We start from the raw sequence: 115,343 nt of genomic DNA, 5'->3' as shown, positions 1-115,343 counted from the left end.
GGTCTTGATGAACCGGGCTCTGCAAAGTTAATTAGAGGAGCCTATAGATTACTCAACCTGCAAACCTATTTCACTGCCGGGGTCAAGGAAGTACGTGCATGGACCATTCCTGTTGGAGCCACTGCACCACAGGCGGCAGGAGTGATTCACACAGACTTTGAAAAAGGCTTTATTCGCGCTGAAGTGATCGCTTATGATGATTATGTAGCTTATGGAAGTGAGGCAAAAGTAAAAGAGGCCGGAAAAATGCGAGTGGAAGGGAAAGATTATGTGGTTAAAGATGGGGACGTGATGCATTTCAGGTTCAACGTATAAGCAATTTTCTCTTAGATACAATTCTTAAAGAAGGCTAAAAACCTCTTTTTCAAGGGGTATGGTTTTTGAGCTGTAACTTATCCAGTTTCCAAAGCCCGGAGCTTCATTGAGCTATATTTTTTTCTACGGCCGCTCCGCAATTTTTTTTGTGAAACATTTGTTAATTAAATTGCCGCCATCAAGTTTCAACTTTTTGGTGGAAACCTTATATTAGCGACAAATCCGGATGAAGAAGCTATGAGCGAAGAAACTAAATATACCGAGGACAATATACGGTCGCTGGACTGGAAGGAGCACATCAGGATGCGTCCCGGGATGTATATTGGAAAGCTCGGAGACGGCTCCAGTGCAGATGACGGGATCTATATCCTTCTAAAGGAGGTCATCGACAACTGTATTGACGAATTCGTGATGGGAGCCGGAAAGACCATCGACATTTCTGTGCAGAACCAAAAGGTGATCGTGCGCGATTACGGTCGTGGTATTCCTTTGGGAAAAGTTGTGGATGTGGTATCCAAGATGAACACCGGTGGAAAGTATGATACCCGTGCCTTCAAGAAATCTGTAGGTTTGAACGGGGTAGGTACCAAGGCAGTGAATGCGCTTTCCTCGAGTTTTAGAGTAGAATCCACCCGTGACGGGAAATCAAAGTCAGCAGAATTTGAACAGGGGAACCTGGTCAATGAAGAAGAACTTGAAGAAACTTCCAGAAGGCGCGGTACCAAAGTGACCTTCACTCCAGATGAACTGATCTTTAAACATTATAAGTTCCGTTCAGAATACATTGAGAAAATGCTAAAGAACTATGTGTACCTCAATCCGGGGCTTACCATAGTTTTCAACGGCGAAAAATTCTATTCAGAGAACGGATTAAAGGATCTGCTGTCTGACAGTATTCATCCTGATGACCGGTTATACCCGATCATTCATCTTAGGGGCAATGATATTGAAGTAGCCCTTACTCACAGCAAATCCCAATACAGTGAGGAATATCATTCCTTTGTTAATGGTCAACATACTTCCCAGGGAGGAACGCACCAGTCAGCTTTTAGAGAAGCTCTGGTAAAAACTATCCGCGAGTTCTACGGAAAGAATTTCGAAGCCAGTGATGTTCGCAAATCGGTGGTATCAGCTATCAGTATTAAAGTAATGGAGCCGGTCTTTGAAAGTCAGACCAAGACCAAATTAGGTTCTACAGATATGGGAGGAGACCTTCCGACGGTAAGGACTTACATTAATGATTTTGTAAAGACCCAACTCGATAACTATCTTCATAAAAATCAGGAAACGGCCGAATTATTACTGCGCAAGATCATGCAGGCCGAACGCGAACGAAAGGAGCTTTCCGGAATTAGAAAACTGGCAAAGGACCGTGCAAAAAAAGCCAGTCTGCACAATAAAAAACTTCGAGACTGCCGGATCCATCTTGGAGACAGCAAAAAAGAACGCTACCTGGAGAGTACCTTATTTATTACCGAGGGTGATTCTGCAAGTGGATCCATTACCAAATCACGGGACGTAAATACACAGGCCGTATTCAGTTTAAGGGGAAAACCCCTGAACTCTTACGGAATGTCTAAGAAGATCGTTTATGAAAATGAAGAATTCAACCTGCTTCAGGCCGCGTTGAATATTGAAGAGTCGATGGAAGATCTTCGATATAACAATATTGTGATCGCTACAGATGCCGATGTGGACGGAATGCACATCCGGTTATTACTTATCACATTCTTTTTACAGTTCTTTCCGGAGTTGATCAAGGAAAATCACTTGTATATACTTCAAACCCCGCTTTTCAGGGTTAGAAATAAAAAAGAGACTATCTACTGTTATTCCGAATACGAAAAGCAACAGGCGATCGAAAAACTTTCAGGAAAAGTTGAAATCACGCGCTTTAAAGGACTTGGGGAGATCTCTCCTGATGAGTTCAAGCATTTTATTGGAGATGACATTCGGCTAGACCCGGTAATGCTGGACAAGGACATGTCTATTGAAGAGCTGCTCAACTTCTATATGGGCAAAAATACTCCTGACAGGCAGGAATTTATTATTGACAACCTAAAAGTAGAATTAGATCTTATAGAGGAATAGATGCGCTTTAATAATAAAAAGGAAACGAGTATAGTGCCCTCAATATATATTATTGTGGTGGCTGTCTTTATCACCAATGCATTTGCATCGGTGGAGATTAAATACGATGATGTTCCTTTTAATTACAGTAGCCTGATTCCAAATGTTATCGCACTAGCCATTGCGGTCTATATCTTCACCGTTGGTAAATCCTTTGAATTTGATAGCGATGGGGAGACCATCAACTTCAAAAGCAATGGACTTCTGATCTCGAAATTTATGCGCTACCGCGAGCAGCGCACAGAAGTTCCGAAGGCAAAGTTACAGAACTTCAAAATTGAAAATTACATCCTGTACAAACGATTACATGTGTTCATTCATTCCCGAAACAAAAGGGGATACAGACATTATAAATACAATATCACCTTTTTATCCAGGAAAAAGACCAAGGCACTCAGGATCTCTCTGGCTAAGGTGATGGAGAAAAATAAAGCGAAGGCTTAAATGGAGAACGACAATTTAAACGATCACAGGGACGACGAACAGTTTGAGCAAAACAATCCGCAACAACCAGAGGAACAGGAAGTTCTTAAGAGGGTTACCGGAATGTACAAAGACTGGTTTCTGGATTATGCATCCTATGTAATCCTGGAAAGGGCAGTTCCTGCCCTGGAAGATGGTTTTAAACCGGTGCAGCGGCGTATCATGCATTCCATGAAGGACCTCGACGACGGTCGCTACAACAAGGTTGCAAATATTGTAGGACATACTATGCAGTATCACCCGCACGGTGATGCGAGTATTGGTGACGCCATGGTGCAGGTAGGTCAAAAAGATCTTTTGATCGACACTCAGGGGAACTGGGGTAACATCCTTACCGGGGACGGGGCGGCAGCTTCCAGGTATATTGAAGCACGCTTGTCTAAATTCGCTTTGGATGTTGTTTATAATCCTAAGATCACCGAATGGCAGCTGTCCTATGACGGTCGTAAGAAGGAACCGGTAAATCTTCCGGTTATGTTCCCTCTTTTACTTGCACAGGGTGCAGAGGGTATCGCCGTTGGTCTAAGTACAAAAATCCTCCCCCATAACTTCAATGAACTCATTGATGCGAGTATTAAACACTTAAAAGGAAAGAAATTTCAGCTTTACCCAGATTTCGTCACCGGAGGTATTGCCGATATTACCAACTATAATGACGGTATGAGAGGAGGCCGCGTAAGAGTTAGGGCTAAAATTTCTCAACTTGACAAAAACACACTGGTAATAAAGGAGATCCCTTTTGGCACCAATACTTCTACGTTGATTGATTCAGTGCTGAAAGCTAACGAAAAAGGTAAGATCAAGATAAAGAAGATCGAAGACAACACGTCCAGTGAAGTAGAGATCCTGATCCATCTTCCCGGCAATATTTCTCCGGACAAAACTATTGATGCGTTATATGCCTTCACCAACTGTGAGATCTCGATATCTCCGTTGAGTTGTGTGATCATAGATAACAAACCGGCTTTCCTGGGAGTTTCAGAAATTCTGAGGAGATCTACAGACCACACTTTACAACTGCTGAAAAGCGACCTGGAGGTAAAGCTGGACGAATTTCAGGAACAATGGCACTTCGCTTCCTTAGAAAGAATTTTTATCGAGAATAGGATCTATCGCGATATTGAGGAAGAAGAAACATGGGAAGGGGTTATCAAGGCAATTGACGAAGGTTTAAAGCCACACATACAGCACCTTAAAAGAGCGGTTACCGAAGAGGATATCGTCCGTCTTACAGAGATCAGGATCAAGAGGATCTCAAAATTCGACCTTGACAAAGCCCAACAAAAGATCGAAGCTCTGGAAGGAGAGATCGCACAGATCAAGCACCATCTTGATCATCTGACCGATTACGCCATCGCTTACTTCACCCGTTTGAAAAAGGATTATGGTTCTGATAAGGAAAGAAAGACAGAATTAAGGCTTTTTGAAGATATCGAAGCTACTAAGGTGGTTATCAGGAATACCAAGCTGTACGTCAACCGCAAAGAAGGATTTGTGGGTACTGCTTTGAAGCGGGATGAGTACGTTACCGATTGTTCAGATATTGATGATATCATTTGTTTTACCAGGGATGGTAAAATGATGGTCACCAAGGTGGACTCAAAAACCTTTATTGGCAAGGATATTATCCACGTGGGTATCTTTAAAAAGAAAGATAAGCGTACCATTTATAATCTTATTTATAAAGATGGAAAGGGCGGATCGGCCTACATAAAACGATTTGCTGTAACCTCTGTTACCCGTGATCGGGAGTATGACCTGACGCAGGGTAAGAAAGGTTCAGAGATCCTTTATTTCTCTGCTAATCCAAACGGGGAAGCCGAAGTAGTAATGGTGTACCTGAGACAGGTAGGCAGTATCAAAAAACTCAAATTTGACGTTGATTTTGCTGATATGGCTATTAAAGGAAGGGCTGTAAAAGGGAATATCGTCACCAAATATCCTGTTAAGAAGATCGAATTAAAAGAAGAAGGAGTATCTACCCTAAAGCCGCGTCGCATCTGGTTTGATGACACGGTAAAACGTCTCAATGTGGACGAAAGAGGGGAGCTTCTTGGAGAATTCAAGGGAGAAGACCGGCTTTTGATCATTACCCAGAACGGAGTGGCTAAGACCATTAAACCGGAGCTCACCACCAGATTTGATGGGGATATTGTGGTACTCGAGAAATGGGTTCCAAAAAAGCCAATTTCAGCTATTTATTGGGAGGCCGACAAAGAACGATTCTATGTCAAACGTTTCCTTATTGAAAATGAGGAAAAAGAGGAGAATTTCATCGGAGATAATCCGAAATCCTATCTGGAGATAGTTTCCACTGATTATCTTCCTATCGCTGAAGTCGTATATTCTAAAGTGAGAGGAAAAGATCAGAAACCCAATGACACCGTTGAACTTGAACCATTTATTGCAGTCAAAGGGATTAAGGCACTTGGAAATCAATTGACTACAGAAAAAGTAAAACAGATAAATTTACTGGAGCCTAAGCCCTTTGTAGCTCCCGAAGAAACTCCTGCCGAAGAATTGGAAGTAGTTGATGAACAGGCGGTGGAAGGGACATCTTCTGCAGATGAAAAACAGGAATCCCCTGATTTTTCAGAAGCAAAGATCAAAAAGAAGAATTCCGCACAGGACGAGGCCCAGATCAAGCTTTTTGAAGAATAATGGGGCTAATCAAAGAATTTAAGGAGTTTGCCATAAAGGGCAACATGATCGACATGGCGATAGGTATTATTATAGGTACCGCTTTCAACAAGGTTGTAGATGTTCTGGTGAAGCAAGTAATAATGCCGCCTTTGGCGATGATTACTAACGGAGTTAACTTTTCTGAGAAGCAGATCATTCTCAGGGAAACCGTTTTGGACGCCTCCGGAGCTGTTGAGACTGAAGCTGTTGTCCTCGGCTACGGATTATTTATCGAAGTAATGATCGACTTCCTCATCATTGGTTTCACTGTTTTCCTGGTGGTGAAATTCATGAACCGTTTTCGGCGTAAGGCTGAAGATCCCAATAATAAAACTGTTGCTCCGGCTAAAAATGTGGAACTGCTGGAAAACATTAATAAATTAATGGAAGAGCAAAACGAACTCCTCAGGAGTAGAAAATAATCTAACCTTTTCTGTTAATTCTTCATCTTTTTATATATTGCCGCAACTAAAACAAAAAAACGAATGGAACGAAGTCTATTACTTGTATTTATTACTATTTTCTTAAGCTCAACAGTATTTTCCCAGGTTGAAACCAGGAATTCAGAACAGAATGAAATTTTGAGTCAATATCTAAGGGGAGTGTACACTGATGATCTTTCAAATGTAGACGGTAGTCCTTTTTTAAATGATACTTTCCTTCCCGGCACAATTTATTTCGATAATCAAAATCTTTATGCAAATGTGCGATATGATGTAGTCAAAGAAAATATGCAGGTGCAACTAAAAAATGAGGAATACATCCTGAAGTACGGAATAAAGGTGGATATCCTTGGTAAAAAATACCGGCAGTTCAATTACAGGCGAAATGATAAAATGATGGTAGGTTACTTCGAGGTCTTAACCGAGGGAGATTCTCCTGCTTTAAGCCTTTTGAAAAAACCACTTAAAAAGTTGAAAGAAGGTCAGGCAGCAGGGGCTATGCGTCCCGCTAAAGATCCACGTTATGTTGATAAAACAGACTTCTATTTAAGCTTTGAAAGTTCGACTTATGCAGTTCCTGTAGAAAGAAGAACAAAAAAGTTCATCAAAATTTTTCCTAAAGAACATCAAGATCAAATAAAGGAATTTATGAATGAAAAAGGTTTAAAACCTAAAAAGGAGGAAGATATGCAAGAGGTAGTAACGTATTATAATTCTATTGTCAGCAAACAGTAATAAAGATCTATATTAAAAGAAAAGGGACAATCCTGAGGTTGTCCCTTTTTTTGTTGTTTATCCAACCTAAAGAAATATCTCTCAGAAATTCCCAACTTAAATTAACGACAAAAAAAAAGGAGCCTAAAAAAAGGAGGGAGAAAATTTTTAAAATGACCAAACCGATTCCTCCTCTTTTGTTAAAATTCATGATATTTAATTATATTTAAAGACTTCAAAATATATAGTTATGCAAAGAATCGGTCTTTTTCTGGTTATTTTTCTATTATCGTTTCCTGTTTATTCCCAAATAGGCAAGGTTCAACCGGCAAATGTTATGGTTGTAAAACAACAAGAACACCTGTTGGAGGATAATGAAATTTTTAGCAGGTATTTGAGGGGTACTTATACCCCAAAGCCTACTAATATAGATGGTAGCCCGTATCTCACAGATGAATATTCGACCTCTCTTCTTTATTTTCAGGATAAAGAACCCTTCCATGCATTAGCGCGATACAATGTGGTTAAGGAGATAATGGAGGTACTTGTGGAACATCAGAATTACATCTTGCAAGATGCTATTGACATTAAAATGGATGGGCATTTTTACAGGAAATTCTCCTACCGCAATGGCGACAAGGAATTGCGACAGGGGTATTTTAAGGTAATTTCTGATGATTCTGAATTTGGAGCAGTGACTCTACTTGAAAAACCATTGAAAAAAGTTAAGCCTGGAGAGGCAGCGGGACCCATGCGGCCTGCAACAAATCCGTACTATGTGGATAATTCTGAACTGTACATTAGATTTGAAAATTCCAACTACGCCCACCAGGTGGAAAAAAGTACAAGAAATTTCATTAAACTTTTCCCGAAAGAACACAGAGCTAAGGTGAAATCTTTTATGAAAGAAAAAAGGCTTAAGTCTAAAACAGCTGAAGATGTACTGGAGGTGGTAACTTTCTATAATTCTTTAGAGGCTAACAAGTAAATTGGATTTACAGAGAAAAAAAGGCAGCCATCGTGGTTGTCTTTTTTTTTGCTACCACTTCATCAGAAAAAATATTCCTTAACCCCGTTTTCTATTTGATCACAAAAATTAAGCTCATTTCTCGGTAGAGGGCCTTTCTGTATTGGTAATTAAGAGAAGTAAAGCAAGCTGTTAACAATATAATATATTCATTACAAGCATGTTAAGTAAACCGATAATTCACTACATTTAATATTTAAAACTACACTATCATGAAAAAAATGAGTTTTACACTGATCATTCTACTCTTGACATTTTCGGTTTTTCCTCAAATTGGTGAATTGCCACCACAGAATGCAATGGTAGTAAGAACCCAGGACGAAGTACTGGAGGAAAATGAAATTATGAGTAGATATCTTAGGGGTGTCTATGAACCGAAACCTACTGCTATTGAGGGCAGTCAATTCTTAATAGATGAGTATACACCATCTCTTCTGTATTTCAAAGGAAAAGAACCCTTACATGCTTTAGTCAGATACAATGTTGCCAATGAAGTGATGGAAGTGTTGATTGAAAACCAAAATTACATCCTGGAGGATGCCGTAGACGTCCAAATGGGGGACAGACTGTATAAGAAACTTTCTTATCGGGATAATGCAGGAAATTTAAAACTGGGATACTTCAGGATTATTCCGGGTGAAGCTGAGACTAATGAACTGACCCTATTGGAAAAACCTTTGAAGAAGGTTCGGCCGGGAGAGGTGGCAGGAGCTATGAGACCTGTAGTAAATCCTCTATATGTTGATCGAACTGATCTTTTCATTAGGGTTGGAGAGTCAAATTATGCCCAACCCGTTGATAGATCAACCAAAAAATTTCTCCAACTTTTCCCGAAAGAACACAGAAGCAAGGTGAAATCTTTTATGAAAGAAAAAGGATTGAATTCCAGGACAACAGAAGATGTTCAACAGGTTATAACATTCTATAACACTATCAAATCCGGTTCATAAGTAGGTTAACAAAAAGAGAAGTACAAGAGACAACCAGGCGTTGTCTCTTTTCTTTTGCAGTTATTTCACCTTTACAGCAGTTCCTTTCTGCTTTTTAGATTCTCCCACCAGCCCATATTCAAAGGTATAGGTGTTATTCTTAGTGGTAAGAATCTTAATATGAATAGGTTTTTCTTCGGACCGGCTCTTCGGATTCAAATTTTTGATCACATATTCGCAATTGTTAATCCACCTGATGGAAGAAGTGTCTGTTTTCCCCCTGAAAAAATCAATTTCCATAGTGTCATTCCGAATAAAAGTGCTCTTTACAAGTTCCCCGTCCAGGTATGACTGAAACTCAAAGGTTCCGGTCTTAAATTCGTCGCAGTTCCTTTCAGGTTGATAACAGGATACCAGGAATAAAATGAATAATAGAAAGAAGAATTTTTGCATGACGCAAATTAACAGCTTTTTGTGATCAGAATCAATTTTCAAATGCCTCAAAACTGCCGTCATTATAGAAAAACACGATCTTTTTGATCTCTCTGCGCCCTTTAGAAGAGTTTTTTTCTGGTGAAGCAGGGATAGAAAGTTCCTCTGTAAAAAGGTCCGGTGTAATCGCAGGATTGACTTTTGGCAAAGAAGCAGGGGAGACATCTTTTTTTGGAAAATTACCTTTCCCGTTCAGCAACCAATAGATATCTACTTCAGGAAAGGTCTTTACGATCTTCATTACAAAATCGAGACTGGGTTTATTCCTACCCGAAAGGAGGTGAGAGATAGAAGACCTTCCCACGTCAATTTTATCAGCGAAGGATGCCGCTGAGAGATCATAATATTCCATGACCTTATTGATTCTATTTGTAAACTCTTCGATGTTCACCATTGTAAACAAATGTATTTGAAATGTTAGTTTACAAATGTAAAACAAGTTCCTGAAGCGTGCAAATTACAGCTGTAAATAGTTAATTAAAGTACAACCTTTACTTTATGTAAACCAATTTAAGGTGCTAATAACTAGCTTTTTAATCCTAATTATTGAGTACCTAGGAATATCTCCATTAACATTGCTTATTATCATGAACCAGCTGTTTACATTACTCAACACTTCTTTCGTTTCGTCTTGTTTACAATTGTAAAAAAGGGTTTATTTACTTTTGTAAACATGAATAAAGAAGTTAATTCCCGAAATTTTCTGAATGTCTATCCCGGTTTCAAAGAGAACAGCATTAAGGGTAGATATATCACACAGCCGAAAATTGAGGAGGTACTGAATAAGGCTAAATCACAATTTGAAGTTGCGCAGGTAGGAAGTTCTTTTTTAAATGTTCCTATCCACAGCATCAGAATTGGTTCGGGTTCAAAGAAAATACTTGCTTGGTCCCAGATGCATGGAAATGAAGGGACCACTACAAAAGCCATTTGTGATCTTCTCAATCTTTTCGCAGAACATAAAGATGATCGCGAAGTACGGAGGATCCTGGAGGAATGTACTTTTTTAGTTATCCCAATTCTCAATCCTGACGGTGCTGCCCGTTACACCAGAGAAAATGTGAACAAGGTTGATCTCAACCGGGATGCCAACAACCTTAGTGAACAGGAGAGTAATGTCCTGAGAGAGACATACGAGAATTTTTTTCCCGATTTCTGTTTTAACCTGCACGACCAGAGAACTATTTTTAGCGCCGGCAACACTTCCAAAGTGGCCACGGTTTCCTTTCTATCACCTGCTATGAACGAAGAAAGGACTGTCACAGCAGTGAGAACAAAGGCAATGCAGGTAATTTCTTATATGAACAAGCAACTTCAGGAATATATTCCGGGCCAGGTAGGACGCTATGATGATGCTTTTAATATTAATTGCACCGGAGATACTTTTCAAAGCCTTGAAACTCCTACCATTCTTTTTGAAGCGGGACATTTCCCGGAAGATTATCAACGGGAAGAAACCAGGAAGTACATTGCGTTTTCCATCTTCGCCGGCTTAAATTCCATAGCTACAGGAAAATATGAAGAGTATTCTTCCGAAAATTACATGGAAATTCCAGAGAACCACAAGAATTTTTACGATATCATTTTACGAAATGCGCTTATAAAAGATCAAAACCTTGATGTTGCATTACAATTCGAGGAAAAATTAAAAGGGGGAGATGTCCACTTTTTGCCACGTGTTCAAACTATGGCCCCATCTTTAACTTATTTTGGTCATCGGGAATTTGATTGCCGTGGTCAAAGACTAAAAACAGGGGAGGGAAAGTGGCCTATCGAAAACGATATAGTACACACATTTTTGTTAAATGACGAGAAGTTATCAATAATATCTCAGGATAATCAATGAATTTTGTTTATAATCCAATTTTTTTGTAGTAATTTTGTACTTCATTTAAAATAACGGAGAATCTTAGAAAATAATTAGATATGGCAAAATTTAGATTAGATGAGACAGATCACCAGATCCTGAACATGTTGATTGATAATACCAGGACCCCTTTTACCGATATAGCTAAGAAATTAATGATATCGGCCGGGACGGTGCACGTGAGAGTAAAGAAAATGGAAGAGGCAGGGATAATTCTTGGATCATCCCTTACTCTCAATTATGAGAAACTTGGATATGCCTTTATAGCATACGTGGGAATTTTTCTACAGAATACTTCTCAGACAAAATTCGTTCTTGAAAGAATTAATGAAATTCCTTTTGTGACTGTGGCCCATGTGACCACGGGTAAATTCAATGTATTCTGTAAGATCAGAGCTCGTGATACACAACACGCTAAGGAGATCATTTTCAAATTGGATGATATTGAAGGTGTTTACAGAACTGAGACAATGATCTCACTGGAAGAAAGTATCAACGATAAAAAACGTCTGATGCATTCCATTTTTGAGAATCTCTAGTTTTTCCTAAAATCTTATTAAAAGCCCTTTAAACTTACTGGTTTAAAGGGTTTTTTTATACATTACTCTAAATGCTTATGTACTGGGTATGTCATACATCAAACACAAGCTTACCTCTTTCTGGAGCCTTATCAAAAAAGCATACTTCAGCTGGAATAGAAATGATCCCTGGGCACGAAGTGCTACAATAGCCTATTACGCTCTTTTTTCATTACCATCTCTTTTGATCATCGTAGTGACCGTAGCCGGATATTTCTTCGGTCAAAGTGCGGTTCAGGGAAGGATCACCGAACAGATAAACAATTTCATTGGGGAAGAACCAGCGAGAGCCATTGAAGGAATGATTGCCAGCGCCGCACTTAATGACAGATCGACCTTTGCGGTAATTTTCGGTCTGGCTTTCCTGATCTTTGGGGCAACCGGTGTTTTTTTTCAGTTGAAGGCGGCCATGAACAACATCTGGAACGTTACGGCAAAAAAAAATACAGTAAAGCGCATTATAATCAATCGTATCATTTCCCTTGGTATGGTATTCGTTTTAGGCCTTTTAATGCTAGTCTCTCTGGTCATTTCCGCGGTTCTTGCTGCTTTAAGTGATTACCTGGCTTCAATTGCTCCGGTAATTACCACATTTATGCTGGATCTGCTCAATTTCCTGCTTTCATTCCTCATCGTTACTTCACTTTTTGCGGCGATCTTTAAATGGCTTCCCGATGTAAAACTTCGCTGGAAAACGACTTATCTGGGTGCCATGCTCACCACCTGTATGTTTCTTGTAGCCGAATATATTATCGGATTTTATTTTGGGCAAAGTAAGCCGGGTTCGGTTTATGGTGGTGCCTCTTCAGTAGTTCTAATCCTGCTATGGGTATACTATACCTGCCTGATCGTATTTTTTGGAGCTGAATTTACCGTTCAGTACGCACTTCATAAAAAGGAAAAAGTGGAACCCAACGAATATGCCGAGCCGGCTATTTACCAGGAGCTGGAACGCCTCGAACAGAAACGCGGACAGTTAATTGATGAAAAACGGATCCTGGACACTCTTCAATCCCATACCGACAAGGATCTGGAAATGGAAAAAAGCGATAAGAAAAAGTAATTTTTAAAGGTTTAACGGTTTCTCTCCAAAATTTACGAGCTCCTTAATAGAGAAGTTATTATTGAGTTAGTACATTCTGGAGGAAAATGAAGTTTAACCTAAAAAAAGACAAATGAAGAAGAGAATAGCCATTTTGGCGACCAACGGTTTTGAAGAAAGTGAATTGAGTTCTCCAAAGGAAGCCATGGAGAAAGAAGGATTCGAGGTACATATTGTAAGTCCGGAGAGCGGAAAGATCAAAGCCTGGAATAAAGGCAACTGGTCTAAAGAATATCAGGTAGACAAAAAGTTGAGTGAAGTTTCAGCTAAAGATTATAACGCACTTGTGCTTCCAGGCGGGGTGATAAATCCCGATAATTTAAGGACCAACAAAGAAGCGCTGACGTTCGTGAAGAATTTCTTTGAACAGAAAAAACCTGTAGCTGCAATTTGCCACGGCCCCTGGACGCTAATTAGTGCCGGAGTAGTGAAGGGGCGTACAATGACCTCCTATAATTCAATAAAAGATGACCTTATTAATGCCGGCGCAAATTGGGTAGACAAAGAAGTGGTAGTGGACGAAGGATTTGTTACCAGCAGGAATCCCGATGATCTTCCGGCTTTTAATTCAAAATTGATCGAGGAGATCAAAGAAGGCAAGCACGAAGAGCAACATGCTTAAACCAGAGAATATTATAAAAAAGAAAAAGGAACCATTTGGTTCCTTTTTTTATGGTAATACCTGATCTACAGGTCTTCCTCGTCATCAATTTCCTCTTCAGGATCTTCAGTCTTTTCCGGAATCTCTACTATAGGCTCGTTGTAATCTGCATCATCATAATCATCCTCATCATAATTCGCCATGGTATTTTCCAAACGGGTAGAAACTTTTACAAGATAAATACTGTCCTCTGTACGTACCTCTACTGCATCTACAGTTTCATTTTTGGCATTTTTGAAAGAAATGATCTGGTCATCGTCATACCCGTCAGGGTATTTCTCAACAAGTAAACCTAAAATTTCCGGGGTGAGCTTTTTGTAATCAACAATGATTCTTTTCATAAGGGCTTTCTTTGGGTCATGCTTCTCAGCGAAAATAATAATTCATTCTTCCGCCGGCGTTAAAATAAATAAAAATTTTAATCTGTAATATCTTAATTAAGATTCTATTCTATTGTGGTTCAAGGTAATACCTGAAGGCCTCATAAATCAGCTCATTTGATACCTGCCGGTCAATGACCGGTTCCCCAATTTTCCGCAAAAGAACAAAATTTATTTTTCCTCCCTCATTTTTTTTATCAAATTTCAAGAGCTCAATAATTTTTTTCTGGTCTTCCTCTAAAAAATCTACTTTTCCATACATAGCAAGAATTGCTTTCCTGATCTCCTGCATTTTAGCTTCCGGAAAAGATTCCGTTTTGTTCGATAAATAGGTGGCCAAAACCATTCCCGCAGCTACCGCCTCACCATGTAATAATTTTGTCTTTTCAGGAGTTTCCAGAAAATATGTTTCGATGGCATGTCCAAGTGTATGCCCATAATTCAGACTCTTTCTAAGGTGTTTCTCTTCAGGATCTTGCCTAACAATCTCCTCCTTGATCTCAACTGATCTTCTGATAAGAGCTTCAAGATGACTCAAATTCAAGTCTTGCAGATTTTGTAAAGAATTCCAGTAAGCCTCGTCTCTAATGAGCCCGTGTTTCAACATTTCTGCAAGTCCGCTGCGCATTTCTGCGGAAGGCAAGGTAGTGAGGAAAGAAATATCTGCCACCACCATTTCGGGAGGGCGAATGGTTCCTATCTGATTTTTAAGCCCGTCCAGGTTTATGCCGTTCTTTCCTCCAACTGCAGCATCAACCATAGCAAGTAGAGTAGTGGGAAAATGAACGAAAGAAATACCTCTTTTGAAAGTAGCTGCAACAAATCCGCCGAGGTCGGTAACCACGCCACCGCCAAGATTGATCAATAGGCTTTTCCTGTCACCTCCCAATTCAGAAAGTGTTTTCCATATTCCATTACAGGTCTCCAGGTTCTTATGTTCTTCCCCTGCTTCCATTTCAATCACCTCTAAGGTAACTTCCGTTTCCAGCCTTTGCAGGAAAGGGGAGAGGCAGTGGGTATGGGTATTGGTGTCAACTAAAATGAAGATTTTGGAAAAACTGTTGTTCTTCAAAAAAAGGTTGAGTTGTTTATAGCCATTTTCATTGAAGAAAACCTGTTGATCCTGTGAAACTTCTGTCATGAATATGAATTAAAAAAATCTGCAATAAAGCACCGAAAATAAAGAGAATTTTGCAAACAATATATACGCAATAATTACCTTTGTACAACTTAAGTTTCACAAATGATCACAGAAAAAATATTCAACGATACTGAGACCGCTTTTAAATTAAAATCGGACGCAGAATTAAACCGGGCTATTTTTCTTTTTGAAATGATAGACCGCCCCATGCTTGTTAAAGCGGGGACTACCCTTACAAATCTGGCATTAAAGGTCCACCTACCGGTAGAATCTCTTATTAAAAAGACCATTTTTAATCAGTTTTGTGGAGGAGTGACAGAGAAGGATTGCCTTCCAACTATTGAAAAAATGTACACCAAGAATCTGCATAGCATTCTTGATTATTCAGTAGAAGGAAAGGAAAAGGAAAGCGAATTTGAAAAAGCAATTCAGCGGAAGACCAACATTGTAAAATTCATTTCTGACAGGGAGGAAATCCCGTTTGCAGTTTTTAAACCTACCGGAATTGGAAGGTTCGAGCTTTGGCAAAAAGTTTCTGCCAATGCCAGTCTCACCCTGGAAGAGGAAGAGGAATGGCAACGCGTAAAGAACAGGGTGAATGATATTTGCGAAGAAGCCTACAAACAAGGGGTAAGGTTACTTGCAGATGCTGAAGAAAGCTGGATGCAGGACGCTGCTGATGCCTTAATGGAAGACATGATGTTCAAATACAACAGGGAACGTGCAGTGATCTTCAATACCCTGCAGTGCTACCGCTGGGACAGGATGCAGTATTTAAAAGATCTTCACAGCCGCGCTAAAGAGCAGGGCTTTATAGTCGGAGCAAAAATAGTAAGGGGAGCTTACCTTGAAAAAGAAAACGAACGGGCTGAAAAAATGGGTTATTTGTCACCTATTTGCGAAAATAAAGAAGCAACAGACGTCAACTTCAACGGGGTACTGACCTATTGCCTGGCTCATATTGACGACATTTCTGTTTTTATAGGTACTCATAACGAAATGAGTAACTATCTTGCGCTGCAGGTGATGGAAGACAAGGGTATTGAAAAAGATGATGATCGCGTATGGTTCTCACAACTCTTCGGAATGAGTGAGCATATTAGCTATAATCTTGCAGAAGCAGGTTTCAATGTTGCTAAACTGGTTCCTTTCGGACCGGTGAGGGAGGTTGTTCCTTATTTGATTAGAAGAGCAGAAGAAAATACCTCTGTAAAAGGGCAAACCGGAAGGGAACTTGCCTTGCTCTACGAAGAAAGAAAACGAAGAAGCGGAGAAATAACGAAGAGCAACAGAGAGAGTGAATTGGTTAGCTAGATTTATTTATTTCAAACTCATGGGCTGGAAAATGATAGGTTCCTGGCCCACAGGAGTAAAAAAAGCGGTTGTAATAGTTGTTCCTCATACCAGTTGGCATGACTTCTATATAGGCTTGCTGGTACGCAGAATCCTGGGAGTAGATATAAAATTCGTTGCTAAAAAAGAGCTTTTTAAGCCCCCTTTCGGTTGGTACTTTAAATGGGTCGGGGGCATCCCTTTAGACCGTACTCAAGGACAGAACAAGGTGGAGGCTATAGCCGGTAAGTTTGCAGAACACGAGGAGTTGCGATTAGGAATATCACCTGAGGGAACCCGTAAAAAAGTAAAGGACTGGAAAACAGGTTTCTATTATATCGCTAAACAAGCTGATGTTCCTATAGTGATGATCGCTTTCGACTTTGGTCGCAAACAGGTGAAAATTTCTGAACCTCTGTTAGTCTCAGAAGACAAGGAAGCAGATTTCAAGCAGATCAAGGCTTTTTACAAAGAAGTAATTGGAAAGGTCGCTCACTATACATAAAAAAAACCTCTGCCGAAAGGCAGAGGTTTTCACTTTATATCAATTCCAGAATTAATATCTGAACACAGCATTCATTTTAGAACTGTTATCCGGCATAAACTCGTTTTCTATGAGATACACATTGCCACCCTGCTCAATTACCTTTACTGCTGCAAGATTCATTAAGGAAGTGTTTGCCGAAGATGGCCCGTCCTGAACATCAACCGAGGCCATATTTTCATTGTAATTCCCCCAGATATCTTCCCTGTTCTGAAGGAATAAGGTATCGACCTTTCCCTGGTAAATAGCCGGAATGATCTCTGAAACCATTACTGAAGTACGGCCCGGATTCATTTCTTTAAACTGTTTCATTTTTTCCTCCTTCTCCTTGTCGAAATGTGGTTTCAGCACTTCCAAAGCTGCGGAATGCAGTGCCAACATATTTTCATAGTCGGAAGGATTTCCGGGTACAGGTTCGGGAAAAAGTCTTTTGTAGGTACTCGCCTCCTGGTAAATTGGAAAAAGGTAATCCTGGCAGGCTACTACCAATGGTACTTTTTCATCTTTCAATACCTCGTGCAATCCTTTATCGACTGCTCTAAAGAAACGAAGAAATTCATTTTTCCGGTCTCTTTCGGCAGCACCGTAACCGTGAGTTACGGTAGTACCCGTGGTTTCATTCTGTGTTTTACTTTTCAGGTTTTTTTCTTCGTAATCAAAGCCAACCCTTTCTTCTAACTGAGAAGGAGTGAGGTCTTCGACATCAACTTCTCCCACACTATACCTGTTTCCTTCATACAGTTGGACGCGATCCATCTGCAGGGCAAGCAGGTAAAATCTTCCGTCACCCGAGAACATTGGGACCAGAGGTTTTAAGTAAAAGTGATCGCTAACGTAAGTATACTCTTCGAAATAGACCGGCAAAGTATATTTTCTGAAGAAACCATCTGCAAGGAACAGCGCTAATCCATCGGACTGATGTCTCCAGAAATCACTATCGGCTAAAAGATCTTCTACCGGTTTTCCTATTTTGCTGATCTTATCCTGATCCAGCCCCATCTCCTTTAGCTTTTCCGCTGCTTTTTTCCACTGTGATTTCAAGTGGATTCGTCCTTTCCCTTCCAAAACATCCTTTCCGGCGCGTTCTGTGGGAATAAAGATCGAAATACAGGGATTATTGTCAAATTTCGCTAAATCTTCAAATTGTTCTTTCGTCAAAATCGGCATAGTTTATCTTTTTTGATGGTGATCGCGAGGATGGGTAGAAAGTACCCTGATCACCGGTGATTATTTGATTAGTTAAGTTACTTTAAATGAGCCGATTTACAAAAGTAGAAGGGAGCTGCCAGTCATAATTTTTCCTTAAGGATCGCGAAGTTTGCCGTTAATTTTCTCTTAACCGGAAATAGATTCACCACCAAACCACAAAAAACCGAAAATGTTCATTTTCTGGAGTTTTCATCCACAGCAAAGGAGACTGTTGCTTTTTATGCATTTTTTCTACCTGCATCTTTATTTCTTCAAAAGAATACCAGGTATTATTTTTTTCCGGAGAAACTGGCCAGTCAGGTTTCCTGGGAGAGAAGAAATCAGCCCCGGGAAACATTTTTTCCGTAAAATCATTCAGACCCAGGTAAAAGCCTTTCACCGCGTCTTCGGAAATTCCGGAGGGAATATTATTCCTTTCCAAAAAAGGCAAAAACAAGCTTGCTTTAAAACAAATTTTTTGAGAGATCTCTTCCGCAGTAATTCCCAGGGAGTCCAGCAGGGGCCTGGTGGCCGGATGAAACAGGAGTGGGAATTGCCGGGTTTTAAGGCGGGTGAGTTTTTTTACCAGGCTATCGCGCCTGTTAGGACCAATCCACCGGTCCTCCTCCCGGGACCCAAGTGATGGATCATACAGGTAAAATTTATAGACCAGTTCCACATGAGAAACAAGAGAGGAACTCTCATTTTTTAGAAGAAAGTCTATTTCTCCAACCGTGAGCTTGTCGTCGATGATCTGTTCATTATGTGCAATGACCATTTCATTCGTGAAGTTCTGGACGTAATACTGAAAAAACGTTTCCATGCGTTTTCCCAATACCATAGTTGGAGGCGAAGGTATATCTGCGGAATCAAGTTCCGGGTTTTTTGTCAAGCGGAAAAAATCATACGAAAAATTGAAGTTTTCGAGGGGTAAGCGGGGAGTGTTCAGAAAACCGGAGAACTGCTCTTTTAAAAGATCCTGCATACTTATTCTTCCTTGTCTTCCTTACTTAATAGATATCCAAAAGGTCTCAGCGGTTCAATATTGAGAAGCACCACATTTACGATCGCGATCACCGGAATTGCAAGCAGCATTCCTAAAATTCCCCACAGAAGGTTACCAATGATCACAACCAGAATTACCAAAAATGGATGCAGATCTACCTTGTCACCTACCACATAAGGGGTGAGTATATAGCTTTCAATAAATTGCCCAATGAAGAAGGTGAGGGAAATACCTATTAGCATATATGGATCTCCTGAAGTGAGATAACCAAAGATCATTGCGAGGCTAAATCCAATAATGTTTCCCAGGTATGGTATCAAGCTGAGAATTGCTGAAATAACACTAACCAGAATAAAATTATTAACCCCCGAAAGGCCTAACCCAATCGAATAGAAGATAGTCAAAAACCCTATTAAAATAAGTCTTCCGAATAAGTACTGTTGTGTCACGGTTGCCGATTTTGTGATCACGTTTTGAACGGAATCCTGTTTTTCATCAGGAAACAGGCGCAAAAGAAATTTCTTAAAATGACTCCGGTAGTTCACCAGAAAAAAGATATAAATAAATGTAAGCAGATAATTTCCGAAGAAACTCATTACCGAATTGAAAAAGGACATCGCTTTTTTCCCCGGGTTAGAGCCCATACTTAAGAACGGGACCGGGCCGTCTGAAGAGGTCTTGTCAATGTCTTCCTGGGTAAGAGGAGTATGTTCGAAGACAAATTCCTTGAGCTTTACCACCTTCGGCGTCATTGTCTCTTTGATGGTAGGCCAGTCGTCTACCAGGTTCTTTACCTGCATTGAAATAAGTGCAAAAAAGCCTAGTGACAGTAGAAATATTAAAAAGGTACTACTGAGAGAGGCCGCGGTTCTACCCAATTTCCAGCTCTCCATTTTTCGGTTCAACGGAAGTACAAGCAGCGAAAGTATGACAGCAACCGTAAGAGGTGCGAGAAAAGGTTGGGCTTTAATGAGGCCGGCAATAAGAAAATAAACAAAGATGACAGAAAGGGTAGAATACAGTAAGATCTTTTTTGCGCTGGCCATTAATGCGGGTTTTGGGTAATGGAATATACAAAAGAAGACGCCAATTTTTTCTAACTAAAAGTTAAAGCAAGCAGTAAAGATTCTCCGGATACCCATATAAACCTCGTGGCTGTCGATTTTTTTCGAAGTTTACCGGTGAATTTCAAAAAGCGTAAATTTGATAGAAAATCCAATTCCTTGCAAAAACAACGATATTATTACTTGCTGGAGATCCAGTTCCTGGGCTATCGGCTTCACGGCTGGCAACGGCAACCCGGCTTTAAGACGGTTGAGGGTCTTGTAAAGAAAACCCTGAGATTTGTTCTGGGCGAGAAGCGTTTCAAGATTCTTGGTGCCAGTAGGACAGATGCCATGGTTTCAGCACATCGGGCTGCTTTTGAACTTTTTATAGATCATGAGCCCCTGGAAAATATGGCTGATTTTCTGTTGGAATTCAACCAGAACCTTCCTCCAGATATTCGCGCTTTGAGCATTAAAGAAGTAGATGCTAAATTCAATATCATTCAGCATCCAAAGCAGAAGGAGTATATCTACCTGTTTGCCTTCGGAAAGAAAAGCCATCCTTTTGCAGCTCCTTTAATGGCTACTTTTTTGGATGATCTCGATGTGGACCTGATGATGGAAGGAGCAAAACTCTTTGAAGGAGAACATTCCTTTCATAACTATTGTACAAAACCAACAGAAAGCACTGTACTTATCAGAGAACTCTCTCATTGTGAGATACAGCTGAATACCGAGATCACTGCCAGCTTTTTTCCTGAAAAATCTTTTGTCCTTCGTGTGCAGGGAGCGGGTTTTCTTCGGAACCAGATTAGGCTGATCATGGGCGCACTGGTTATGCTCGGTAGAGGAGAACTTAGCCTGGAAGATATCCGAAAAAGCCTGGATCCCGAGGTGAAAGAGCCCATTACTTATATAGCCCCGGGCAGCGGACTCATTCTGAACAAAGTTGACTTCTTCTAAAGTTCTTTATTCATCGCGGTTTAAAATGGTAAGTGAAAGCCTTATACTGCCGTAGTCCACAGCTTCTCCAAGATGTTCAAAGTAAGGCCTTAGTGCCGTTGGGCTCCCCAGTTCTTCCTTCGCTTTTTCAACCGCTTTAAGATCTGAAGCTGCTACAAACTGCATCAGGTCAATATCTTCACCTGCTTCGTAGAGTTTTGCAAAATGTGAAAAAACAGTGGGTGCGGCGATCTTTCTTTTTTGAGAGATCTCTTCCACAGAAAGACCTTGCTTGTATAGCTCCAGTGTTTCTTTGTAGGTACTGCCTTTCTTTCTGCTTTTTTTCTCCCTTTTGTCCTTACTAAAGCCAATGATCTCTTTTATGAAACGGTAACCATAGGCTTCCATTTTTCGTCGGCCTACTCCGTTGATCTGCATGAAATCCTCATCAGTTATCGGTCTTTCTTTCTCCATTTCCTTCAGCGTGGCATCATTAAAAATCAAATAGGCCGGGATCCCTTCCTCTGTAGCAATACTAAGTCGCAGCTTTCTAAGCCTCTCAAAAAGGTTATCCGGGGCCTTTTCTTTAGTTACTGATTTTTCTTTCTCTTTTACAATATGCACTACATCTGCCAGCCGAACTTTTTCGTTTTCAAAAAGCACCTTTTTGGCCAGGCTCGTAAGTTTGAGCTTATTCTGATCGTGAAAGGCGATCTCAACATATCCCTGATTCATTAACTGAATAAGGTATTGCTGCCAGTCCCGCCAGGCCACATCTGATGCAATCCCATATGTAGACAATTCCTGATATCCCTTTTCAAAGACATGGCTGTTCTGTGAACCGCGCAACACATCGATCACCATGGAAATAGGTTCTTCTTCCTTAAGTCTGAAGATGGTTGAAAGGGCTTTTTGGGCAAGAATAGTACCATCAAAGAATTCGGGAGGGTTCTTACAAACATCGCAATTCCCACAGTCCTGTTCCACCAGCTCCCCAAAGTAGCTCAGCAGAATTCTTCGGCGGCAGCTCAAAGCTTCGGAATATTGTTTCATTCGCTCCAGCTTTGCCAGTTGCACTTCAGAATTTCCGGAGTTCTCAGCAAATTTCTGTAACTGAAGCACGTCAGCATAGCTATGAAAAAGAAGGGTGGAAGAGGGGAGGCCATCCCGGCCTGCGCGGCCTATTTCCTGGTAATATCCTTCCAAATTCTTCGGAAGGTTGTAATGTATCACCCAACGTACATTTGATTTATCGATTCCCATTCCGAAGGCGATGGTGGCGCAGATAATTTCTGTTTGATCATTGATGAATTCCTCCTGCACCTGCACCCGTTCCGCATGAGAAAGTCCGGCGTGATACGCCTTGGCGTTAAATCCTTTGGCCTGCAATTTTGCAGAAAGTTCTTCGGTGTTCTTTCTACTGAGACAATAGATTATCCCACTTTCCCGGCGCCTGTTCTTTAAAAATGAATAGATCTGTTCGAATTTTTTGTTCCCGGGCCTCACTTCCAGGCTCAGGTTTTCACGGTCAAAAGAGGCGATGTGTTGGGTGGCACTCGGAATATTGAGCTGCCGACAAATATCCTCTCTTGTAGCTTTATCTGCAGTGGCCGTAAGGGCTATAACGGGAGTACTGGGATACCGATTCTTCAAATAGCCAAGCTGAGTGTAGGCTGGCCTGAAGTCATGGCCCCAGCTGGAAATACAATGAGCCTCATCAATAGCGATCAGGTCAATATTACCGTTTTGGAATACCGGATCAACATATTGAAGACTTTCAGGAGCCACATATAACAATTTGATCTCCTTTTTATCGAGCCTGGAGAACAATTCCTGCTGTTCTTTTTCTGTCTGACTACTATTCAGAAAAGCTGCAGGAATTCCGTTAGCTTTCAACCCGTCTACCTGGTCTTTCATTAAAGCGATAAGTGGTGAGATCACCAGCGTGACTCCGGGCAACAAAAGGGCGGGTAATTGAAAACAGATAGATTTACCGCCGCCGGTGGGCATTATCACCAGGTTGTCATTACCTTTAAAAACGGAGTCGATAATTTGGCGCTGTAGCGGCCGAAATGAATCGTATCCAAAATATTCTTTCAGGGTTTCTTTTAACCGGATTTCCTCTATCATGCTGCAAAGAAAACCAAACCACAGTTGATGTACAATCTTAGTAACAACATTAACAGGAGATCCAAAAAGGCCTTTTTTACATTGAAATTTATCGGAAGTCACTGTATTTTCATGGAAACCGTTATTTTTAGAGAAAATATCCCCCATGGCAAAAAGAAAATCTTACTTCCTAAAAAGGCCAAAATCTACAAAAGCTCTCCACCAGGCTCCGGGAACGGTTACCTACGTAGGTCGAAAGGAACAGGCAGAAACCCTTCTGGAAGTCATTGATTATAACAATGAAAGTTTTGAGAGTTTCACTTCCAAATCGCCCGAAGATGCCTTTAAATTTGAGGAGGAAAGTAAAACAACCTGGATCAATATTGACGGCCTTAGCAATACTGCTGAAATTGAGAAAGTGGGGAAATACTATGAACTGCACCCATTGATCATTGAGGATATCGTTAATACTAATCAGCGACCCAAGATTGATGAATATAAAGATTACTATTTCATAGTTGCCAAAATGCTTTATTACAAGGAAGACGGTCGCCTGGAAAATGAGCACATTAGTATTGTCCTTGGAAAGAATTATGTTTTGACCTTTCAGGAAGCCGGAGGAGACGTTTTTGACGGCGTGCGCGACCGCCTCAAGAATGCTAAGGGCCGCATAAGGAGCAGGGGAGCAGATTACCTGGTGTTTGCCCTTTTAGACGCCATAGTGGATAATTACTTTGTGGTGGTTGAAGAAATGAGTGATAAGATAGAAGCCCTGGAAGAGCAGCTATTCAATTCCCAACCGAATGACGATACCACCTACGAAATTCAGGAACTAAAAAGGACCATGCTTCGCATAAGGCGCGCAGTATTCCCGTTGCGGGAGGTGGTGAGCAGAATGGAAAAACTCAACAGCGGACTTATCCAGGAACAAACTATCAATTACATTCGGGACCTCTATGATCACATGATACAGGTTTCTGAAAACATCGAGATATACCGGGAAATGACCTGGGGATTGATGGATATGTACATGACTACCATCAGCAATAAAATGAATGAGGTCATGAAAGTATTGACCATCATGGCGTCGATCTTCATTCCACTGACGTTTCTGGCCGGGATCTACGGAATGAACTTCGAATATATGCCAGAATTGAAATGGAAGTACAGTTATCCCATTCTATTAGGAGCCATGTTCCTAATTCTTTTAGGGATGTTGTATTATTTCAAAAGGAAACGCTGGCTCTGATCAATTTTGTTTTAGCCAGAATTTATCTTCCCAGGCATCAGGATCAGGGGTTTCTACTTCCTCTTCCTTATTCTTCAGGTTTTCGAGTTGATCAAGACTGGCCTCCTGTTGTAGTTCGTTGAAAAGAACTCTTTCTTCGAACCTGATGTGGTCTTCCAGTTCTTTTTCGATCTCTGAAAGAGCCCTTTCAATATTATCTGATTCTCCAAATAGGTGATGCAACCTGCTATGTTCGGTCATTGCCCTTTTTACTAAAGGATGATCTTCTCCAAGCAGCACAAATATCTCTTCCTCCTCAAATTTAAAATGAGGAATAAGCTGAGATCTGTAAAAAAAGTCGGTATAAGATTTAATTCTCTCCGGTGCCACCTCTTTTTTCTTTCCCTCGCGGATCTTCCAGCAAAGCAGTAGACCGTGGTGATGGTCTTTGCTCAATGGCTTCAGTGCTTCATGTCTTTTGAGAGGATGGTTCATAAGCTAAGTTTTAAGATTGTTTTCAAAAATAAAGTTTCTGGGCGCGTCTTTTTATGATTCGTATCATGTTTGTTTACAGGTTGTTAATGTCCGGAGAGATTTTATCGTTTTTTTAATATCCGGATTTAAGAATATCCTCCAAAGCTTTCTAATTTAGAGAGGAATAGCTCAAAAAGCTGCGAAAAATGCAATTTTTGAGCAGGTAAAAGCACTTTATGAACAGGAAGGATACGTACTTGTGGTGGCAAAAAGAGATCATCTATCAAATTTACCCGCGCTCGTTCTATGACAGCAGTGGCAACGGTACGGGCGATCTTAATGGAATTCTTCAAAAACTGGATTATTTGGAGGAACTGGGTGTGAAAGGGATCTGGATCTCTCCATTCTTTCCTTCTCCCATGGCCGATTTTGGTTACGATGTGAGTGATTATACCGGCATTCATCCGCTCATCGGAAATATGGATGACTTTGACAGGTTGCTGGAGGGTATTCATAAACGTGGAATGAAGATGATCCTGGATTTTGTGCCAAATCATTCATCTGATGAACACCCGTGGTTCCAGGAATCTAAAAGTTCCAGGGATAATCCAAAAAGAGACTGGTATGTGTGGAAAGATCCAAAACCGGATGGTTCTGAGCCTAACAACTGGCTGAGTGAATTTGGAGGGTCCGCCTGGACGTTGGACGAAAATACGGGTCAGTATTACCTGCATACATATCTGGATAAACAGCCCGATCTAAACTGGAGAAATCCCGAAGTGCACGAGGCAATGCTGAATTGCATGCGATTCTGGCTGGACAAAGGGGTAGATGGATTCAGAGTTGATGTGATGTGGCAAATGATCAAGGATAAACAGTTCAGGGATAATCCGCCAAATCCCGACTATACGGAAGATATGTCGCCCTACGATAAACTTTTACCGGTCTATTCATCAGATCAACCGGAAGTCCATGATGTGGTCCGGGAAATGCGCAAACTGACCGATCAATATCCTGAGACAGTACTTATTGGGGAGATATACCTTCCTATTCAGGATCTCGTGACCTACTACGGTCATGATCTTCAGGGAGCCCAGTTGCCCTTTAATTTCCAATTGGTTGAACTTCCGTGGGAAGCCCGCAGGATCGAAGCTGCGATCAATGAATATGAGGCCTCTTTGCCTTCCGAAGGCTGGCCCAACTGGGTGTTGGGTAATCATGACAAGTCACGCATTGCCAGCAGGGTAGGTCCACAACAGGCGAGAATTGCGGCCATGTTATTACTTACTCTCAAGGGAACTCCCACCATGTACTATGGAGACGAGATAGGAATGACAGACGTGCATATTCCTGTGGAAATGGCCAATGACCCCAGAGAGACCAAAGTTCCCGGAAAAGGCCTGGGAAGAGATCCCGAAAGAACTCCAATGCAATGGGATAGTTCAGAAAACGCCGGCTTCACAAATGGGAAGCCCTGGCTACCACTAATGGAGAATTATAAAAAGTTCAATGTTGCTTCAGAATCAAAAGATCAGGATAGTATGCTGAATTTTTACCGGCGCCTGATAAAGTTGAGAGCTTCAGAAAAAGCATTGAGTGTGGGCGATTTTTATCCCGTTCCTGCAGAAGGAAATGTCCTTGCTTACAGAAGAGAGGGTCCAAAAAAGGCATTTTTGATCATCCTTAATCTGGGGGATCAAAAGGAACAGGTAGATCCTGAACTTCCGCAGTGGAAAGGTACTGTGAGATTCTCCACACATTCTGAAAAAGAAGGCAAGGAAATTAAAGGATCCCTCATTTTACAACCGGATGAAGGACTACTAATAGAACTGAAACAATAAACATTCTTATCAATCATGAAAGCATACGGAAAAAAAGTCTGGGTAATAGCAGAAGGTTATATCCCTGAATACGGAACCGGACCCGAACCTGAATTCACAAGCCATGAAACAGCTTGTATCCTTAACACTTCCGAAGAGAAAGCAGAGGTGGAGATCACCATTTTCTTCTCTGATCGTGATCCCGCGGGTCCTTATAAAGTAACCGTTGAACCTAAAAGGACAAAGCACCTTCGGTTCAACGAGTTAAAAGACCCTGAGCCTGTCCCGAAAGGAACGGATTATTCCTCTGTTTTAGAATCTTCTGTACCCATAATTGTACAGCATACCCGTTTGGATTCAAGGCAAGCCGAAAATGCCCTTTTAAGCACTATAGCATATTCAGAATAATCATTTTTTTCACCTTAAAAGAAACAAAATTTCCATGCAAAAGTTAAAACATTGAAGCACTAATAAATTTCAATTTGTTTCTTTACTATTTTAGCTTTCTAAAACCAGCAATATGAAAATTCTCAAATTTCTAGCCGGCGGACTTTTTTGTCTGCTATTGCTCGCCTGCGGAAGTTCTCACACTTCTTTTAAAGAATCCGATGTTTTAAGACAGGCCCAGGATGTACCCACTCAATTTGAAGCGCCAACAGGAATGTCCTTTAATGATGATTCCTGCCTAAGCCCGTTGATGGATCCAAGAACCGGAAACAAGATAAGTATTGTTCGATCTACCAAATCTTTGGGAGATTATGAAGTACCACAAGGCTTGTATGGCGTAAACAGAGGGGAATTACTCAGAGTGAATTGTTCTACCGGGGAAGTAGTCGGGATCGTAAAGAAATAGATCCACTTCCTAAAAAATAGAACTTCCGGAGACCATCCAAAAAGGGGATCTCCGGAAGATTTTTTTTCATTAAACTTCTTTAATTATAAAGAAGCCGTCATTCCCCTGAGATTGATATAGCGGCATGAAAATATAGGCATCCCACTCGCTTTTGATCTCCTCACCATTGCTCCTGGCCAATAATTCTCCTTTTTCGATCTTCTGAAAATTCTTGTAACCGGGTTCCATTTTAAAAACATCATTTTTCCCGATCTCATGCCGGTAGATGATCTCGAAGGTCTTTTGCTCCGGTGCATTTTTGTCCGTGAATCTCTCCACACATTCGGGATAACAGGAGATCTTTTCAAGATCAAGGTCACAAGCCTCTTTTAAAGCCAGCCAGATAACTCCTTCATGATTTTCAACTGATTCTTTGCTGGTATGCTGTCCCGCTTCAAAAACAAAGCCGGTCAACCCGGTACGACTCATATAATGGTCAATGGCTCCATAAACAATATCGCTGAATCCGCGGACAATGTAAGTGGGAAAACGATGTGCCCAGGGATCATTGTCGTGCACTTCCTGCACAGAGATGTAAGGTAAACTGTCAGATGAAGTGGTGTGACAATCTAAAAAATAGCGTTTGGTATAATCCTCTTCAGAAAATTGATGGAGCACATCAATGATCTCGTGCATTTCCCGTTGTTCCTGCGTTTCGGGATCACTGTTTTTTACATTCTCCTCGGTCCAGGTACGATTGAGATCTTCATCAATAAAACGTTGGCCTTTTTTGAGGGCTGCAATGTTTCCTTTGACTCCAACAATTCTTCCGTTGATCTGGGGCCGTGTCTTTTCCAACTCCTGAAAAACTTTTTCCAAAGCCTTTACTCCGCTGGGTTCATTACCGTGCACCCCGCCGGTCACAAACAGAAGAGGGCCTTCATTATTAGAACTGTAGTTTCCAATTATTCTTTCACTCATAAATTTCGTCTTCATATTTTAAATTAGGTCATGGTCGCAAGGACCTTGTTAGCAATATGACCGTGGTACATCTTCTTGTACTTTACTTTTTTCTCAATGGCATCAATAACAACATCAGAAAAATCGGGAAGACCAATATCTCCAAAGTGATCCAAACCACCGGGGCTCAATACATTAATCTCGATCAATTTATCCTCTACCACATCAAGTCCCACGAAGAATAATCCGTCCTTGATCAGTTTTGGACCTACAACATCCACCACCTTTTGAATACCTTCAGTCAGCGGACTTTTATCTGCGGAACCGCCCTGGGCAAAATTGCTTCTAAATTCCCCTTCGCCACTCACACGTCTTATGATCCCGTAATGACCATCCTTTTCCATAATGCGGCCGTTCAGCAATAGCACCCGTACATCTTCCTTGGCGGCAGGAAGGAATTTCTGAGCAATCACATAACCCTGTTGCGTAATATTTTCAATGATCTGGTTCAGGTTCTTCTCATTTTTGTCGATCAGGTAAACGTCTCTACCACCCGAACCTTCAAGAGGTTTTAAAACCATCTTTTTCTTATGAGCTTCGAAAAATTCCAGGATTTCCTCCTTTTTCCGAGTGATAAGCGAAGCAGGTTTTATCTCACTGGGCAGTTCTTCAAAATAAAGCTTGTCAATAAAGGCATTTGAGAGGGCATAGGCATCATTAAGAACTAAAACTCCTTCCTGTTGCATCATTCTTCCGAAGGCAACCCCTGCCTGCTCGGCCCATTGGCGGCTGCTTCCTTCTTCTGTAGGATTGTTTCGAATGAAAAGCACATCGAGATCGCTCGCTTTAATACGATCGGTTTTTGCTTTTTCTCCCTGTAAGGCCTTCAGATATTCCTGAGGGCTACCCACCTTAGAATTTTTGGAAACATAGGTGCTGTTGATACTGAGATGCTCAGTATTTGTAAAGGAAAAATCGCCCACACCCATCACGTATACATCGTGTTTTCGTTTCCAGGCTTCGTACACCAGGTAAATGGTTGTACCACATTTTTCGGTTTCAATACTATTTACTACAAAACATATTTTCATGCGCAGATCATTTGTGAAAGGGAAATTCCCTCGCGGATTTGTGTTATTTTTTTTGTTGTTTCTTCTGTATTTAAATATCGGGGTCTTATGCTCACCGGTTTCAACACCCTTCGTTCACTGAGCTCGTTGATGATTGGTAACTGTTCCAGCGCGAATTTGCCCGTTAATAATGGTTCGATCTCTCCACCGTTTTCCAGATGTTCCTTCAATTGGTGCAGACCTTTGAGATAAGAGATATCTTTGGTAAAGCCGCCACCCTGCATTATTCTGGAGGTTATATTAAAGGAGCGCTGCGGTGAAAATCCATAATCGTGGTGCAGAAGCCTGAAAATATCCTGAAATTCTGCTCCGTGCATCCTGGCTCCGGCCGCTACTACACGTCCTGCCAGGGTTCGCATCCGATTAGCGGTAAGCCCTCCCACCAAATATTCTGAAAGCACAGCAAGGCCCTCCTGAAGGGTATCGTAATCTGTAAGTCCTACGGAAAGCAGTTTTAAAGGCTGCTGTTTTCCATTGAAGTAGGTGAGAACATGAGTTCCTATCTCGTGCTGGATAAGGGCCTGTGTCTCATTTCCGTTTGATTTATAATCACCAGGAATATACAGTTCTCCCTGAGACACCATTAAAATATTGACATCATCGCGAACATGTATCTTACTGCTAAAGTCAGGATCCTGCTCCTTAAAAAACTCAAATTCCGAAAGGGCCAAAAACCTGAAATCATCAGCCTTCATGATACTTTCAAACTTCTTGTCTCCTTCTTCAGGAACTTCCCGCAGCAGATCTTCGGCTTCTCGTTGCAGATCACGGCTGATCCCTCCGTAAAGCATCATACTATTATAAAAGAAGTTCTGGGTGCCTCTTTCAGATAACATACTTATCTGCAGGTCCAGTTCCTCCCTTTTCTGCCGGAAAATAAATGAAAGAGCGGGGTCATCGATCTCTTCCATCTTTAAGTTATAAAGTTCCCGTTTCAGTACATCGGGATCTACGGGTAAGAGTCGGTAGTGATAATTGAGGACTGTTTCGTAATCAGATTCAAAAAAGGCATCTTTGATGTGTCTTATGTTGGCCGGAGAGACCAGCCAGAGGAATTGATAGGAAGTCTCAATGGCAGCCAGTTTCCGGTCGATCTCCAGAACCTTTTCCTGTAAATTCTTCTGCCCCAGCGCCCGGTAACTTTTTACCCCGCTGGAGGTCTGGATGCGTATAAATTCAAAAATGGCTTTATGAAGCGCAATTATAAGATCGTCTTTAAAGCTTCGGAAAAAGACGGGATATTCTTCCCCTTTTTTATTCCGGTAGACCGGCGGCACCTCGAGCCCCAGCAACAAACATCCGGCATCTTTCAGTTGAGAGAGACTTAGTAAAGGTGGTTTTCCTGCTGGCTGCCGTTGGATGGTATTCTCGATCTCCGTAGGTTCCAGGTCCAGAACCTGGTAATTGCGGTTCAGCGTGTCAAGTTCTTTTTTAAAGATCTCGAGAGTAGCAGGTAGTTTATCCTCAGGTCCTTTAATTTTAAATTTCCGGCTGTCCTCATCTCCTGAAAAGATTTCGACCATGAGAAAAGACTTAAATTTAGTGGACATGGCTTCGGCCAGGCAGAACATCAATCGTTGGTAGCCTTCAAAATCTTTTGTGCCGACAAGTAAAAAGGAGGCCTCACTCAAAACGAAGCGCATAGTGGCCCGGTCCTCTTTTTCATTTTTTCCCTGTTGACGGTAAATAACGAGGTACGGGAGTTCATTGCTCATATGCAAATACCCGCCGCCGGGAAGATGTTTTTCTATTTCGCAATCTTCCTGTAACTTTTCAATCATTTGGGAAATAGAGATATCCCCCAAAGGTTGTAGTTCATTCGAAGTGCTTACATCCATAAAGTACGCAGTTTAAAAGGATCTTTCTGTGTAGAAAAGGCAGAAAACCCTGTAAAATGGCTTTATTGTAAATGTAACAGATAATTCGTTTTTTGCAGAATCAGCTCCCCCGCCTTATGCTAATATTAGCAAAGATTTAATAGTACTTTTGGATTCTCAATTAGACGGAAGAACCTTCTAAAATGTGAGTAGTGCCCTACAGAAATAGAGGGGAAATTAAAATTTCTCCTCAACTACATCTCATAAAAACCTGAGATCACAGGAGTTAAGACAGGAGCGGGAATAAAATGTTTATTTTGCTTGTCTTTTTTGAAAACCTACTTATATTTGCACCGCTAAAATGGTCGCGTAGCTCAGCTGGATAGAGCATCTGCCTTCTAAGCAGACGGTCACAGGTTCGAATCCTGTCGCGATCACGGAATTAAGGGTAACTAATTGATTTTCAAATAGTTACCCTTTTTTTATTTCCTTTCTTGGTACGACCAATGGTACAACGCCTAGTATAACAGAAATTTCCTACATTAAAGTTCATTGTTAAGATTTCTTCTTTCTATATTAACCGTATAAAATTGGTTCAGCATGGAATATTGTGAAATTGGGTCTCGAATTAGAGAGTTAGTTAAGGAATTCGGGATCACAAATTACGTTTTAGCAAATGAGACAGGGATAAGTCAATCTAGCATATCAAGAATAACTCGAGGGACGCAGAAGCCCTCTTCAAAAACTGTAAAATTGATTTCAAATTATTTTGAAATTAATGAGAGATGGCTCCTGACTGGAAATGGTGAGAAAACGAGAGAAATTGATACCTCTAGCTCTGGAGGAGTAGATGATTTAATCGCAGAGAAAGTTTTTAAAAGACTTATTCCTTTTATTAAGCGATATCATAAGGAGCAACAAGAGAAAATGGAAGAAATCAAGGAACAAATTCAAAATCTTCAAAAAGAGATAGAAGCTCTAGAAAAGGTTTAATCAATAGATTATAAAAATCAGATCAAATGCATTATTATCATATTCAAAAGATTAAAGGAGAAAATGAGTGGTCTGTTGATCAGATTTTGGATACCAATTTCAATAAGAATAATCCTTTTATAGATGAACTTTTGAGTGGTTTAAATTATAATTACCTAAAGAAAATTGGCGATGAAGACATTTCAAGCTATACGGAGAAAAGGCTTCGAGAAAACAATTGCTATCAAGACTTTGAGAATTTTGAAGATCAAAATAAACAAAAACATTTCCAGTTACTTGAAAATTGTAGTGAATTCGAGGACTTAGCTTATAAACTTGTAAAACTAAATCGTCAATATTTGAAATGGATAAGAGAAGAAGTTTTTGAAAAAGTTAGACTGCAAATCGACTCAAATCTACCATCTAGGAAAAGGGGACTTTGGATTTGTAGAAAAGAAGAACTTCCTAAATGGTGGGATATTTTAGAATCTCCTAAAAAGAAGATTTTTGAAGTTAAGTTGTTGAATGGAAAAAAAATGGAAACTGATGAACATTATTGTGAACTCAAAAATTTATCAATTGAAGAATTTGAAGAAAATGCCCGCCTATATTGGAAAGGAAAGTTTACTGATGAACCAATAAAAGAAATCCTTTTTGAGGGGAAATTTCAGGTTGTAGGGGTTTATGAGAGCTTAGAGGAATTAAAAATTCAAGGTGTTAGAAAATCTTAACCCAAGAAAGGAATTCAATTATGCTTTTTATAATTGAATTTTGCTTTTTCCAAAGTAGTGAAATGTATTTGTCGAAATTTGGAATACCATTCTTTAAAATTTATTTCTTGACCAGGTATTCTTTTAATTACCATTTGATTATATACCATCAGTAAATTAGAAATTGTAATTGAGTATACTTCCGTGCAGTGTTCGAAATCCCTTATTTGAATAATTTGTCCTTTACCATCACCAGCTCTAGCAATTCCTTTGGCAACATCAGTAGTATGTACATTTGCAGAATATTTCCTATAATAGAATTCGTATTCTAAGGACTTTTTCAAATAGTTTGATAATTGTTGAAAATCGGTCGGACCATTAAATAATGAATACCAATTTGGATTTTTGTTCTTTCCTCCTAAATTCTTTGTTCTTAAATATTCTTGGTAAATCTCTTTAAATTCAGATGAACCTAACATTCTTGATTTGGTTTCAATCAATTTTCTAGTTTCTTCCTTGTCAAAAAATTTTGTACTATCAAAGTCCGGATTAAATGCTTGAATTTTTGACTTTAACTCTTTTGAGCTTGCGTTGTCGGAAATAAAACGCTTATTCAATTTAATATCATTTATAGCTTTCCAAACCATATACGATAGAGCTCTTTGTTTCTCATTCTTCTCCAACATATAAAATAATCCGTAGGAATTCTCAATTAGTGTTCGAAGAAGAATTTTACTTGGATCAATAGAAGAATTTTTTACCAATAAAGCTATAGAGTCTCCCAATTCAATAACATTCCTGAAAAAGAGGGCTGGTATATGATTATCTTTTCCTTGTCTTTTGGTTTCCACATCCCATTTAAGAATGTGTGTTCCATAACTCACAACTTCATTTAAATTTTGAGAAAGAGAATCTAAAATCGACTGTAAATTTTCATCCACTTGTGAAGGTAAGATCTCTTCAATCTGTTTAGTATTCATTTTACTAATTTAGGTTTTTCTTTTCTTCAAAGAGTTTTTTGATCTAATTTTTGGTACGACCTCTGTCCAACGGAACGCTTGCGTAAATTGTATTAATTATACTAAACAGATAAGTTTTATTTACAAAAAGGTTTTTTTATAACAATTAAGTATAAAAAACAGATACTCAGGTTGATATTCATGATATAAACCGCCTTCCTGTCGCGATCACTTCACTCACAAAACCACGTCCCAAAGGGCGTGGTTTTTTTGTTTTCCGCAGCACCCGGATTGAAGATTCGAAGGGGCGGAAGGAAGCAAAAAAACAAGGGCGTTAGCCCGTGGTTTTGTAATTGCAACAGTGCATCAAAAAAGGAAGATACATCCTGTCGCGATCACTTCACTCACAAAACCACGTCTCAAAGGGCGTGGTTTTTTTGTTTTCTAGAGTTCCAAAAATGCCATTTTTAAGGCATCTTGTGAGGAAACAAAATAATTTTAACCCGAATACTCCTGATAATTTACTATCAATTTACAGTCGGGACGTTGCTGCAGGAAATAATTGAGTTTTTCTTCCTCTATTTCCTTAGGACTCACCAAGAGGGTTTTTAAATTCTTTAAACCTGAAAGATTTTTAACTCCTTCGCAGGAAACCCCGGTGCTTCCCAAATGTAGCAGTTCCAAACTTTGCAATTGCTTTATATACTTTACAGCTTCATCTGTAATATCAACAGATTTCAAGCGTAACTCTTTAATGCTCTCCAACCGGGTGAGACATTCCATTCCCTCATCATCCAGTGGATTGCTGTCAAGGTCAAGTCTATCAATAATTCTGATCCTGGAAGTAATAAAACAAAGCTCCTCATTACCAAAATCTTCATCCCTGAGATTGAGATGCTCCATCTCTTCCGGAATACTTTTGATATCCTTAAAACTAAATTTCGTTTTCCAGAACCGTCTTTCTTTCTTGCTTAATCTCATTACGGGGTTTTTAGTAGACTTGAAATATTTCCTCTAAAATATAAAAACTGGAAAAAGGAAACCTTCAAGGTTATTTCATGAATTAAAACAGAAAATATTCAATTCCGTACAATTTAACACCTTCAATTCCCGCATTCCGTTTGGCTTAGCTTAAATTCGTAGTCCAAAAAAATATTATGAACTTCTCCAAAATAAAACTGATCGTTAGCGACATGGACGGTACTTTGCTCAACAGTAAGCACGAGGTAAGTCCGGAATTCTTTGAACTGTTTCCACAACTTCAGGAAAGAGAAATTCTTTTTGCCGTGGCCAGCGGCAGACAGTATTACAGCCTTCGCGAACGAATGGAGCCTATTAAGGACGAAATTATTTTCATCGCCGAAAATGGAGCTATCGTCATGGAAAAGGGAGAGCAGAAGCATATTCAGCCCATGCAGCAGGAACAGGTTCAAAAGATCATTAAAGAAGTCAAGAATCTGGGAGGCAAAAAATATCTGGTGCTCTGCGGAAGGAAGCAAGCTTATATCGAGAACACGGATAAGGAGTTTATGGATCCCTTTTTAGAGCATTATGAAAAATACAAGGTTGTGGATACTTTAGAAAAGGTCGAAGATGATCTGATATTAAAGGTAACAATCTGTGACCTCGAAGGGGCTGAAGAAAATTCACTCCCACACGTGGAGCATTTTAAAAAGGATCTCCAGGTAAAACTCGCAGGAAAGATCTGGATAGATTTTAACCATAAGGAAGCACAAAAAGGAAATGCCCTGTCAGCCATACAGAAGATCCACCAAATTTCCAAAGAGGAAACTATGGCTTTCGGCGATTACCTGAACGATATTGAATTGTACGATCATGCCGGAATTGGCTATGCAGTCGAAAATGCCCATCCTGAGGTTAAAAAAGCTGCTGAATTCACTACCAAAAGCAATGATGAAAATGGAGTGGAGGTGATCCTCCGGGAAGTGCTGTCGCAAAGAAAGGTGGAAGCTTTCCAGGCAAAAGATCAATAATATAATGGCAATTCTGAGGAGTTAAGTTCTCCCTGCATTTAACACATATTCACCTCATTTTCAGTAGTATATACTTGCTTTTCATAAAAGGTTGGCGTAACTTTTTATTGCCCTACCAGTTAAGCAAGATATTGCAATGGAACGATCTTTACCTCACAGCAAAGACAGAAGACCTACGTTTCAACTTCCTGTAGAACCTGAATTTCTTGAACTACAGAAGAAGGTAAATGCACTTGTTGATGATCTTGCTGATGAAAAAGATAACTTGATCAGGCTTAAGATCATTCTGTTTCCATTGCTATACACAGGCACTTATGCCATTCTTCTTTGGAAGGGAAGTCTTCCGTTAGTTTTCTACCTGTCTTACATGTTCCTCGGACTTTTCCTGCTACTCAATTTTCTAAATCTTATACATGATGCCGTACACGGTGTAACTTTTAAGCGACACCGGCGCTGGAATCGTATTTTTCTCTACTTTTTTGATCTTTTAGGCGCCAATAGTTATATCTGGAAGGTCAGACACCTAAGGTTGCATCATGCTTTTCCAAACGTGATGGGATGGGACAGTGACCTTGAGCAGAGTCCGCTGGTTCGTATTTTTCCGCAGAGTGAACAAAAGAAGATCCAAAAATATCAGCACCTGTATTTGCCGTTTTTGTATCCGCTTTACCTGTTCAACTGGTTACTGGTACGAGACTTTAAAGATTATTTCAACAAGAACAGGGTGGTGCATGAAGTCGCCAAAATACCTACAGTAGAATATTTTAAACTCTTCCTATTCAAATTTCTTTTCTTGGGGTATTTAATTGTTGTTCCAAAGTTGGTGTTGGGAGTTTCGTGGCTTGCCGTCATTACAGGCTTTATTCTTTTAACCTTGACCGCCAGTATTACTTCTTTACTGGTTTTACTTTCTCCTCATGCCAGTATAGAAAGCGAATTTCCACAGAGGGATGAAAAAGGAAAGCTTCCCCATACATGGTTTATGCACCAATTATTATGTACCAATGATGTGAGCAATGACAATTTTTTTATCCGGTTTTTTATGGCGAGTTTCAATTATCATGTGGCTCACCATTTGTTCCCATACATACATCATAGCTACTATCCGGAAGTAACAAAGGTTCTGGAAGATTTTACTCATCAACATGGATTTCCTTATCGTAAACACAGTCTCAAAACCTCACTTTTGAACCATTATATTTTGCTGAAGAAGAACGCATGGCAAGAAAATATTTTTGAAGAGACCATGTAAAAAAGCCCCGAAAATGTCATTTCCGGGGCTGTATTTTAAGCAAGTATATTTTAATACATAGCAGGTTCTCCCGGCTTAGGTAAGGTCTTCAGAATAAATTCCCTCAGATCATTATTGGCCTTTTTCAGATCTTCATTGCGCAGGTACATCATATGACCGCTCCTGTAGCCTTTGAAATTTAACCTGTCCTTCATTTTTCCGCTGGGATCAAGTTGCCACATTGTGTACTTCGCATTGAAATAAGTGGTTGCCCCATCAAAATAGCCGCTCTGGATCATTACATCCAGGTTAGGATTCTGCGCCATCGCCTGCCGCAGATTTTCTCCCGTATTGTTTCTGGTGCGGTCCCATGGATGAACCGGTCCAAACATGAAATAGGGGAGATCTGTCTCAAAATTCAATTCGTTGTCCAGGTAATAATTAATGGCAGGAGTAAAGGCATGCAACCAGGAAGTAAGTTCGGCATTGTAATCTGGAGAATCTCCGGCCTCTTTTCGATCCAGACCCATGTAACGGGAGTCAAGCCTCCCTACCGTCATTCCTTTTTCATCACGCAACAATTCTTTCCAGAAATATCTAAAAGGCACCTCCAGGTCGTGCTGTAAGATCACTTTTTCCGAAAGTCCGGAATATCGTGACATTCCTGCCGCCAGTTCTTCCTTTTTTTCAGGGTTGAGAAATCCTCCATGAACAAGGGCAGGTAAGAGTTGATTAACGGCATATTGTTCCACTTCAGGTAAAAGCTCCTCCAGATCCCTTTTTTGAAGATCCTGCGGAAGCATTTTATGATACCAGGCTGCCGCGGTAAAATAGGGAAGACGGTTGGCGACCTCTACAGGTCCGTCGCGTTCAATTCCAAGTTCTGTTGGAGAAACCAGAATAACTCCATTTAGATACATCCATTGTGAATTCTGAAGCTCCAATGCAAGTCCCGAAACTCTGGTAGTTCCATAACTTTCCCCGATGAGATACTTCGGAGAAAGCCAGCGATCATTTCGGGAAATGAAAGTGTTAATCCATTTCGCGAGGTAACTCACATCTGCATTCACTCCGAAAAACTGTTCCCGGTCCCTTTTCTTATCGGCATCTTCAGGCTCAATAATTCTGGAATAACCTGTATTTACCGGATTTACGTATACTATATCGGCAACATCAAGAATGGAATAAGGATTTTCCTTTATCCCATAAGGCTGCACCGGGAAACCTTCGGAATCGATTTCAAGAATTCGAGGTCCTGTGTAAGCGATGTGCATCCAAACCGAAGCAGATCCGGGGCCACCGTTAAAAGAGATCACTAGTGGGCGGTTCTTAAGATCTTTTACTCCACTTTTTCGATAGTACGTATAGAACAAACTGGCGGTAGGCTCGCCGTCCTCATTCCACACCGGCTGCATTCCTGTGGTGGCTGTATAGGATATCTTTTCTCCTAAGATTTCTACGGAATGTGTGGTCACTACCTTTGTGTCGACAGGAATTTCGATTTTTTGTGCATTGGCCTTAACGGAGAGCAGGGCCAGCAATAAAAACAACAAATAATTTTTTCTCATAAGTGGTTTAGGCTTGAGCCTAAAAATAGAAAAATCGAATTAAACCGAATGTTCGATTGTGAGAACTAAAAGCGGTATAAAAGACTCACCCCTTTATATTCCTTACCATAACTGGGATAAAAACTAAAATCAGGATCTTCTTTTTTATGCAATTCCGGAATTAATATTCCAGAGAGCGCTCCAATTCCGTAGCCCAGAATATTGTCTGTAAGAAAGTGTTTCCCTGCCTTTGAGCGCAGATATCCTACCCACGCCGGAATGAGAGCGGCAGCAGTCCACACATAAGGACGGGCAGCAGAATCTGGATTAAAATCATTGAAGATCTTGGCAGCGAAAAAAGTAGCCGAGGCAGTCGCCGCTGTATGGCCTGCGAAAAATGACCTTCTGGAGCTGCCTTCACTTCGTTGATCGAATGGCAGGTCTTCATTATAGGTAAGCGGCCGGCTACGATGAATGCTTCCGGCAGTAATGGTGAAGAGGGCACCGGTAGTTGCCATAGATTCCACAAAGAGCAGTGACAATTGCCCGGCATGTCCGCGGTAATCATCTGTAAGCATCATGATAAAGGGAACGGCAAAAGAGCCATAGAAAGGGTAGTAACTCAGATCATCAGCTTCCTTGGAATAACGGCCGGCCAGCCAACGGTCAATTTTTGGCACATCGTCTTTATCAAGCGCCTGCACCTGTGCCTCCGTGAGGGGTTCAATGTTCTGGACCAAAACAAATCCCACGGCATTTAGACCCAAACTGGTACCTAACCAGATTCCATCTTTTTTCCAGCTGGTCTTGTAAGGGGAATCCTGAGTAGAATCAAATTGGGCTATAGTTGAAAAAGAAAGGAACAAACACAATAATAGGGGAGCGAATTTCTTCAGTTTCATAGTTGGTTTTTTCCAAATCTCGCCGAAGTTCCCCGGAATTCCTGAAGGTTTAACCATTTTATAAGACATTTCTGACCGAATTTTAGTGATTCTCTAAGATTTAACTTGATGTATTCCCAAGGCAGGAATAAGAATTAACTTATTTTTGTTTAAATATTTATTTAATAATTTAAACAGTATTTGTATTTTTGAAGTATGAAGATTTATACATTGAAAACCAAACAGCGGTTACCTATCTCCCGGGAGGAGGCGTGGAAATTTTTGTCAGATCCGGCTAATTTGAAAACCATCACTCCAGATTATATGGGTTTTGACATCATTAGCGGAGCCGACCGGGAAATGTTCCCCGGTCAGATCATTCAGTATACTGTTTCTCCGGTTGCCGGAATTAAAACGACTTGGATAACCGAGATCACCCATGTGAAGGAACTGGAATACTTTGTCGATGAACAACGCTTTGGTCCCTATGCTTTATGGCATCACAAGCATTTTATAAAACCTATACCCGGCGGAGTGGAGATGGAAGATATTGTAGATTATAAACTTCCCTTCGGAATCCTTGGTAGAATGGCACATCCTATCCTTGTTGGGCCAAAGCTCAAAGAGATCTTTGAATACCGGAAGAAAAAGCTAGAAGAATTGTTTGGAGAATTTCCGGTGAAAGAAATGCATCAGAAAAACACAGGAACATGAAAAAGAAAATTGTCATAATTGGAGGATCTCACGGCATTGGGCTGGAATCGGTTAAACTACTGGCTAAAGACCATGAGGTGATAGTCCTTGCCCGTACTTCGGAAAATCTGGATTCATTGGATTGCCAGTACCTGGAATTTGATGTGCTGAAAAATGATATTTCAGAACTTGATCTCCCGGAAGAGATCCACGGACTGGTCTACTGCCCGGGAAGCATTAACCTGAAACCTTTCAAGATGCTCCGTCCCGAAGCTTTTAAAGATGAAATGGAGATCAACTTCTTTTCACTGGTAAAAGTGGTGCAGGGGCTGCTTCCGAAGTTGAGTAAAGCAGAACAGGCCAGTCTGGTCTTTTTCAGCACGGTGGCGGTACGGGTTGGAATGCCCTACCATACCAGCGTGGCCGCTGCAAAAGGAGCCATAGAAGGTTTTGCCAAAGCCCTGGCGGCAGAATATGCCCCTGCATTTAGAGTGAATGTGATCGCTCCCTCACTTACCGATACCCGTCTTGCCGAAAAATTATTGTCTAATGAAGGGAAGCGAAAAAGGGCAGAAGAACGCCATCCTTTGCAGAGAGTAGGAGAGGCGGCAGATATCGCTAATCTTGTCACATTTCTGCTTTCGGAAAAAAGCAGTTGGATGACCGGACAGGTCCTGGGAATGGACGGCGGACTTTCAGCAATTAATCCGAACTAAAGGAGGAGCCAAAAATGTCATTTTTGGCCCCTCTTCAATTATATTCCTATTAATATTAAGCTTTTTGAGCTTCTTTCTGTTTTTGATGACTGAAAAGATTGTGCTCTTTGATCATGGAAGTAGTCTTTTCAGGAAGCATTTCTTCCCAACCACTTTGACCTTCAGCGATCATTTGCAGTACTTCTCTTGAGTAAATATCCAGAATTTCTGGATCATAATTGGTGATATCAACCACTTTTCCGTTGTATTTAAAGAACTTGTACAGCTCTTTCATACGTGGATGTACCTTCAGGTTTTCGCTGGTAGTGATCTCTCCTGTTTCCCTGTCTTTCAGCGGATACAGATAAACTTTCAGATCTTTAAAGAAGAGTTTACCAAAGGCTTCCAGAATACCACCACTTAGGTGACGGTAGTATTTTTCATCGAAGATATCCACCAGGTTGTTCACACCCATGGCAAGACCCATACGTTCCTTAGTATAACGGGAGAAGTATTCAACAACCCTGTAATACTCCTGGAAATTGGAGATCATTACCGTCTGGCCAAGTGAACACAGAAGTTCTGCCCGGTCCATAAAGTCCCTTTCGTCGATCTCTCCTTCAGCCCGAAGGTTTGACAGGGTGATCTCAAAAATAACTTCGGTATTATCTTCAGAAACACGGTTTTCTTTCAGGAATAACTCCATGGACCTTTTATACATGTCCATATTTACTTTGGTAACCGGTCTAAAACTTCCCCTTAAAGCAAGGATATTCTTCTTGTAAAGGATCTTCGCCGGCAGTACGTTATTTCCGTCAGGAGCGAACATCACGGCTTCGGTCATTCCGTTCTTGACCAGTTGCAGACTCATCAATCGGTTGTCAACTTTTTCGAACCGTGGTCCTGAAAAGTTGATCGTATCGATCTCGATCTGGTCTTTATCCATATGATCGTACAGATATCTCAGTAATTTCTTCGGATTGTCATACTTGTAGTAAGCTCCGTAGATCAGGTTTACCCCCAGAATTCCGAGGGTATTCTGCTGCAGGCGGGCATCATTTTCATGAAAACGCACATGCAGGATTATATCATTATAATCTTCTTCAGGATGTACCTGGTAGCGGATTCCTACCCAGCCATGACCTTTGTACTTCTTGGCGAAGTCAATAGTTGCAACGGTGTTGGCGTATGTGAAGAATAATTTATTGGGATGTTTTTCGCGGGAAATACGCTGTTCTATAAGATTGGTCTCATGGTTCAGCATTTTCTTAAGCCGCTCTTCAGTGACATAACGCCTGTCATCTTCAATCCCGTAAATAGCGTCACTAAAGTCTTTGTCATAGGCACTCATTGCCTTTGCGATCGTTCCGGAAGCACCACCAGCCCTAAAGAAATTACGTACAGTCTCCTGACCGGCCCCAATCTCGGAGAAAGTTCCGTAGATATTTTCATTGAGGTTTATCCGTAAAGCTTTGCTCTTTATTGAAGGGACATTTTCAAATTCCCGATCGCCCATAATGGTTATTGGCATATCTCTTTTCTTTTATGTAGAAAGTACATTGTAAGTCGTCTTCAAAGGTACTAAAATGCTGGGCAGAACAAAAAAATAATACTTAGTTTTGTGGTAAAATTAAGAGCCGTGAAAGTCACATTTTTAGGTACCGGAACCTCTCAGGGAATTCCCGTCATTGGAAGTGATCACCCCGTTTGCCTCAGTGATGACCCTAAAGACAAACGTTTGCGGGTCTCCGTTCTCATAGAAGTGGAGGGTCATAACATCGTCATTGACTGCGGACCGGACTTCAGGCAGCAAATGCTCTCTAATAAGGTGACACACCTGGATGCGATCCTTTTCACCCACGAACATAGTGACCATACCGTAGGCCTGGATGATATTCGACCTTACTTTTTCAAGCAGGGGGATATTCCGGTTTATGCACATCCGCGGGTTATGAAATCATTGCATCAGCGTTTTGATTACATCTTTGCTTCTGAAAATAAATACCCCGGAGCTCCCAGTGTGCAGGAACACCTTATTCAGAATGAAGTTTTCAAATTCAAGAATATAAACATTACACCTATAAACGTAATGCATAACCGGGTGCAGGTTTTTGGCTTCCGGATTGGAGATTTCGCCTATATCACTGATGCCAAGACCATCGAAGAGGAGGAAGCTGAAAAACTGAGAGGAGTGGATGTGCTTGTTGTGAATGCTCTTAGGAAAGAACCGCATCATTCCCATTTCAATCTGGAAGAAGCGCTGGAATTTATCAAAAAAATTAAACCGAAACGTGCCTATCTCACCCATATCAGTCACCGTCTCGGTTTTCACGCAGAGGTGCAGGCCGAACTTCCTGAAAACGTGTTTTTGGCCTATGACAACCTTCAAATAGAGATCTAATGAGAAAAAGCCTGATTTTATATTTATTCGTTTTTACAGCCTTACTGGCAATTTTCATGTACGTTTCCGGAAGCCGGATGCTGGATGCCAAAGAAGACAAAGTAGCTGCTCTCGAAGAAGAGTTGCTGCAGGCGAATAAGAATACTGATTCAATTTATTCGGAATATAGAAATGCTGCCTCATTTTCATTGGCGTCAAATGAAGAAGCTCTCAGCTACCTTGAGAACAGGGGATTTGATCCCGCTGAAGTTAACGCGAAGGTTGAAGACGCGATCATTAGCCGCAACCGACCTGATGCCGATAATGAGCTGGTGCCTTACGAAGGAATGGAAGGCTTTTTCAGGATCAATAAAGTAAAACTACTCAACCACAAGTGGGCGATCGCCAGTTTTACCGATGGAGCTTATTGGGGAGACCTGTTTATTTCCTACGAGATATTGGATAACGGTACGCTGGAGCTTAATACTGAAAAAGCGGTGTTATATCCGCGGAATTAGAGATGTTCCTGCAACCACTTCAGTAATTCCCTGAAGTTTTGCGGTGCCACGCCATGGCCAACCGGAAATTCCGAATAGACATTAGCAATACCCAGAGAATCGAGGAAAGGAGCAGTCTTTCTTGCCCAGACTACCGGGATAACCTGGTCTGAAGATCCGTGTGAGGAGTAAACAGAAAGGTTCGAAAAATCCCTTTTTTGCCATCCCTTTTTAATGATCCCCGGATTGATATAACCGCTCATTCCGATCACGTTCTTCACCTTTTCAGGATAAGACAGGGCTACGGCAAAACTCAGAATACAACCCTGGCTGAAACCTACCAATGTCACATTATTGGCATCTACCGGATAAGCTTCTATAGCTTCGTCTATAAATGCTGATATTTTTTCGCGGGACTCGATCGCCTGCTCGTCATCGCTGAATTTTCCGCTGGTATTGTCCCAATGGATTGCATACCATGCATGCCCATAAGGTGGCAGGGGATAAGGCGCCCGCAGAGAAAGGATCAGCAATTCATCGGGTAACTCTTCCGCAAAGGAAAATAGATCGGCTTCATTGCTGCCATAACCGTGAAGCATGATGAGCAATGGAGCTTTTTCAACGGCAACTTTAGGTTCGCGAACCAGGTGGTATAGAGATAAGGTCTTTGCTTGCATTAATTGACTGTACTAAACCATTGCTGAAACTTGGGGCCTAGGACAGGAACTTCGGTTCTGTTGCCTTGAATAGCCATTACCAGGCCGCAGCCCCAGAGAACGGCGATAAAGACATAGAATGCGCTGGAGACCCACCAACTGTCAAACCAGGAAACAAGGATACCAAGCAAAAAATAGGTGATATGAATGCCCAATGCCTGCCGAATATGGAAAGAGGCAAACGGATTCTTGGTATCGTTGTTCATAAAATATGCGATGATAGTACCTATAATCGTAAGATATGCAACTATAGCAGCTGCTTTCCCTTTTTCTTCTATTGTTTCCATGACAGTGGTCTTTAGACTACAAAATTACTTTATTCTTTTAACTTTCTGAAGTCAGCAACCTTTCTCCCGAAAGAATTCCGTAGACTTTTCCTTTCAATTGTTGCCCTTCAAAAAGGCTGTTTTTAGAGGTGCTTAAAATATTCGCTTTTTCAAAAGTGTATTCTGCATCAGGATCAAAAAAGCTGAAATCGGCAGGATATCCTTCATCAATAACAGATTCAGGTACATTGAAGCGGCTTTTTCCCGCTGTGAGCAATTTTATGGCAGTTTTTAAGGTCACCAATTGTAATAATGCCCCCAGAGCAGATTCGAGCCCGGTGGTTCCAAAAAGGGCATTATCGAACTCCACTTTTTTATGCTCTACATCCATTGGGGTGTGATCGCTGGTCACCATATCAATTGTGCCATCACGCAAACCGGCCAGTAAAGCTTTTACATCAGCTTTTGTGCGCAGGGGCGGCAATACTTTTGCATTTGTGTCGAATTCCTTCAGCGCATCATCAGTAAAAAAGAGATTATGAATGGCAACGCTACAGGTAACATCCAGCCCTTTTTCTTTCGCATCGCGAATGATATCTACAGATTTTGCAGTTGAAATAGTCGGAATATGCAATTTCCCGCCGGTGTATTCCAGAATATAAAGGTCACGGATGATCTGCAGTTCTTCTGCCAGGGCAGGAATTCCTTTTAATCCGAGTAGGGTGCTGTTTTCCTGCTCATTCACCTGGCCAATTCCAGCAATTTTATCTTCCTGCGGAAAAGACATGACAAGCCCGTCGAAGTTCTGCGAATACTGAAGGGCCAGCTTCAGCATATTGGGGTTGGAAACCGAATGTTTATGGTCCACAAAGGCTATCGCTCCGGCCTGTTGCATATCAAAAAGTTCGGCCATATCCTTGCCTTCGCTTTTACGGGTGAGGGCACCAATAGGATAGAGCGAAACAGCGCTTTTTTCTGCCTTGTTCTTCAGAAAAGCAACGGCGCCTTTGTTATCAGTCACGGGATCATTCCCCGGGTTCAGGGCGATACCTGTAAAACCACTTTTTCCCGCGGTAAGCAAACCATTCTCCAGGGTTTCCCTGTCTTCATAGCCGGGTTCCCCAAAACTCACACTACTGTCAAACCATCCCTGCGATACATGTAAATTTCCGAAACTGATCTCCCGGTCAACTTTTTTAGCCTTTATAGAAGGTGCGATTTCTTTAATGATGCCGTCTTCAACAAGTATATCCATCACCTTGTTGTTGTACGGACTTTCGTTATCAACGATTTTTGCAGATCTGACCAGTATTTTCATTTAAGGAATTTTAGAATAAGCATTTCAGTGAGTAAGAAAATCAAAGCAAAAATAACAAACCATTTCCAAAGCATGTCAACTTCATTGGCACTTTGAATACGGTCAAAAACATCAGGTATATTTTGTACCACCTCCACATTTTCTGAAGGTTTAATTTTTCCGTAGGTAAGATCACTTTCCCGCCTGTCAAGGTTGAAACTCAGCGTATTTACTGCGGAAGTATCCTGCTTCAGAACAAAATGCCCGGCAGTTTCAGGATCTTCTTGAAGAAAAAGCTCCACCTTGTTCTGATATCTTTGTTGCCTCGGAATAAAAGTTCCACGCCTTCCGGAAAGCGTCAGGATCTCATCTGGACCTAATTCAGCGCCTACGTTAATATTTTGTGGCTGACCAACATTATAATAGAGGCGGGGTGGGCTTACAGAAAGATTTCCAATGTTGAAAAAAGTAGGAACAATTAGCGGGGAATTCCTGAAGTTTGAATTCTTTTCATTCAGCGCTGCCGTGAACACAAAAATGTTTTCGCGTTCCAGTAGAAAAGCTTCGCCGCTGTCATATCTCAAAACTGCATTTCCGCCACCGGTAGTGCGATAATAAGATTGGACCTTTGGGTACTGAAAATTCTTCACCCGCTCATCAAAGACCTGCTCATACAACGGGTGTGAAAAAGCGATCTCTGTCACCAGTTTTTCCTGAAGTATTTTTTCTGAAAAAGAAGGGAACCCAGTGTTTCTAAAAAGGTAATTATAGCTTTGTATATCGGCATTTTCAGAAGGGATGACGATCAGGTACACCTGTTCCTCGAGAAGTTGCTTCAGGGAATTGGCGATCGAAGAAGAAATGGAATTCAATTCATTAAGAACCACCACATCTGTCTGGGAAAGCCTGGTATAATCAATGCTTTCCTGTGCAAAACTGCTCACCTCGAATTCCGGTTCGGTGTAGATGCGTTTTAAAAAAGTATCATCGCCTTTCCCAATGATCACCACCTGTACCGGGTCTACTTCATTGATACTGAAATACAGCACGTCGTCAAAACTCAGCCCGTTGTCTTCTATTCGTAAAATGCCATTTTTAATAGGTTCTGCAGGAAGGGTAAAACTGGTCTTTATTTCAGGGGTTTCCTCGAACTTCAGAGTCTTCTTGGCCAGAAGCTTTTTCCCGTCATACAAGGCCACAGGTAATTCATCGGAAAGATTTTCTTCGGAAGCTTTAAGACTTACGGCCAGAGTGTATTCTTCCAATCCGGAGTGTTCTAAAAAGGCGGTATCCAGCGACACATTCCTTAGCTGGTTGGGTTTCATATTCACCAAATAGGTATTGATCCCGGTGAGCGGTTCTGTATTTGGGTCCCGTTGCTGAAAATCGGAAATAGCGATAAAATTCTTCTGATTTCCGGAAGCAGACGAAAAGCTGTTCCGGGCCTTCAGCAAGACCTGGTTAAGATCGAGTTGTCCCGCTGAATAATCTAGTTGCTGAAGCGTTTTCCGAAGCTCTGCTCCGCTTACATTCTTCACTTCGCTGTCATTCGTAAAAAGAGTTACTGTTTCTTCTTCAGGTATATTTTCAAGCAGGTCCTGAATTCCCCTTTTTAAAAGGACACCATTTTTACCTTTCGCCTGCATGCTATAGGAATTATCGAGATAGATAACTGTTTCTTTCTTTTCAAAAGCGGGTGCTGCTGAAGGAAAATATGGCTGCGCAAAAGCCAGGATCGCACTGGCCAATAGCAGAAGCCGGGTAAAAAGTATGAGATATTTCTTGAGTTGAGAGCTTTTACGGGTCTGTAAAACAGCTTTTTTGAGGAATTTTACGTTGGTAAACTCCTGGGGCCGGAATCTGCGTAACTGAAAAAGATGGACGAGGATGGGGATGATCAGTAAGAACAGTGCATAAAGAAGTTCTGGATTTTTAAACTGCATTCCCCGGGTTACTTTTAATCAAATGTAAGAAAAGAGCTTAGGACCACCTTTTAATTTTGAATTTAAAATTACTTCCTTCCCCGGGTTGGGATTCAACTTCTATATCGCCGCCCATATGTTGCACCATTTTCTTCACCGTGGCAAGCCCAATTCCACTGCCGGGATTACCGTCGCGGTCGTTCCCATCAAGGGTTGCAAAGAGATCAAAAATGTGATCTAAACTTTCCTTTGGGATCCCGTCTCCGTTATCCCTTACTTCAAAAAAGTAGAATTTCTCTTCAGGTCTAAAAATGACATCTACTTTTCGGTGTTCCTTGTGATTGTACTTCAGGGCATTGCTGATCAAATTCAGGAAGATCTGAGAAAGAGCGGCTTTATTTACCTTTTCCAGATGCCCGTAGGTAGGGTAGGTGATCTCTACGTTGGGAATTACGGAATACAGTTTTACTATATTTTCAAAAAAGCTATTAAGATCAACATCTTCCTCTTCTTTTTCCAGGATCTTTTCACTGCGGTAGAATATCAGCAATCCGTCAACATAGTTCCTTAGGCTATGGGAAGCCTGAGAAAGGAAGTCAAGATACTGACGGGTCTCTTCATCAAAGTTTCCTTTATTTTCTTCCTTCAGGAGGTCTGTAAGGGAAATAATATTCGCCAGGGGTGATTTAATATCGTGAGAAACCACGCTGGCAAACTTTTCCAGATCGGAATATTTCTGTTCCAGGTTATTCTGTACGCGTTGGAGTTCATTGTTCTGCTTCCGGAAAGCTACCAGATTCAAAACCTGCTCGGCCAGGATCTTTAGAGCCATCTTCTGATTGTTGTCCAGCACCTTTTCCTGATGATCAAAAACCAGTAAAGCGCCCAGTTTCTCTCCCTGCGGAGTAAACAGAGGCACTGCTGCGAAAAAGGTGAGATTGTCAAAAGGTTTGCTGCTAAACCGAATATCTGTGGAAAGATCGGGGACAATCAAAAGATCGCCCTCGTCCAAAACAACCTGCCAAAAATTAGTGTCTGAGGGAACATCTTCTGCCTCAATACCCACGGCAGCCTTGACATAACTGCTGTCACCTTCCACTACTTTAAGGATCGCAATAGGAGATTCACAGATCTGGGTAGCTAAAAAAAGTATATCGGTATAATCCTTTTTAGGAGCTGTTTTAAGAATATGGAATTCCTCAGACAATGGTGGATTGAGATCTTCATACTCCTGGAAACGGGAACTTGGCATAATTAATTATCTACCTGTTATAGGCTAAAGATATTAAATATGCATTAAAGTAATAGATTACCTTAATGATTTTATGGGTTTTTAGTAAATATTGCTTAATATTTCTCAAATACCCCTAAGCCGAAGAGGGCATAGTCATATTTCACAGGATCATTGGGGTCCAATTTCCGCAGACTGGTATCCAACTCCAAAAGTGCCTTCGCATCATTTTGCTTTCGCTTCAAAAGTCCGAGTTTTCTGGCAACATTTCCGGAGTGAACATCTAATGGGCAGGACAGTTGTGAGGGGGAGATCCTTTTCCATATGCCAAAATCCACATTTCCGGCATCTTCCCGTACCATCCACCGCAGGTACATATTGATCCTTTTTGCCGCTGAATTCTTAAGCGGGTCGCTCACATGTTTCTCGGTACGTTGCTCGTGCGGAAGCTCAAAAAATATTTTCTTAAACTCGTGAATGGCAGGCTGTAAAGAACCATTATCTGAATAATTACTGAAGATGCTTTCCAGGCCGCCATGTCTGCTATAAATATTCCGAAGGGCGGTTACAAAATAAATCAAATCGGTTCCGTTGAATGTGCGGTGAACAAAATTCTGAAGCCCTTCTAGATCTTCTTCGGAATGATTCATTACAAAATCAAAAGGAGCATTCCCCAGCAGCTCCATCATAGAATTCGTGTTCTTCAGAATGCTTTTTCTATTTCCCCAGGAAATAACGGCGGTTAGAAAACCGGAGATCTCAATATCCTCTTTTTTAGTGAACTGGTGCGGGATCTGCACCGGGTCAGTCTCAATAAATTCAGGTGTATTATACTGTTCGACCTTAAAATCAAGGAATTCTTTTAATTCTGAAGGTTTCAAAAAAAGGGAAATTTTTGTTCGGTTATAAAATCTTACCGTCTACCATAGTCAGTTTTCGGTCTGCCATGTTAGCCAGTTCTTCGTTGTGTGTAACGATTACAAAAGTCTGGCCAAATTCCTTCCGCAGATCAAAGAAGAGCTTGTGTAGATTCTCTGCCGATTCACTATCGAGGTTTCCGGAAGGTTCATCGGCAAAGATCACCCCGGGATTATTGATCAATGATCGTGCTACCGCCACACGCTGCTGCTCGCCACCACTCATTTCTGACGGTTTATGATGCGCCCTATTCGACAAGCCCAAAAATCCCAGAAGTTCGTTTGCTCTTTGTTCTGCTTTTTCTTTAGGAGTATTATGTATGAACGCCGGAATACAAATATTCTCTAATGCCGTGAACTCAGGTAGTAATTGGTGGAATTGAAAAATGAAGCCGATGTTCTCATTCCGGAAGCGGGCGATCTCCTTTGAAGAGAGGGAATTCACATTAATACCGTTGACTTCAAGCCCGCTGCCATTCCAGCGATCGGGCTTCTCAAGTGTACCCAGGATCTGCAGTAAAGTAGTCTTTCCGGCTCCCGAAGCGCCCACAATAGAAACTATTTCGCCTTTGCCAATGTGCAGGTCAACTCCCTTAAGTACGTGGAGGTCGTTATAAGTTTTGTGGATACTACGTGCTTCGATCATTTACTAAAGTTCTACTGCAATATTAGCTTTTAATTACATTTTTCATGGTATTATAGTCCAAATAATAGACTACCCGCAGGGAAAGATTATGTCTCGCCGGCTCCTGAAAAAGGTTTTCAAGACTGTTTAAATAATTCAACTCACTTTGTTTATCAAGATTGAAAATGGAATTTCGATAGAGCAGGATCATCTCACTACCAGGGGCAAAGCGCCATTGGTAGCTAAGGTCAAGATTCCAGATATTAAAATTAGCATCAGGATCATTGTCTTCAGTAACCACATAGTTGAACGGAGACAAATTCCCTTCTTCTCCCAGGCTTGTAAATTCATCATCTGCAAAGGTAGCAGCTGACCAGAAGTTACGGAAACTCAGGTTGAGAGCCGATCTCGTATTGAAATTATAGGTTCCCTGCAGTGAATTTTCTACACTTTCGATGTCCCTGCTTCCAAAAATGATATTCCGCGGAAGAAGTTCAACAAAACTGTCCCGATTGTTCTCCTTTTTGTAATTGAACGAATAGATGAGCAGAAAATGATTGCTGAACCTAAATCTTGGCTTCACCCGCAACCTGATCTCGTCGTTATTATTTTCAAAGAACTGGCCATAATTAAGACGTATGTCATACGCGAATTTCTTCCGGTAATCTGAAGAAACCCAGGCTCCCACGTCGGCACTTTCGGGATATTGAATATACCTGCCTTCTTTTCGGGGTTCAAAAAAGTCCTTAAACTTCGTATTTGCCTCCAGAGAACCTCCAAAAGCAAAGCGTTCGCGTGTCACACCAAAGAAACTGGACCCAATTCCGGAGCCCACAGTGACATCCGGTTGGTACCTGCGTCGATGATTTCCGTAGACCTGAACACGGTATTGATTAAAAATTCCCTGCGGCTTGAAAGTTCGATACGAAGTTTCCCAGAAAAAGTTGTTATAGTTATTGGTAAAATTGACACCTAGATCATTAATATCAAAGGTCTCATTGGCAAACCGGTGTCTGACACCATACCTGAAATTTCCCTTTGTGCGTTCAAAAGCCAGAGTGGAAGAAAATCCGGTCTTATTCCTGTCCGGGAGATTCACCCGACTCATCTTTGCTTCTCCGGAAAAATTAAAGGAGCTGGAGTTGTTATATACGTCAAAAAGGAATGCTGAGACATTCCCATCCCTGAAATTCCCTTCTCGAATAACATTGGTATTGATCACAGAAACCGAAGATTTTTGGTCGAATTGCTGATCAAGCACAAAGATATTATAGTTGGTAAATGGCTCGGTCACCACCTTCCGTGTTTCTCCGGTTTCAGTATTCCTTAATTCAGCCTTCGTTTCTTCAGTAATGGCATTGAAGAAACCTATTCCCAAACCGGTTTCGGTCCTTCCGGAGATTTTAAGGGCATTCAGCAGGTTTGTTTTTTCAGGATTAGAAATGATCTCTTCATTCTCCAGTTGCTGATCCTGTACCTCATTGAACCCGGTGGGGGTATCACCAATGCGGCGGGAATAGAAGAGATTTCCTTTCGTGAACAGTTCGGTTCCTTCCGTAAAGAAGGCGCGGTTTTCCCCAAAAGTCTGCTCAAAAGGTCCCAGGTTTAGCTCTACCTCATCATAAGCAGTTTGACCGAAGTCGGGCACAAGAGTTGCATCCAGAGTAAAAGCATCACTAAGGCCGTATTTAAGGTCCATTCCTGCGTTAAAAGCAGTACTGGTAGTCCCATCGTATTGATCTACTTCTCCCGACAGGTAAGGATATAAACTAAGTCGCACCGGCGGATTTACATTGCTGATACCTTTTAAAAGTCCATTATAATGTGTTCCTTTTCCAACAGATTTATCTATATAATTCCAAACATAGGATTCATTGCGGGAACGTATCTCTCTTCCCATCTGCAGTCCCCACAGTTGCTGGTCTTTTTCAGGAAACCGGAGGGCAGAGTAAGGAATTCTTAATTCGGCAAACCATCCATCCTCATCAATACTTACCTGTCCTTCCCACACCACGTTATAGGCAACATCTTCACTGTTTCCCTGTATCTTTGCATCAGCCAGGGTGCCGGCAGCGGTAATTATAAAGCGGGTCTGGTTCTCTCCGTCATTATAGGTGTTAATATCAACGATAAAAGCATCGGCTACGGGAATGTTGTCACGTTGTGCAAACTGCCTCCTGATAGTTGAAGGATCATCATCGAACATGTAAGCCCCTATATAAATAGCTTCATTTGTATACCCAATTTTCACCTTCGTTTGATGCGAAGCAGGTGCAGCCTCCCCGTCTCCGGGTTCGAGCATTACAAAATTAGAAGTTTCGGGAATGGTTCGCCATATGTCTTCATCCAGAATTCCGTCAATTTCAGGAGTTTCTGTGATCCTTGTCGCTGTATAACTTCTTTTCTCCGGAAGTGCTTCCTCCTGCGAATAGGAGCAAAGACTTATGAGCAGGAAAAGGGCTAAAAAAGACTTTTTGAAGGGCATTTATTATACTATTATTTGTTGTGATAAGGGGGATTGCAATGTTACACAAGAAATACAACTTCTGAAAGTAGGACGTGCTGTAAATTGTAGAATCCTCAAATTTTCGCTACTTTAAAACAAAAAACTATGGAAAACAAAAAAGTAGAGGTTGCCACCTTTGCCGGTGGTTGTTTCTGGTGCACCGAAGCAGTCTTTCAACGGGTAGCCGGAGTAGAAAAGGTAGTTTCCGGTTTTACCGGAGGAAATATTAAGAATCCGGCATACCGGGAGGTAATTAGCGGAAGGACCGGCCATGCAGAAGCCATACAGTTGCATTTTAATCCGGAGATCGTCTCTTACGAAGAGTTATTGAATATCTTTTTTAGCACCCATGATCCAACCACTCTTAACAGGCAGCAGAACGATGTTGGAACGCAGTATCGAAGTGCGGTCTTTTATCATTCCGAAGAGCAGAAAAACACCGTGCAAAAGGTGATAAGGCAGCTGGAGGAAGAAGAAGTGTTTTCAGATCCAATTGTAACCCAAGTGGGGGAAGCAAAGGAGTTCTATGAGGCAGAAGAGGAACATCATAATTACTATAATAGCCACCCCGAACAACCCTATTGCAGAGTGATCATTGATCCTAAAGTGCAAAAACTGCGCAATAAGTTTGCAGACAAGCTAAAGACAGCCTGACGAAAAGTGGCACTTTTCTTGCTTTATCTAAGAAAAAAGAAAAAAATGATCACATCAAAAAAGAGATTACTGACCAAGGGTTTATTTTATGATGCTATTGGTATGGCGACAATTTCGATTCCTCTTGTAGGTCCTTTTTTAGACCTGTTCTGGGCGCCCTATGCTGCCAAAAAGATGAGTCAAATGTATCCCGGCCGCAATGGTAAAATAGCATCTGTTCTGGTATTCTTAGAAGAGATCCTCCCATTTACTGATGTCATTCCCACTTTTACCTTAATGTGGATCTATACTTTTGTATGGAAAAAGGCTCCTGTTATGCAGGGGCAGGTAATAGAGGTGGAAGCCAGATAATTGATGATCCAATAAAATAAAAGATCCTGAACCCGTTCGTTCAGGATCTTTTTTGTTTTATAACACTAAAGAGATATTCTGGCGCTCAACATTATATTCCTTCCCATATTTGGAATTCCGTCCTGCTTTAGGCGGGAAAGGTGAGAGATATAGGTTCTGTTCAAAAGGTTGGTGCCACTTACCTGAAGCTCCAGGGCACTTCCACCTAAGAGAAGAGTTGTCCCCATTCCGGCATTTAGCAGAGAGTAACCTCCTGTAGGAGTTTCAAATTCTCCGGTTCTATTCTGATCAAAAACGGTTTTAAGGCTCAGAAAGGCAAAACTATCCGCAAAGGAACTCCTCAATTTCGGAAACTCCACTCTGAATGTATTGAGAATAGAAGCTCCCGGAATTAAAGGTAGCGCCTGACCGTTATCCCGTTCCCCCAATACCACGTCAAAACTGCTCTCAAAATGCAACCAGTCTACCGGATGTGGATGTAAGTGAAACCCTGCTTCGCCTCCATATAATTTTGCATCATTTTGAATGTATTGAAAAACAAGATTTTCCTCTCTAATTTCTCCTGTAGGCTCAAGATATATGTAGTTGTTCAACCGGTTAAAAAAGGCATTGGTGAATACCTCAAGGTGCTGGTTTCTATATTCCAGAGACACATCTATCTGGTAATTCTGTTCATTATCCAGTTCCGGATTACCGATTTCAAACCTGTTTGCCCCACTGTGTGTACCATTGGAAGTTAATTCGGCAAGGTTTGGAGCTCTAAACCCACTGGAAAGGTTTAGCCTTGCTGTAATTTGCTCATCAATATCGTATTTAATACCCAAAGCCCCATTGTAGCTGTCGAATCGCCGGTCTATGGGAGCAATGAACTCTTCGCTTCCCTCCAGCCCGGCAGCCTTACTGTCGATCTGTCTGTGGTCATATCGCAAACCAGCCTGAAAATCGGCCCGTTCTAAATGATAATGGGCAGTTCCCAGAATTCCGAAGTCATTTACAGAAGCATCGGGGATCAGAATCTCTTCTCCCAGGTTTGTATTTGTTTGAAACATACCCTGGATCCCAACAATAGTCTCAAAATTTCCCTTTTTTGGGAAGTTATATTTCAGATCGTAACTCAGAGTTTCCAGGTGCATTTGAAGAGCCGGGGAATCTGCTTCGCCTTCTTCGGAATGTTCTTCCTCATGCTCATGTTCATGTTCCTCTTCAAACTCCTTCCGGTTATTAAAAAGATAGCCAAGCTTCAGATTAAAACTTGAATTTTTGAAATAATAAGAATTATCAAGACTGAGTATATGGTTTTGAACCGACTGATAAGGCAGTTGTGGATCTCTAGACGTCGTTTGCTCCCCAATCTCCTCCGGGATTCCAAGCTCACTGCTGTTAAGATTATACCGCAGATCAGCTTTATAGGAATCATTCCTAAAGCCTATTCCGGTCTTTACGTCAGTTTCATTGTAACGGCTGTTGGTCACCCGTTGACCGGCACCGGTCTCGTAATCACTATGAGCCGCGTAATTTCCTCTCACCAAAAACTTCCACTGGTTTCCGGAAGTTTTAAAACCGACATTAGCTTCGGCTCCAAGAGTATTAGAATAGAAAATAGCCTTACCATCTACAGAAGTGCTATCTGCCAAAGCATATTTTTCGGGATTCAGATATAACACTCCACCAAGGGCATCACTTCCGTAGAGCAGGGATGCAGGTCCTTTAATCACTTCCACGCTCTCCATACCCGAACTACTCAGACCGAGACCGTGTTCATCTCCAAATTGCTGATTTTCCAGGCGGACACCCTGGCTATAAACCAGTACCCGGTTTGAGCTGAGACCCCGAATAACAGGTTTTCCAATTCCGGCTCCGGTCGTAATGGTCTCTACCCCAGCAATGCTGGAAATACCTTCTGCAAGGTTCAGCGCTCCACTGCGGGTAAGTTCTGTGACCGTGGTGCGTTCCACCTTCATCACATTATCGCTCTGCAATTGGTGAAAAGGAGTGGAAATAATGACTTCCTCAATTTCAATTGCAGTAGGAGAGAGGCGCACCACCAGGTTTTCTAATAAAGGCAATTCAATTTCGACATTTTTGGTACCGTAACCAAGGGAAGAAATTAGCAGATTATGTTTGCCCTCCGGAATATTTTCCAAAATAAATTCTCCGGAAATATCCGAAATACTTCCTTTTTCAAGCTTTGATATATATACTGAAGGCCCAATAATTGGTTCTCCGGTGGTGGCATCAAGAACAGTCCCTTTAAGGTTTTGTTGTCCATAGGCCAGTGCTGCTGAAAGGCTCAACAGCAAAAAAATGATCTTTTGCATAATTTTATTTTAAGTACGTAAAACAGTATTTTCTGAAAGGATTCAAGAAAGAAAAACTGACGGAGGCCCGCGCAGAAGAAAATCATGCGTGCGAGAGGTACTTAAAAATTGATAGGTCCTTAAAATTTCACTGTTGGAAATTTCTGCGGTAAAAGGAGTGAAGCTGAGAAATTCAACTCCCGAAAAAGAAGTCTTCTGAAAGTGAAAAAGACTACAAACATCACTCTTCTGATGAAAATGTGAGTCGGAATAATGGTTACAAAAATGGTGTTGGTGGCCTGAAAAAACGTGAGCCAATTCAACAGCTGAAGGAAAGGTGAGAAGCCCTACAAGAAATATTACGCTAAACTTATAGAATATCTTCATAATTCTACAATTTAAGAAGCCTGGCAAGACCTATGCGGCTCAGCATATTCTTCTCAAAGTTCCAGAAAAATCTAGCCTGCCCAAAGATCCATCCGTAAGTAACGAGCAGGAGCTGGTAAGTTGGAAATATTATGAGTATCCTTATCGCATAGTAACTAATCCCTCCCCAAAAGAATTCCGGAGTGAAATTAACGCGGGTAATCCCAAGGAATTCCAATATCGGCCTTGCCACATAAACTGAAGAAGAACCTGTAATAGCAAAAACAAAGATGATCAAGATCACCTGCCAGTTTGAGGAAATATCCCAACGTGCTTTTAGTTTTTCCATGGCGCAAATATAAAAAGAAAAGACAGAACCGGATGGTTTTGTCCTTATCAAAACTAATTTACCGCTAAAGTATTCGGATCAAAGACGCGTAGGCACCGAAAAACGTTCGCCATACTTCCGGGAGAGGTAAACAAAGTAATTGTATAGCTTATAATTCACATCATATCCATAATCGATCTGAGAGTCGTAATTTATCTCTTCGGTATAGATCTCCGGATTGTACTGAAAAGGTTGTCGCACCCGGTAATTATAATCCTGAACAAGGATACGGTTCTTATTTTCCAAATAAGATTGCGTATAGTATCCTTCCGGCCGGGCAATAGCAGCCAGGAAATAAGAGAAGCCGGGATCAATAATTATGATCTCGTACTCGAGGGTATCATTGGCAATTCTCACAGTGTCACTCACCAGTGAATCATTCATCGCATCACCGGAACTCATCTTTCTTTGCTTTGTTGAGGAGCAACTATAGATGAACAATCCCAAGAGCAATGTGTACAGCAGATTTTTCATAATGTATCTTATCCTTTAAAAAAGCCTCCCAGGCCTTTTGATTTATCCTTCCCTCCAAAGATCTTTCCTGCTACATCATCGGCAATGGAACCGTCTTTATCAGAATCCAAAAAGGTCTCCAGTAATGATTGATCATGAGAGGAATTACTACCAAGAGCAGAACCTACGAGGTCTTGTATTCCGCCTTTGCCAACATTGTCTTTGCGTTTTTGTTTTCCCAGAATTCCCATGACAACAGGAGCTGCCATTTTTAGGAGCTTGGCTACCTTGGAAGGATCCATTCCAATAGCAGAACCTACGGCATTTGCCACTTTGGACTGGCTGCCGCCAAGGATATGCTCCAGAATTCCGGAACCTTCTCCCAATAAACCGCTGATGGCACTGCCTCCCAAATTATCTAGAACAGAACCGTTGTGTTTATCCTTTTCCAGCTCTTTATTGAGTTTTTCTGCACCTTCAGCGTCGTTCGTATTCTTCTTAATAGCACCCATCAACATTGGTAAGGCCATACCAAGTGCAGACTTCACCTTATCGGGAGACTCATTTACTTCATCGCTGGATTTCTGAATGAATTCCTTTCCTTTCGTTGTATCTAAAAAATCTAAAATGGACGCCATAACTTCCTTTTTGTTTATAATTTACGAAATATTGATTGCATCAGGATAGGAGCAACGGGCATTTCACAAAAAAAAATGCTTCCTTTAACAGAAGCATTTCCTTTTCTTAAGAGAATTAGGTCTCTATTTTTTGAGGATCTCAATGATCTGGTCAGCGAGTTCCAGGCCAATTCTTTCCTGGGCCTCATTCGTAGCCGCGCCAATGTGCGGACTTAAAGAAACACGGCCATTCATCAAGACTTTAATGGCAGGGGAGGGTTCGCTTTGGAAAGTGTCCAATCCTGCAAAAGAAACTTTTCCGCTTTCAAGCGCATCGATCAAAGCAACTTCGTCAATTACTCCGCCTCTCGCAGCATTAATAATTCCAACGCCATCTTTCATTTTTTGGATCTCTTCCCTTCCAATTACCGGTTCCTTTTGAGCCGGGACATGAAGAGTAATAAAATCTGAATGTTTGATGAGCTTATCTACAGGTTCGGTTTTGATCGGGATCTTGATCTCCTGGTGATTATAGAATTCCAGAGTGATCTCTGCCTCACCTTCAGTGCGGTCACTGGCGATCACCTTCATTCCAATTCCCAGGGCGATCTTTGCCACTTCACGACCAATTCTTCCGAAGCCAATGATTCCAAGTGTCTTTCCGCGGAGTTCACGGCCACCCGCATAGTTCTTTTTTAGCTCCTTGAATCTGGAATCACCTTCCAGAGGCATGTTCCTGTTGGCATCGTGTAAATAACGAACGCCGCCAAAAAGGTGCGCAAAGACCAATTCTGCCACAGAACTGGAAGAGGCGGCAGGTGTATTGATCACCTTAATACCTTTTTTTCGGGCGTATTCCACATCGATATTGTCCATTCCCACACCGGCACGACCAATGATCTTGAGGTCCGGGCAGTGGTCAATAATGTCCTTTCTTACTTTAGTCCCGCTTCTCACGAGCAGGACGTCGATCTTATTTTCTTTGAGATAGTTTTCCAGTTGTTCCTGGGCCACTTTAGTTGTAGTTACTTCAAAACCGGCTTCCTCAAGGGCTTTTTGGCCACCCGGGGAAATTCCGTCGTTTGCTAAGACTTTCATCTGTTATGTTGAGAGTTTTAAAAATTAGGTGTCAAAAATGACATTTTAGGCTTTTCTTTCCAGCTCACTCATCACGTCCACCAGCACCTGTACACTTTCCAGAGGTAAGGCATTGTACATCGAGGCGCGATAACCGCCGACGCTGCGATGTCCGTTAAGGCCATTTATTCCGGCCTCTTTCCACATGGTGTCAAAAGTTTCTTTCAGGTCATCATTTACCAAATTAAAAGTTGCGTTCATTTGAGAACGGTCTTCCTTTTTGGCGTAGCCTTCAAACAATGGGTTAATATCTATTTCAGAATAAAGCAGGTTCGCCTTTTTCTCATTCTGTTCTTCAATTCCGGCGATGCCACCGTTTTTCTTCAACCAACGCAACGTCAGCATAGATACATACACGGCATAAACAGCAGGCGTATTGAACATACTGGCTTTATTTAAGTGCACCTTGTAGTCCATCATGGAAGGAACAGAGCGATCTACTTTTCCCAGGATATCCTCTTTAATTACCACGAGGGTAGTCCCTGCAGGACCCATATTCTTTTGTGCACCCGCATAGATAAGATCGAACTTTGAAAAATCCATCTGGCGGGAAAAAATATCACTACTCATATCGCAAACCATTGGTCTGGGTGTATTTGGAAATTCCTTCATCTGAGTACCGTAGATAGTATTGTTACTAGTGCAGTGGAAATAGTCAACATCTGACGGAATGAAAAAACCTTTCGGAATATATTTGAAGTCCTGGTCTGCAGAAGAGGCTACTTCTTTGACTTCGCCGAAGAATTTAGCTTCTTTTATGGCCTTTGTGCTCCAGGTACCTGTATTGAGGTAAGCGGCCTTATTCTTAAGAAGGTTATAAGCTACCATAAGGAATTGCGTACTCGCTCCTCCCTGCAGAAAAAGTGCTTTATAGCCTTTTCCTTCAAGACCAAGCAACTCCAGTGATAGGCTGCGGGCTTCTTCCATCACATCTACAAAATCTTTGCTGCGATGCGATATTTCTAATATGGATAAGCCTGAATTGTTGAAATCTACTATGGCCTGAGAAGCTTCCTGAAATACTTCCTGCGGAAGGATACAAGGTCCCGCACTAAAATTGTGTTTTTTCATATTGGTTTTTTTGACAGTTACAAATATGAGAAAATCATAACGGAATACTTGTTATTGAAATAATAATTTGGGATTAAATATGGCTGAAAAATGGGTTTTTTATATCTTTTTCGTTAGAAATGCAAGAGTGTCTACATTATCTGCATAATCCCATAATTCCGGATGCTGTGTTTGCCCAAATTCTACTTCTGTATCCAAAATGCCCTTACCAACCACACACTGAATATTCTCTTTTTGAATATTTAGTTCTACTTTCACCGCGTTCAGACTGGAATATCGCTCGTAGAATAGTGTCGCAATTGGAGACCCAAAGCCTTTATCTTCTTTGAGGATCAAAAATCCGTTCTCCAGAAGTTTGAACAGGCTCATAAGGTAGACGGCCTTATTATAATCGTAGTTATTTGAATACTTCGCCTGATTCATTATTGGATTCCAATCATAAATAGCTTTAAAAAAGGCATCAAAATCATAATCTTCAGGCACATAAAGCTTCGAAACATTGCGACATCCCAGACCGTAATATCTAAAGATATCCTCACCCAAAGCAGTAAGTTGTTCGGTAGATTCCTCTCCGGTAAGTACCGCAGCCGAATTTCGGTTCTTTCTGATTATGGAGGGCTTGTCTTTAAAGTAATACTCGAAATAACGGGCTGTATTGTTGCTTCCGGTAGCAATAACAGCATCATAATTTTCCATTTTTGAGGCACCACCTTCAGAGTCAGAAATAAATTCTACTGAATCTTTCCATTCCGGGGCAATAGCTCCAAGGTAATCCACAATTACAGGCAGAAGCTGTGTATCATTAGAAGATTGTTTGACGAGAGCTGTGTGTCCGCTTACCAGGACAGATATTAGATCATGAAATCCAACCAGTGGAATGTTTCCGGCCAGAACCAACCCGACCCTCTTCGGAGTAACCTCTTTAAAATCATACCCGGAAAGCCATTTTTGAAGATTTTCAGAAGTAAGGGCCTTGCTCCAGTTCTCCAGTGAAAAAAGGACATTTTCGAGGGTGAACCAGCCGTTGTGGTGTACGGCAGCTTCCGCTTTTTGCTTTAAAAGTTCAAAATAAGGATCATTGTGCGGGATATCATTTGCTTTTTCGATCCCGGTCATTTTGAACTGTCCCAGAAATTTTCCGAGGATCTCTAACTTTTCCCTGCGTGCTTCGATTGTCATTCCCTTATTTGTTTTAGAACTGTTTTGGCTTTAAATTTGTGCAAAAATATAGCATACATACTTTATGCCCCGTAAATTCTGCATTCTTTGACTTATTTAAGTTATATGCTTAAACAATAGTTAAACATACTTACACATTTTGCCTCAGCAATTTTCTCATGTAAGGTGCAAAGATAGTATTTTATATTACCTCAAATAATTGTTCTTCGACAGTAGCATGTATTATATCCAGAACTGGTAACGATAAAGTTTTTAGCAATGGAATTTGTACGTCCTAAAGGCAGATGCAGTTCATTGAGTGACCTACTTTTTTCTGTGATTTCGGGTTAATACAACCAACTTTTGCATTAACGGGCTCCACGTTTACTTGTTGTAACTTACAGATATAGTGAGGGTAATGGTGAAATTTTAGGGTCCAAAAATTCCAAAAATTTTTTTAAGGCATAGTCGCCTTACAATTTTAGTTAATGTATAGCCCCCCCTGTAACAGCGGAATTGCAGGACGTCCTGGTGTAGGGCAGGGGTGGTGGTTCTTAATTTCCAGGCAGAATGTAAAAACCCCAACGTTGGGTCGGGGTTATTTTATAGAGACTTCAGATACTATTTTACTCGTGAGTGTATATTAAATTCTCTTACCACAGAATTCATGACTTCTTTAACCACTTCTTGTTCTTCAGCCGTGGAATAAAGTGCATCATACACATATATCACATCTATACCCATTGCTGATAACCTGGATACTATAGTTTCCATCAGTCGAGTCTCTATCTCAAAGACTCTCCAGCACGTCTTTTCATGACCATGCTGACACTTCTCTTGAAGAATGTTCTCCAACATTTTTGGTTCCTTCACTTCATAGTAATTCCAGAGTGGTGAAGCCTTCATCTGACAAATCCTTTTATTAAAGAAGGAAAGATGTTCCTTTTTTGCATCGTCTTTACTTATGCCAAGGTATTCTGAAACACTCTGGTGTGATATTGGCTCCAGGTTAGACCCACCATAAATTTTTTGAATAATGTTAGGGTGCATGGCAGAAAAGTCATTTTCCACGATAGAGTGGTTTCCAATTTTGATTAGGTTCCGAATCAATTTGGGCATAAGGTTAAAACAGGTGGCGATACGGAACTTGAGATTACCATCGTCATCCATCCATTCCTTTTTCACGACTGGCACCTTCATATGGTCCCGTAAAAAACGAAAGCTTTTCATATAATCTTCACCATGTACGAATTGGGAATGTGGATATTCTTTCTTTGAATGTTTCCCCAGCCATACCATTCTTTTATGGTCCCTATTACACCATCTGGACTTAACTGCTTCATCAATACAAGCCCTGACCTCATCATCTGTTGGCCATGTTACCTTTGTTAACAACCTTAAATGGTTTCTACCAATAGCTGTCTGAAGCACTCGCTCAAAGTTTTCATTGAACTCTATATTTCTCATGCGCCTAACTTCTGGGGTCTTCAAGAAGTATCGCTCACAGCCTTTACCGAAATATTTTAGAGTGAGTCTGAACTCTCTGGCTTTACCCTTTCCGTTGGGTATGTACACTGCATCCTCACCGATTTCAATATAATCGTGCTTGAGTAGAAGTTTGAGAATTTTTTTGTACGGTGATGAACGGTTTCCACAAACTTTAACTTGAGATTCAAGGATTCTGGAATACAATCTTTTGTAGCCCAGAATTATTCGCTCATCATCAGAATGTTGTGACCTGAGCCAGGTATTGGACAGGTTGCTTAAGGTAAGAAGTGTTAACTCTTTAGCGACTTCAAGATTTGGATGTACCAACTTAAAGTCTTTGTTTGGGATATACCTAAAATTATGGATAGCCTTTTTAGGAACTGTTATCGATTCATTCTGGTTCGTTATGATATTAAACAATTCTAAAGAACCAGAAAGACCAGCTTTGGCTAATTCTTCTTTTACATAGTGTAGGGACATTTGAGGTTAAACATTAGGCTCTCAGTTATCCCCGATGGGGTCATTACTAATTTATTCATATTCATCATGTATATATTTATTTAATGAATCTATTATTACTTCAAACATGATACATTTCTACATCAACACCAATACCTATTGTTAAGAATTTCATTTAATTACAACTGAACTATAATCAATGTGTACCTCAATGATAATAACATTAATCAGTAGTAATTATAATATCTTATCTATAAACAATAGTAAATAGTAATACATTCCCCTCATTATATTCATCATTATGAATAGAGAGTAACATGCATATAATCAGATAAGTATAACGTTATTTCTCTGGGCACAATAAAGATTTACCCCAGTTAAAATGGAATAGAATTATTTAATTAAAGCTTCATTCCCGACATCTGCTCATCTAAGTGCTTCCAGTTGGGTATATATTTGGAAAGTTCTGCCCAGAATGCTTTAGAGTGATTCTTGTGGATGGTATGTACAAGTTCATGAACCACGAGATAGTCTATTAATGAATACGGAAGCCTAACAGCATCTATGTTAATATGAATTGCGTTACCAACCGTACAACTTCCCCATCGCTTATTCATTTTCATAAACTTGACATTGGTGTAGGTGAAACCAGTTTGCCTGGACCATCTCTCAAGCCGTGGTTGAATTTTCTCTATAGCTTTGACCCGAAAGAATTTCTCAAGGGCCTGTTGGATATCTTTCTGATTGCAACCTTCAGGAACGGATATCTGGAACTTGGATTCATTGAAGTCAACTTGGACCTTCGCCAACTCTGGCACTTTACTCAACTGTGTATAGTACTTTCGACCCAGGTATTGAATACGGGAACCAGTGACTATGTCACCCTCATTAATGGCTTCGACTAACTTCAACTTATCCAGAATCCATTGAGCCCTTTTAAGGACCAACCGCTGTGATTGTTCCTCAGTCACAGGTTTACCTTTCAGTACAACACCGTTACCACGTTCGACAGTAATATAATGCGATTTAAGCTCATCTTTCTCTTGGATGGAGTATTCTATCACCTTATTACCGTAAGCTACTTTAGGCATGTTCTATGAATTAAATAAATAGTGTTGAGAGTTTTTTAACTCCGATTCCAAGGTCTTTAATTTCGAGGTGTTCTTTAAGGCTACTGTGCGATATTTAATATTAATCAAGTTATCCAGCACATAATCACGTTTACGGGTGTTTTTTCGGGTGCCTTGGCCAAAGGGAATAGGCAATAAGGAAGTCATTCTATATGCCAGATTCTTTCCTTTACCAAAGACAACATATTCACCAGTCTTAGCGTTCCTCAACTGATACAGTCCAGGACCAAATGGAGCCCTTAAGATTCCATGGTCGCTGGGGTCAGGAAACGGCAGCCATTGAGACCAATCCCAATCTTCTACAGAATCACCCATTCTTGTTCTTCTTTAAAACATCAATCAGTTCCTTTGCTTTAAGTTTGGCCTCGTTGTGTTCCAGCTTAGTCTTCAGGAATCGCTTTATCTTATTTTCGATATCCTTCTGGACCCGACTCTTTTCTTTCCATCCAACGATGTTTAATTCACCAGAGATAAGGTCATAGAGCGTATGTGTGGCATCTTCTGCTTCGCCATTAAAGATTGTCTTCATGGAGTTGAATACGGCTCTCTGTTGCTCTGTAACAAAGCCTTTGGATTCACCTTCTTCTTGTTCTTCCACAATTTCATTCTGGATACCAGCATAGGCCAATAACAATTGGGTCTCAGTTATTCGTTGTTCCTTGCGTTGCTTCAGTAATTCATCCAGGCGTTGAGCCAAGGGTTTAAAAAAATCAGGGTTTTTGTCGATACCAACTCTTATTGTATGCTTCAGGTTGTTCCGCATCTTCAGCTCTTTGGTGGCTGGTGATGCATTCATCATTTCTTCCTTGAACTTGTCTTTATCAATGATGGATATTGGCTTTTCCAGTAAATTTTCAACACCTTCAGAACGCAGGTGGGTGTCAATCATATCTTGTAGCATCTTACTTTCATCCCTGGTCACCTTCAGGTCTTCGTCATCGGGATATGTATTGCGGGCCCGCAACTTGAGCTCATTAAACAACTTAAAATCATCCTGATATTTCATAGCCTTCTGACTCGGCAGGACAAGGTTAATGGATTTATTGAAATCCTTCAGAAGTGACTTGAACTCATCACGCTTATCTTGTGGTTCAATGTATCTAAGTGCGGAATCAATAAAGTGGTCACGTTCGTATTTGCGGTTGATACGCATGGGGTTAAAGAAGGCAATTAATTTTGTGTGATTAAGCTCCAGCCTGGGAAGTTCCTCATTAATATTCTTAAGAATGTCCTCTGGTCTTAAATCACCAGAAAAGATTTCCATAGCCTGGATGAGATATGCCGATATCCCATTGTAATCCACAATGAACCCAGCGTGCTTACCCTTACGGGAACGATTCACCCGTGCGATGGCCTGAAGTAAGTTGTGCTCCTTCAACGGCTTGTCAAGGTAAAGAACACTCGCTATTGGTGCATCGTACCCAGTGAGCAGCATATCCGAGACAATTACAAAGGCTGTGTTATCATACTTCTTCTTACCAGATTTCTCTTTGTCATTCTCATCACCAAAAGGTAGTTTAAAATCTTCCGTAACAGTTTTAATATTTTCAGGTGACGTCACCCAAATGGGTCTTGGTTCCTCTGGGTGTTCACGGTTCCATTCCAGGGTGCCGTAGTATTCCTTGGCTATTTCATCAGATTTTGGTGAACCGATACTGATTACTACCTTGGAATCGAAATCATGAAGCCCCTGTTCCCTAAGTTCCGTAAGTACTTTCTGGTACTTAATGGCAGCGTCACGACCACTGGTTACTATTAAAGCCTTGTGACCATCTGGATATATCTTACTTTGGTAGTGGTTTACGATATGTTTTCCTATATCGGTAATTCTACTGGAGGATAACTGATACTTTTGAAGCGCAACACGCTTCAGTTTATCCTTCTTTTCCTCAGAAGCATCTTTAAATTTCTCATCAAACTCCGCATCGAGCTCTTCTTTGCGGACATCCATTTGAGCTATACCTTCATCATAAAGTAGTTCCACAGTTGCACCATCGGCAACGGATTCTTTGATAGTGTATACGTCAATGTAATTACCACCGTAGAACTCACCCAAAGTACTCTTGTCTTCTTTACTTATTGGGGTGCCTGTAAATGCCACAAACTTACCATTGGGGAGTACAGACCTCATGAATGCTGCAAGGAATCCATAATGGCTTCTATGAGCTTCATCAACCAGGATGTAGAGATTTTCCTTTGTGGATAACTGCTTTAGGTCAATTTCTTCAACCTCAATTTCCACCCATTTTCCCTGTTGAAGTTCTTTGGTGCGTTTAATTAGTTTATTGTTATCGGCATCAATGGATTTTTCAATGATAAGATTTCCACGTTCTTCGATTTCGGTCTGGTCAGTATCGGTTTCAGAATCCCTATCCGTTTCCTGAAATTTTTGAAGGGTAGTGGTAATGATTCCACCGTAATCATTGCGTAATAGTTTATCCAGGTGCGCCACCGAAGAAGCTTGCTTCACGTTACCGAATCCAACGTTTTGAAATGTTGTGGTGATTTGTCGGTCAAGGTCCTTTCGGTCCGTCATGACCATCACAGTAGGATTATCGAATCCATATTCTGGAGCCATCAATTTGCGGGTAACATAGGCCATGGTAATAGATTTACCACTTCCTTGAGTATGCCATACCACACCACCTTCACCAGATTTTAACCTGGCAATAGTTTTGTTTGTCGCACGTATCTGCTGATATCGTGGAAGCTTTTTTATTACTGAACCTTCATCCAATTCAAAAATCACAAAATGGCGAATTATATCCAGGATACGTTCTTTTCTAAAGATGGAGTACAGCAGTATATCCTGGGCAGTTGGGTTGGGTCCCAAAAAAGTGAGGTCGTCTTCCTTGTGAGGTCGGTAGACAGAATAGAACTGCTGAGGGGAACCAATGGCACCATATCGACCACCGTCTTTCCAGAGACCAACACATATTTGGTTAAAGTGAAAAAGCTTTTCAGAATTTTCCTGATAGTACTTTAGGTCGTAGAAAGCCTTATCCCATGCATTTTGAGCCGTGGGTGATTTACATTCAATTACCGCAATTGGCATTCCATTCAAATACACCATAATATCTGGAACAGAATGTTGGTGCTTGCCGTGATATTTAATCTGGTTGATAACCAGGAATTCGTTTTTACTTGGGTTTTGGTAATCAACAAAATGAATGGGATGAAACTCTTCTGTATCACCTATCCGTTGCTTTACTGTTATGGTTCCACCACGAATAATCTCCCAAATCTCCTGGTTGATTTCCATGACTGAGGTTCCTGTAATTGAAGTGACACGATTGAAAACCTTCTCCAGATTACTTTCATTAATCCATGGATTCAAACGTTTAATGGCTAACCTTAATCGGGACTTGAGAACAGTATCAGTAATATCATCCCGCTCATCCTGAACAGCGGCATTGTAGTATTCATACCCCATCTTCTGGAAAAGGTCCAGTGCGGGTAACTCGCTTTGAAGGTATTCAGGAGAATTGTTCATGGTTAAACTTCTATTGGATTGTTAACTCTAATTTTACCCGTCAAAAGTGTCTGCATAAGCCCATTTTTAAGTTTATGGTATTCCATCTTTTTACCATCCAAAACATTAATTTTTTCATCAAAGGTCTTTAAAATTTGTGCTAATTTTTTTTGCTCACTTATATCTGGTGGAACTATAAGTACAGTTTTCTTTAGGTCATTTAATCCAATCCTTGCTCTTGTTGTTCCTGTACTTTTAGATTCAGCTTGGTTCCTGAAATAAGGACAATTGAGAGCCTGAAAGATAAAATCGTTATCAAATCTCTCCCTATCCACGGATAACCTGATTCCATCTGAACACATTACATACCTCTCGTCTAATGAGGGCACTATGCAACAGCGTGCAACTGGTGCCATTTTCGCAAGAATTATATCATTAGGATAGATATTGCAAGACTTTAATTCATCTGCCTTTTCTTCTGAAGTATAGATTATTCCCTTTTCTATAAACTTACCTTCTCCAATATTCTGTAGTTGTATCACTTTAACCCCATCCAGAGTGTAATGTTCGGATTTTAAGTCTGAACCAAATGGTCCTCCCGTAAATCCATATTTATCCTTTTTGTTTCGCAAATCATACAAACTAATTAATTGCCAGCTTTTTGGAATCTTACCAAGAGGGGAATCTTTAAATTCGGTGTGCCCAATGCCTTCAGTAAGTAACCTTTGCATCACCCCTTTTTTCAGCTTCTCTGTCTTTAAAATTTGTTCGTCAATGACCTGAATCTTCTTATCTACGGTACCAAGAATATCCGCTATTTTTTGCTGTTCAGGATATGGTGGTAACGGTATTTGAAAATTGGTTAATTGGGCTTTTGTGATAGTTTTAATAGTACTACCATGTGCTCTCTGTTTCTCCAGTTCAAACAGCCTGAAGACTGTGAACATAAAAAAATTCTTATCTATTGGTACTTTAAAAGAATTAAATAAAAGTAAAGTCCTATCCACATAAGTATCATAATGCGCAATTGCCATCCTACCAATGGAACCTTGAATGGTAAGTAGTAATGTTCCTTTCTTGGCTAATACACTCTTTTCCGCAGCCTCTTCACTAATCTTTCTTTTGGTTGTGGCTTTTAGAGTTAGATTATCCCCAACATCGTAAACCTGAACAAAAGGATAGCCATTGTTGTCATCATACCATTTATCCAGACCATAGGGTTGAGGAAAGCTTCCTCTTCTGAAAGTGGCGACCTCACCCAGTTTATATAAATTCCAATCTTGAGGAATTAGTCCGATATCAGTTTTAACGTAACCTTCCATTTATATTCCGAGTTCTTGTAGATAGCTTTTGAGTCTGCTATCAATTTCCTTTTCCCTTTCCTCCAACTCCTGTAATTTTACCTTCACCTGTTTCAGGTCAACTTCAACTTCTGGCTCCGTTGTGTCAATGTATCGGGATATATTCAAGTTGTAATCATTTTCTTTAATATCTTCAATCGGGACCACTCGCATAAATTTTTTCACATCGGTGTATGCATAATAGGCTTCAACTATCTTAGCGACGTTTGTTTCGAGTAGTTCATTCTGGTTCTTACCTTCCTTGAAACCATTACTGGCATCAATTATAGCCATCTTACCTTTTCGGTCTGCGGGTTTGTTCTTGTTGATTATCCAGATTGCCGCTGGTATGCCTGTATTGTAAAACAATTTAGCGGGTAGGCCGATAATACCTTCAATAATGTCGGCTTTTATCAAAGCCTTACGAATCTTGCCTTCACTGGACCCACGGAATAAGGTTCCGTGAGGCAGTACGACCCCAGCCTTACCGTCTTGTTTCAGTACTGCAACCATGTGTTGAAGGAATGCAAAGTCAGCATATCCACGTGGTGGAATACCATACTGGAACCGACCATAGCGGTCGGTAACCTTAGTTTTGTAATCTGGAGTTACCTTTTTTTCTTTGCCATTCTTGTCCAGTTTTGTTTCCTGTGCCACTTCTGCTGGCGTCCACCATTCCCCCAGGGAAAAAGGTGGATTGGCTACCACACGGTCAAACAGCATCAATTGATTGTCTTCTGTATGTCTGGGGTTCACCAGAGTGTCACCTTTACGAAGGTCGGCATCCACAAAATTGTGTAGCAACATATTTAGTTTACCTATAGCCCATGTCCCCAGGTTCTTTTCCTGTCCGTACAGTGATACATTTACATTTTTACCCACTTTTCCATCAGGTTGCTCGGCAACATAATTGGCGGCCTCAATGAGCATTCCCCCGCTACCCATTGTTGGGTCATACACCTTTTGGCGAGGCTGGGGTTTTATCAGCTGTACTATTAGCTGGACTACACCACGAGGTGTATAAAATTCCCCACCTTTTTTTCCTGCGTCATCAGCAAATTGCTTGATTAGATACTCGTATGCATCACCCAGAATGTGTGGGGATTCGAGGTCCTGATTCCGCAGTGAATGGGTATTAAAATGGCGCAACAATCGTTGAAGGACATCATCTGACAACTTCTCCTTATCACCAAACTTGGTAGTGGTAAGAACACCTTCCAGAGAAGTGTTATCACGTTCAATTGCAGCAAAAGCCTTATCCAAAGCAACACCAATATTCTCGGTTTTTTTCTTCAAGTTATCCCATCTTGCTTCTTGTGGGAAGTTGAAGTATGCATCTTCCTCGGCATCTTCACGAGACATACCATCCTCAGCCATAAGGTTCTCAACTTCTTCTTCAAAAGTGTCGTTGGTGCGCTTCAAGAACAGTAATCCAAAAATGTAATTTTTAAAGTCTGATGAGTCGATAGACCCACGGAGTATGTTAGCTGATTCCCATAACCAGGATTCCAGCGTATCTAATTTTAAAGTCATAAATGATTTTAATGTTATTGAACTTGTGTAGGGTGAGGTAAATGTAAGAAAATGTTAGTGATTAGTTAAAATTATTTAAATTCGTAGAAGAACCCTTTATATGGAGAAAATCGATAAAAAATTTTTCACACGTCACCAGAAACGTGGCAATTTTAAATTGGTCTATTCAGTCGATTGGACTTGCCCACACTGCGGTAGGAGTGTGAATTTTGCTTTACCCTGGTCAATACCCCAGACACATCTTTCACTCACAACTGAATCGAGATGTTCGGGCTGTAGCCAAACAAGCAAGTTTGTGTACATTGGATATGATTCGGCTGAAGATGGCGAGTTTGGTGAACTTTTTATTTATCCTCATACCAATAGAAGAAGCTCTATTATTGATTTCGGTAAAACCGATTCAAACTTGAACCTTGGTTTAAAAAAAGCTTATGAATCTACTCTTGATGTATATAACCATGGTCAGTGGACTGCTACATCCGTTCTGGTACGGAGACTTTTAGAAGGGATAACTCAAGATTTATTACCAGATGATAAAAAGAAACATTCGCTGAGCAAAAGGTTAACTGAATTACCAAGTCATTTGGAGCTGAAGCAACCTATTTTAACTTTGGCTGATGCCCTAAGAAAAGGAGGTAACCTTGGAGCGCATTTTGATTTGGAAAATACTCCAGATAAAGAAATTGCCACTCAGATGATGGACTTAATTGACTATCTAATTGAATACATCTACATTTTACCCAAACAAATTGAGAATCTTCATCGGGATATCCAATCAAAAAGTGAGGTGTCCAAAGTGCCGTAAAAGCGAGTTAGATATAGTAAACATGAGGGTCTCGCTTAAAAGATTAAAACCCTGATGTGGTATAATAGCTCAAGATGCGAGCATACAACAACTAATTGTAATGATAATAAAAATCAGCAATTTGGAGGTTAAAATCTCCTTGGTTGAAGTAGCGGTAGTGTATTTGCTGTTATTCTAAAAAAAAGCCAGCCAAGCGCTGGCTTTTCTCTTCTTATTTGGTAATTATATTTGATATTCAGCTTCCAATTGCGAACAAAATTTGTTCATAGTAACCTTAAAAAATTCCTCTGTTTGGTTATCCCAGAGCTGAATTGGGTGGTAGTCCTTATATAAGGATATAAACAGGTTTAATTCATAAATGAATTCTTCATCCTCACTATAGTCTTGGTTCTGAAGGGTGTAAAGCAATGTTTTGTATCTGTTCTGAATAATATTTATCAGCCATTGTGCATACTCCTTTTCCTCAAGTGGAGTAAAGAAGAAAGCCAGGTATGTGTTAAGTCTCTTTCCTATTGTCTCCGAATACCTACTATAGGGTGGAAGAGGTTTAACTAATTTGGTCGCCCAACTATATTCCATTTGTACATGGGTCTTGTAACGGTTATTAAGGTCCACAAGGTTAAAATGTAAGACTGTCAAAAACTTATGATGGTGAAAGTTAATTTTAGGGTCATTTAATAATCCTCTATCGAAGACAAGTTTATCGGTATAGTTCATAAAAAGAAATTTATTGGGAAAGATATGGAATTTGAATGGCAGGTGAGAATTAATTGTGGTCTAACAACAAATAGGTGTCATAGCCTTCTTAATCTTCTGAACTGTTCTGGTTGATACTGAAGCCAGAGTGGCGGTTTCCCTTATTGAACGCCCTTTTCTTAAGAATTTAACCACCTCTTTGTGTTTCTCTAATAGCTGTGAATTTGTCATCCTAATACCTTTTTTACGCCCCACGGTACCACCGTTTCTAAGATGTTTTCGGTAACCACTTTCCAGACGTTGTTGGATAAGTGCACGTTCGGTCCTGGAGAATTCAGCCAACATGGTTACCATCAGTTGAGACATTGGGTTCAAAGAACCATCAGCATTGAGGGTTTCAATGTTATAGTTCTGAATGTATAGAGAAACCTTATGCTCGTGAAGAGCATCCAGGGTTTTGAGGACCTCAAGAGTATTTCTCCCAAGTCTTGATAACTCCCACACCAATACCTTATCCAATTGCTTTGTGATAACCAAGTCCATTAGCTCATTCCATGCTTGTCGGTCGTGGTTCTTTGCTGCACCAGTTATTTTTTCATTGAACTCGCCCAGGATGGTGTAGTTTTTTCTGTTGGCGTGACTTCGCAAGTCTGTGATTTGTCGGTCAAAGGATTGGGACTCTTTTGATACTCTGGTGAGGATAGCTACATTCATCTGGAGTTGATTTATTGGTATATAGCAATATAGCGATAAATGCAGAAAAATCCAAAGGAAAAACGTACTACAATAATCAACACCAGTAGTACCTCAAACCAAGATAAAAGTACCACAGTTTTTTTGTACCACACTTCCCAGAGTGTTTGAAGTATTTATCACCCGACCAGGTCCAAACACAATCTTGCCAGAGCTAAAACATCATCAAGGATTAATTCGGCTTCATCATCAGTAACATTCTGGTATCCTTCAAATCTTCTTAAATCTTCTGGAGTTAACCTGTAGTTATGCATAGTTTTTAATTGTTTTACAATCAGGTGAAGGTACAGTCCAGAGTTGACCTAACTCTGCTTCATCTTCCTTTCACTTTTACCAAAGATTGTAATTTTTTATGGTGTAAGGTTTACTTATTCATTTCTGGGCTTATAATAGTTATAAATAAAATCTATTATGACCGAATCACATATAATCAAAGAACATAACCATGGAGCATTTTGCATATGGAAAAATAAAGTTGTAAAAGCAGATAAACTGGAGGTGTGGAAACCGATTAGAGGTTTTGAACATCGTTACTGGATAAGTAATATGGGAAGGATTCTTTCTGCAGGGAGACAGATGATTGCCAGAGATGGGTACAAGAGAAACTATCCCGACAAACTACTAAAACTTACCCCGAAGCCATTGGGTTATACTTGTGCCCGACTTTATAAAGATGGAGGCACAGAATACGAGGAACATTTGGTTCATCGTTTAGTCGCCACCCATTTCATTCCTAATCCAGAACAATTACCAGTCGTTAATCACATTAACGAGATAAGACATGATAACCAATTTTTTAACTTGGAGTGGGTTACAGTGCAGGCTAATGTGACACACAATGACTGCCATCTTAGGGCCGCAGAAAACAGAAGAAAAGCTGTTTATCAACTTACCGAAAAAGGTCACTTGGTTAAGGAATGGAAATCTGTTGATGAAGCACATGCAGCTGGATACTATAATAAGTCTATTCGCAAAGTCTGCTATGGAACCTTACGAAAGCACAGGGGATACATCTGGACATATAACAAACCAGAAATTGGGGAGTCTGGTCAATCGGGTTTTTAACTTCAGTTTATCCGAGCCTCGATAAGAGAAGTAATTAAGATGTATAGGAATAGTGATATAATATGAACCTATGCCGACAGAATAAAAAATGTAAGACTGAATTAATCAAGTATCTTAAAAAGGCTCATTAGATATCACAAAACAGGGTAACTGTTAAGACTAACCCACTGGGGGTATTCCGATTTAACCTTAAAGCTTATCAGTATACCGATTTACCGCTGAATGGTTAGGTGGGCGAGGGGTAATTTCTCAAATATTTATCCAGTTTCTCACAAGGTTTGAAGCTCAGTAAATTTAACACCCTATTTTGAGCGACAGCATACTTTAGTTCCACGTAAAAATTACATAAAGAGTAGAGAACGTACTTACTTTCTCCAACGGTAACGACTTCAAGAAAGGTCCCGTCCCTGTGTAGAACCTCATGTTGTTTTTCTAACGGTAGTAACTTGTACTCATATAAAGTCATAATCATAGAAGGTTACTTAATTTACCCAGAGCCGAATTTGTTCAACTTCACCAGTCACGCTGGAGGGTCTATAGATATCAATAATTTCGATTTTTTCTTGTACTGGGATAATAACAGTCACAAGCTTTTCCCCCGTTCTGGTAACACAAAGAAATTTAAGAAGACCTCCTTCATCTTTAATTTCAATAACATCAAAAACGTCTATTATTTTACCGTCTTCAGTGTCAGTGGTCAGAGTGATAGTTTCGGGTTCAATAAAAAGGTTTCTATTGATATCTTTAAAATCCGTTGTGAAAATGGTCGGATATTCCTGGGTGATTGGTGAGGTAAATATAGCTTGAGCTCCACCATCAACAGATAGCATCATTAGAAAACCTAAAACAGAGCCCTTGAAAATCATTGGATTAAGTTAAACAATTAACTCTATTGTCAACGATATTTAAGGGGAAATTATTTTCTGTTATGGTACCTCTCCCAGGGAATGAAGTTCGATTCGGTTACTTCAAACTCCCGCAAAAGGGACATGACCATCATTCGACCAACGCTAAGGTCATTAAGATGGTCTATAATGTGGTTTTTAATACACCCTTTCCAATCATTTTTGGAACCCAAATACCAGCTTTTTCTGATGTAAGTTAAAGTCTTCCAGTCTCTAATTGTGCTGGTTACATGAAGTTCAATTTGGCTTCCGCCCATACGTTTTCCTGTATAACTGTAATCAAATTCTAAACCTCGAATACTTTCTTCAACTTCTGGTTGGGGATGGTTGTCTGTTCTTCCTTGTTCTTTTAAAGGATTTTTCATTGCATGGAATATTTCCAACTAAATTAATAATTTGGATTTATTCCATAGCAACTCATCTGGATTTTATTCTGTTTGAAGTATCGTAAAGATAAACCTCCCGAAATGGTCTTAATTACCCCAGATACTGAGGTCTTTAAAAGTCTCACTAAAATCGTCAGTAACATCATGAAGTCTATCATCGATAAGCTTCTGCCTATATTTATCTGTAGTGGCAATATTACTATGGCCCAGAGCCAGAGAAATGTAATGCATATTTACACCTTTTAGAAAAAGCTTCATTGCAAAGACGTGCCTGGCCTGGTGGTTAGATATTTTTTTCTTTATCCCCACCTTCTTAGCAATTCGTTTAAGGGCTTGATTATTTTTGGTCTTAAAATTATTGCATATGGCTTCAACTTCTGGGCTCAAACGGTCCTCACCTTTGTATAGACCTCTCATGTGAGGTAATATTGTATCACCTGGGTGTTCCTTCTTAATTACCATGATGGTGTCGGCAATATTGTTCATCATTTTTCTTTTGTGTTCCTCCATTTTTTCCTCACAATGGATTATCTCAATCCTCAAATGTTCTTTTTTCCGCTCAGCCTTTGCTTCTCGCTCCAGCAACCACATGTAATCTTTGTCTGGCTCTTCGGTCATTGTTCGGTAGATGGAGTCCAGAGTAGAGGGAATGATTGATTCGTATTCTCGTTTGGCCTGTTTTAATCGTGCACGCAACCTGGTATATTCCAAATTATGGGTTATAAAAGTACTGGTCTGTTTTTTCACATCATATGGGTGAAGGAACTTGATAATTTCCAATGCCGCTTCTATGTTTACCCTGGTAGTGACAACCTTTGAAGACTTTTGAGTTTTGTATCTTACCATAAGCCGTCCCTCATTATCCACAAAGAAATTGCTAAAGGTAAGGGTGAGGATATCTGATATGCGTATTCCAGATAAATGCATCATCATGAAGAAAACGGATTTAGCCTGTTTTTGCTTTACAGTTCTGGGTCTGTATTCAATTAACTTCTTCAAATCGGTATCATCCAATACTTCCAGTATATTATCTGTTTTTTTTCTTCTATGACCTAAAAATGGATGGCTATTAAAGTGGTGTTTACCAGACAAGATGGTCTTGTCCACCAGCTGGTCCAATATCTGCATGTATTCATTGGCAGTTGATACTGCCAAGCCACCACCATCAGGCATCATTAGCCACGAGTAATAGCCTTCAATGAAGATATTATCCAACTTAGTGAATGGGAGGTCTTCTAAGCCTCTGTAATCGAGATAGGTTTCCAATTTTTTAATGGCCCTGTACCTATTCTGTCGAGTTCCATGAGTATGTGTTCCACCAATAATATACTTTGCGTAATCCAGAAAGCTGTTCTCTCTTTTACCCACGTGAGTGTTTTCTTCAGTTTGAGCCTTAAGAAGAATCTTGTGAATCTTATCATTGATAAGGTCGGCATTAGGCTCACCTCTCAGTCCACCCTTTACTCTCTGATTTTTTTGGTCCCAATTTTTTGCCTTGACATTTATCTTAAGGGACTTGTACTTTGGTTTCCTATTTGTAGTAACCCGAAGGTTTATTACTTTTGTATCTTTGATGGAACCGTGATTCAGTGCAGCAAGGGCATAAGTGGTTTTAGACATACTGATTAAACTTTGACAATCGACTTGAGCAAAGATATAAATAAGAGTATATACTTAAACAAAAGCACAAAATTATGCTTAAATGCTTAAACACAATGAATGTTAATACACTGATTTACATATACATAAGATTAAGTAAAAAATTTGTGCAAATTTAGAACAAAAAAAAGCTATGGCAATTATTATAACTGACGAATGCATCAACTGTGGAGCCTGTGAACCGGAGTGTCCTAACACTGCCATTTACGAAGGGGCAGATGACTGGCGCTATGCTGACGGTACAGATCTAAATGGTGATGTGATCCTTCCCAATGGTAAAAAGGCCAACGCTTCAGAGGCACAGGAGCCTCTTAGCGACGAAATATATTATATAGTTCCAGACAAGTGTACGGAGTGTAAAGGATTCCATGACGAGCCTCAATGCGCGGCCGTTTGTCCTGTCGACTGTTGTGTGCCTGACCCTGCCAATGAGGAGACAGATGAGGAACTACTGGCAAAGCAGCGCTTTATGCACCAGGAAGACTAATTCGTTTATTTTAAAAATTAAAAAACCCTGCAGAATTTATGCAGGGTTTTTCTTTATATACCTTCAGGTATTATTTGATCTCAACCACTTCAAGGTCAAAAACAAGATCTTTTCCTGCCAATGGGTGATTCCCATCAACTACGATAGTTTCTTCTTTCACCTCTTTTACTACCAGGTTCATTTCTCTTCCGTCAGGACTTTTAGAAACAAGTCCCATTCCTACTTCAGGCTTGATCTCTTCGGGAAGCTGACTTTTTTCTACTTCCTGGATCAGTTCCTGTCTTGGCTCACCATAAGCTTCTTCAGCAGGGATCGTAATAGTTTTCTTTTCGTTTTCCTTCATATTCAGTAAACCTTTCTCAAAACCCGGGATCAATTGACCCTGACCCATGGTGAATTCGATCGGTTCCCTTTCAAGAGAACTGTCAAAGACCTGTCCGTCTGTCAATTTACCGGTGTAATGTACTTTTACTGTGTCATTTTCTTTAACCTGACTCATAATAACTTTGTTTATCAATTAAAATAGATTGCGTGAAATGGAAATAAAACAGAAAATAGAAAGGAAGGACCTTAACAGCGCTGAATAGAAATTCCGCATTTCGGTTGGCAAAGGTACACTTTTATTAAGGAAGGACAAAAGATCTGGGGTTTTGTATAAGAGTATCAAGCCAATAGCTTTTTTTTGCCACGGTTCTAAAATATTTGTTTAAAAAAACAGTTCTTTAGCACAATTTCCGGAAAGCCTTCTTAAAAGAGGGTTAAGACCGGGTAAAGCTGTGGTGAAAACATAAAATTTTAGTAAGTTGGTATTAATGATCTCTGAAAAGTTACTTTTAAAATTCATTCTGATCCCCCTGCTTTTCATGGGAGGAATGTGGAGTTGTAAAGACGCAGACCCTGAAGAAATTGACATTTCTGACTGGAATAGCATTACAGTTACAGCTTCAGCTTATAATTCCATCCTGACTCAGACAGAAGGAAATCCAAAAATAACGGCCTGGGGAGATACTTTAAAGCCGGGAATCCAGTCAATAGCAGTTTCCAGGGACCTTATCAAAAAAGGACTTACGTATCAGACTCCCGTTAAAATAGAAGGTTTTGAAGGGATCTTTATAGTCAATGACAAAATGCACCCCAGGTGGCGAAATAAAATTGACATCTACATGGGTGTTGATAAAGAAAAGGCTCTTAACTGGGGGCGAAGAAAAGTGCAGATCTTCTATCCGGCAGAGGAAGGAGCTGTAACAACTGAAAATTAACCAACTTTACCAGCTATGCGGAATGATATGAAAGATATGGTCAGGAAACTGATCGATTACATCAGAACTTTTCTCTCCGGAAAAAATCCCAATCTTCCTTATTATCTGCTAATATTCTTTGCTTTTATAGCTTTTATTTTTGGAGTAAACCTCTTTATTGAACTCACCGATGAACTCCCAGGAAGTGGACTAAAAGTCTATGATGATAAGATCACAGATTATATTATCTCTTTTCGCACGCCCGAACTCAATCACTTCTTCCAGTTTGTAACTGATCTTGGGGACGTTTATGCGTACATTGTAGTGACCACTATTGCCGTATTATTCTTCTTTTTCAAACTGAAGAACAAGAAGTTTATTTTTCAGCTGTTGGGAGTTTTACTGCTTTCAGCATTATCAAATATCGCACTAAAACAAGCAATTAACCGGGCACGGCCTACTATTGAACACATGGTAGTGGTAAAAACCCTGAGTTATCCCAGTGGACATTCCATGAGTGCCATGGCTTTCTACGGATTTTTGATCTACTTGCTATTCAGGATCAAAATGGCAAAATGGTTGCGATTCTTATTAGCTTTCATCTTTACTTTTCTGATCCTTTCAATAGGACTCAGTAGGATCTATCTGGGAGTACACTTCCCTTCAGACGTTGCCGGAGGATTTATAGCAGGACTTATCTGGGTTGCCTTTTGTATTGTACTGTTCAATATCATTGATCTATTAAGGGAAAGAAAAAGGGCCAGAACCGGAGAAGGTGAGGAGGAGAACCTGGAACCTTAAGGTTCCGGAAGTTTTATTCTTCTTGAACCAGCCAGATCAATAATATTTATCTTTCGTCACACGTCGCTATGAGCCTCAGAAATATTTATAATTCCAAACCTTACCTGGTGCTGGAATTTGTGATCTTTTATGTTTTTCTCCCCTTCATAACCAATAACTTTTTGAATGGGTGGTATAAGATCATTCCCCTCGTTTGCATAGCCATGTTCTTTTTCATCCTGCTCGTGATGGATAAAAGCTTTGATAAAAGAGTTTTTACCCGTTTCAGAAAGGCTTATGTAGGTAAGAGTATAGTTAGGATGCTCATAATAACTATTCTCCTTATCTGGTTTACCTGGTGGATCTATCCCGGCCTGTTCTTTAAGTACCCGGTAGAGAACTTCAATGGATATCTGCTAACCTTCTTTTTGTATCCCATAGCTTCCGTTTTTCCGCAGGAACTAATATACCGGGTATACTATTTCCACAGGTATGAAGCCCTTATTCCTGAAAAATACCTGCTAATGTTCAGTAACGCCCTGATTTTTGGGTTGACACACTTCATTTATGCGAACTGGGTAGCGCCAATAGCAACCTTTTTGGCAGGCTGGATCTTCATTTACAATTACTACCAGACAAAAAGTTTACTCAATGTAAGCCTGGAACATTACTTCTACGGATTGATCATGTTCACCATAGGTTTTGGTTACTTTTTCCAGTAGATCAAATTCCCACTTGGGAAAGCAACCACCAAAGAATAATAAATACGATCACTATCCCAAAACAGCCACAGCCGCCGCCAATCTTTTTGGCCCCGTAACCTGCCAGCAATGCTCTTACTAACTTTCTCATAGCTTTTGTTTTCTATTAAAAGTACCGGAAAAGCCCAATTTTTCCAGAAGCTTTGGCAAAATTTTAAAAGGTATTAAAGGCAAACACTAAAGGAAATTACTATTTTTAGGAAAACACTGATTATGAAGCGCATAACATTCCTTTTGATCTTCCTTTTGACCTTTACAGCCAATGCCCAGAAAAATACCGCTTTTCGACAGGTGGAGGGGTTTAGTCATCCCGAATCTGTGGTATTGGATCACCAGAAAGAGCTGCTATATGTTTCCAATATGGCCGATAAAGAAAAAGGGGATGGGTTCATTTCTAAAGTGAGTCCGGAGGGCGAAATTCTGAAGAAAAAGTGGATCACCGGACTTGATGATCCCAAGGGTTTACACGTGCATGGAGATACACTTTATGTGAGCGATGTTACAGTGCTCGTGATCATGGACAATAAAAAAGGTACTGTGATCAAAAAATTACCTGTACCCGGTGCGAATTCCCTGAATGACATTACTGCTGATGAAATGGGAAACCTTTATATTTCCGATCTCTCAGGTAATAAAATATTCAAGTATGACCGCTCCGGAAAGATCTCAGAATGGTCGAATGATCCGGCGCTAAAACAACCCAACGGATTATTAAAACTGAAGGATGGGATGCTTGTGGCTTCCTGGGGAAAAGACGAACCGGGGAAATTATTAAGAATAGATACCTCCGGAAAATGTTCTGAACTGACTCCCGGAATAGGAAATCTCGATGGGATCCAAAAAAGGCATTCCGAAAGCTTCTTATTTTCAGATTGGGCAACAGGGGATATTTACGAAGTAAACGCTGTGGGCAACCTTCAAAAGCTGATAAGTTCAGCAAAAAGTTCCGGGGATTTCCTCTTTTTAGAAGATACTGAAATGGTTATTCTCCCAATGAACTTCCAAAATTCTCTTTGGTGGTACTCTCTCGAAGATTAGCTTTTGCTCTTGATCTCATTCATCAACATAAAAGCCTGGTTCACATATTCCTGTTCCAGAAACAAGGTGAAATAGTTTGAGGTAGAGATCACTTCATAGACCGGAATTCCTTCGTAAGCCAGCAGCTTAAAAATGTAAAAATACAGCCCTACTGTTTTAGTGTTCTTTTCAGGAAGCGCAATAGTTATGGATGAGAGTTCATCTGAAATGCTAACCAGTTTCTCATCTGCAAAGATCTCCTTTATGGTGTCTTCGAGGCTGGTAGAGACCAAAAAGATACTTTCCTGGTAATTACTGGAATAATTCAAATACACTCCGGTCCGGTCTTTAACTGAATCCAATAATCTCGCTTTTTTGGCTACTGTATCCTTGGAGTTAAGATAGGTATATTCAGTAATTCCCGATCGCACAATAATATCTCCCAGATCCCGGAAATTCTTGCTGGTGAACTTGTTTCTCTTTGGGTGATACCTTCTAAGGGCCATAATAATGGAACCCTGCTTAACCGGTTTCCGCATTTCTTTTTCAACTTGAGGCTGAATATCGGCGGCAAGCGAACTGAAATTTATAATATTTCGGGCCAGTGCGTCGTCCAAAAAAGGTTGGTGGCGTAATATATCATGTACACAGGTACTTATCGTCTTCATTGTTAAATATTATACATTTTGTGCAAAGGTATGAAAAACAAGCGGTTTTTTTTCCCCCTTCAATCTCCATGAGTAATTATGCACTTTGGAAATGAAAAATATGAAAGTATTAAAATTCGGTGGTACTTCTGTAGGTTCTGCAGCAACCATACGCAATGTGCGCAAGATCATTACTTCCCAAAAAGGGAGAAAAATGGTAGTGGTTTCAGCAATGTCGGGCGTGACAAATCAATTAGTAGAACTTGTCGCCCAATTTAAACAAAATGAAACTTCAGCGGTTGCTGCCATTTTGGAGCAGATCAGGATGAAGCACCTCGGGTTGATAGAGGAGTTATTTGCAAATCCTGAGACTGCAAAAAGTACTGCAAATCTTTTTGAGATCCTTTTTGAGCAATTGGAAGAGGTCACAGCCCAGGACTTTGAAAGTTCTCTGGAGCCGGTAATTGTAACCTTTGGCGAGACATTTCTGAGCTTTATCTTTTCACAATACCTGGAGGCAGAAGGTGTTTCTAATACCTTGTTGGATGCTAAAGACTTCATGCATGTAGCGAATGTTGAGAATCCCGATGTGGAAGTAGTTTCTCAACTTCTTTCAGGCGTTTTAAGGAGAGAAGTAAGTTCAGAAGTATATGTTACACAAGGATTTGTACGTGTTGACCGTAATAAAAATATTAACACCCTGAACAGAGGTGGTAGTGACTACACAGCCACTATTATTGGTGCAGCATTAAAGGCTTCAGAAGTGCAGATCTGGACTGATATTGACGGGTTCCATAACAATGATCCGCGTTTTGTGGAGAATACAAAAGCGCTTTCTCACCTTACTTTTGAGGAAGCTGCGGAATTGGCTTACTTTGGAGCAAAGATCCTGCATCCGCAAACCGTTTCCCCGGTTAAAGAGAGAAATATTCCCATTTTCCTGAAGAATACCTTTACACCAGATGCCTCCGGAACCATGATCTCTTCGGAAGTACACGGAACAGGTTTAAAGGCCATTTCAGCAAAAGGCGATATCACAGCCATTAAGATCAAGTCCAACCGAATGCTCATGGCACACGGATTCTTGAAAAAGATCTTTGAAGTTTTTGATAAACATCAGACTGCGATCGACATGATCACGACTTCTGAGATCGCCATTTCCCTGACGATCGACAACACCACCAATCTGCACAAGATCCTGGATGACCTGGAGGAGTACGGAGAGATCACGGTTGATACCAATCACAGTATCATTTGTATTGTGGGAGAAGGATTGATCAATGACCAAAGTACGTTCAGGATCTTTGAAATCTTGAATGATATTCCGGTGCGTATGATCTCTTATGGCGGAAGTAATAACAACGTTTCCCTTCTGGTGGACACCCGAAATAAAGTACAGGCCCTGCAGGCGCTAAACGTAAAGCTTTTTAACCAGACACCAATGCTGGAACACAGTTAACTCTAACTGCGCAAGTTGTTAGTTTTATTTGTTTGGATCGAAACGCCCTTAATGGGCGTTTCCTCATTTTAGCCTGTTCTTGGCTTCGATGTATTTGGAGAGATACCGGGTGCTTCCAAGACTGTGATGCAGGAGCATAGCACCGGTGAAATTTGACAAACGATGAGATTCCCGGTTCTTTTGCAGTTCTAAAAGGCTGTTTCTGAACTGTTCCAAAAATGCCTTTTTTGGATACCTTATTTTTAGCAGTTCAAAGCCATTCTTTTGAGCAGTTTTCCAGACATCTATTTCAGAGTATAATTCCACAGCGGCATCAGCAAAGGCTTCCGGATCCTGTTCGATTTTTCCATTCCAGATACCATTATACTGCATTCCTTCAGCTCCCACGGGAGTAGTGACCGAGGGGGTTCCTGCCTGCATGGCATCAATAAATTTCCCTTTTTGACCGGCTCCAAACCTCAAAGGGGCCAGCAAAACTCTTGCATGCTTCAGCATTTCTATTGCTTCGGGAGCACGACCTTTTACAATAAAACCTTCTTTTTGATTATGAAGATTCTTCACTTTTTCAACGGAATAAGCTCCGTAAATATGAAGTTCTGCAGCAGGTAATTCTCGTTTGATCAGCGGCCAGATTTCCTGCTTCAGGTAAAGAACAGCATCCCAGTTGGGCTCGTGAAGAAAATTTCCAATACTCACGAAGTTCCTGCGTACGTCAAAATCGGGAAGATGTGTAATCTCCTCGGAAGACACTTCTTCTGGCAAAAAAGGTATATAGAACAATATTTCAGGGGGATGGCGGAATTCTTTTGTCAAAAGATCCATTTCAGCTTCCGAAATGATCAGTGACAGATCACAGCGGTAAATACTGGCAATCTCCCTTTTGGCTGTCTCAGATTGGAGCATTTCCATTGAAACAGAAACTCCCTGTTTGAATGCCTGCTGCCGGGCCTTCCGGAGAAAATGAAGATCTTCTGTATCCAGTATCCTTATTGCTTCCGGACAAACTTCTGCGACCCTCCAACCGAATTGTTCTTCCATCATGAACCGGTCGAAAAGCACGATGTTCGGCTGCAGTTCCTTCAGCAAAAGATCAAAACTGTTATTGTTAAGCTCAATGACTTCCGTAGAAATTCCCAGTTTCTCAAGATCTTCGGAATGTTCAGTCCTTGTGGCTGTGGTTCCAAAAATGACAGAATAACCCTCCTTTCTGAAAAATTCCAGAAGCTGCATCATACGTGCTCCCGCTGCCGAAGATTTTGGCTCCGGCCACACATAACCAATCACTAAAAGCTTGCTCATGCAGCAAAAATAACCGAATTAAAACGAAAGCGGTGGAATTTTTATTTCTGCCGCTATTTTTCGACCTTTAGAAAAAGACCTGACCATGAGCCGAGGATTCGTAAAAGAAGAAGACCAGGAGGAAGCTCCATTCATTCCGCCGAGAGCTGCATTGCCAGCCGGAGTGAACAATTATGTAACTCCCGTAGGCTTTCAGAAGTTGAAGCAAGAAAAAGAAGAGCTGGAAAAAGAATGGGCCGGCAGGGAAAAAAGCAGCGACAAAGACCGAAGAATAGCGCGCGCTGTGGTTGACGGAAAACTAAGCCTGCTCAACGAGCGTATAAATTCCGCCAGGATCCTTGACCCTTCAGAACAACCGCCGGGAGAAGTGCGGTTTGGAGCACATGTGAAGATACGGGACCAAAAAAGCAAAAAACTGCAGGAATTCCAGATCGTGGGCGTAGATGAAGCCAATATTAAGGATCAAAAAATAGCCTTTGTGGCCCCTATTGCGAAAGCTATTACCGGTAAAAAAGTTGGAGAGGTAGCCGAATTTAAATTGGGAGCAGAGATCCGCCACCTGGACATCTTGGAAATCTCCTATAAATAAAATCATTTTGAAGCAGGTATACATCGTAATGGGCGTATCGGGAGTAGGGAAGACCACGATCGGTAAACTGCTTGCCGAGCGGCTGCAGCTACCTTTTTACGATGCAGACGATTTTCATTCTGCGGATAATGTTTTTAAGATGCGGGAGGGTATTCCCCTTCGGGATGAGGAGAGGGAAGATTGGCTGGAATTGCTAGCTGAAAATATCCAAAAATGGCATAAAAAAGAGGGTGCTGTTTTAGCCTGTTCTGCACTAAAAGAGCAGTACCGGCAGCGATTGAGCAGCATTCCGGAGAAATACATCACCTGGATCTTTCTTCATTCCGGTTACGACGTGATCTACAAACGCATTGCCGACAGGAAAGGTCACTATTTTAAACCGGACCTGTTACAATCACAATATGACATCCTGGAAGAACCCGGAACAGCGGTACATGTTGATGTACAGGCTACAGAAGAGGAAATAATTGAAGAGATTATGGAGAAGGTCAGTTCACACAAGCACAATTCAGAAATCGGACTTATTGGTTTGGGGGTAATGGGTAAAAGCCTTGCTCTAAATTTCGCTTCCAAAGGAGTAGCGATCTCAGTGTTTAACCGACAGGTGGAAGGAGTGGAAGTGGATATTGCCAGGAATTTCGCACTTGAGCATAAGGAGATCTATGATTTCCCGTGGTTTGATGATCTTGAAGCTTTTGTAAGATCCCTGCATCGCCCTCGGAACCTTTTTCTGATGGTGAATGCCGGAAAAGCAGTAGACATGGTCATTGATAGTCTGCTACCGTTCCTGGAAGAAGGCGATCTGATCATTGACGGCGGTAATTCACATTATAAAGATACCGAACTCCGGGAAAAATATTTAGCGGAAAAAGGATTGCACTTCATGGGAGCAGGGATCTCAGGAGGAGAAGAGGGTGCTTTAAAAGGTCCGTCAATTATGCCCGGAGGCCCAGCCGAAGCCTATGAACGGGTAGGGGAGCTTCTTGAAAAGATCGCTGCAAAAGATAAGCAGGGAAAAGCCTGCTGTACCTATATTGGGCCGGGAGGAGCCGGGCATTTTGTAAAAATGCTCCACAACGGAATTGAATATGGGGAAATGCAGCTCATTGCGGAAACCTATCATTTTTTAAAATTTTCCAAAAACCTTCAGCCCAATGAGATCGCTTCTCTTTTTGAGGAATGGAATAAGGAGATGCAAAGTTTTCTGCTTGAAATATCTGTAGACATTCTACGGAAAAAGGAGGATGACGAGTTTTTGATCGATAAAGTTCTGGATGCTGCCAAGCAAAAGGGAACCGGAGGATGGTCCACAAATGCGGCCTTGGAGTTGGGAGTAGCTTTTGACACCATCACAGCCGCTGTAATGGCCAGAAACATTTCGGGTAAAAAAGAGGAAAGGGTAGAAGCTTCAGTGCTCTACGGAAAATTTGAAAAAAAAGGAGCTTCAGAAAAATTAGATCAGGACGGCCTTTTTAAAGCCTATCAGGCAGCCAGCATCATAAACCATGCGATCGGATTTGAGCTGCTCTCCGAAGCTTCTAAAACTTATGACTGGCAGCTAAATCTATCGGAAATTGCCCGTATCTGGACCAATGGCTGCATCATTCGCTCGGCGTTCATGGAACGACTGGCCGGTATTTTTAAGGAACATTCCGAAAATCTTTTAATGAATGAGGAGATAAGCAGAGAACTAAAGGAAAACAGGAAGCATCTGGTAAATGTTGTTTCTTCCGCCTTGCAATCCAATTGTTCCATGCCGGTAATGTCGGCAGCTGCAAACTACTTTTTGAGTTTTGTATCTGCACAATCTTCAGCAAATATGATCCAGGCGCAACGGGATTCATTTGGCGCCCATACCTACGAGCGCACGGATAAACCAAGAGGGGAGTATTTTCACTCTCACTGGAGTTCTGAAGATGAGACTATCTAAAAAAGCTATTTTTGGTCCTCTTTCAGGATGAACTCAAGAGTATCAACAATATCACCGTACTGATCAACTTTGATCTCAAAAGAAATTTCAGAAGGAGCGGAAGTATAGTCGAGATTTGTTAATTGTTCCCGATCTATACGAGCGGTATAGGAACCGGGTTTGAGTCCGAGGAATGTGAAATAACCGTCCGATTCACTTAGAATACGGGCAGCTCGTTGCCCATTTGAATCGAAAATATTGATGATAATTCGGCCCTGTCCCTGGAGCGCTTCATTCTTTTCAAGATAAACCATCCCGCCAACTTCTCCCAGAACTTCCACGGGTACATAAATGTCCTGGAATTTATTCGGAACCGTTTCAACCATGATCTTCGGATTACTGATCTTCCAGGCGATGTTATCGAGACTCACCGGATCAACCTCTAAAATGAGATCAATGTATGGTTGTAATTCGGTAATGCGAAGGATCGTGCGGTCCTCATTATAGCTGACTTTCCCCATCCTGGTCTTAAGTTCGAGTCCTTCCACACCGGGTTCCATTGGATCTTTTTTGCCATTTGCATTATAATCCAGAAAAGGAATAAGATTGAGAGCTGCTTTTGACATGGCTGTACGGTCACTGGCCAAAACATAACCCGTGTTATCGTCCAGCATTAAACTTCCACGGGCAGATTGTACAAGAGAAGTATTCTGATTTCCGAAGCGGGAAGTAAAAGAGGTTTGAGCAAAATTCAGGTTGTACCGGAATCCAATTTCGAAGATATGGGCCTTCCGAAGAAAATTGTGTTCATAGGCCAGGTTAAGAAAACCGCGATCCAGCACCGGCCGTTCCAGTTCAGCAATTATATTGTTGAATCGAGAATTACTGAAATCGTACTGCAGCTGTGGTGAAAAAAGTAATTTATAGGGCAGGCGATAGGTTTGAGAAAGAGAACTATAGATGGTCGGATCCTTCAAACGGTCGTTGTAGATCCCATACGTGGTAAGGTTCGTACTTACTCCCAATACAGCTCCGGACAGCAGCAACTGTGCGGTAGTGAATTCGGTAGCAGGCATGATGATCTGGTTCAAACTGAAGCGGGTATACAGCGAAAAGTTTTTGGTGCGAATGGGAGAGGAAAGACTGATCTTTCGCTCCTCCAGATAGTTGTAATTTATAGACGTCTGATCTTTATCGTAGTTCACGTAATTCAATTCCACCTGCAGATTTTTCGGCGTACGGTAATTCAAAATGGCTTCTCCTTTCACGCCGTACATGTATTCTCCGCTAAAAAGTAGATTTGAAGCAACCCGAACCGATGTATTTACAAATGGCATAACTTCTTCAGATTCCAGGCCAGAAAGATACTCGGCTCCAGCACCAACAGTGATGGCATTGCTGATCCCATAATTTACATTGGCCCTGGAAAATCTGTCGAGATCGTCATTTTCAACTATCCCCGCACTAATGGTATACTCCAGCTCATTCTTCGGAACGAAATTGTACGGAATATTGATCATTCGCTCCTCAACCCGTTCTTCTCCGTAGGGACCATAGAATTTGAGTCTCACACCGGTGTTTCCGTACATAAGAGGCACGTCAAAGGAATAAAATCCAGAAGCATCTGCTTCTGTAAAGTCGACCAGCACGTTATTAACATAAAGCTCGACTGTCCACCGGGGATCTGTATAGTCCGTCATCACATAGGTCCCAAAAGAACGCCTGTTCTGAAAAGGACTGTTACTTATCTGCACTCCCGAGACCGGTGCAAAAAGGGAGGATGTCGCACCGCTGAAGATCCTTCCGGCAGTAATTTGTTTTAAGAAGCGGCTGTCATTATTGATATAACGCCACTGGTAGAACTGGTTTCTGGATTCGAAAGGAACCCTGGAAGAATAATTCAGAATCAAATTTGTCTCCCCTCCCAGGAACATAGTTCCCAGTCCTAAGGTAAACCGATTGTCATTTTGAAGTTGCGAATTTTGAGTAGTAATGACTCCCCAGTCCAGGCTACCGGCTTCAAAAAAGTAAAATTCCCGGGAGATCGTGGTATCAGGTTGAACTATTCCTCTCACCTGATTCATATTTTCCCGCAGCTTTTTTAAACGCATCTCTTTAATTACGGGTAACTCTTTATCTGTAACCAGCTTTACGGAAAGGCTTCGGAAAGAAAACTGTGTGTCCAACCCAAAAGCTTTTCCGAAGAGATCAGAACGCAGGTACAACGCCTCGGGAGTTTGAATGTAATCTGAATTATTTATCGAAAAACTCTCATTTTTGAAGCTGATCCTGTTCGCCTGAAGGTCTATTTGATAAGTGGAGTCCGGATGGATGATGAATCCCTCCAGTCCGGAACCTGTCCTCGTATTCTTGATTTTTAACCGGTTAAAAAGTGTCTCAACAGGAATAAAGGCATCTTCTCCTTTGATGGCAATTGGTATTTCCATCATTCCCAGATCAGGAATAGTCATTTCCACATTCAGTTCATCATATTCAGGAAGATCATCTTGCGCTATCACGACGAAACAGGAAAAGAATAATAGAAATGCAGGAAGAAAATGGGTTTTTAAATACCGATCCAGGATGCGCAAAAGAGAATTCTCCATTAATCTTCTATTGATGGATAAAGGTTAATGTGAAGTTTCCGTTGTACTGTCCGGGAAGGTTATTGGTATTGGCCGGGATAGTGAGCGTTCCTCCCACATAAACCGAATTCACGTTAGGCGGGGTAGCGGTACTGATAAACAACTGGCCCGTACTAAAACTATTAATATCCAAATAGATCACTCCTCCGTTTGACCCTGTAAGCGGAATATTAGTAGGTGCACTGATCTGTATTATAGTTCCCGGATTCGCGGTAACATCAAAAAGCGCTGCAGAAGGGCTTGCTCCCATATTTAACTCAAAAACATCACCGGTAGAGGTCCTGGTACTGTTATAATCTACACTCACTGTGCCACCCGTAACTCCAACCGTAAAGGATCCAAAATTGAGGTTTTGAGAGGTATTTACTTCCACTGTTATAGGAATAGGTGGTTTCTCCTGGGCAATAGCTGTTTGAACCAACATAAAAAGCAGGAAAGCGATCAAAAACGAAGGAAATCGGAAATTTGGTTTCATCTTTTCTGCTACTTTTTAATTATTACTTTTTTGGTATACCGTCTGCCGGAAATATCCAGGATCACGAAATACATACCTTCACTTCCGGTATTATCAAACCTGATCTCTTCGTAACCGGAACCTGTTTTGCTTTCCAAAATTTGTCCTGAAATATTCGCTTTTTGGATATGTGCCAGTTGCCCTTTTTCAAGGAAAAGTTGCACCCCAATTCCTGAAGCATCTATCTTTACTCTAAAAGGTTCATCAAAAACAATCGCTGGATCCGCTACAGTTTGTGAGGAGATCATTAGCTGGAAACGTTGATTGTGAATACCTTTTTCAATAGTAAAAGAATAGACAGGATCTTTAGAGAGATCAAGGCTTTTCTTCTTTTGAAGATCTATCAAATAATAGTGCATTTCCCTTGCAAGATCCGGAAGGTTAGCCATTTTAAAATACATTCGGCCAGCTCTTTCGGCTTGTACTCCAAGCGGGATCTTTACAACTGTTTCTGTCTCCAGGGAAAGGGCATTAATAGAAAGCTCTTTATTGTCCTTACTAATACTGTAAATGCTTGGAACGGCATTATCAGTATTCATCATTTTATGTGCATCCAGTTTGGTTTCGAATTCCGGTTTGGCAAAAGCCGGAAAATAGATCACCAGCGCATCCTCCCGGGCTTCACCATCAAAACCGCCGTAGAGGCGTAGCAGTTTCTGTTCTTTTGATCTGTTACTGCTCTTAAGAAAAGCCTGTGTAGCGTCAAGAGACCTTACAGCATTGGTCATTCCTAAAGTTCCCGAAGTATATCCATCACTCACTTTTACAAAGAAGCCCTGCATGGACGGAATAATGCTTGTAGCCTTGCCATCACTGCTTGAAATTCCGTTCACAAAAGATGTATAAATGCCGGTGTATTGTTCACTTCCTGCCGTAAAAAAATAAATTGCGTCGTCAATATTTTGCTTGGTCCAGCCTGCGGAATTCCAGTCGATAGGAGAAGGGTAGGGGTTTCCAACCAGGTTAAATCCTTTTGTATAGAACCCGTTATGGTTCTCGAGAAGAAGACTTACGTCCCCATTATTGACAGTGCCGGATAATTCCACTGTTTTTGCTGCGGAAGAATTTCCGAAGTTAAAAGCATAGCCTTTCCCCACTTCCAGAGGGGCAGCCGAAGAAGTGTAGACTTCCCAGCCTGTCGCATCATTTCCCTGGGAATCTTCCCTGTTCTCATTATATTTAAATACCTGCGGAAAAGCTGCGGAAAGATCAACATAGGAAGAAAAATCTCCCACCACAGAATTTGAGAAAGGAGAGCTGAAATATTTATATCCAAAGGCAGGATCCAGAAAACGCTGCATCTTTAAAGTGCCTGTGATCTGCCCCTTGCCGCTGCCATCGATCAAAGCAGTTCCTGAAGCATCTGAAATTAGGGTTACAAGATCGCCGGTCGAAAAGATTCCGGAAGCAACTTTTAAAATACCTGTGATTTCAAGCTCTGCCTGATTATTTACTCCAGCGGAATTATTTACCTGTAAATTCTTTATCCTGTTATTTTCAAAAGCTCCGGATGGAATATTTTGTACACTGCTTCCTGTAAAAGAAAGACTTCCGTTTTCGGCATTAATGAGACCGGCAGCAATAAGATCACCACTGATCTGCAGATCCTGGAGAACAGTAAGTATAACTCCACTTTCTATTTGAAGGTCATTTGACAAAGCATTTGTGCCGGTATAGATCACAGGATTATTCGGGGTTCCGGCAGGTATAAGAACATTGGTAGTATTATCAGGAATGAGATTGCAACTCCAATTGCTGGCGATATTCCAATCAGAATCCAGTAAACCGGTCCATACTCCGGGAATCTCCACATTTATATCAAGACTAACTATGTTACTGACTCCACAGAGGTTGGTTGCGGTAACTGATATACTTTTATCTCCGGAAGCGGCATCAGGAATTACCGTAATGATATTAGAATTTGATCCGGAAGATATTGTCCAACCTGTAGGTATTGTCCATTGGTACGTGTCCACATCAGTTACTTCAGGAATACTATAGGTATAAGGAGTGCCTTCTGAATAACAAATTGAAGGTTCCCCGTCAATAGGTTCAATGGTAAAGTCAGGAATCATCACTTTTACACCCAGGCTGGCAGTATTGCTGACTCCACAGAGATTTGTTGCTGTAACGGATAAACTTTTATCTCCGGAAGCGGCATCAGGAATTACCGTAATAGTATTAGAATTTGACCCGGAAGATATTGTCCAACCCGTAGGTATAGTCCATTGGTACGTATCCACATCAGTTACTTCAGGAATACTATAGGTATAAGTAGTGCCTTCTGAATAACAAATAGAAGTTTCCCCGGTAATGGGACCTGTTATGAAGTCATTAATATAGACGTCAAGACTTGCTATTTTGCTTTCACCACAAAGAGGAGTGGCAGTAACTTCTATAGTCTTTACCCCGGGAGTGGAATCTGGAGCCAGGGTTATGGTACTTGTACCGGCTCCAGAGGTGATTGTCCAGCCTGCAGGAATGTTCCAACTGTAACTTTTAATTCCTGGAACTTCCGGAATACTATAGGTGTACTCTGATCCTGAAGTATAACATATAGAATTGTCTCCAGTAATAGCCCCCATTTTAAAATCATTGGGATATACTGTAAGTGTAGCCGCATTGGAGACACCTACTTTACAGTTGATAGAAGTATCTGTAGAACGCAAGACTACTCTGTACTTCCTTCCAGAGAAAGCCGTCGTGACCGAACTTAGAGTAAGGGTATTAGAATCTGCACCGGGAATAGTGGACCATGAAGCGTCCACATTTTTTCCTTGCCATTCATAACTTACGTTTGCAATGGGATCAATAGTCCATGTAACATTTGAAGCTTCACAGGCATTGACATCTTCAAGTTTTGTAATACTAAAACAGGTGATCAACTCCTGAAGTTCCGGAGGAATGGTTTCCTGGTTATTCAGGTAATCTTCTTCAGTACCATAATCACAGGGTTCACCGGTTGTAGTAGTTGTACCATCATAGCTCCCTCCACAAGTTTGTAATTCGGTCCAGTTTGGGTCAACCTCCCCAAAAATGTAAATATTCCCATTGTCTACGGAAAGATCTCCCTGGTTACTGGCTCCATCTTTTGTAAAGTTTCCGTGAATTATAAGGTAACTTGAAACAGAGATGTCTATTTTGTTAGAGGCATTGAAATTTCCGTAAACTACCACAACAGCTGAAGAGAACATGGAAAACTCGGGAGAATTATTAGCCATGGTAACATTTCCGTTAATGATCAGATTTCCATAAACCTGTAGCTTTCCCTTTGAACCAACGTGGAGATTATTTACTTCTACTGTCTCCCCATTGGGCACAATAATAGTATGGTCCACTTCCACGTCATCCACTACTGTAGGTGCCGTATCCCAAACGGCATCGTACCAGTTTCCAGCTGCATTCGTGGAACGCACGGTCTGGGCAGTGGCACCACTGATACCAGCAAGCAGGAATAAGGTAGTTGAAAAAAGGAGGAATATGGAAAGCTTTTTTTGCATACTATTCCCTCAGCAGGTTTTTTTCGGCAATAGCTAAAACTTCCCCTTTGTCAGATGTGTAGGTCACCCTCAACTTTCCTCCTGAAAGATCAACCTCTTCAGGAAAACTTAGTCCAAAAGAGAAGTTCCTTTTAGAGTTCGGGGTATACACTGATATACCTTTTACAAGACCCACTTCTATTTCCTTTCCTTCCGGAGAAATATATTCTGCTTTAAGATCTCCATAGACTGACATATTTCCACTGCGATTGATGGCCAATGAAAGTATGGGTTGTGAACCCGATGAATCAAGCTGTATATCTGTTAGCTCTATTTTTGTTGTAGATTTTCCATGCCTGATAATAACAGGGATACTTATTCCAAAAACAGTTTTAATATTAATAGAAATTCCTTCGCTATCCGCTTCTTCCTCTGTTCCTAAAGCAGTTTGTTCTTCGACTGCTCTGAAATACATATGAGAACGATATTCGCCATCTTCCAGGTTTCCGGTACGGGTAAGTTGCACCCTTATCACCTGGGCTTCATTTGGGGCAAGCGTCACCCTTCTGGGAAAATACCGCAAAAAATCAGTAGCAAAACGCTGCCCTTCTTGTGGATCTCTGATTTCTTTAAAACTGCCATCTTCGGTCATTTCATAATTAACAAAGGAGATAGCATACACGGCCGTATCCCTACCTGTATTCGCCAGATTTATTTCCTGGGAACGTTGTGAGCCGTCAAACACCAGTCGTTTCGGCATGATCATCAGATCACCTTGCGCAAATGAGAAACTTGAAAATAAGATAAATAGGAAAAAGGGGAGGGAAAGTAATTTTTTGGTCATTTCCTGGGGGCTGATTTTGGTGATTTCTTAACTGATTTCAAATTTACTAAATAAGGATCAGTATGTTAAAGAAATATTAAATTTTTAATTATAGGAAACCGTCACATTAAATCCCGATGAATTGGTATAATAACCCGATAGCTGATTCGCATGAAGATTTAAAGTAGCTCCAATCCTTAGAACGTCCTGAAGTTCTCCTTTTAGAGGATCAACTTGAAAATCATCTATGATCAATACCTGATTTGGATCGCTCTCATTGTATAAAACAAAACTTTCCGGAAGAGTGATAGAATAATTATTGTTCCCATGGGTCACTACTGCTTCAGCCGGATTAACAGTACCGGGAAGAGAATTGGAAAGTTGAACTCCGTAAGCCACTCTGGACCCATCAGGGGAGAGGACAACCTGTCCTGCGTTGTATGCGCTTATCACGTTTCCAAAATCCAGATCCACGGTCTTCTCGATCTCAATTGGATCAACTACGGTAGCGCGGGTATTCACCACTGCCGTTGCAGAAGCCTGCCCAAAGATCTGGGAGGATAAGAACAGAAGCAATATTAAAATCAGTTTATCCATGGCTGGAACAGTAAGTTAATGGAAACGGGCGAAACTAAAAAACGCCGCCACAGCGGGCGGCGTTTTAGACATATCATCAAAGATATTTTATTCGTAATCAACTGAAACTGTAAACTGACCTCTGTAAGTTCCGGTAGCTTGACTACTACCAACATTTAAAGTTGCACCAACATTAACAGTTTGAACAGCACCTGTACCTTTAGGAGTCCCACCTGCATCATGCTTGAAAGTATCAACTGTCATTGTTTCATTATTGTCAGAAACATTTGTAAGAGTTACCGCCGCCGTAGGCAAAGTAATTGTATACGCATAGTCCTTTGCAGCAGTGACTGAAAAACTAGCAGCTGTAGGAGAAGTCGTTCCAATCTGTGAAAGAGATGAAGTTCCTACCGAATTATCTGTGGCAACCACAACAGTACCAGCAGTATTATTCGCCACTTTACCAAATGTTAGGTCCACTTCCTTATTAATACTTATTGGGCTCACAATATCAGCTGTAGCATTAGCAATTGCAGAATCAGATTCCTGTGCAAAAGCGGTTCCTGCGACAAGAGCAAAAAGTATAAATGTAATTTTTTTCATGGTTTGGGGGTTAGGGATTTTATTATTCAGGTGCGAATATGCACATAGAAGAAGTTTCCCACAAAAATAATCGACAATCGCTCTATTTACTCGATAAACGACACAAGGGTTCATAAAAAATTCTTAAAAGGGATAGAAATTTCAGGCAAAAACCTGAATCTCAGTTGTAGTTGACGGTGACCGCCATGGGGGCCTGACTAGTGTAATTCCCAGGAAGCTGCCTTCCTTTGACCTCCAAAGTAGCACCCACTTTTACTTGTGCTACTCCACCCGGGAGAAATCCTTTTTCCTGAAGATTGGAGGTGAAATTCTTCAGGATCAATTGATCGCTTCCGTTGCTCAAAATAAAGTCCTGTTCCGGTAAACTGATACTAAAGGAAAATCCCTGCTGTCCCGTAACTTCAAAGGCTGCCGCTGAAACTTCACCTCCTGCAGCCAGATGAACGTCTCCTGTTGTGAAGCGTTGATCTTCCGGAGAAAGAATTACCGACCCCCCGGAGCCGGCCTCGAGATGAGCAAAACTCATATTGGAAGTGGTAGAGATCCCGATGGGTTCAATAATGGTTGCCGAAGCCGTAAAAGTTGCTGTAGCCTGAGATCTGGCCACTAAACAACCAAAGAATAAAAAAAGAAGTAGAATAATGTTTTTCATCTGGCTCGTAACTAAAGTTGAAGATAAAAAAATTCTTCAATTCATCGATAAAGTACTATAAAAATCGATGAAATACACATTGCTCCCTTCGAAAACGTTGTAGTTTAAGGAGGTTACCAATCACAGTAAACCGAATTTGGTAAGAATTTATATGTATATTTAATTACAAAATTTCAATTATGAACAAAAATTACGCTACCAACTTCGAACTCCGCAACATTGATGCAGCTCTTTTAGTGCTCCGGTTAGGTGTAGGGATGCTGATGCTTACCCACGGATTTCCCAAACTGATCAAACTCTTCGGTGACGAACCCATCCAATTCGCTGATCCTTTCGGCTTTGGGCCTGCCCTTACGCTAACCTTGGCTGTTCTTGCTGAATTCATTTGCTCCATCCTGGTAATGCTCGGCCTCGGTACCCGGTTAGCTGTACTGCCTCTTATGGCTACCATGGCAACAGCATTTTTTTTGATCCATGCTGCCGACAGTTTCAATGCCAAGGAATTACCGGCTATCTACTTTCTTATTTACCTGGTCATTTTAATAACCGGTGCCGGAAAATATGCGCTGGATTTTTACTGGTTGAAAAGAAAGAAAAATGCATAAAAAAAGGCTACCTCACAGGTAGCCTTTTCTTTTCATCTATTATTCCTATTGATCATCTGCTTCTAACAGCGCCAGGAATTTATCCAGATTTGGAATGATTACAATTCTGGTCCTTCTGTTCTTAGCACGATTTTCTGCAGTATCATTATCCACTAATGGTTTAAAACTACTGCGTCCTGCGGCAATAAGTTTTTCAGGAGCAACATCGAATCGGTCCTGAAGAAGTCGTACGATAGCAGTTGCACGTCTTACACTAAGATCCCAGTTATCTACCAGGTACGAGTTCTCAACCATTGTTTGAGAATCGGTATGTCCTTCGACCATTACCTCCATACTCGGTTCCGAATTGATCACCTCAGCAAGTTTTTCCAATAGGGGATAAGCATCTCTGCTAACACGGTGGCTACCACTGCGGAATAAAAGTTTATCTGAAACATTGATCATTACCACTGTTTTATCAATAGTGATATCAACATCGTCTGAAGCTCCGCTGCTTATCTTATTTTCAAGGTTGTAAGAAACTGCAAGATTAATAGAATCCTCCAGAGTTTTGGCTTCGGCCAATGCGGCAGGATCAACTCTTCGAAGAGTTTCTCGCATTTTCTCCTTATTCTGGTTTGACATAGCTGTTAGCTCATTCAACTCCAGTTTTTGATCATTCTCATCTTTTAGAGAATTGATCTTAGCATTGTAATCTGCCACCCTGGATTCTATAGCGTTCAGCTTTTCTTCCAGTTCTTCCTTTTCTACCTGTGTCTTCTGTAGGCTACTGCGGGTGTCATTGTAATTTTCTTCCAGCTCCACATATTTCTTTTTGGATACACAAGAAGTCAATACGCCTGCAGTAAGCACTGTGACGGTAAGAAATCGTTTCATAGGTCTCATTTTAAAATTTAGATTCATTATTAAATTTGGGTTACGGGCATTAAAACGCATTAATGTGGCACAAATTATATAGTTGCTTTTTAGATGCTCTTTCATTTAACTAAAGATTACCACTCAAACCCTGCAAGTGCTAAATTATTCCTAATTGAATGGCTGCTTCTGGGAATATTTCTATCTTTTTTGGAAAAGTGGGGCAGTAATCTTCAGGAATCCAAAAAGCGAATTTTAACAATTTTTTCTCAATTCTTCCTTGTTCTGCTTCATATAAAGTAAATTTAAAGATCAAAGAATCGCCCTATACCATTGAAAGAAGAAAAGAAGAAAAAGGAAAAGAAAAAGAAAAGCTCCGGGTTAAAACTTTTTGGAAAGATCCTACTCGGTATTTTCATCTTTATTCTCTTGCTGTTGCTCTTTATCCGCAGTCCCTGGGGCCAGGGAATTATTACCGATCAATTAATATCTTATATATCTGACAAGACCAATACTGAAGTTCAGATCGATAAGCTATTTATTACTTTTTCGGGAGATATCAGCTTACAGGGTGTCTACCTGGAAGATAAAAAAGGAGACACTTTGGTTTACTCAAAAGATTTGGAAGCTGATATCCCATTACTTCCCATCCTTCGGGGAGAAGGAATTTCAATTGATAATCTTGAATGGAGTGGAGTAGTGGCCAATATTAGCAGGCAGGATTCTCTTCAAGGTTACAACTACCAATTCCTGATGGATATTTTCGCTCCTGCAGATACCACGGCTACAACCGCTACAGATACCACAGCTTCGGCCATGGCCTTTACTCTTGGTGATCTAGATCTTAAAGATTTCAGGGTCAATTATGATGATAAGGTCTCAGGGATCGATGCCAAATTCAAATTAGGTACTCTGCAAGTTGAGATGCAGGAATTCGACATGGACAGTATGGTCTTTAAAATAGGTGATGCCACCCTGGAAAACACCAGGTTCAGCTATTTGCAAACCAAAGCATTTCCGGAACAACCTCCTTCCGAAGAAACACCTGCTCCTTTCCTTTCTGTAGAGAACCTTAGAATAGATGACGTGGTCGCTAATTACCATTCTGTTCCTGACGGATTACTCACTGATCTCTATCTGGATGATTTTCTCCTCCAACTTCCGCAAGCCGATCTGGCCAACCAGGAGATCCACGTTGCCATGTTGGGATTAAGAAGTTCGGAAATCCTGGTGAAGACTTCTGAAACATCATCCAATGACAACAAAGACTCCACAGCAGTGGCGTCCACCGGTTTTGAGTGGCCTGAATGGAAGATGAAAGTGGATGAGATCTCACTTATTAATAACCGTATAAACTTCTTCACCGGAGAGAAAGTTCCCCAAGAAGGCATTTTTGAACCTACCGCACTTGCCTTTAATGATCTCACACTTAAGGCTCATGACATTTTCTATCAGCCAAAGAACGCCGAACTTCATGTGGAGGAATTTAACTTCAGGGAGAAATCGGGTCTTGAGTTGGCAGAAACAACTTTTGATCTTAGTCTTACCAATCAACAGTTGAAAGTCACTGATCTTGGAATTCAACTGAACGAAAACAGGTTGGCTGGAAAGCTGCAACTGGATTATTCCTCTTTTTCTCAATTTTTAGAAACTCCGGAAAATGCTGTTGTTGAGGTAGATCTTCCTGATTTTAGTCTGGACGTGGGAGATGCATTTCTTTTCCAACCTCAACTCAGGGAAAATCAATATATAGTTGCACTCAGCAAAAAGAAACTGGCAGGACAGTTACATGCTGAAGGAAAACTTTCGGCTGTTAAGATCTCTAACACCCAAATAAACTGGGGTGCAGAAACAAGTCTGGCTGCTCAGGGCACCATTCTCAACGCAATGGAACCGGATGATCTTCAGTTTGACTTCCCCGCTTTCAGAATGAGTTCAACTAAGAAAGACCTTCAGCAGTTTATAAAAGAAGAAGACCTGGGAATCAAACTTCCGCAGGAACTGACCCTGGCGGGAAGCTTCAAGGGTTCTCCTGAAGACATAACTATTGATGCTACTTTAAATTCTTCCGCAGGAGCTTTGGCCATTGACGGTCGTTTTGTTACCGCTCCGGGAATGGCTTTCAATGCAGACATCACCGCTACTAAACTTGAACTGGGTCAACTTTTGGACAATCCGCAATTGGGAGCGGTAAGCCTAAATATGTCCGCTTCGGGAAAAGGAGACGACATTAACACTTTAGATGCAGTAGTGGACGGCACCATCACCAGCTTGTCCTATAATAATTACCAGTTCGAGGACATCGCCTTGTATGGGGAAATTGAAAACGGAGAAGGATTTGCCAATGTCGACTACAAGGATGAGAATTTAAATATGAAACTGGAGAGTTTTGTTGAATTGGATTCTGTTTCTCCAAAAGCTGCTGTTCGACTTAACCTTATTGGAGCTGATCTCAAGGCATTGGGACTTTCTCCCAGACCTATAAACACTGCGCTCGATTTACGTGCTAATTTTGAAGGAAATGCTGAAAGTTATGATGTTACTGCCAATATTACTGATGGAGTGGCTGTTTACCTCAATGAATCATATTTGCTGGGAGAGGTAGAATTGAAAGCTCATGTGCGCCCAGACACTACTTCATTGGGAATAGATAACCGGATGGTGCACCTGCGGCTCAATTCTAATTCTGATCCTAACGAATTCACGGCTGCTTTGACAAGACACTTTGACCGCTATTTTTCAGATCCGGTAGCAAGAGACACTATCATAGATCCGGTAAACCTTCAATTGACCGCGCAAATAAGTCCGGCTCCCATTATGGAACAGGTACTCTTACCGCAGCTGGAGGAGATGGATACTATTCATGTTGCCGTTGATTTCAATGAGAATAAACGCAGCCTTACCGGAAATATCAACCTGCCTTACATTCAGTATATGGGAATTGAAGTTGACAGTTTGCGTTTCAACGTGGACAGTGACCGGGACCAACTAAGTTTCCATTTTGGATTGGAAAAGCTGGACGCGGGACCTTTGGCCATTAGAGAGACCATCCTAAAAGGGGATCTCAAAAATGAAATTCTGAGACTTGATTTTACCTCCAACTATGAAGATGATCAGCTGGTACATACTCTTTCTGAAATAACCCGCAAAAATGACATTTTAAGGTATCATATATTTCCGGAAGATTTTGTTCTGAATTCTAATGACTGGACAATTGATCCCGAAAATGAAATTCTAATTGCCGATGATTCCTGGACGTTCAATAATTTCAGGCTCAGCCGTAATGAGCAATTACTCCGAATAGGCAACGATATTGACGGGGTTCAAAAAGAACATATCGGGATGCATTTTGAGAATTTCACCCTGGCTGCCCTGCTTTCTTATTTTAATCCGGAAAATGTGCTGGCCTCAGGGCAAATGAATGGAAATTTTATTGTCGAGGAGCCTTTTGGAAGTACCGGTTTGTTGGCAGATCTCAATGTGCGCAATTTTGCCGTCATGGATGTACCGCTGGGATACCTTACCATAGATGCCGAAGCCATTGGCCGTGACCGGTATAATTTAGATCTTGCCATAAAGGACGGCAATGCAGATTTGGATCTTACCGGGTCATACATCGCGGATACCGAGGCGGCCAACCTGGATCTCGAGCTCGACCTCAATAGGATCTCAATGGAAGTGTTGCAGGGTTTTTCTCAGGAAGCAATCAGGAATGTCGACGGGTATTTTACCGGCAATATTGACGTGACCGGGACCACTGCCGAACCTGTATACGAAGGTCAACTGCAATTCAAGCAGGCTCAATTCACCGTCGCTACTCTCAACGCTCCGTTCACACTGCCCGATGAAACTCTCAGGCTAGATAATAAAGGTTTTTATCTTGATGATTTTGAGATAAAAGATATGAATGGAAATTCCCTTTTTATAGACGGCTCCCTTCTTACAGAGAATATCACAAATCCTGAATTCGATCTTAGTTTTAGAACCGAGAATTTCACAGCCCTTAATTCAACAGAAGAAGATAATGACCTTTTCTACGGAACTGCAGTATTTGATGCGACCGGATCTCTTACCGGTAATCTAGACCTGCCCCAGGTAGAACTGGATCTTAATGTGGATGAAAGGACCAGCATGACCTATGTTATTCCTGAAGCAACATTGGGAATTGAAGAACGGGAGGGGGTTGTCATCTTTGTGAACCGGGAAAACCCAGATCGTATTTTGACCAGAAATCAGCAACAGGGAGAAACAGTCTCTTTTTCAGGGTTTCAACTGAACTCTTATATAGACATTGAAAAGAATTCCACATTCAAAGTTATCCTGGACAAAGAGACCGGCGACAATTTTCAGGCAACCGGAAGCGGAGAAATCCTTTATAACATTTACCCAAACGGACGCACCACCATGTCTGGCCGATACGAGATCAGTGACGGGCATTATGAAATGACCCTGTACAACCTGGTTACCCGGAAATTTAACTTGATGAAAGGTAGTAGCATCGTATGGGCAGGAGACCCTTTGGATGCCGATCTTAACATCACAGCTGTATATGAAGTGGAAGCTTCTGCTTCGGCATTAATGGCTCCGCAGCTTACGGGTGCAGATATGGATGTTCGAAACCGCTTCAGACAGGAATTGCCCTTCCTGGTCTATTTGAAAATAGGAGGGGAGATAGCACAGCCTAAATTGTCCTTTGGATTGGATATGCCCGAAGATGAACAGGGTGCAATCGGCGGACAGGTCTACGGAAGGGTTCAACAAATAAATCTACAGGAAAATGAACTGAACAAACAGGTGTTTTCACTTCTAGTTCTAAACAGGTTTTTCCCCGATTCCGGAAGTGACGGTGCTTCGGGAGGAACTTTGGCTTTTGCAAGGGACAATCTCAATGCAGCACTATCTGATCAGCTGAACATCTTTTCTGACAAACTGATGGGAGAAACGGGAATTGACCTCAACTTTGGTCTGGATTCCTATACAGATTATCAAGGTACCAGTCCGCAGCAAAGAACACAATTAGATATTACTGCACAAAAATCCTTGCTGGATGACCGGTTAATTGTAAGTGTAGGAAGCGAAGTAGACCTTCTGGGCAGCAGTCAGGTAGACGAAAACAGTCCTGTGATAGGAAATGTCAGTCTGGAGTATTTACTAACGGAAAACGGTCGTTTCCGACTAAAAGCTTTCCGAAGAAAAACCTTCGAAAATGTAATAGACGGACAGATCATAATAAGTGGTCTCGCCCTGATCTTCACCCAGGACTTTAATAAATTCCATGAGTTGTGGGACCAGATCGTTCAGGACGAGAAAAAGAAGAAAACAGAAGAAAAAAACTAAACAGCCTTTATGCTGAAAAAGCCAACCATACAAATCTTTTTAATCACGTTGCTGCTCATAGCGTTTCAGGCCTGCAGTGTGCAAAAGTTCATTCCTGAGGATAAATTTCTCTATACCGGTGCTGACCTGGAGTTGAGTTCAAAAGATGAAATAGCTAACAAAAAGGACCTTAAGGCGCAACTGGAAAGCCTCATTGGTCCTGAACCGAACAAAAAATTCCTGGGCTCCCGTTTTGGTCTTTATTTCCATTATAAGGCTCAAAAGGAGAATCCGGGGTTCCTGAACAAATTCCTGAATAAGAAGATTGGCGAAGAACCGGTTTACCTTTCAGATGCTGATCCTTTCCAAACGGAGGATATTTTAAAGAACAGGTTAGAGAACCGCGGGTATTTCTATAGTCGGGTGGATCATTCTGTTCAACGGAATGAAAAGAAGAAGACTGCGAGTATTTCTTATACAGCCCAGCTTCCCGAAGAACCATATTTACTGGAAACCTACCAGTTGGACAATGATTCCCTGCATATATACAAAGAGATCAAAGAAACGCTGCCGGAGACTTTTCTGGAAAAAGGTATGACATTCAATCTTGCGGCGATGAAAGCCGAAAGGGAGCGAATTGATAATGCTTTGAAGGCTAAAGGTTATTATAACTTCAGCTCAAATTTCCTCATTTTTGAGGCTGATACGAATCAATATGACCGTAAAAAATTTGATCTTTTCCTGCGTCTGAAGAACGAAGTTCCCGAAGCCGGTATCAAACCCTATATTATCAAAAATGTAAATGTCTATCCTAATTATGTGGTAGGAACTGATACCCTGAAAAGAGATACTATTCGATATGAAGGAAAGAATTACATTCAGAATGAGATTTTCTTTAAACCGAATAAACTTGATCCTTTTATTCTAATAGATGAAGGGAAGTTCTACGACCCGTTAGAATCAGGAAAAACCAGCCGAAGATTGACCTCTTTGGGTGCTTATAAATTTGTCAATATCCGCTATGATGAACTGGATTCCCTGGCCACAGACAGTTTGGGATATTTAGAGGGCAATATTTTTCTTTCTCCTTTGAACAAACGCTCTATTCGTGCTGAACTGCAGGCGGTGACAAAATCGAACAATTTCGCCGGTCCACACCTGGCATTGACCTACACCAACCGCAATTTGTTCCATGGAGGTGAAATTTTGAACATAACGGGGAGGGTAGGATATGAAAAACAACTTTCCGGAGGCAACCAGTCCGGATCGAGCAGTACTCAACTAGGTTTGGATACTGATCTTATCTTTCCGCGAATGTTATCCCTTATCCCTATTAACGAAGATTGGTTCAAATACTCAATTCCCAAGACCAAGATCAGCCTCGGCTTTGAATATCTGAATAGAAGCCGACTTTTTAGCTTGTTCTCTGTTTCCGGAAGCTTTGGTTACATCTGGAAAGCGAACAGGTTTATTACCCATGAGTTTAGTCCTTTTTCAGCGAACTATGTCAAGCTGAGCAATACCACCCAACAATTTGAAGATGTTCTGGAAGAAAATCCTTTCTTAAAAAGCAGTTTTCGACAACAATTTATTGCCGGCCTTACTTATTCCTTTACCTATAACGGAATGATCGATGAAAGCAGGCGGCACCAGTTTTTCCTAAACTCTAATCTCGATCTGGCAGGAAACCTTCTCAACCTGCTTAGCAGCGGTGAGCGTCCCAGGACGTTCCTCGGACTCGAGTACGCACAGTATGCTAAGATCGACGCCGATTTCAGGTATCATTATAAACTCACACCTCAGCAAAAAATAGCCACCCGTCTTTTCGCAGGAATTGGAATTCCTTACGGCAATTCAGAGGTAATGCCCTTTAGCCGGCAGTATTTTTCCGGTGGCCCTTATAGTGTTCGCGCCTTCCGGATAAGATCCCTTGGTCCCGGGACCTATCATCCCGAAGGAGACACCTTTTCCTACTATGACCAGATGGGGAACATTCGGCTGGAGGCCAATGTGGAATACCGGTTCCCGATCTTCCAGTTTTTAAAAGGGGCCGTTTTTGCCGATGCGGGTAACGTTTGGAACACCGAAGAGAACAGCAGCCTTCCCGGCGGAAAATTCGGGTCTGATTTCCTTAAAGAATTTGGAATAGGAGTGGGGACAGGATTGAGGATCGATATTCAGAGCTTTGTGATCAGGTTTGATCTCGCTGCACCGGTGAGGATCCCATGGCTTCCGGAAGGAGACCGATGGGACTTCCGCTACAAAGATCCCGTTCTTAATTTCGCGATCGGTTATCCGTTCTAGTGTTGCATCTTGGTTCCGAAGCAAAGATCACCGGCATCTCCAAGGCCCGGGACAATATAACCCCGGTCATTGAGTTTCTCATCAATGGTGGCGATCCATAAATGGGAATTTTCAGGAAAAGATTCTTTGACGTATTCAATGCCTTCACGGGCGCCTATTATTGCTACAAGATGAATTTCACGAGGTGTTCCCATGGTCTCCAGGGCTTTCATAACATTCACAAAAGACCTTCCGGTAGCAAGCATGGGATCTGCCAGTAAGAGAGTTTTTCCTTCTAAAGAAGGAGAAGCCAAATATTCGACCAGGATCTCAAAGTTCTCATCGTTGTTCGGGTGATGACGATATGCTGAAATAAAGGAGTTCTCGGCAGCATCAAAAAAATTGAGGAGCCCGGTATGCAAAGGCAGACCGGCTCGTAATATAGAACAGATCACCACATCTTCTTTTGGCAGTTCCAGCGAAGCCGTGCCTAAAGGAGTTACAACGTCTTTCTTCTCATACATCAGATGCTGGCTCATTTCATAGGCCAGGATCTCTCCAAGTCTTTCAATATTCTTACGAAACCGCATGCGATCTTTCTGTATCTCGAGATCACGCAATTGAGCGACAAAAGTATTGGCTATAGATCTCTTTTCTAAAAGGTGGTGAATTTGCATAGTTAGAATTTTTCCGGGCCCTTAAAGAACTTTCGGGGCAGGATGAATATCGGAAATCAAAGTTAATTAAATAATCTTTCCGCAGTTTCAATAAACCACTTCCAATCTTGAGAATTGAGTAATTTTATTCAGGCTGCGTTTATTTTACTTCTTAAAAATGTCATTATCATGACACATTTTTAATTCAAAAACCTTATTTTTATATACCTTAAATCATCTAAATCAACTAGATATGTAAAAAACTTCTACTTTCCAAAATATCCCGAACATGAATCCCAGAGAAGAATTTCTTCGGAAAGTGAATAAAGCTTTTGCAGACGGGGACAGTGATTTTCTTTTAAATCATGTCTCTGAAGATTTCTGTTGGGTGATCGTAGGGGAGAAGACAGTAGGAGGGAAGATAGAATTTTCCGAGGCCCTGGACCAAATGAAAGATATGCCCCCAATGAAGATCGATATTCAAAATGTTATCGCTGATAAAAATTCGGCTATCATTGAAGGGATCGTGGTAGGTAAGAACAGGCTGGGACAGAAAAAATATTTTGGCTTTTGTGACATTTTTCAACTGGAAGGGGCAGAGACCTTTATGATCAAAAAAATGACTTCCTATGTGGTAGATGTCAGTAAACACAAACAGTACAGGGAGACCTGCTAAAAAAAACCGGAACTTTAATTCCGGTTTCTTATTAATTACTTCTCTTTATTCCCCTTTTTAGAAGGGTCTTTATATTTCTCTGCCTCCTCACCCTTATACACTGTATCAGACTGTGCTTCAATATTATCGTTAGAATTGGCCGATTCCTTAGGCTTCCTGTTCTTTTCAGATTCATCAGCCTTATTCCTCGTCTCGTTGAATTGTTTATCATCCATCTTAGGAATATCCAGGTCTGACCCTGTATAGTCTATGGGTTGATTGCGGTCTTTGAAATATTCGCCCTTTTTCTCGTCCTTACTCTGGTTATTGAGTACCTCCTTGTCTTCAGAAGTTATATCGGGATTGTAAGGCATACCTTCAGGCTTTCTCTCTCTTTTGTCCTTATTCTTCTTGGGCATTTCTTCTTTCTTTGTCATGACAATTGGTTTTCTTTTTAAATTACTGATTAAGCCCAGTTAAACCAATAATTTCGGGGTTAAAATCCCGTTAAATATCCGTTTGATATTTTATCGTAGTCTTTCTTTTTTTGTTTTTCAGTAAATTAGGTCACATTTTTGATAGACTAGTTGTAGTTAACAACCATAGGATAATGAGACTACTTATATTTTTCTTTTTCATGCTGGTATTTTCTGCGGAAGGTTTTTCGCAAATAGATAAATCGTCTACTCCTGTCAAAGCTCCGGGGGAATTATTAAGTTCAAAAAATGAGAGTAATAATTCTTCAGTAAAATCTACCGGCAACCACAGCTTATCTACCAAAAATGGGATTTTCAGCAATACTCCCGAAACACGGAAATTAGGAGAAAAAGAAGAGAAGTCCTTTAGTATGAGGACAGATAATGGCTTGTTGACCTATAAAGAAAAAGACTTTACTCCTAAAGCCTTTAAAGAGGATAAAGAGATAAGGCCTGAATTTAAAGGTGATCAATACCTAGGAGATTTTATTACAGATGGATCCTATGTGGAACTTTACTGCCGCGACCACGAGTATGTGGATGGTGACAAGGTGAGAATTTATCTTAACGGGGAGGTGGTACAAAACAGCGTATCGCTTGGAGCGGGATATACACCAATTTTCGTGAAACTCAACAGCGGATTGAACAATGTGGAATTCGAGGCGCTTAACCAGGGAGCCTCGGGACCAAATACAGCCGAATTAAGGGTTTTTGACGCTAAAGGAATTGAGGTCACCAGGAAAGAGTGGAATCTTCTCACAGGTGGAAAAGCCAGCTTAATTGTGGTGAAACAATAAGCCGGCTCCTTAAATATTTTTTTAATATTCTTTATTCAACATCGGTCAGGCTATGAAGTTGTGAACAGGCAGCTTTCATTTCTTTTAACTGGCTGCGGAGTACATCTTCAATATGACCGGGGAAATGGTTCTTTTTAAGTTTCTCTTCATACTCTTTGATACAGTTTCTTTCACCTTCAAGACATTCTTTTAAAAGGTTTTCATCTTTACGACCTGTAATACTGTTTTTTAAATTGATCCAGGTTCTGTGCAATTTGTTCAGTCCGGAACTTTTCTCTACCGGATGTTCGTTAAGCACATGTATTTCCCTGTCAAGTTCAGTGGCAAAATGATTGTGCATAAGGCCCTGCTTTTTGAAATATTCTTTTAGCTGTGCCTTATCTGCACGTTCAATAGCCTTCTTATAATCTTTTTCGGCATCATAATTTTTCTCGAGAAGCTCCTGAAGGCTCTTTACCACATGCCGGTGAGCTTCCTCCCTTGCCGATTCCCGTGTAGTTTTCATAAGGCAAAAATTTTTCTCTTTTAAATATACGCGGAATGGAAGATTTTTAAAATGACATTTGTCAGTTATTTCAATTCAAACGATTAATTATCAGTATTTTATGATCATCTTTTAGCTACTACCGAGTTACGTTGTCATTTTTTGTAAATTAGATTGTAAATCCTGCAAATATGAAAAAAGTCCTCATCGCAATTGACTATAACCCGGTTTCAGAAAAAGTAGTGAAAGAGGGTTATGAACTGGCAAAAACCCTGGGGGCAGAGATATGCCTCGTGCATGTTCTGGATGATCTGGGGTACTACACAACCAATTATCCCACTTTTTTGGGGTATGAAGGTTACCCCGGAATTGGACCCGACTACAATGTAGCAATTGAAATGCGCACCATCGCTGAAGATTTTATAAAAAAGGCGGCAGATCACCTGGACGATCCACAGGTGAAAACCGAAATTATCGAAGGGGACACAGCAAAAGCTTTACTTAATTTTTCTGAAGAATGGAAGGCAGATGTTCTTGTTATGGGAACCCATAGTCACTCTGTTCTTGAGAAACTTTTAATGGGTACCGTAGCAGAAAAGGTTCTTGAAAAAACCAGGATCCCTGTCTATGTAGTGCCGGTAAAACAATAAAAGCGGCTTAAAAGCCTTGAAAAATGGCATTTTTCGTAGGTTATTCAGGAAGTTTTTCATTAATTGAAATAACAAAAAAGAAATAGTAACTTTGTAGGCACTGCATCACTGAATAAATTTTCGGCAATCTTCCGCAGATTTTTCCAATCTTCGTTTAGTAATCAGCTACCTTAATAAACTTTAAAACCCCGTAATAAGCTAATGGCTAAATCACAACAGACGTACAACAAAACAGAAAAGGAAAAAAAACGCCTTAAAAAGCGCGAAGAAAAGCGAAAGAAAAAGGAAGAAAGAAAAGCCAGTGGCACCAATGCTTCTGAATTTGTGTACGTCGATGAATTCGGTAACCTTACCGACACTCCACCAGATCCATCTCAAAAAGTCGAAGTAGATGCCGAAAGCATTGAAATTGGAATTCCTAAAAAGGAAGATTCCGATGAAGAGGTGGATTTCAGCAAAGAAGGAAAAGTTTCCTTTTTTGACCACTCAAAAGGATTTGGCTTTATTCTGGACAGTCAGACACAGGAAAAATACTTTGTTCACGTGAGCGGACTTATCGACGAGATAGCCGAAAATGACCGGGTAAGTTTTGAACTGGAAAAAGGTCCCCGCGGAATGAACGCCGTTAGGGTCAAGAAGATCTGATCTCTATAAGATAAATGATATAAAAAAGGCGATGTAATTACATCGCCTTTTTCTTTGTCCTTTTTTTGGATCAGGATTTTAGCCAGGCTTCCCGTAAAGCTGCTTGTTCTTTAGTGGCATTTGGATTCTCTACTAATTTCATTCCCTTTGCCATAGGCTCAATCACCTCGGCTTCAATTACTTTTTCTTCACCATCGCGTGCAATTGTTAAACGAATATTTTCACCCTCTTTCCATTCCAGGGAAGTCATGACCAGATCATAGATGTTGGAGGCTGTATATTTTGTGCCATTAATAGATTTGATCATATCACCGCCCTGCAAGCCGGCTGCAACTAAAAAGCTGTTGAGTTCTATGTCATTCCGAAGCATAATGGCCCCCATTTCATTGAGAGTAATGTAAGGAGTAGCCTGATCTTTTAGAAGGTAACTTACAGGAATTTGACCTTCCTGCATCTCCAGACCTACTTTGTTGAAAAACTCGTGGTAAGGAATGGGAGTAGTTCCACTCACATACCTGTCAAAGAATTCCTGAATCTCTGGATAAGTGATCTCCACTATGTCTGAAATAAGATCCTCATCATTGAAAGGTTTGTCTTTTCCATACTTATCAGTCAGGGCTTTCATTAAATCCAAAACTCCGAATTCCCCGTTGCTCAGCTCACGAAGTCTAATGTCTAATGCCATCCCTATTAGCGCCCCTTTTTGATAAACGTTTGCGTAACTACCGGCATACTCATCATCCAGAATGTTTTCGCTCATTACTGTAAAAGACATGGTATCATCAAAGTTTCTGGAGTTCATGATCTTTTCGTTCATTCTATCGTAGAAATCCTGGTTATCGATCAATCCCTGGTTCACCTGGAATAGATTAGCGAAATATTCGGTGACCCCTTCATACATCCACAGATGTTTTGACATTTTTGGATCATTGTAATCAAAATAATGGATCTCATTGGAGTGAACCCCAAGCGGGGTAATGATGTGAAAGAATTCGTGTGAAACAATATCCGTAAGGCTATTGTCCAGTGCTTCTTCTTCCATGGTCTCAGGCATCACCACCACAGTCGAGCTATGATGCTCTAACGCTCCAAAATTTCCTGCATCTTTGTTTCCCGGAGTGGCAGAGAGATACAACAGGATTGCGTATTTATCGGTATTATTTACATCGCCCAAAAAGTTCTTTTGTGCTCTTATGGTCCTTTCCAGGTTTGGCTTAATACTTTCTGCTGAAAAGCGCTTATTGGGAGAGTAAACATCAAGCAGAACTGTCATTCCGGGTACCTTAAAGCTGGTAGTATCAGGAGTGGAATACATGATAGGGTTATCCATTACTTCAAAATAACGGTTCAGTTCAAAAACATCGACCTTCGAAGCTGCACCTTCTTTATTCTCCGTCCTTTGGACAGTCAGTGCAGTTCCGGGAATAAGATCTGAAGGGCGGGTGACCATAAGACGATACGGTTCCTCTTTCATTTCCTGGAAATAACCTATAAAGCCGAAAAGGTTCAGTAAGAAATTCTTTCCTTTCGCGATGTTAGTTCCTGCCATTGAATAAATTCCGCCTTCTCCGGATATATCAAAAGTGTCATTCACCCAATAACCCACTTTATCCAAATTACGGGCATTAGGAATCCTCCAGCTATTGGCGTCAAGTTGTTGTACCTTCAATTCTTTTCCGTTGTAATCATAGGCTTTAAAATCCTCAGAATATTTTCCGTAGTCTGCCGTAGAATAGGTTCCGGGAACGGTCTTGGGAATATAAAATACAGTTTCTTCAGTTTTAAATTCGGCAGGATCTATTGTTACCCTCACTCGGTCATCTATCACATTTACGAGATCAATAGAGGTTACTACCGGTTGAACTTCAGGAGTTGTGCCTTGTGAAGTCTTACATCCAACGAGGGCTAAAGACATTCCGAAGGCTAAAAAAATTTTCTTCATGCTATAAATTGTTTTTTATATGACTTCAATAGAACTCAAAAGTTACAGGCTTCATTATTATTATGTTCAGGCAATTTTTATCCGAATTCCCTTCATATTTGTTTTGATTTTCACAAACAGCTCTTAAAGTACTTATAAAACATGGCGTAAACTGTGCTAATTAATAAGGTTTTAACGGCCCGGGCCTTGGATTCTTGCTATACTGCCCCCAAATTCTAAAAAACTAAATATGAAGATGAAAAGAAACTTTTTATTTGCTGTTCTTATTCTTGCTGTAGTAAGTTTTACTGCATGTAGCGATGATGACGACAGTGGAAAAGGGCCAGATCTGGCACCAACAGGAAGCCTGGTAGTATCTGACCAACTGCTGGAAAACAACACCCTTACGGTAAGCAATGTGATGATGAGTGATGGGGGATGGGTAGTGGTCCATCGGGATAACGGAAGCGGACAACCTGTTGTTCCCGCTATTATTTCAGTTCCGGAATATGTTAGTGCCGGGGAAACTGCTGATGTTGAAATAACCCTTGCTGATGGTGTAGAAGTACAAAATGAAGAAACACTTTGGATCATGCTTCACACCGACGATGGAGATCAGGTATATGAGTTCGATGGTACAAGTGGTGTGGACGCGCCAATTATGGACGGAAACAACATCGTAATGCAATCAATTGTGGTGGAAACACCCCCTACAGGCTCCCTGACCGTAAGTGATCAGGTGCTTGTCAATAACACTGTTATGGTAGAATCTGTATCACTTGACCGCTCAGGTTATGTGGTAATTCATGCCGATGATAACGGTGCTCCAATGGTACCTGATATTATTTCTGAACCTGTATACCTTGAGGCAGGTGATTACACGAATGTAGAAGTTCCTTTAGTGGCATCGGCTACTGTTTCAGCCAATGAAACGTTGTGGGTGATGTTACATACCGATACAGGTATTGAAGAAGAATATGAATTTGACGGAGCTGGCACTCCAGATCAACCTATTGTGGTGGATGGAAATGTAGTTGTTGAACCTCTTACAGTAACCAGTGTTTCTGTAGTGGATGTTTCCGGAAGCTTTACAGTGGTAAACCAGGCCGTAGTTGATAATACAATTACAGTTGATGAAATTACTGTAGATGACGCTGCATGGGTGGTAGTCCATGCTGATAACAACGGAGCTCCGGTTGTTCCCGACATTATTTCTAATCCTGTTTATCTTACTGCCGGAACTAATACTGACGTGGTTATCACCTTCAGTGAAGATGCTAACGTGAGTGCAGGAGATACTGTGTGGATTATGCTGCACGATGACAGCGGAGCCCAGGGAGTGTATGAATTCAATGGCCTGAATGGTCTTGACCTTCCGCTCTTAAGTGCCGGTGCCGTTGTTGTTCAGTCAATTACCCTGCAATAGAGAAGAATTATTTTTTTTAAAGTTTGGAAAATCCGGTATACGTACCGGATTTTTTTGTTAACGGTGTTTATCCTCTCATTTTTTAAATTTTCAGCGATAATTGAGATAAGTATGATTTTGCTCACATTTATCTAAAAAAAATCTTTTTTCAGAAGGAAGAGCGGGAAGAAATTGATATTTTTATTAGAGTAATTTCTTAGAATTCCAGATCGTAAATACACCTTCGTAAAATGATAAAAACAATTCATTTTATAGAATTACTTCCTCCAGGGTTTTTACAGATCATTCGTAAGCTTGTTCCATTTAAACAGAAAAAAGATGAAAATTTACGATGACAAACACATTAAGAATGTAGTCTTTGTAGGGGCGCATAACAGCGGCAAAACTACTTTGGCTGAAACCATGCTCTTTGAAGCCGGGTTGATCAACCGGCGCGGCAGCATTGAAGCGAAAAATACGGTTTCAGATTACCATGAGATTGAACATGAAAAGGGAAATTCCGTTTTTGCCACACCGCTTCACACCGAATGGCGCAATTATAAGATCAACATTATCGACACTCCGGGATTAGATGACTATATAGGGGAGATCATTTCTTCAATCAGGGTGGCAGATACCGTGGTGACAGTTCTGAATGCCCAGCAGGGAGTGGAAGTTGGTACAGAGATCATCTGGAATTATATAGATAAATACCATAAACCCACTCTTTTCGTGGTCAATCAAATTGATCACCCTTCTGCCAACTTTGAAAACAGTTTTAAGACCGTGAAGTCGTTAGTAGGTAATAACGCGGTAAAGATCCAGTATCCAATTATTGTTGACGGGGCCCAATGTATTATTGATGTCCTTAAAATGAAGATGTACAAATTCTCTCCGGAAGGTGGAAAACCACAGAAACTTGAAATTCCGGAGGATCAGAAAGAAACAGCTGCCGAGCTCCACAATGAACTGGTGGAAAAAGCAGCTGAAAATGATGAAGGACTAATGGAACTCTTCTTTGATAAAGGGACTTTGAACGAAGATGAAATGAGAAAAGGAATTAAAGCAGGAATGCTTAACTATGACCTTTTCCCTGTATTCTGCATGTCGGCAATTAATGATATGGGTAGCGGCCGGCTAATGGGCTTTATTGACAATGTTGCCCCTGCAGCCTCCGAACTTAATCCGGAACAGAGTGTAGAAGGCAAAGAGATAGCACCTAAAAAAGATGCTCCAGCGGCTCTATTCGTCTTTAAGACCGTACACCAGCCAAACCTGGGCCAAATCACCTTTTTCAATGTGAAAAGGGGAGAGGTTAAGGCAAATGACAAACTGGTGAACAGTCGAAATGGAGAGACTGAAGTTCTGAACCAACTATTCATCATGGATGGAAAAGAACGGCAGCCGGTTTCCAAACTTACAGTAGGGGATATTGGTGCGACACTAAAATTGAAATTCACCGACACCAATGATACCTTAGCTTCACCCGATAGCCAGATAAATATTAAACCTATCCAATATCC

Annotated in this window: 108 protein-coding genes and 1 tRNA gene (2 of these 109 running past the window's edge); 49 read left to right on the top strand and 60 right to left on the bottom strand. The window is 41.0% G+C overall.

What is annotated here, in order from left to right; genetic code table 11:
- The 8 genes from ychF to ACNORC_RS12535 form a co-directional block, all read left to right on the top strand.
- Positions 1 to 315, top strand: partial view of a redox-regulated ATPase YchF gene (ychF, locus tag ACNORC_RS12570; protein WP_418336001.1) — the 3' portion only. Its footprint begins 780 nt before the window's first position; 315 of the gene's 1,095 nt are visible here — the last part of the coding sequence; the start codon falls outside the window, past its left edge; its stop codon occupies positions 313 to 315.
- 237 nt (positions 316 to 552) lie between these two features.
- Positions 553 to 2,406, top strand: coding sequence for a DNA topoisomerase IV subunit B (locus ACNORC_RS12565; RefSeq protein ID WP_418336000.1), 1,854 nt, complete (start codon positions 553 to 555; stop codon positions 2,404 to 2,406).
- Entirely contained in the window at positions 2,407 to 2,889 is a 483-nt protein-coding gene (locus ACNORC_RS12560) for a hypothetical protein (RefSeq protein WP_418335999.1), read from the top strand.
- Complete coding sequence (locus ACNORC_RS12555; protein ID WP_418335998.1) at positions 2,890 to 5,589, top strand: DNA gyrase/topoisomerase IV subunit A; 2,700 nt, start codon at positions 2,890 to 2,892, stop codon at positions 5,587 to 5,589. It abuts the gene before it with no gap.
- On the top strand, positions 5,589 to 6,032 hold the full coding sequence (mscL, locus tag ACNORC_RS12550; protein ID WP_418335997.1) for a large-conductance mechanosensitive channel protein MscL: 444 nt from the start codon (positions 5,589 to 5,591) through the stop codon (positions 6,030 to 6,032). Before ACNORC_RS12555 ends, mscL begins: the two co-directional genes overlap by 1 nt.
- Positions 6,033 to 6,095: 63 nt before the next feature.
- Positions 6,096 to 6,788 carry a hypothetical protein gene (locus ACNORC_RS12545; protein ID WP_418335996.1) on the top strand — a complete coding sequence of 231 codons (693 nt, stop codon included), beginning with the start codon at positions 6,096 to 6,098 and terminating at the stop codon, positions 6,786 to 6,788.
- A 229-nt stretch (positions 6,789 to 7,017) separates the two neighbouring features.
- Entirely contained in the window at positions 7,018 to 7,755 is a 738-nt protein-coding gene (locus ACNORC_RS12540; protein ID WP_418335995.1) for a hypothetical protein, read from the top strand.
- Positions 7,756 to 8,006: 251 nt separating this feature from the next.
- Positions 8,007 to 8,744 (top strand): hypothetical protein, encoded by a 738-nt coding sequence (locus ACNORC_RS12535; protein ID WP_418335994.1) that lies wholly within the window; start codon positions 8,007 to 8,009, stop codon positions 8,742 to 8,744.
- A gap of 60 nt (positions 8,745 to 8,804) precedes the next feature.
- Here the strand turns inward: ACNORC_RS12535 and ACNORC_RS12530 are convergent, their stop codons facing one another.
- Positions 8,805 to 9,176, bottom strand: coding sequence for a DNA topoisomerase IV (locus ACNORC_RS12530; RefSeq protein WP_418335993.1), 372 nt, complete (start codon positions 9,174 to 9,176; stop codon positions 8,805 to 8,807).
- A 31-nt stretch (positions 9,177 to 9,207) separates the two neighbouring features.
- A complete protein-coding gene (locus ACNORC_RS12525; protein ID WP_418335992.1) occupies positions 9,208 to 9,609 on the bottom strand; it encodes a helix-turn-helix transcriptional regulator in 402 nt (133 codons plus the stop codon).
- 279 nt (positions 9,610 to 9,888) lie between these two features.
- Here ACNORC_RS12525 and ACNORC_RS12520 point away from each other — a divergent pair, with 279 nt between their 5' ends.
- The 4 genes from ACNORC_RS12520 to ACNORC_RS12505 all read left to right on the top strand — a co-directional run bounded on the left by ACNORC_RS12520 (position 9,889) and on the right by ACNORC_RS12505 (position 13,384).
- On the top strand, positions 9,889 to 11,061 hold the full coding sequence (locus ACNORC_RS12520) for a M14 family zinc carboxypeptidase (RefSeq protein ID WP_418335991.1): 1,173 nt from the start codon (positions 9,889 to 9,891) through the stop codon (positions 11,059 to 11,061).
- An 80-nt stretch (positions 11,062 to 11,141) separates the two neighbouring features.
- Complete coding sequence (locus tag ACNORC_RS12515; protein WP_418335990.1) at positions 11,142 to 11,621, top strand: Lrp/AsnC family transcriptional regulator; 480 nt, start codon at positions 11,142 to 11,144, stop codon at positions 11,619 to 11,621.
- An 88-nt stretch (positions 11,622 to 11,709) separates the two neighbouring features.
- Positions 11,710 to 12,723, top strand: a complete 1,014-nt coding sequence (locus ACNORC_RS12510; protein ID WP_418335989.1) for a YihY/virulence factor BrkB family protein — start codon at positions 11,710 to 11,712, stop codon at positions 12,721 to 12,723.
- Positions 12,724 to 12,835: 112 nt separating this feature from the next.
- Positions 12,836 to 13,384 (top strand): type 1 glutamine amidotransferase domain-containing protein, encoded by a 549-nt coding sequence (locus ACNORC_RS12505; RefSeq protein WP_418335988.1) that lies wholly within the window; start codon positions 12,836 to 12,838, stop codon positions 13,382 to 13,384.
- A gap of 65 nt (positions 13,385 to 13,449) precedes the next feature.
- Here ACNORC_RS12505 and ACNORC_RS12500 read toward each other — a convergent pair whose 3' ends face one another.
- A complete protein-coding gene (locus ACNORC_RS12500; RefSeq protein WP_418335987.1) occupies positions 13,450 to 13,764 on the bottom strand; it encodes a hypothetical protein in 315 nt (104 codons plus the stop codon).
- A 109-nt stretch (positions 13,765 to 13,873) separates the two neighbouring features.
- Positions 13,874 to 14,944 carry a 3-dehydroquinate synthase gene (gene aroB / locus ACNORC_RS12495; protein WP_418335986.1) on the bottom strand — a complete coding sequence of 357 codons (1,071 nt, stop codon included), beginning with the start codon at positions 14,942 to 14,944 and terminating at the stop codon, positions 13,874 to 13,876.
- A 102-nt stretch (positions 14,945 to 15,046) separates the two neighbouring features.
- On the opposite strand from aroB, the gene ACNORC_RS12490 reads away from it, so the two are divergent.
- A complete protein-coding gene (locus ACNORC_RS12490; protein WP_418335985.1) occupies positions 15,047 to 16,258 on the top strand; it encodes a proline dehydrogenase family protein in 1,212 nt (403 codons plus the stop codon).
- A 19-nt stretch (positions 16,259 to 16,277) separates the two neighbouring features.
- A complete protein-coding gene (locus ACNORC_RS12485; RefSeq protein WP_418335984.1) occupies positions 16,278 to 16,781 on the top strand; it encodes a 1-acyl-sn-glycerol-3-phosphate acyltransferase in 504 nt (167 codons plus the stop codon).
- Positions 16,782 to 16,832: 51 nt separating this feature from the next.
- Here ACNORC_RS12485 and ACNORC_RS12480 read toward each other — a convergent pair whose 3' ends face one another.
- From ACNORC_RS12480 to ACNORC_RS12470, 3 genes are all read right to left on the bottom strand, one after another.
- Positions 16,833 to 17,987 (bottom strand): baeRF3 domain-containing protein, encoded by a 1,155-nt coding sequence (locus ACNORC_RS12480; protein ID WP_418335983.1) that lies wholly within the window; start codon positions 17,985 to 17,987, stop codon positions 16,833 to 16,835.
- Positions 17,988 to 18,171: 184 nt separating this feature from the next.
- Positions 18,172 to 18,993: a DUF1853 family protein gene (locus tag ACNORC_RS12475; protein WP_418335982.1), complete on the bottom strand. Its 822-nt coding sequence runs from the start codon at positions 18,991 to 18,993 to the stop codon at positions 18,172 to 18,174.
- Positions 18,994 to 18,995: 2 nt separating this feature from the next.
- On the bottom strand, positions 18,996 to 20,060 hold the full coding sequence (locus tag ACNORC_RS12470) for an AI-2E family transporter (RefSeq protein WP_418335981.1): 1,065 nt from the start codon (positions 20,058 to 20,060) through the stop codon (positions 18,996 to 18,998).
- A gap of 177 nt (positions 20,061 to 20,237) precedes the next feature.
- Between ACNORC_RS12470 and ACNORC_RS12465 the strand changes: the two genes are divergently transcribed.
- Complete coding sequence (locus ACNORC_RS12465) at positions 20,238 to 21,023, top strand: tRNA pseudouridine synthase A (protein ID WP_418335980.1); 786 nt, start codon at positions 20,238 to 20,240, stop codon at positions 21,021 to 21,023.
- A gap of 6 nt (positions 21,024 to 21,029) precedes the next feature.
- On the opposite strand, the gene recQ is transcribed toward ACNORC_RS12465, so the two are convergent.
- A complete protein-coding gene (gene recQ / locus ACNORC_RS12460; RefSeq protein ID WP_418335979.1) occupies positions 21,030 to 23,132 on the bottom strand; it encodes a DNA helicase RecQ in 2,103 nt (700 codons plus the stop codon).
- A gap of 145 nt (positions 23,133 to 23,277) precedes the next feature.
- Between recQ and corA the strand changes: the two genes are divergently transcribed.
- The gene (gene corA, locus ACNORC_RS12455) at positions 23,278 to 24,360 is read left to right on the top strand and encodes a magnesium/cobalt transporter CorA (protein WP_418335978.1); all 1,083 of its coding nucleotides are present in this window, start codon (positions 23,278 to 23,280) and stop codon (positions 24,358 to 24,360) included.
- On the opposite strand, the gene ACNORC_RS12450 is transcribed toward corA, so the two are convergent.
- Positions 24,361 to 24,834 carry a hemerythrin domain-containing protein gene (locus ACNORC_RS12450; RefSeq protein ID WP_418335977.1) on the bottom strand — a complete coding sequence of 158 codons (474 nt, stop codon included), beginning with the start codon at positions 24,832 to 24,834 and terminating at the stop codon, positions 24,361 to 24,363.
- Between the two features lie 215 nt (positions 24,835 to 25,049).
- On the opposite strand from ACNORC_RS12450, the gene ACNORC_RS12445 reads away from it, so the two are divergent.
- From ACNORC_RS12445 to ACNORC_RS12435, 3 genes are all read left to right on the top strand, one after another.
- Positions 25,050 to 26,654, top strand: coding sequence for an alpha-amylase family glycosyl hydrolase (locus ACNORC_RS12445; protein WP_418335976.1), 1,605 nt, complete (start codon positions 25,050 to 25,052; stop codon positions 26,652 to 26,654).
- A 15-nt stretch (positions 26,655 to 26,669) separates the two neighbouring features.
- Complete coding sequence (locus ACNORC_RS12440; RefSeq protein WP_418335975.1) at positions 26,670 to 27,041, top strand: sensory rhodopsin transducer; 372 nt, start codon at positions 26,670 to 26,672, stop codon at positions 27,039 to 27,041.
- Between the two features lie 112 nt (positions 27,042 to 27,153).
- Positions 27,154 to 27,486, top strand: coding sequence for a hypothetical protein (locus ACNORC_RS12435; RefSeq protein ID WP_418335974.1), 333 nt, complete (start codon positions 27,154 to 27,156; stop codon positions 27,484 to 27,486).
- Positions 27,487 to 27,555: 69 nt separating this feature from the next.
- Here the strand turns inward: ACNORC_RS12435 and ACNORC_RS12430 are convergent, their stop codons facing one another.
- Genes ACNORC_RS12430 through ACNORC_RS12420 form a run of 3 tightly spaced genes read right to left on the bottom strand, consistent with a single transcriptional unit; the run spans position 27,556 to position 31,393 of the window.
- Complete coding sequence (locus ACNORC_RS12430) at positions 27,556 to 28,461, bottom strand: succinylglutamate desuccinylase (protein WP_418335973.1); 906 nt, start codon at positions 28,459 to 28,461, stop codon at positions 27,556 to 27,558.
- An 8-nt stretch (positions 28,462 to 28,469) separates the two neighbouring features.
- Positions 28,470 to 29,516: a glutathione synthetase gene (locus ACNORC_RS12425; protein ID WP_418335972.1), complete on the bottom strand. Its 1,047-nt coding sequence runs from the start codon at positions 29,514 to 29,516 to the stop codon at positions 28,470 to 28,472.
- Positions 29,513 to 31,393, bottom strand: a complete 1,881-nt coding sequence (locus tag ACNORC_RS12420) for a peptidase MATCAP family protein (RefSeq protein WP_418335971.1) — start codon at positions 31,391 to 31,393, stop codon at positions 29,513 to 29,515. The genes ACNORC_RS12425 and ACNORC_RS12420 overlap by 4 nt, the downstream gene beginning before the upstream one ends.
- 342 nt (positions 31,394 to 31,735) lie before the next feature.
- On the opposite strand from ACNORC_RS12420, the gene ACNORC_RS12415 reads away from it, so the two are divergent.
- From ACNORC_RS12415 to ACNORC_RS12405, 3 genes are all read left to right on the top strand, one after another.
- A tRNA-Arg gene (locus ACNORC_RS12415) sits at positions 31,736 to 31,809 on the top strand.
- 163 nt (positions 31,810 to 31,972) lie between these two features.
- Positions 31,973 to 32,365, top strand: coding sequence for a helix-turn-helix domain-containing protein (locus ACNORC_RS12410; protein ID WP_418335970.1), 393 nt, complete (start codon positions 31,973 to 31,975; stop codon positions 32,363 to 32,365).
- Between the two features lie 26 nt (positions 32,366 to 32,391).
- Complete coding sequence (locus ACNORC_RS12405; RefSeq protein ID WP_418335968.1) at positions 32,392 to 33,075, top strand: DUF2441 domain-containing protein; 684 nt, start codon at positions 32,392 to 32,394, stop codon at positions 33,073 to 33,075.
- 14 nt (positions 33,076 to 33,089) lie between these two features.
- Here the strand turns inward: ACNORC_RS12405 and ACNORC_RS12400 are convergent, their stop codons facing one another.
- Together ACNORC_RS12400 and ACNORC_RS12395 are read right to left on the bottom strand one after the other, a co-directional pair.
- Positions 33,090 to 34,034, bottom strand: coding sequence for a DUF5677 domain-containing protein (locus ACNORC_RS12400; protein ID WP_418335967.1), 945 nt, complete (start codon positions 34,032 to 34,034; stop codon positions 33,090 to 33,092).
- Between the two features lie 477 nt (positions 34,035 to 34,511).
- Positions 34,512 to 34,994, bottom strand: coding sequence for a hypothetical protein (locus ACNORC_RS12395; RefSeq protein ID WP_418335966.1), 483 nt, complete (start codon positions 34,992 to 34,994; stop codon positions 34,512 to 34,514).
- A gap of 176 nt (positions 34,995 to 35,170) precedes the next feature.
- Between ACNORC_RS12395 and ACNORC_RS12390 the strand changes: the two genes are divergently transcribed.
- Together ACNORC_RS12390 and ACNORC_RS12385 are read left to right on the top strand one after the other, a co-directional pair.
- Positions 35,171 to 36,007, top strand: coding sequence for an HAD family hydrolase (locus ACNORC_RS12390; protein WP_418335965.1), 837 nt, complete (start codon positions 35,171 to 35,173; stop codon positions 36,005 to 36,007).
- Positions 36,008 to 36,143: 136 nt separating this feature from the next.
- Complete coding sequence (locus ACNORC_RS12385) at positions 36,144 to 37,259, top strand: fatty acid desaturase family protein (RefSeq protein ID WP_418335964.1); 1,116 nt, start codon at positions 36,144 to 36,146, stop codon at positions 37,257 to 37,259.
- Positions 37,260 to 37,309: 50 nt separating this feature from the next.
- On the opposite strand, the gene ACNORC_RS12380 is transcribed toward ACNORC_RS12385, so the two are convergent.
- Both ACNORC_RS12380 and ACNORC_RS12375 read right to left on the bottom strand, forming a co-directional pair.
- A complete protein-coding gene (locus ACNORC_RS12380; protein ID WP_418335963.1) occupies positions 37,310 to 38,806 on the bottom strand; it encodes a S10 family peptidase in 1,497 nt (498 codons plus the stop codon).
- A gap of 65 nt (positions 38,807 to 38,871) precedes the next feature.
- Positions 38,872 to 39,756, bottom strand: coding sequence for a phosphatase PAP2 family protein (locus ACNORC_RS12375; RefSeq protein WP_418335962.1), 885 nt, complete (start codon positions 39,754 to 39,756; stop codon positions 38,872 to 38,874).
- Positions 39,757 to 39,882: 126 nt separating this feature from the next.
- On the opposite strand from ACNORC_RS12375, the gene ACNORC_RS12370 reads away from it, so the two are divergent.
- The gene (locus tag ACNORC_RS12370; protein ID WP_418335961.1) at positions 39,883 to 40,380 is read left to right on the top strand and encodes an SRPBCC family protein; all 498 of its coding nucleotides are present in this window, start codon (positions 39,883 to 39,885) and stop codon (positions 40,378 to 40,380) included.
- The gene (locus ACNORC_RS12365; protein WP_418335960.1) at positions 40,377 to 41,075 is read left to right on the top strand and encodes an SDR family NAD(P)-dependent oxidoreductase; all 699 of its coding nucleotides are present in this window, start codon (positions 40,377 to 40,379) and stop codon (positions 41,073 to 41,075) included. The genes ACNORC_RS12370 and ACNORC_RS12365 overlap by 4 nt, the downstream gene beginning before the upstream one ends.
- 55 nt (positions 41,076 to 41,130) lie before the next feature.
- On the opposite strand, the gene ACNORC_RS12360 is transcribed toward ACNORC_RS12365, so the two are convergent.
- A complete protein-coding gene (locus ACNORC_RS12360) occupies positions 41,131 to 42,585 on the bottom strand; it encodes a TonB-dependent receptor (RefSeq protein WP_418335959.1) in 1,455 nt (484 codons plus the stop codon).
- Positions 42,586 to 42,693: 108 nt separating this feature from the next.
- On the opposite strand from ACNORC_RS12360, the gene ACNORC_RS12355 reads away from it, so the two are divergent.
- Both ACNORC_RS12355 and ACNORC_RS12350 read left to right on the top strand, forming a co-directional pair.
- The gene (locus tag ACNORC_RS12355) at positions 42,694 to 43,455 is read left to right on the top strand and encodes an MBL fold metallo-hydrolase (protein WP_418335958.1); all 762 of its coding nucleotides are present in this window, start codon (positions 42,694 to 42,696) and stop codon (positions 43,453 to 43,455) included.
- The gene (locus tag ACNORC_RS12350; RefSeq protein ID WP_418335957.1) at positions 43,455 to 43,952 is read left to right on the top strand and encodes a hypothetical protein; all 498 of its coding nucleotides are present in this window, start codon (positions 43,455 to 43,457) and stop codon (positions 43,950 to 43,952) included. Before ACNORC_RS12355 ends, ACNORC_RS12350 begins: the two co-directional genes overlap by 1 nt.
- Here ACNORC_RS12350 and ACNORC_RS12345 read toward each other — a convergent pair.
- The 8 genes from ACNORC_RS12345 to ACNORC_RS12310 form a co-directional block, all read right to left on the bottom strand.
- Entirely contained in the window at positions 43,949 to 44,608 is a 660-nt protein-coding gene (locus ACNORC_RS12345; RefSeq protein ID WP_418335956.1) for an alpha/beta hydrolase, read from the bottom strand. The two genes, ACNORC_RS12350 and ACNORC_RS12345, sit on opposite strands and share 4 nt — an antisense overlap.
- Positions 44,608 to 44,934 (bottom strand): DUF4870 domain-containing protein, encoded by a 327-nt coding sequence (locus ACNORC_RS12340; protein WP_418335955.1) that lies wholly within the window; start codon positions 44,932 to 44,934, stop codon positions 44,608 to 44,610. The genes ACNORC_RS12345 and ACNORC_RS12340 overlap by 1 nt, the downstream gene beginning before the upstream one ends.
- Before the next feature lie 37 nt (positions 44,935 to 44,971).
- Complete coding sequence (locus ACNORC_RS12335) at positions 44,972 to 46,231, bottom strand: dihydroorotase (protein WP_418335954.1); 1,260 nt, start codon at positions 46,229 to 46,231, stop codon at positions 44,972 to 44,974.
- The gene (locus ACNORC_RS12330; RefSeq protein ID WP_418335953.1) at positions 46,228 to 48,153 is read right to left on the bottom strand and encodes a BatA domain-containing protein; all 1,926 of its coding nucleotides are present in this window, start codon (positions 48,151 to 48,153) and stop codon (positions 46,228 to 46,230) included. The genes ACNORC_RS12335 and ACNORC_RS12330 overlap by 4 nt, the downstream gene beginning before the upstream one ends.
- 37 nt (positions 48,154 to 48,190) lie before the next feature.
- Positions 48,191 to 49,384 carry a sensor histidine kinase gene (locus tag ACNORC_RS12325; RefSeq protein WP_418335952.1) on the bottom strand — a complete coding sequence of 398 codons (1,194 nt, stop codon included), beginning with the start codon at positions 49,382 to 49,384 and terminating at the stop codon, positions 48,191 to 48,193.
- 95 nt (positions 49,385 to 49,479) lie between these two features.
- Positions 49,480 to 50,244: a TIGR02757 family protein gene (locus tag ACNORC_RS12320; protein ID WP_418335951.1), complete on the bottom strand. Its 765-nt coding sequence runs from the start codon at positions 50,242 to 50,244 to the stop codon at positions 49,480 to 49,482.
- Positions 50,245 to 50,266: 22 nt separating this feature from the next.
- Positions 50,267 to 50,926, bottom strand: coding sequence for an ABC transporter ATP-binding protein (locus ACNORC_RS12315; protein WP_418335950.1), 660 nt, complete (start codon positions 50,924 to 50,926; stop codon positions 50,267 to 50,269).
- A 22-nt stretch (positions 50,927 to 50,948) separates the two neighbouring features.
- On the bottom strand, positions 50,949 to 53,390 hold the full coding sequence (locus ACNORC_RS12310) for a DUF5916 domain-containing protein (protein ID WP_418335949.1): 2,442 nt from the start codon (positions 53,388 to 53,390) through the stop codon (positions 50,949 to 50,951).
- A 126-nt stretch (positions 53,391 to 53,516) separates the two neighbouring features.
- Between ACNORC_RS12310 and msrA the strand changes: the two genes are divergently transcribed.
- Together msrA and ACNORC_RS12300 are read left to right on the top strand one after the other, a co-directional pair.
- Positions 53,517 to 54,065 (top strand): peptide-methionine (S)-S-oxide reductase MsrA, encoded by a 549-nt coding sequence (gene msrA, locus ACNORC_RS12305; RefSeq protein WP_418335948.1) that lies wholly within the window; start codon positions 53,517 to 53,519, stop codon positions 54,063 to 54,065.
- A 45-nt stretch (positions 54,066 to 54,110) separates the two neighbouring features.
- Positions 54,111 to 54,416 carry a hypothetical protein gene (locus ACNORC_RS12300; protein WP_418335947.1) on the top strand — a complete coding sequence of 102 codons (306 nt, stop codon included), beginning with the start codon at positions 54,111 to 54,113 and terminating at the stop codon, positions 54,414 to 54,416.
- Positions 54,417 to 54,481: 65 nt separating this feature from the next.
- Here ACNORC_RS12300 and ACNORC_RS12295 read toward each other — a convergent pair whose 3' ends face one another.
- From ACNORC_RS12295 to ACNORC_RS12235, 13 genes are all read right to left on the bottom strand, one after another.
- Positions 54,482 to 56,734, bottom strand: a complete 2,253-nt coding sequence (locus ACNORC_RS12295) for a TonB-dependent receptor (RefSeq protein WP_418335946.1) — start codon at positions 56,732 to 56,734, stop codon at positions 54,482 to 54,484.
- Between the two features lie 370 nt (positions 56,735 to 57,104).
- The gene (locus ACNORC_RS12290; RefSeq protein WP_418335945.1) at positions 57,105 to 57,428 is read right to left on the bottom strand and encodes a DUF6787 family protein; all 324 of its coding nucleotides are present in this window, start codon (positions 57,426 to 57,428) and stop codon (positions 57,105 to 57,107) included.
- A gap of 78 nt (positions 57,429 to 57,506) precedes the next feature.
- The gene (locus ACNORC_RS12285) at positions 57,507 to 57,941 is read right to left on the bottom strand and encodes a DUF6146 family protein (protein WP_418335944.1); all 435 of its coding nucleotides are present in this window, start codon (positions 57,939 to 57,941) and stop codon (positions 57,507 to 57,509) included.
- Between the two features lie 8 nt (positions 57,942 to 57,949).
- Positions 57,950 to 58,558, bottom strand: coding sequence for a DUF937 domain-containing protein (locus tag ACNORC_RS12280; RefSeq protein ID WP_418335943.1), 609 nt, complete (start codon positions 58,556 to 58,558; stop codon positions 57,950 to 57,952).
- Between the two features lie 123 nt (positions 58,559 to 58,681).
- Positions 58,682 to 59,635 carry a D-2-hydroxyacid dehydrogenase gene (locus ACNORC_RS12275; RefSeq protein ID WP_418335942.1) on the bottom strand — a complete coding sequence of 318 codons (954 nt, stop codon included), beginning with the start codon at positions 59,633 to 59,635 and terminating at the stop codon, positions 58,682 to 58,684.
- Positions 59,636 to 59,680: 45 nt separating this feature from the next.
- Positions 59,681 to 60,745, bottom strand: a complete 1,065-nt coding sequence (gene serC, locus ACNORC_RS12270) for a 3-phosphoserine/phosphohydroxythreonine transaminase (RefSeq protein ID WP_418335941.1) — start codon at positions 60,743 to 60,745, stop codon at positions 59,681 to 59,683.
- A gap of 99 nt (positions 60,746 to 60,844) precedes the next feature.
- Entirely contained in the window at positions 60,845 to 61,924 is a 1,080-nt protein-coding gene (locus ACNORC_RS12265; RefSeq protein WP_418335940.1) for an acyl-CoA reductase, read from the bottom strand.
- Positions 61,925 to 62,524: 600 nt separating this feature from the next.
- Positions 62,525 to 63,871: a hypothetical protein gene (locus ACNORC_RS12260; RefSeq protein WP_418335939.1), complete on the bottom strand. Its 1,347-nt coding sequence runs from the start codon at positions 63,869 to 63,871 to the stop codon at positions 62,525 to 62,527.
- A 380-nt stretch (positions 63,872 to 64,251) separates the two neighbouring features.
- Entirely contained in the window at positions 64,252 to 64,941 is a 690-nt protein-coding gene (locus tag ACNORC_RS12255; protein WP_418335938.1) for a M48 family metallopeptidase, read from the bottom strand.
- 3 nt (positions 64,942 to 64,944) lie between these two features.
- Positions 64,945 to 65,295 carry a hypothetical protein gene (locus tag ACNORC_RS12250; RefSeq protein WP_418335937.1) on the bottom strand — a complete coding sequence of 117 codons (351 nt, stop codon included), beginning with the start codon at positions 65,293 to 65,295 and terminating at the stop codon, positions 64,945 to 64,947.
- Positions 65,288 to 68,473, bottom strand: coding sequence for a type I restriction endonuclease subunit R (locus ACNORC_RS12245; RefSeq protein ID WP_418335936.1), 3,186 nt, complete (start codon positions 68,471 to 68,473; stop codon positions 65,288 to 65,290). The genes ACNORC_RS12250 and ACNORC_RS12245 overlap by 8 nt, the downstream gene beginning before the upstream one ends.
- Before the next feature lie 2 nt (positions 68,474 to 68,475).
- On the bottom strand, positions 68,476 to 69,774 hold the full coding sequence (locus ACNORC_RS12240; protein WP_418335935.1) for a restriction endonuclease subunit S: 1,299 nt from the start codon (positions 69,772 to 69,774) through the stop codon (positions 68,476 to 68,478).
- Complete coding sequence (locus ACNORC_RS12235) at positions 69,775 to 71,325, bottom strand: type I restriction-modification system subunit M (RefSeq protein WP_418335934.1); 1,551 nt, start codon at positions 71,323 to 71,325, stop codon at positions 69,775 to 69,777.
- A 100-nt stretch (positions 71,326 to 71,425) separates the two neighbouring features.
- On the opposite strand from ACNORC_RS12235, the gene ACNORC_RS12230 reads away from it, so the two are divergent.
- A complete protein-coding gene (locus ACNORC_RS12230) occupies positions 71,426 to 72,130 on the top strand; it encodes a DUF4145 domain-containing protein (protein ID WP_418335933.1) in 705 nt (234 codons plus the stop codon).
- 222 nt (positions 72,131 to 72,352) lie between these two features.
- Here ACNORC_RS12230 and ACNORC_RS12225 read toward each other — a convergent pair whose 3' ends face one another.
- The 3 genes from ACNORC_RS12225 to ACNORC_RS12215 form a co-directional block, all read right to left on the bottom strand.
- Complete coding sequence (locus ACNORC_RS12225; RefSeq protein WP_418335932.1) at positions 72,353 to 72,847, bottom strand: hypothetical protein; 495 nt, start codon at positions 72,845 to 72,847, stop codon at positions 72,353 to 72,355.
- Positions 72,848 to 72,907: 60 nt separating this feature from the next.
- Positions 72,908 to 73,540: a recombinase family protein gene (locus tag ACNORC_RS12220; protein WP_418335931.1), complete on the bottom strand. Its 633-nt coding sequence runs from the start codon at positions 73,538 to 73,540 to the stop codon at positions 72,908 to 72,910.
- Positions 73,541 to 73,698: 158 nt separating this feature from the next.
- Entirely contained in the window at positions 73,699 to 73,833 is a 135-nt protein-coding gene (locus ACNORC_RS12215; protein ID WP_418335930.1) for a hypothetical protein, read from the bottom strand.
- Positions 73,834 to 73,990: 157 nt separating this feature from the next.
- Between ACNORC_RS12215 and ACNORC_RS12210 the strand changes: the two genes are divergently transcribed.
- Positions 73,991 to 74,644, top strand: coding sequence for an NUMOD4 domain-containing protein (locus ACNORC_RS12210; RefSeq protein WP_418335929.1), 654 nt, complete (start codon positions 73,991 to 73,993; stop codon positions 74,642 to 74,644).
- A 482-nt stretch (positions 74,645 to 75,126) separates the two neighbouring features.
- Here ACNORC_RS12210 and ACNORC_RS12205 read toward each other — a convergent pair whose 3' ends face one another.
- The 3 genes from ACNORC_RS12205 to ACNORC_RS12195 form a co-directional block, all read right to left on the bottom strand.
- Complete coding sequence (locus ACNORC_RS12205) at positions 75,127 to 75,477, bottom strand: hypothetical protein (RefSeq protein ID WP_418335928.1); 351 nt, start codon at positions 75,475 to 75,477, stop codon at positions 75,127 to 75,129.
- An 83-nt stretch (positions 75,478 to 75,560) separates the two neighbouring features.
- Entirely contained in the window at positions 75,561 to 75,914 is a 354-nt protein-coding gene (locus tag ACNORC_RS12200; RefSeq protein WP_418335926.1) for a hypothetical protein, read from the bottom strand.
- 108 nt (positions 75,915 to 76,022) lie between these two features.
- Positions 76,023 to 77,555 (bottom strand): tyrosine-type recombinase/integrase, encoded by a 1,533-nt coding sequence (locus tag ACNORC_RS12195; RefSeq protein ID WP_418335925.1) that lies wholly within the window; start codon positions 77,553 to 77,555, stop codon positions 76,023 to 76,025.
- Between the two features lie 172 nt (positions 77,556 to 77,727).
- Between ACNORC_RS12195 and ACNORC_RS12190 the strand changes: the two genes are divergently transcribed.
- The gene (locus ACNORC_RS12190) at positions 77,728 to 78,081 is read left to right on the top strand and encodes a 4Fe-4S dicluster domain-containing protein (RefSeq protein ID WP_418335924.1); all 354 of its coding nucleotides are present in this window, start codon (positions 77,728 to 77,730) and stop codon (positions 78,079 to 78,081) included.
- 70 nt (positions 78,082 to 78,151) lie between these two features.
- On the opposite strand, the gene ACNORC_RS12185 is transcribed toward ACNORC_RS12190, so the two are convergent.
- A complete protein-coding gene (locus ACNORC_RS12185; RefSeq protein WP_418335923.1) occupies positions 78,152 to 78,580 on the bottom strand; it encodes an FKBP-type peptidyl-prolyl cis-trans isomerase in 429 nt (142 codons plus the stop codon).
- Positions 78,581 to 78,893: 313 nt separating this feature from the next.
- On the opposite strand from ACNORC_RS12185, the gene ACNORC_RS12180 reads away from it, so the two are divergent.
- The 3 genes from ACNORC_RS12180 to ACNORC_RS12170 all read left to right on the top strand — a co-directional run bounded on the left by ACNORC_RS12180 (position 78,894) and on the right by ACNORC_RS12170 (position 80,821).
- Positions 78,894 to 79,340 (top strand): 3D domain-containing protein, encoded by a 447-nt coding sequence (locus ACNORC_RS12180; protein ID WP_418335922.1) that lies wholly within the window; start codon positions 78,894 to 78,896, stop codon positions 79,338 to 79,340.
- A gap of 15 nt (positions 79,341 to 79,355) precedes the next feature.
- Complete coding sequence (locus ACNORC_RS12175) at positions 79,356 to 80,120, top strand: phosphatase PAP2 family protein (protein ID WP_418335921.1); 765 nt, start codon at positions 79,356 to 79,358, stop codon at positions 80,118 to 80,120.
- A gap of 68 nt (positions 80,121 to 80,188) precedes the next feature.
- On the top strand, positions 80,189 to 80,821 hold the full coding sequence (locus ACNORC_RS12170) for a CPBP family glutamic-type intramembrane protease (RefSeq protein WP_418335920.1): 633 nt from the start codon (positions 80,189 to 80,191) through the stop codon (positions 80,819 to 80,821).
- A gap of 1 nt (position 80,822) precedes the next feature.
- Here ACNORC_RS12170 and ACNORC_RS12165 read toward each other — a convergent pair whose 3' ends face one another.
- Positions 80,823 to 80,951 (bottom strand): hypothetical protein, encoded by a 129-nt coding sequence (locus ACNORC_RS12165; RefSeq protein ID WP_418335919.1) that lies wholly within the window; start codon positions 80,949 to 80,951, stop codon positions 80,823 to 80,825.
- 122 nt (positions 80,952 to 81,073) lie between these two features.
- Between ACNORC_RS12165 and ACNORC_RS12160 the strand changes: the two genes are divergently transcribed.
- Positions 81,074 to 81,898 (top strand): SMP-30/gluconolactonase/LRE family protein, encoded by an 825-nt coding sequence (locus ACNORC_RS12160; RefSeq protein ID WP_418335918.1) that lies wholly within the window; start codon positions 81,074 to 81,076, stop codon positions 81,896 to 81,898.
- Here ACNORC_RS12160 and ACNORC_RS12155 read toward each other — a convergent pair.
- Positions 81,895 to 82,545, bottom strand: coding sequence for a hypothetical protein (locus ACNORC_RS12155; RefSeq protein ID WP_418335917.1), 651 nt, complete (start codon positions 82,543 to 82,545; stop codon positions 81,895 to 81,897). The genes ACNORC_RS12160 and ACNORC_RS12155 overlap by 4 nt on opposite strands.
- 100 nt (positions 82,546 to 82,645) lie before the next feature.
- Here ACNORC_RS12155 and ACNORC_RS12150 point away from each other — a divergent pair, with 100 nt between their 5' ends.
- The gene (locus tag ACNORC_RS12150; protein ID WP_418335916.1) at positions 82,646 to 83,983 is read left to right on the top strand and encodes an aspartate kinase; all 1,338 of its coding nucleotides are present in this window, start codon (positions 82,646 to 82,648) and stop codon (positions 83,981 to 83,983) included.
- Positions 83,984 to 84,046: 63 nt separating this feature from the next.
- Here the strand turns inward: ACNORC_RS12150 and ACNORC_RS12145 are convergent, their stop codons facing one another.
- Complete coding sequence (locus ACNORC_RS12145; protein WP_418335915.1) at positions 84,047 to 85,282, bottom strand: glycosyltransferase; 1,236 nt, start codon at positions 85,280 to 85,282, stop codon at positions 84,047 to 84,049.
- A gap of 85 nt (positions 85,283 to 85,367) precedes the next feature.
- Between ACNORC_RS12145 and ACNORC_RS12140 the strand changes: the two genes are divergently transcribed.
- A complete protein-coding gene (locus ACNORC_RS12140; RefSeq protein ID WP_418335914.1) occupies positions 85,368 to 85,871 on the top strand; it encodes a GreA/GreB family elongation factor in 504 nt (167 codons plus the stop codon).
- 7 nt (positions 85,872 to 85,878) lie between these two features.
- Entirely contained in the window at positions 85,879 to 87,801 is a 1,923-nt protein-coding gene (gene gnd / locus ACNORC_RS12135; protein ID WP_418335913.1) for an NADP-dependent phosphogluconate dehydrogenase, read from the top strand.
- A 5-nt stretch (positions 87,802 to 87,806) separates the two neighbouring features.
- Here gnd and ACNORC_RS12130 read toward each other — a convergent pair whose 3' ends face one another.
- The 7 genes from ACNORC_RS12130 to ACNORC_RS12100 all read right to left on the bottom strand — a co-directional run bounded on the left by ACNORC_RS12130 (position 87,807) and on the right by ACNORC_RS12100 (position 97,072).
- Positions 87,807 to 90,386, bottom strand: a complete 2,580-nt coding sequence (locus tag ACNORC_RS12130; protein WP_418335912.1) for a hypothetical protein — start codon at positions 90,384 to 90,386, stop codon at positions 87,807 to 87,809.
- Between the two features lie 7 nt (positions 90,387 to 90,393).
- Complete coding sequence (locus ACNORC_RS12125; RefSeq protein ID WP_418335911.1) at positions 90,394 to 90,900, bottom strand: DUF4402 domain-containing protein; 507 nt, start codon at positions 90,898 to 90,900, stop codon at positions 90,394 to 90,396.
- 8 nt (positions 90,901 to 90,908) lie between these two features.
- On the bottom strand, positions 90,909 to 94,439 hold the full coding sequence (locus tag ACNORC_RS12120; protein WP_418335910.1) for a PKD-like domain-containing protein: 3,531 nt from the start codon (positions 94,437 to 94,439) through the stop codon (positions 90,909 to 90,911).
- Between the two features lies 1 nt (position 94,440).
- Positions 94,441 to 95,262 carry a fimbrial biogenesis chaperone gene (locus ACNORC_RS12115; RefSeq protein WP_418335909.1) on the bottom strand — a complete coding sequence of 274 codons (822 nt, stop codon included), beginning with the start codon at positions 95,260 to 95,262 and terminating at the stop codon, positions 94,441 to 94,443.
- An 84-nt stretch (positions 95,263 to 95,346) separates the two neighbouring features.
- Positions 95,347 to 95,838, bottom strand: coding sequence for a DUF4402 domain-containing protein (locus ACNORC_RS12110; RefSeq protein ID WP_418335908.1), 492 nt, complete (start codon positions 95,836 to 95,838; stop codon positions 95,347 to 95,349).
- An 87-nt stretch (positions 95,839 to 95,925) separates the two neighbouring features.
- Complete coding sequence (locus tag ACNORC_RS12105) at positions 95,926 to 96,420, bottom strand: DUF4402 domain-containing protein (protein ID WP_418335907.1); 495 nt, start codon at positions 96,418 to 96,420, stop codon at positions 95,926 to 95,928.
- 160 nt (positions 96,421 to 96,580) lie between these two features.
- Positions 96,581 to 97,072, bottom strand: a complete 492-nt coding sequence (locus ACNORC_RS12100) for a DUF4402 domain-containing protein (RefSeq protein WP_418335906.1) — start codon at positions 97,070 to 97,072, stop codon at positions 96,581 to 96,583.
- Between the two features lie 179 nt (positions 97,073 to 97,251).
- Between ACNORC_RS12100 and ACNORC_RS12095 the strand changes: the two genes are divergently transcribed.
- Positions 97,252 to 97,677: a DoxX family protein gene (locus ACNORC_RS12095; protein WP_418335905.1), complete on the top strand. Its 426-nt coding sequence runs from the start codon at positions 97,252 to 97,254 to the stop codon at positions 97,675 to 97,677.
- Between the two features lie 45 nt (positions 97,678 to 97,722).
- Here ACNORC_RS12095 and ACNORC_RS12090 read toward each other — a convergent pair whose 3' ends face one another.
- A complete protein-coding gene (locus ACNORC_RS12090) occupies positions 97,723 to 98,553 on the bottom strand; it encodes an OmpA/MotB family protein (protein WP_418335904.1) in 831 nt (276 codons plus the stop codon).
- Between the two features lie 312 nt (positions 98,554 to 98,865).
- Here ACNORC_RS12090 and ACNORC_RS12085 point away from each other — a divergent pair, with 312 nt between their 5' ends.
- Together ACNORC_RS12085 and tamL are read left to right on the top strand one after the other, a co-directional pair.
- Positions 98,866 to 103,869: a translocation/assembly module TamB domain-containing protein gene (locus ACNORC_RS12085; RefSeq protein ID WP_418335903.1), complete on the top strand. Its 5,004-nt coding sequence runs from the start codon at positions 98,866 to 98,868 to the stop codon at positions 103,867 to 103,869.
- A gap of 9 nt (positions 103,870 to 103,878) precedes the next feature.
- The gene (gene tamL, locus ACNORC_RS12080) at positions 103,879 to 106,152 is read left to right on the top strand and encodes a translocation and assembly module lipoprotein TamL (protein ID WP_418335902.1); all 2,274 of its coding nucleotides are present in this window, start codon (positions 103,879 to 103,881) and stop codon (positions 106,150 to 106,152) included.
- Here the strand turns inward: tamL and upp are convergent.
- Positions 106,149 to 106,808 (bottom strand): uracil phosphoribosyltransferase, encoded by a 660-nt coding sequence (gene upp, locus ACNORC_RS12075; protein ID WP_418335901.1) that lies wholly within the window; start codon positions 106,806 to 106,808, stop codon positions 106,149 to 106,151. The two genes, tamL and upp, sit on opposite strands and share 4 nt — an antisense overlap.
- A 268-nt stretch (positions 106,809 to 107,076) precedes the next feature.
- On the opposite strand from upp, the gene ACNORC_RS12070 reads away from it, so the two are divergent.
- On the top strand, positions 107,077 to 107,463 hold the full coding sequence (locus tag ACNORC_RS12070; RefSeq protein ID WP_418335900.1) for a nuclear transport factor 2 family protein: 387 nt from the start codon (positions 107,077 to 107,079) through the stop codon (positions 107,461 to 107,463).
- Positions 107,464 to 107,498: 35 nt separating this feature from the next.
- Here the strand turns inward: ACNORC_RS12070 and ACNORC_RS12065 are convergent, their stop codons facing one another.
- The gene (locus ACNORC_RS12065; RefSeq protein WP_418335899.1) at positions 107,499 to 107,879 is read right to left on the bottom strand and encodes a hypothetical protein; all 381 of its coding nucleotides are present in this window, start codon (positions 107,877 to 107,879) and stop codon (positions 107,499 to 107,501) included.
- 173 nt (positions 107,880 to 108,052) lie between these two features.
- Between ACNORC_RS12065 and ACNORC_RS12060 the strand changes: the two genes are divergently transcribed.
- Entirely contained in the window at positions 108,053 to 108,715 is a 663-nt protein-coding gene (locus tag ACNORC_RS12060) for a hypothetical protein (RefSeq protein WP_418335898.1), read from the top strand.
- Between the two features lie 31 nt (positions 108,716 to 108,746).
- Here the strand turns inward: ACNORC_RS12060 and ACNORC_RS12055 are convergent, their stop codons facing one another.
- Positions 108,747 to 109,220: a ferritin-like domain-containing protein gene (locus ACNORC_RS12055; protein WP_418335897.1), complete on the bottom strand. Its 474-nt coding sequence runs from the start codon at positions 109,218 to 109,220 to the stop codon at positions 108,747 to 108,749.
- Between the two features lie 170 nt (positions 109,221 to 109,390).
- Between ACNORC_RS12055 and ACNORC_RS12050 the strand changes: the two genes are divergently transcribed.
- Both ACNORC_RS12050 and ACNORC_RS12045 read left to right on the top strand, forming a co-directional pair.
- Entirely contained in the window at positions 109,391 to 109,849 is a 459-nt protein-coding gene (locus ACNORC_RS12050; RefSeq protein ID WP_418335896.1) for a universal stress protein, read from the top strand.
- Between the two features lie 201 nt (positions 109,850 to 110,050).
- A complete protein-coding gene (locus ACNORC_RS12045; protein ID WP_418335895.1) occupies positions 110,051 to 110,494 on the top strand; it encodes a cold-shock protein in 444 nt (147 codons plus the stop codon).
- 70 nt (positions 110,495 to 110,564) lie between these two features.
- Here ACNORC_RS12045 and ACNORC_RS12040 read toward each other — a convergent pair whose 3' ends face one another.
- Positions 110,565 to 112,436, bottom strand: a complete 1,872-nt coding sequence (locus ACNORC_RS12040; RefSeq protein ID WP_418335894.1) for a M61 family metallopeptidase — start codon at positions 112,434 to 112,436, stop codon at positions 110,565 to 110,567.
- A gap of 229 nt (positions 112,437 to 112,665) precedes the next feature.
- Here ACNORC_RS12040 and ACNORC_RS12035 point away from each other — a divergent pair, with 229 nt between their 5' ends.
- Both ACNORC_RS12035 and ACNORC_RS12030 read left to right on the top strand, forming a co-directional pair.
- Positions 112,666 to 113,841, top strand: coding sequence for a DUF7282 domain-containing protein (locus ACNORC_RS12035; protein ID WP_418335893.1), 1,176 nt, complete (start codon positions 112,666 to 112,668; stop codon positions 113,839 to 113,841).
- A gap of 318 nt (positions 113,842 to 114,159) precedes the next feature.
- Positions 114,160 to 115,343, top strand: partial view of an elongation factor G gene (locus ACNORC_RS12030; RefSeq protein WP_418335892.1) — the 5' portion only. The gene runs 934 nt beyond the window's last position; only the first 1,184 of its 2,118 coding nucleotides appear in the window; its start codon is at positions 114,160 to 114,162; its stop codon lies off the right edge, out of view.

This window comes from Salinimicrobium soli, assembly GCF_048323655.1.
In the GTDB taxonomy this organism is placed as follows: Bacteria; Bacteroidota; Bacteroidia; order Flavobacteriales; family Flavobacteriaceae; genus Salinimicrobium; species Salinimicrobium soli.
Note: the sequence above shows the minus strand (reverse complement) of the source record. Positions and strands in the feature narration are given on the sequence as shown.

Bases quoted from the DNA above. Each gene is read 5' to 3' on its own strand.
- ACNORC_RS12565 (WP_418336000.1), top strand. From the start codon at position 553: ATGAGCGAAGAAACTAAATATACCGAGGACAATATACGGTCGCTGGAC.
- ACNORC_RS12560 (WP_418335999.1), top strand. From the start codon at position 2,407: ATGCGCTTTAATAATAAAAAGGAAACGAGTATAGTGCCCTCAATATAT.
- ACNORC_RS12555 (WP_418335998.1), top strand. From the start codon at position 2,890: ATGGAGAACGACAATTTAAACGATCACAGGGACGACGAACAGTTTGAG.
- mscL (WP_418335997.1), top strand. From the start codon at position 5,589: ATGGGGCTAATCAAAGAATTTAAGGAGTTTGCCATAAAGGGCAACATG.
- ACNORC_RS12545 (WP_418335996.1), top strand. From the start codon at position 6,096: ATGGAACGAAGTCTATTACTTGTATTTATTACTATTTTCTTAAGCTCA.
- ACNORC_RS12540 (WP_418335995.1), top strand. From the start codon at position 7,018: ATGCAAAGAATCGGTCTTTTTCTGGTTATTTTTCTATTATCGTTTCCT.
- ACNORC_RS12535 (WP_418335994.1), top strand. From the start codon at position 8,007: ATGAAAAAAATGAGTTTTACACTGATCATTCTACTCTTGACATTTTCG.
- ACNORC_RS12530 (WP_418335993.1), bottom strand. From the start codon at position 9,176: ATGCAAAAATTCTTCTTTCTATTATTCATTTTATTCCTGGTATCCTGT.
- ACNORC_RS12525 (WP_418335992.1), bottom strand. From the start codon at position 9,609: ATGGTGAACATCGAAGAGTTTACAAATAGAATCAATAAGGTCATGGAA.
- ACNORC_RS12520 (WP_418335991.1), top strand. From the start codon at position 9,889: ATGAATAAAGAAGTTAATTCCCGAAATTTTCTGAATGTCTATCCCGGT.
- ACNORC_RS12515 (WP_418335990.1), top strand. From the start codon at position 11,142: ATGGCAAAATTTAGATTAGATGAGACAGATCACCAGATCCTGAACATG.
- ACNORC_RS12510 (WP_418335989.1), top strand. From the start codon at position 11,710: ATGTCATACATCAAACACAAGCTTACCTCTTTCTGGAGCCTTATCAAA.
- ACNORC_RS12505 (WP_418335988.1), top strand. From the start codon at position 12,836: ATGAAGAAGAGAATAGCCATTTTGGCGACCAACGGTTTTGAAGAAAGT.
- ACNORC_RS12500 (WP_418335987.1), bottom strand. From the start codon at position 13,764: ATGAAAAGAATCATTGTTGATTACAAAAAGCTCACCCCGGAAATTTTA.
- aroB (WP_418335986.1), bottom strand. From the start codon at position 14,944: ATGACAGAAGTTTCACAGGATCAACAGGTTTTCTTCAATGAAAATGGC.
- ACNORC_RS12490 (WP_418335985.1), top strand. From the start codon at position 15,047: ATGATCACAGAAAAAATATTCAACGATACTGAGACCGCTTTTAAATTA.
- ACNORC_RS12485 (WP_418335984.1), top strand. From the start codon at position 16,278: ATGGGCTGGAAAATGATAGGTTCCTGGCCCACAGGAGTAAAAAAAGCG.
- ACNORC_RS12480 (WP_418335983.1), bottom strand. From the start codon at position 17,987: ATGCCGATTTTGACGAAAGAACAATTTGAAGATTTAGCGAAATTTGAC.
- ACNORC_RS12475 (WP_418335982.1), bottom strand. From the start codon at position 18,993: ATGCAGGATCTTTTAAAAGAGCAGTTCTCCGGTTTTCTGAACACTCCC.
- ACNORC_RS12470 (WP_418335981.1), bottom strand. From the start codon at position 20,060: ATGGCCAGCGCAAAAAAGATCTTACTGTATTCTACCCTTTCTGTCATC.
- recQ (WP_418335979.1), bottom strand. From the start codon at position 23,132: ATGATAGAGGAAATCCGGTTAAAAGAAACCCTGAAAGAATATTTTGGA.
- corA (WP_418335978.1), top strand. From the start codon at position 23,278: ATGGCAAAAAGAAAATCTTACTTCCTAAAAAGGCCAAAATCTACAAAA.
- ACNORC_RS12450 (WP_418335977.1), bottom strand. From the start codon at position 24,834: ATGAACCATCCTCTCAAAAGACATGAAGCACTGAAGCCATTGAGCAAA.
- ACNORC_RS12445 (WP_418335976.1), top strand. From the start codon at position 25,050: ATGAACAGGAAGGATACGTACTTGTGGTGGCAAAAAGAGATCATCTAT.
- ACNORC_RS12440 (WP_418335975.1), top strand. From the start codon at position 26,670: ATGAAAGCATACGGAAAAAAAGTCTGGGTAATAGCAGAAGGTTATATC.
- ACNORC_RS12435 (WP_418335974.1), top strand. From the start codon at position 27,154: ATGAAAATTCTCAAATTTCTAGCCGGCGGACTTTTTTGTCTGCTATTG.
- ACNORC_RS12430 (WP_418335973.1), bottom strand. From the start codon at position 28,461: ATGAAGACGAAATTTATGAGTGAAAGAATAATTGGAAACTACAGTTCT.
- ACNORC_RS12425 (WP_418335972.1), bottom strand. From the start codon at position 29,516: ATGAAAATATGTTTTGTAGTAAATAGTATTGAAACCGAAAAATGTGGT.
- ACNORC_RS12420 (WP_418335971.1), bottom strand. From the start codon at position 31,393: ATGGATGTAAGCACTTCGAATGAACTACAACCTTTGGGGGATATCTCT.
- ACNORC_RS12410 (WP_418335970.1), top strand. From the start codon at position 31,973: ATGGAATATTGTGAAATTGGGTCTCGAATTAGAGAGTTAGTTAAGGAA.
- ACNORC_RS12405 (WP_418335968.1), top strand. From the start codon at position 32,392: ATGCATTATTATCATATTCAAAAGATTAAAGGAGAAAATGAGTGGTCT.
- ACNORC_RS12400 (WP_418335967.1), bottom strand. From the start codon at position 34,034: ATGAATACTAAACAGATTGAAGAGATCTTACCTTCACAAGTGGATGAA.
- ACNORC_RS12395 (WP_418335966.1), bottom strand. From the start codon at position 34,994: ATGAGATTAAGCAAGAAAGAAAGACGGTTCTGGAAAACGAAATTTAGT.
- ACNORC_RS12390 (WP_418335965.1), top strand. From the start codon at position 35,171: ATGAACTTCTCCAAAATAAAACTGATCGTTAGCGACATGGACGGTACT.
- ACNORC_RS12385 (WP_418335964.1), top strand. From the start codon at position 36,144: ATGGAACGATCTTTACCTCACAGCAAAGACAGAAGACCTACGTTTCAA.
- ACNORC_RS12380 (WP_418335963.1), bottom strand. From the start codon at position 38,806: ATGAGAAAAAATTATTTGTTGTTTTTATTGCTGGCCCTGCTCTCCGTT.
- ACNORC_RS12375 (WP_418335962.1), bottom strand. From the start codon at position 39,756: ATGTCTTATAAAATGGTTAAACCTTCAGGAATTCCGGGGAACTTCGGC.
- ACNORC_RS12370 (WP_418335961.1), top strand. From the start codon at position 39,883: ATGAAGATTTATACATTGAAAACCAAACAGCGGTTACCTATCTCCCGG.
- ACNORC_RS12365 (WP_418335960.1), top strand. From the start codon at position 40,377: ATGAAAAAGAAAATTGTCATAATTGGAGGATCTCACGGCATTGGGCTG.
- ACNORC_RS12360 (WP_418335959.1), bottom strand. From the start codon at position 42,585: ATGCCAATAACCATTATGGGCGATCGGGAATTTGAAAATGTCCCTTCA.
- ACNORC_RS12350 (WP_418335957.1), top strand. From the start codon at position 43,455: ATGAGAAAAAGCCTGATTTTATATTTATTCGTTTTTACAGCCTTACTG.
- ACNORC_RS12345 (WP_418335956.1), bottom strand. From the start codon at position 44,608: ATGCAAGCAAAGACCTTATCTCTATACCACCTGGTTCGCGAACCTAAA.
- ACNORC_RS12340 (WP_418335955.1), bottom strand. From the start codon at position 44,934: ATGGAAACAATAGAAGAAAAAGGGAAAGCAGCTGCTATAGTTGCATAT.
- ACNORC_RS12335 (WP_418335954.1), bottom strand. From the start codon at position 46,231: ATGAAAATACTGGTCAGATCTGCAAAAATCGTTGATAACGAAAGTCCG.
- ACNORC_RS12330 (WP_418335953.1), bottom strand. From the start codon at position 48,153: ATGCAGTTTAAAAATCCAGAACTTCTTTATGCACTGTTCTTACTGATC.
- ACNORC_RS12325 (WP_418335952.1), bottom strand. From the start codon at position 49,384: ATGCCAAGTTCCCGTTTCCAGGAGTATGAAGATCTCAATCCACCATTG.
- ACNORC_RS12315 (WP_418335950.1), bottom strand. From the start codon at position 50,926: ATGATCGAAGCACGTAGTATCCACAAAACTTATAACGACCTCCACGTA.
- ACNORC_RS12310 (WP_418335949.1), bottom strand. From the start codon at position 53,390: ATGCCCTTCAAAAAGTCTTTTTTAGCCCTTTTCCTGCTCATAAGTCTT.
- msrA (WP_418335948.1), top strand. From the start codon at position 53,517: ATGGAAAACAAAAAAGTAGAGGTTGCCACCTTTGCCGGTGGTTGTTTC.
- ACNORC_RS12300 (WP_418335947.1), top strand. From the start codon at position 54,111: ATGATCACATCAAAAAAGAGATTACTGACCAAGGGTTTATTTTATGAT.
- ACNORC_RS12295 (WP_418335946.1), bottom strand. From the start codon at position 56,734: ATGCAAAAGATCATTTTTTTGCTGTTGAGCCTTTCAGCAGCACTGGCC.
- ACNORC_RS12290 (WP_418335945.1), bottom strand. From the start codon at position 57,428: ATGGAAAAACTAAAAGCACGTTGGGATATTTCCTCAAACTGGCAGGTG.
- ACNORC_RS12285 (WP_418335944.1), bottom strand. From the start codon at position 57,941: ATGAAAAATCTGCTGTACACATTGCTCTTGGGATTGTTCATCTATAGT.
- ACNORC_RS12280 (WP_418335943.1), bottom strand. From the start codon at position 58,558: ATGGCGTCCATTTTAGATTTTTTAGATACAACGAAAGGAAAGGAATTC.
- ACNORC_RS12275 (WP_418335942.1), bottom strand. From the start codon at position 59,635: ATGAAAGTCTTAGCAAACGACGGAATTTCCCCGGGTGGCCAAAAAGCC.
- serC (WP_418335941.1), bottom strand. From the start codon at position 60,745: ATGAAAAAACACAATTTTAGTGCGGGACCTTGTATCCTTCCGCAGGAA.
- ACNORC_RS12265 (WP_418335940.1), bottom strand. From the start codon at position 61,924: ATGACAATCGAAGCACGCAGGGAAAAGTTAGAGATCCTCGGAAAATTT.
- ACNORC_RS12260 (WP_418335939.1), bottom strand. From the start codon at position 63,871: ATGTCCCTACACTATGTAAAAGAAGAATTAGCCAAAGCTGGTCTTTCT.
- ACNORC_RS12255 (WP_418335938.1), bottom strand. From the start codon at position 64,941: ATGCCTAAAGTAGCTTACGGTAATAAGGTGATAGAATACTCCATCCAA.
- ACNORC_RS12250 (WP_418335937.1), bottom strand. From the start codon at position 65,295: ATGGGTGATTCTGTAGAAGATTGGGATTGGTCTCAATGGCTGCCGTTT.
- ACNORC_RS12245 (WP_418335936.1), bottom strand. From the start codon at position 68,473: ATGAACAATTCTCCTGAATACCTTCAAAGCGAGTTACCCGCACTGGAC.
- ACNORC_RS12240 (WP_418335935.1), bottom strand. From the start codon at position 69,774: ATGGAAGGTTACGTTAAAACTGATATCGGACTAATTCCTCAAGATTGG.
- ACNORC_RS12235 (WP_418335934.1), bottom strand. From the start codon at position 71,325: ATGACTTTAAAATTAGATACGCTGGAATCCTGGTTATGGGAATCAGCT.
- ACNORC_RS12230 (WP_418335933.1), top strand. From the start codon at position 71,426: ATGGAGAAAATCGATAAAAAATTTTTCACACGTCACCAGAAACGTGGC.
- ACNORC_RS12225 (WP_418335932.1), bottom strand. From the start codon at position 72,847: ATGAACTATACCGATAAACTTGTCTTCGATAGAGGATTATTAAATGAC.
- ACNORC_RS12220 (WP_418335931.1), bottom strand. From the start codon at position 73,540: ATGAATGTAGCTATCCTCACCAGAGTATCAAAAGAGTCCCAATCCTTT.
- ACNORC_RS12215 (WP_418335930.1), bottom strand. From the start codon at position 73,833: ATGCATAACTACAGGTTAACTCCAGAAGATTTAAGAAGATTTGAAGGA.
- ACNORC_RS12210 (WP_418335929.1), top strand. From the start codon at position 73,991: ATGACCGAATCACATATAATCAAAGAACATAACCATGGAGCATTTTGC.
- ACNORC_RS12205 (WP_418335928.1), bottom strand. From the start codon at position 75,477: ATGATGCTATCTGTTGATGGTGGAGCTCAAGCTATATTTACCTCACCA.
- ACNORC_RS12200 (WP_418335926.1), bottom strand. From the start codon at position 75,914: ATGAAAAATCCTTTAAAAGAACAAGGAAGAACAGACAACCATCCCCAA.
- ACNORC_RS12195 (WP_418335925.1), bottom strand. From the start codon at position 77,555: ATGTCTAAAACCACTTATGCCCTTGCTGCACTGAATCACGGTTCCATC.
- ACNORC_RS12190 (WP_418335924.1), top strand. From the start codon at position 77,728: ATGGCAATTATTATAACTGACGAATGCATCAACTGTGGAGCCTGTGAA.
- ACNORC_RS12185 (WP_418335923.1), bottom strand. From the start codon at position 78,580: ATGAGTCAGGTTAAAGAAAATGACACAGTAAAAGTACATTACACCGGT.
- ACNORC_RS12180 (WP_418335922.1), top strand. From the start codon at position 78,894: ATGATCTCTGAAAAGTTACTTTTAAAATTCATTCTGATCCCCCTGCTT.
- ACNORC_RS12175 (WP_418335921.1), top strand. From the start codon at position 79,356: ATGCGGAATGATATGAAAGATATGGTCAGGAAACTGATCGATTACATC.
- ACNORC_RS12170 (WP_418335920.1), top strand. From the start codon at position 80,189: ATGAGCCTCAGAAATATTTATAATTCCAAACCTTACCTGGTGCTGGAA.
- ACNORC_RS12165 (WP_418335919.1), bottom strand. From the start codon at position 80,951: ATGAGAAAGTTAGTAAGAGCATTGCTGGCAGGTTACGGGGCCAAAAAG.
- ACNORC_RS12160 (WP_418335918.1), top strand. From the start codon at position 81,074: ATGAAGCGCATAACATTCCTTTTGATCTTCCTTTTGACCTTTACAGCC.
- ACNORC_RS12155 (WP_418335917.1), bottom strand. From the start codon at position 82,545: ATGAAGACGATAAGTACCTGTGTACATGATATATTACGCCACCAACCT.
- ACNORC_RS12150 (WP_418335916.1), top strand. From the start codon at position 82,646: ATGAAAGTATTAAAATTCGGTGGTACTTCTGTAGGTTCTGCAGCAACC.
- ACNORC_RS12145 (WP_418335915.1), bottom strand. From the start codon at position 85,282: ATGAGCAAGCTTTTAGTGATTGGTTATGTGTGGCCGGAGCCAAAATCT.
- ACNORC_RS12140 (WP_418335914.1), top strand. From the start codon at position 85,368: ATGAGCCGAGGATTCGTAAAAGAAGAAGACCAGGAGGAAGCTCCATTC.
- ACNORC_RS12130 (WP_418335912.1), bottom strand. From the start codon at position 90,386: ATGGAGAATTCTCTTTTGCGCATCCTGGATCGGTATTTAAAAACCCAT.
- ACNORC_RS12125 (WP_418335911.1), bottom strand. From the start codon at position 90,900: ATGAAACCAAATTTCCGATTTCCTTCGTTTTTGATCGCTTTCCTGCTT.
- ACNORC_RS12120 (WP_418335910.1), bottom strand. From the start codon at position 94,439: ATGCAAAAAAAGCTTTCCATATTCCTCCTTTTTTCAACTACCTTATTC.
- ACNORC_RS12115 (WP_418335909.1), bottom strand. From the start codon at position 95,262: ATGACCAAAAAATTACTTTCCCTCCCCTTTTTCCTATTTATCTTATTT.
- ACNORC_RS12110 (WP_418335908.1), bottom strand. From the start codon at position 95,838: ATGGATAAACTGATTTTAATATTGCTTCTGTTCTTATCCTCCCAGATC.
- ACNORC_RS12105 (WP_418335907.1), bottom strand. From the start codon at position 96,420: ATGAAAAAAATTACATTTATACTTTTTGCTCTTGTCGCAGGAACCGCT.
- ACNORC_RS12100 (WP_418335906.1), bottom strand. From the start codon at position 97,072: ATGAAAAACATTATTCTACTTCTTTTTTTATTCTTTGGTTGTTTAGTG.
- ACNORC_RS12095 (WP_418335905.1), top strand. From the start codon at position 97,252: ATGAACAAAAATTACGCTACCAACTTCGAACTCCGCAACATTGATGCA.
- ACNORC_RS12090 (WP_418335904.1), bottom strand. From the start codon at position 98,553: ATGAAACGATTTCTTACCGTCACAGTGCTTACTGCAGGCGTATTGACT.
- tamL (WP_418335902.1), top strand. From the start codon at position 103,879: ATGCTGAAAAAGCCAACCATACAAATCTTTTTAATCACGTTGCTGCTC.
- upp (WP_418335901.1), bottom strand. From the start codon at position 106,808: ATGCAAATTCACCACCTTTTAGAAAAGAGATCTATAGCCAATACTTTT.
- ACNORC_RS12070 (WP_418335900.1), top strand. From the start codon at position 107,077: ATGAATCCCAGAGAAGAATTTCTTCGGAAAGTGAATAAAGCTTTTGCA.
- ACNORC_RS12065 (WP_418335899.1), bottom strand. From the start codon at position 107,879: ATGACAAAGAAAGAAGAAATGCCCAAGAAGAATAAGGACAAAAGAGAG.
- ACNORC_RS12060 (WP_418335898.1), top strand. From the start codon at position 108,053: ATGAGACTACTTATATTTTTCTTTTTCATGCTGGTATTTTCTGCGGAA.
- ACNORC_RS12055 (WP_418335897.1), bottom strand. From the start codon at position 109,220: ATGAAAACTACACGGGAATCGGCAAGGGAGGAAGCTCACCGGCATGTG.
- ACNORC_RS12050 (WP_418335896.1), top strand. From the start codon at position 109,391: ATGAAAAAAGTCCTCATCGCAATTGACTATAACCCGGTTTCAGAAAAA.
- ACNORC_RS12045 (WP_418335895.1), top strand. From the start codon at position 110,051: ATGGCTAAATCACAACAGACGTACAACAAAACAGAAAAGGAAAAAAAA.
- ACNORC_RS12040 (WP_418335894.1), bottom strand. From the start codon at position 112,436: ATGAAGAAAATTTTTTTAGCCTTCGGAATGTCTTTAGCCCTCGTTGGA.
- ACNORC_RS12035 (WP_418335893.1), top strand. From the start codon at position 112,666: ATGAAGATGAAAAGAAACTTTTTATTTGCTGTTCTTATTCTTGCTGTA.